Genomic DNA, 111,842 nt, shown 5'->3' with positions numbered 1-111,842 from the left:
CCGCTGGAGAACGCGGTCGACCGGGCGTACTACCAGCTGCTGCTCGCGGACGTGCCGGCAGAGCCCGACCGTGCGACGCGGCTCTACGTCGAGTTCCTGCAGGCCGAAATCGACTTCCGCAACATGCGCAACGCACTCCGGCTCTCGCGGTCGGGCGCGGACATCGACCCGGCGGAGTACTACATCCCCGGCGGGCGGCTGTTCTCCCCGACCGAGATTCAGGGGCTCGTCAACAACCCCGACCAGCTCGTCGAGCGCATCCGCACCTCGACGTACGGTGACGACCTGGACCGCGCGCTCGACGACCTCGACGCCGCGGGCAGTCTCATCGAGTTCGAACTCGCGCTCGAACGGGCGCTGCTGGAGTACTCCGGTCAGCTGTCGAACCGCTACCCGCTGTCGGTCTGTCCGGTGCTCGCGTACATCCTCGCGAAGGAGCGCGAGGTCGACAACATCCGGGCCATCGCACGCGGGAAGGAAGCCGGCCTGACGGCCGAAGAGATCGAAGAGGAGCTGGTCGTCCAATGAGCCAGGAGATCGCCGTCGTCGGCAGCCCCGACTTCACGACGGGGTTCCGACTCGCGGGTGTGCGCCGCTTTGCGAACGTTCCCGACGACGACAAGGCCGAGGAGCTCGACGATGCAGTCGAGCAGATGCTCGCCGCAGAGGACGTCGGCATCATCGTGATGCACGACGAGGACCTCGACCACCTCTCGCGGAACACGCGCAAGAGCGTGGAGACGAGCGTCGAACCGGTGCTCGTCACGCTCGGTGGGAGCGGGAGCAGCAGCGGCCTTCGAGAGCAGATCAAACGCGCCATCGGCATCGACCTGATGGATGAGGACCAACAATGAGTCAAGCACAAGACATCGACATCGATGACGCCGACGGTGTCATCGAGAGCGTGAGCGGCCCCGTCGTGGTCGCCACGGACCTCGGCGCCCGGATGAACGACGTCGTCTACGTCGGCGACGAAGGGCTGATGGGCGAGGTCATCGAAATCGAAGGGAACCTGACCACGATTCAGGTGTACGAGGAGACGTCGGCCGTCTCGCCGGGTGAACCCGTGCTCAACACGGGCGAACCGCTGAGCGTCGACCTCGGGCCGGGCATGCTGGACACCATCTACGACGGCGTCCAGCGCCCGCTGGACGTGCTCGAAGAGCAGATGGGCGCGTTCCTCGACCGTGGGGTCGACGCCCCCGGTATCGACCTCGAGAAGGAGTGGGAGTTCACCCCCGAGGTCGCGGTCGGTGACGAACTCGAAGCCGGCGACGTCGTCGGCACCGTCCCCGAGACCGAGAGCATCGACCACAAGGTCATGGTGCCACCCGACTTCGCCGGCGGCGAGGTCGAGTCCGTCGAGGAGGGGTCGTTCACGGTCACCGAGGCCGTCGTCACCCTCGATTCGGGCGAGGAGATCACGATGCGCCAGGAGTGGCCGGTTCGGAAGTCCCGTCCCACCGTCGACAAGCAGACCCCGACGACGCCGCTCGTCTCCGGTCAGCGCATCCTCGACGGCCTGTTCCCGCTCGCGAAGGGCGGGACCGCGGCCATCCCCGGCCCGTTCGGGTCGGGCAAGACCGTCACCCAGCAGAGTCTGGCGAAGTTCGCCGACGCCGACATCGTCGTCTACATCGGCTGTGGCGAGCGCGGCAACGAGATGACGGAGGTCATCGAGGACTTCCCGGAACTGCCCGACCCGCAGACCGGGAACCCGCTGATGAGTCGGACGTGCCTCATCGCCAACACCTCGAACATGCCCGTCGCAGCGCGTGAGTCCTGTGTCTACACGGGTATCACCATCGCGGAGCACTACCGCGACATGGGCTACGACGTCGCGTTGATGGCCGACTCCACCTCGCGGTGGGCCGAGGCCATGCGCGAGATCTCTTCCCGACTGGAGGAGATGCCCGGCGAGGAGGGGTACCCCGCGTACCTCGCCGCTCGCCTCAGCGGCTTCTACGAGCGTGCCGGCTACTTCGAGAACATGAACGGCACCGAGGGCTCCATCTCGGTCATCGGGGCCGTCTCGCCGCCCGGCGGCGACTTCTCGGAGCCGGTGACGCAGAACACGCTGCGTATCGTCAAGACGTTCTGGGCGCTGGACGCGGACCTCGCCGAACGGCGGCACTTCCCGGCGATCAACTGGAACGAGTCGTACTCGCTGTACCGCGAACAGCTCGACCCGTGGTTCGTCGACAACATCGACGACGACTGGGCCGACACGCGCCAGTGGGCCGTCGACACGCTCGACGAGGAGGGCGAACTCCAGGAGATCGTTCAGCTCGTCGGCAAGGACGCACTGCCCGAGGACCAGCAGCTCACCCTCGAAGTCGCACGCTACCTGCGTGAGGCGTGGCTCCAGCAGAACGCGTTCCACGACGAGGACCGCTACTGCCCGCCGGAGAAGACGTTCCTCATGCTGACGGCCATCAAGACGTTCAACGACGAGGGGTTCGAGGCGCTCGACGCGGGCGTCCCGGTCCCCGAGATCACGTCCGTCGAGGCCGCCCCCAAGCTCAACCGCATGGGCACCGCCTCGGACTACGAGGAGTACATCGCAGACCTGAAAGAGGAGCTCACCGCGCAACTGCGCGACCTCTACTAACCATGAAGGAATTCAAAACCATCACGGAGATCAGCGGCCCGCTGGTGTTCGTCGAGACCGAAGAGCCGATCGGGTACGACGAGATGGTCGAGATCGAGACCCCCAACGGCGACGTCCGTCGTGGACAGGTGCTCGAATCGACCAGCGACTTCGTCGCCGTACAGGTGTTCGAGGGGACCTCCGGTATCGACCGTCAGTCCTCCGTTCGCTTCCTCGGCGAGACCCTGAAGATGCCCGTCACCGAGGACCTCCTCGGTCGCGTCCTCGACGGGTCCGGTCGACCCATCGACGGCGGTCCCGAGATCGTCCCGGACGAACGCCGCGACATCGTCGGTGCGGCCATCAACCCGACGGCACGCGAGTACCCCGAGGAGTTCATCCAGACCGGTGTGAGCAGCATCGACGGGATGAACACGCTGGTTCGTGGGCAGAAACTGCCCATCTTCTCGGCGTCGGGGCTCCCCCACAACGACCTCGCACTGCAGGTCGCCCGACAGGCGACCGTCCCCGAGGACGTCGCGGAGGACGGCGAGGGCGAGAGCGAGTTCGCAGTGGTGTTCGGCGCGATGGGTATCACCGCCGAGGAGGCCAACGAGTTCATGGACGACTTCGAGCGCACCGGCGCGCTCGAACGCTCGGTCGTCTTCACGAACCTCGCGGACGACCCCGCCGTCGAGCGGACGGTCACGCCGCGGATGGCGCTCACGACCGCCGAGTACCTCGCGTTCGACAAGGGCTACCACGTACTGGTCATCCTCACGGACATGACCAACTACTGCGAGGCGCTGCGCGAGATCGGTGCCGCGCGTGAGGAGGTACCGGGCCGACGTGGCTACCCCGGGTACATGTACACCGACCTGGCCACCATCTACGAGCGTGCCGGTCGTATCGAGGGTCGTGAGGGCTCGGTCACTCAAATTCCTATCCTCACGATGCCCGGCGACGACGACACCCACCCGATTCCCGACCTGACGGGCTACATCACGGAGGGGCAGATCATGATGGACCGCGACCTCAACTCGCAGGGCTACCAGCCGCCGGTCAACGTGCTGCCGAGCCTCTCGCGACTGATGGACGACGGGATCGGCGAGGGGCTGACCCGTTCGGACCACGCCGGTGTCTCCGACCAGCTCTACGCCGCGTACGCGGAGGGTGAGGACCTGCGTGACCTCGTGAACATCGTCGGTCGTGAAGCGCTCGACGAGCGTGACAACCGGTATCTCGACTTCGCAGAGCGCTTCGAGAAGGAGTTCGTCGACCAGGGCTTCCACACCGACCGCTCCATCGAGGACACCCTCGACGTCGCGTGGGACCTGCTGTCGATGTTCCCCAAGTCGGAACTCAACCGCGTCGACGAAGAGGAGATCGAGAAGTACTACGAGGAAGACGAGTCCGAGACCGTCGAAGCGACCGCGGACTGACGGACTCGGTGGTTCGCTCGTTCTTTCGTTTTTCTCACGAGAGTTGTGCTGGACGGTGTCCCACGAGCAGCGGGCTCAGCCATCGGTAGATTCGGAAGCCGCCTGCCTCGTGACGTCGACGACCGAGAGGTCGTCGTCCACGGTCAGGGTGAGTGCCTCGCTGTCGACGGTGAACGTGAGGCGAACCTCGAACGGGTCGACCGAGACGACTTCCTCGTCGTAGTCCGTGAGCGACTGTAACGCCCTGTCGAGGCGTTCGGGAGCCAGGGGGATTGATGCCGTGTTCGGTGAAGAACGCGAGCAACTCGGTGGTGGCCAGCAAACATCCCGGCGCGATGAGGTGACTCGTTCGATTACAGTTCCGACAGTGTGTGTGGAACTGGACTGCGTAGCGGTGTTCACACAGCTCGCAGTAGCCAGCCGAGGCGTCGTGGTCCGTGCAGACGGTCACCGAGTGGTCCAGCGGTGCGGAACAGCGCGAACAGACTCCGGTGCTCGCGACCAGGAAATCGGCGTGTCGCCACGTCCAGGCCGCTTCCAGCACCCCATCGGCGGTTCGTCCACGGATGCCTGCCGGTGGGAACAGGAAGAATCCGAGCGTTCCGTAGTCGGTGAACCGTCTGTCCTGTGACCGCGCGTGCCGCATGAAACCGGGGCACTCGGTGCAGTTCATCTCGACACGGGCGTGCTGAAAGCCCACCTCGATGGGAGCACCACAGTAGGGACACCGTTCGTCGACTCGTGTCGGTTCGACGACGGGGGTGTCGGTCACCGCCCCCGCGAGGACGGCCTCGACCACGCGTCGCCCCGCCTCCCACAGGTCGTACCCCTCGTCTCGCTTCCGGACGAAGTGCCCCACGAGTTTGTCCAGGTGGTAGCTGAAGTTCGAGGCGTCGTCGTACTCAACCCGCTCGAACAGTTCGGAGTACGCGAGCGGTCGCTCGGCCGCACCGAGCGTCTGTAGGATATCGAGGCGGGTCTCGTCGCCCAGCACGCCGAACGCGTCGTCGGGTGACAGTGCCGATGTCGTTTCTCTCCCACTGTCGGCCGTCATACACTCGCTACGTGGTAGGGGTACGTAACTCCCGGTCGTGGTCGCCCTCCTCGCACCAGTTCGTTGACCCGTGACGACTCGGCGGCCACCCGTCCGGCCCGGTGGCCGAAGCCGACGGTACGAACTGGTCGATAGAACCACCATAATTTCATACGGATTACAGCTATTGCTGTCTCGTCTCTGTACGTAACCGTCATGACACGGAATGATGCGATTCGATGGGGTGCACTCGAACTACGGAGTCCGCGGTTGTTCCTCGTCGCCGCAGTGCTGTTCGGCGTCGCCGCGGCGTTCGCAGTGGCTGGTATGGTGACTGGCGCGGACCGCCTCGACCTGCTCGTGGGAGAAGCGTTCATCGCCGCTGGCTGGGTCGCCGGTCTCGTCGGACTGCTCGGCTTGTATCCCAGACTTTCCGACCGGAGCCGCTGGTTGGCCCGTGCTGGCGGCGTCTTCGCCGTCCTCGGCCTGGTAGCGTTCGTATTCTTGGGTGGGGCGTCTCTCGCCGCGTTCGTCACGGGGGCTGCCGTAGAGCGTGGGGGTGCAATCGGTGGATTACCGCTCGCGTTCGTCTTCCCCGGAATCATCGCCGGGAGTCTCTTGGCGTTCTCGTCGTTCAGTGTAGCTAGCCTCCGTGCCGGCGTCCATTCCCGGACTGTCAGTGTTCTCTTGGCGGTCCCATCCGCCATCTTCGTCGCGAACGTCGCTACCCCGGCCATCCCCGGACGTGAGTTCGTCACCCTCGGTATCGTCTGTGGACTGGCGCTGACGATGTTCGCTATCGGGTACACTCTCCGGACAGCAGACTCCCCGAGCGAGCGCAGAGACGTGGAACCGTCGCCGGACTCGGCGGCGAGGTGATAACTGTGACCGACCGGATGTCGACACCCGGTACGGAGTGGAAAGGCGTAAGTCCCACAAACTGGAAGAACGACGCAACATGGCCAAGGACGTCAAGCCGACGCGAAAGAACCTCATGGCGATCGAGGACCGCATCGACCTCTCCGAGCGCGGTCACGGGACGCTGGAGAAGAAGCGTGACGGCCTCATCATGGAGTTCATGGACATCCTCGACCAGGCACAGGACGTCCGTTCGGACCTCGACGACGCCTACACCGACGCCCAGCGCAACATCAACATGGCCCGCGCGATGGACGGCGACGTCGCCGTCCGCGGGGCCGCCGCCGCACTCAAAGAACACCCCGAGATCACCACGCAGTCGAAGAACATCATGGGCGTCGTCGTCCCGCAGATCGAGTCCTCGAAGGTCAAGAAGAGCCTCGACCAGCGTGGCTACGGTGTCGTCGGCACCTCCGCCCGTATCGACGAGGCCGCCGAGGCCTACGAGGAACTGCTCGAACAGATCATCCTCGCCGCCGAGGTCGAGACGGCGATGAAGAAGATGCTCGAGGAGATCGAGACCACCAAGCGCCGCGTCAACGCCCTGGAGTTCAAACTCCTCCCCGACCTCTACGACGCACAGGACTACATCGAGCAGAAACTCGAAGAGCAAGAGCGCGAGGAGATCTTCCGCATGAAGAAGATCAAGGCCAAGAAAGAAGAAGAAGAGAAGGCCGAGGCCGGCGTCACCGAGGGCGACGAGGAGATCAAACGCGAGACGATTACGGCGGACGACTAACGCCCACCTTTTATCCACGCGCCGGGTCGCTCCGGCCCCGGCAGTGTAAACGCTGGAGCAAAAGGATTCGGTCACCGCCTCGCTCCGCTCGACGGTTCAATCACCCCGCTCGCTCGTTGCACTCGCTCGCGGCACAATCGAGGGCCGCACTGCTACCACGGCGACCCACCGCTACTCACCTGCATTTCTACCACCCTTTTCACGGAGGCCCCGAATCTCGACGTATGAGCGACCTCTGTCCGCACTGTGACGCACCGCTGTTGGCCTTCTCCGTCCCCGACGAACTCGCCGACCACGCGCCCGACGACTCCGGCGTGGCCGCCATCTGCTCGCGCTGTCTCACCCTCCACGACGCCGAGAGCGCGCCGAGCGAGACGGAGTTCGAGCGTATCAGCGAGGAGTTCCCGACCGGCGAGGCCGGCGCGGCGATGGCGCTCGCCGTCGGCTACCTCGACTCGCTGGCACTGCACCGCCGGGACATCGACGCGGCGATGGACGTCGTCGAACACGAGGGATCGGACCCGCTGATGCTGCTCGACCGACTCTCCGCGCAGGGGTCGCTCCAGCCGGCGGTCGACCTCCAGCGCCGTCGCCACCAGGTCGAGCAGTTGCGCGGGTAAACACACGTTCCCTGAAGTTTTAATCCGATCGGGAGGTGAGCGTCGCTGTGTTCCTCGACAGCGTCACGCAGGTCGCCTCCGTCCCGGACCTGCTCCGACTCCTCGCCGTCCCGGTGTTCGCCTGGGCGGCGTACCACGACCTGCGGACGCGCCGGGTCGCCAACGTGACCTGGCTCCCGCTGTTCGTCCTCGGGGCGGTCCTGCTGGCGGTCGAGGGGTGGGCCGCGCTGTCGGCCCCCGCCGGGTCGTTCGAGCGCTACGCGTTCACCGTCCGAGCGGTCGTGAGTCTCGGTATCGTCGCACCGCTCGGCTTCCTCTTCTGGCGACTGGGCGGGTTCGGCGGTGCGGACGCGAAGGCGCTCATCGCCCTCGCGGTCCTCCTGCCGACGTATCCGACGTACTACCTCCCCGGAGCGGTGCTCCCGCTCGAACCGAGTTCGCTCGGCGTCTTCTCGCTGACCGTCCTCACGAACACGGTGCTCGTCGGTCTGGCCTACCCGCTCGTCCTCGGCGTGCGGAACCTGCTGGCGGGCCACCGCTCGGTGCTGATGTTCCTGGGAAAACCCGTCGACAGCGCCGTCGTCGACGCGGAGTACGGACGACTGCTGGAGACGACCGAGGGTCGTTCACGCGCTGGTCTGGACCTCGACGCCCTGCGGATGTACCTGCGCTGGCGCGGGACGGACCTCCGAGCGCTCCTCGACGCACCCGAAGCCCACCGCGACCCCACCAGCGTCGGTGTGACGTCCGCGCCGGGTGACGGTGCCATCGAGGACGAGCGTGTGGCGACCGACGGCGGTGCGGTCGTCTCCGACGTGTCGGACGCGCAGGCGGCCCGCGCCGAGACCGACGCCTCGTCCGCCGAACCGTTCGACGACCCGTGGGGGGCGGCCGCCTTCCTCGCCGACATCGATGGCGACGCCTACGGGACGACTCCCGACGGCCTCCGAGCGGGCATCGAGGTGCTCGTCGAGCGCGACCGGGTGTGGCTCAGCCCCGGTCTCCCGTTCATCGTCCCGATGTTCGTCGGTCTGCTCGTCGCGTTCGTCTACGGCGACCTGCTGTTCGCGGCGTTGCAGGCGGTCGGTCTCGTCTGAACGGCCGGTCGTCGGCCGAGTCGGTCGGGTCGGCCGCTCCCGGTGGCGACGACAAAAGGCCTATTCGGCCGGTCCGCGTTCTCTCGGGCATGACCGTCGACATCGAGTTCGGCGACGACGGGTTGGTCCCCGCCGTCGCGCAGGACGCCGACTCCGGCGAGGTGGTGATGCTCGCCTACGCCTCCCCCGAGGCCGTCGAGCGAACCCACGAGACGGGGCTGGCACACTACTACTCCCGGTCGCGCGAGGAACTGTGGCAGAAGGGAGCGACGAGCGGCAACGTCCAGCGCGTTCGGGAGGTGCGTGTCGACTGTGACGCCGACGCGCTGCTCTACCTCGTCGACCAGGAGGGCGGGGCGTGTCACACCGGCCACGAGAGCTGTTTCCACCGGTCGATCGAGTCGGTCGACGCCGACGGAGCGGGCGCGACAGCAGGGGTGAGGACCGTCGGGGAACGCGTCTTCGACCCCGACGAGGTGTATGAGTGACGCGGCCTCGGTCGGTGAGGGCGACACCGCGTCGCTGGCTACCGACCTGAACCGGGCCGCAGAGCGCCTCCACGCCGCCCGCGAGCGTGTCGCCGAGGTCGGGCGCGCTGACCTCGACCGGGCGGCTACCGCCTACCGCGACCTCGTGGCGACGCTGGACCGCCACGAGGAGGAAGCCACCGGCTACGGCGAGTTCGAGAAGTACATCGCCTTCCAGGAGGCGGTCGCCGATGTCATCGACGGACTCGACGACGACCTCCCGGAACGCGAGGCGTTCGACGACGCCGACGAGGCGCTCCAGCAACAGACCCTCTCGACCAGTGACTTCGACCGGGCCCGCGAGGCGCTCGCCCCCGTGGCCGACCTCGCCGACCTTCTCGAGGAGTACGAGTCCGCTCGCGGGGCCTACCGGGACGCTCGCCGTGCGGTCCTCGCTCGCCGGAACGACCTCCGAGAGCGCCGTGACCGCCTCGCCGACCTCGGGCGACTCGGCGCGGCCGACCTCGAGGCGCCCGTCGAACGGCTCCGCGACCCCATCGCGTCCTACGACGAGGCGGTCCGTGAGGCGTTTGCGAGCTACCGTCGGGAGACGAGCACCCGCGACCTGCTCGACCTCGTGGCGACGGCCGCCGCGGACTACCCGCTGGTCGGGTTCGACGCTCCGCCCCAGCGTCTCCGTGAGTTCGTCGCCGCCGCCCCCGCCGCCGAGAAGCCGCTCCCGGACCTGCTCGACCTCGCGGACTACTCGAACTCGAAGCTGAGCCACTACGTCGACGACCCGCGGGCGCTCAAGGGGGCGGTCGCCACGAACCGGACGTACCTCGAACGTCTCGACGCCGACCCGTTGACCGTCGCGTGGCCGCCCCGCCCTGCCGACGAACTGCGCTGGCGGACCCGCGAACTGCTCGCGGTGGTCTCGCGGTTCGCCGACGAGGAGTGCGTCGTCCGCCTGCGAGCAGTCCGCGACCTGCCGCGCCGAGACGACTACGAGCGTCTCCGCGAGAGCGCACGGGCCCGAACCCAGCTCTCGGACGAGGAGCGCGAACGGGTCGCTTCGGGGGCGGTCGAGCGTGACCTCGACCGGGTCCGCGAGGAACTGGCGACCGCCGAGGACGCGCTGGACGACCACCCGCCGCTCGACGGGTTGCCGGCGCTGAACTGACAGACCGACTACGGTGCGCTCGGGAGGTACGGCCGCGGACTCACGGGACAGAACATCGGTGTTTCGTCGAACAGGTGGCGCAGGACGCGGACGTGGCCTGCGCCCGCGACCAGCAGGATTCGGTCGTCGTCCTCCGCCATCGTCCGCCAACAGTGGTGGACCAGCCTGAGGTTGCGGTCGTACCAGAACGCCAGAGCGACCGGACTGCCGAACTGGTCGTCGGGGTCGGCCCGGACTCCCGCGTCGAACATCAGGTCGTGGTTGGCCCGGAGTTCGTCCTCGGTGTTCATCCACGCGTGGTACTCGGGAATCGTCGATTCGCTCAACCGCTCGTCGACCTCCCGTCGCATCGCCCCGACGTCCGGGAGCGGGACGTCCCGCTTCCGCGTCGCGTCGACGTCCCGGTCGTCGAACGGGTCGTCCTCGGGGTCGGGCGGGCGTTCGTCGATGGCCGCGACGAACTCGTGCCCGAGGCGGTCGGCCTGCCGATACCCGACCTGGACGACCTCGTTTCGACCCTCTTGGTCGTACTGCCGTTCGCCCGTCCGGTACTCCTCGTACTCGGTGTCGACCTCGTCTTGCCGGTCGTACGGCATCTCGACGGCGACCCGGTGTGGTTCCCACTGCTCCAGTCGGTCTGCCAGTTCGCGGAGTTCGCGCTGTCGCTCGGCGGTCAGCACGTCGTCGGCCTCCACGTTGACCGTATCCTGTTCGGGGTTGCTCATGTGGTACGTTCCGAGGAGCATCACTCGCGTCTGGTTCGGGTGCGGTTCGGGCCACGGTGTGTACGAGGACTCGTCCATCGATCCCATGCTGTCGGGTGGGTGACGTATAGCTTCCGGCGGACCGGCCAGCGACTCCCGGACGTGGGTCACCGAAACAGCGACACTGCTCCACGCCTCGCACTCTAACGACCGTGGCCGACCGACTCCCGACCGACACCGATACGAACGGCTCCTCGGAGCCGACGGCCCCCGACGTGGCGTACTACGCGCTCGACTCGGAGGTCTCCGTCGAGGAGTTCCTCGCGGTGTCGAAGGTCTACGCCCGCGACGTCGTCCGGGCGTACGACCTCTCGGTGTCCGTCTCGGCGCTCGACTGGGAGGTGAGCAAACGCGCGAAGCGGAGAGCGGGTGCGGTGAAACACCGCGACGGCGAACCGCTCGCCGTCTCGCTGACCTGGGAGCACTTCCAGGAACGGGGCTGGGGAGCGGCCGCTGAGACGGTCCGCCACGAACTGCTCCACGTCCACCTGCTGAACGAACACGACGACCCGAGCCACGGCGAGCGGTTCCGGACACTCGCCGACCGTTTGCAGACCGGGGTCCACTGCGAGCGCTTCGCCGACCCGAACTGGTGGGTCGTCTGTGCGTCCTGCGGGAGCCGACTCGCACGCTACCGCCGCTCGAAACTGGTGGCGGAGACAGAGGCCTATCGCTGTGGTGGCTGTGGTGGCCGCCTCCGTGTCGTGGACAACCGCGAACACTCCTGAGGACCGAGCGCCGCCTGCACTCCGGTCGGTGGACACCGCCGCTCCGTTCGACACGCTCCTCCGCGACTGGCGAGAAGCGTGTCCGGGCAGGTGATTTCGTATAGCACCCAGTGATTTACCGCCCGTTGCGAGAGCGACGGCTCGAGAGCGAGTCGAACACCGAAAACAGCCTGCTCAGTTTTGCTGGAGGGCGTCGTGCATCGAATCGGCCAGTTCCTGCGCCCGGTCGAGGTCGCGGGCCTCGGCGTAGATGCGGACGACGGGTTCGGTGCCGCTCGGCCGGACGAGCACCCACGCGTCACCGTAGTCGAGGCGGTAGCCGTCGATGGTCGTCAACTCGGCGTCCGCGTCGAGAGCGGCCGCCTCCGCGCGGGTGACGAGTCGTTCGCGCTCGGCGTCGTCCTCGTAGCCGACGTTCACCCGGACGTTGTGGTAGCCGGCGTGGTCGGCCGCGATGTCGCTCGCGGCGCGGTCGACGAGGAGTTCGAGGAACCGCGCGGCGGCGTACGCGCCGTCGCGGGCGAGGCGGTAGTCCGGAAAGAGGATGCCGCCGTTGCCCTCGCCGGCGACGGGAACGCGGGTCCCCTCGCGTTCGAGGCGCTGGATACTGGTGATGATGTTCGTGCTGCCGATGGGCGTCAGCTCGAGGTCGGCGTCGGCGTCACGGACCGTGTCGACGAGGCGCTGGGAGACGTTGACCGCACTGACGGTCGTGTCGCCGGCCTGAAGTTCGTCGCCGGCGAACGCCGCCAGCGCGGCGTCCCCCTCGACGTGAGTGCCCGTCTCGTCGACGAAGATGGCGCGGTCGGCGTCGCCGTCGTGAGCGATACCGACGTCGGCGTCGGTCGCCCGGACGAGTCGCCGGAGGTCACCGAGGTTCTTCTCGACGGGTTCGGGGTCCCGGCCGGGGAAGTGCCCGTCCGGTTGGGCGTTGACGGTAACGACCCGACAGCCCAGGCGGCGGAAGAACTCGGGACTGGTGAGTGCGCCGGCCCCGTGGCCGGGGTCGAGGGCGACCGTCAGGTCCGCGGCCGCGATGGGCTCGCGGTCGACGCTGGCCAGCAGACCGTCGACGTAGCGTTCACGGGCCTCCTCGACCGTCCGGACGTCGCCCGTCTCGTTCCACGGCACCCGTTCGAACCGTTCGCCGAGCAGTCGGTCCTCGACGCGTTCGAGCGCGTCACGGGCGAGTTCGACGCCGTCGGGACCGACTAATTTCACTCCGTTGTACTGCGCGGGGTTGTGGCTCGCAGTGATCATCACCGCGGGGATACCTGTCTCGTCGGCGTACGCTTGGAGACCGGGAGTCGGAAGCACGCCCAGTCGGTCGACGTCACAGCCGACGCTGGTCAGCCCCGAACTGGCGCTGTCGGCGAACATCCGGCCCGTCGTGCGGGTGTCCCGACCGAGAGCGACCGAGACGTCGCCGTCGGTGTCGGTCGCCCAGACCGAACCGACGGCCATCGCCACCCGCGCGACGAACGCCGGTGTGAGCTCCTCGTTTGCGACGCCGCGAACGCCGCTGGAGCCGAAAATCTTCATTCGTGGCCAACTCTGCGGCCCGTCCGCAAAGAAATTGCGAAGGACGTTCTCGCCTGCGATACACTGTCGAGTGCTATATCGAATCCGAAGGTACGGCCACGACCGGTCCGTCACGTATCGGCCGCTGACGGTCCGTCCGTGCCGCGAGAAGTGGTCGGCGGTCGTGGCGGCGGGGTGTCAGTCCGCGTCGTCGCCGTGGACGGCCGTCACCGGGACGGACGCACCGCCGATTACCCGTTCGGTGACGCTCCCGAGGAGGCGGCGTTCGAGTCCCGTCCGTCCGTGGGTGCCGACGACGATGTGGTCCACGTCGTGGTCGGCGGCGTAGTCGAGGATAGCCTGGTCGGGAGCGCCGTCGACGACTTCGGTCACGAGTTCGACGTCGGCGTCGGTTGCGAGTCGTTCGACCTCGTTCAGTATCGTCGTGGCGGCGTCCTCGCCCACCTCGCGGAGTGCACCGCGGACCTCGTCCTTCGAGACGGTCAGGAACCCCGTCCGGGTGTCGAGGACGTAGACGGCGTGGACCGTCGCTCCGGTCGTCCGGGCGAGGGCGAGGGCGTGGCGGACGGCGGCCGTCGCGGGGTCGCTCCCGTCGGTCGGCGCGAGGATACGGTCGTACATCACAGCACCCCGAAGCCGAACTCCGCGAACGGCCAGAAGTAGTAGAGCAGGACGCCGGTGATGAGCGCGGGAATCGTCGTGTAGATGGTGGCGATGATGGCCGCCTTCATGTCGATGGCCAGCAGCGGGAACAGCGCGTCGCCGTCCTGGCTGATGGCGTTGGCCGTGAGCGCCGAGAACGGGATGGCTCCCTCGGCGTACAGACCCGCGAAGACGATTTGTGGGGCACAGCCGGGGATGAGTCCCAGCAGCGCGCCGGCGATGGGGGCGAGTACCCCTGCGGCCGCGGTGAGTGCGCCGATGTCCAGTGCGAACACGACGACGCCGTACTCGTAGACGAGGTACGCACCGATGACCCAGACGGTCACCATGCTCGTCTCCATCGCGGCGTGCTGGAACGTCTCGTAGGCGCTCTGGAAGTCGTCACGGATGCGTCCGGCCTCCCCCTCGCCGATGTACCGTCGGCCGAAGAAGTGGAGGTAGAACGAGAGCGCCGTCCCGGCGATGCCGGCGACGGTGAACAGGCCGAAGAACGTCGGAGCGAGTTCCAGTGGCACCTCGGGTGCGCCCCGTGCCAGATAGGTGACGCCGGCGACGAGACCGGCGACGGCGACGACCCACCAGACGACGTGGGCCGCGTGGCTGAGAGGTGTCATGACTCCGTCGTCGGCGCTGGTGGTGCCGGGACGGTGGCAGTCGTCGTGTCCGTCCGGGTCGTAGCCCGCGACGCTGGGACTGTCGTCGTCGACGCTCGTGGTGGCGAACCCGCCGTCGGTCATCGGTCGGCCGATACGCTCGACGGCGCGGTCGACGCGCCCGACGCCCAACCCCCAGACGTCGATGGCGTAGCCGAACAGCACCGCCGCGACGAACGCGATACCGTAGGCGTACAGCGCGGCCTCGGGGGCCAGCGCGATGATGACGAACGCCGCGTCGCCGGCCGTCGCGGCGAGCGTCGCCACGACGGTGCCGAAGCTGATGGACCCCCGGATGTACAGCGGCATGGCGATGATGGCTCCCCCACAGCCGGGTGTCAGTCCGAGCAGCGCGCCGGCTAGCGGCTGAAGCCGTTCGTTGTCTTCCAGGAACGTCACGATGCGTCCGCCGGTCCGGTACTGCACGTAGCTGAACAGCAGCACCGTGATGGCGACGAACGCGCTGACCTGGACGAACCCGTCTCGCACGGAGTAGATGAATATCTCCCAGACCTCCGGCAGACTCAGGTTGAACTGTACCAACAGGTTCTCGACGGGCCCCTGTTGCGTCATGGGACCGACGACACCTCCGACAGACTCTCCTCGTCCGGCGAACCGACCGCCGAACGACGTGGCGTAGAACCGAGCTTCATGAGCTTCCTTGCTCGTCTGTGGGTGCGCGAACTACAAAATACTATCCCTCGAATCGGATGTTTAGACGAGTCTAATTCTCGTTCGAGCGGCCGGTTCGGCGCGGCTGTCGCTCGGACGTCCCGATACCGGTGTTAGCGCCCGGTCGCACGGTTCCCGCCCGGCACTCGTCGTCGGCGTGCGCACTCAGTCGCTTCCGACCGCGACGCCCGGCCGTGCCGTCCGCGCCGCCGTCGGCCGTTCGTCGGGGTACACTTCGGTCGCCCAGATACAGCGACTCCGGGAGAGGGCGGTCCAGTCGAACTCGCCCTGTGGGTCGAGGACACGTCCCCGGTGGAGGACGACGGCGTGCCAGTCGATGGTTCGGGCGGGGGAGGCCACCGAGAGGAGCAGGGTCCGGCGCTCGAACGGCAGGCTCCGGGCGAACGGCCGATGCTGTCGGGAGAGCGTTCGCACCGTCGGTTCGCCACGGACCGTGACGTGGTCGTTGGGGAGGGCGTGAGCGTCGAGGTACGCTTCGAGCTGTCCGTGTGGCGTCGGCACGTCGAGGTGCCGTTTGATGCCGGCGAGCGAGTCGCCCGTCACCGTCGCCAGACAGGCCGCCCCACAGTCGTTCCAGTCGGTCTGTTCGACGAGTCGCATCCGGGAGACGCTCGGCGACCCGACCGGGTGACGTCGTGGGCTACGAGTGTTTCTCGAAATCCGAGGTGTGGCTACGTGTGTTACCTCCGCCACTAGCTTCATCCGGGAGGCCGTGGTACCGCGGGGTATGTCGGACCACACCGACGGCGACGGCGACGAGGACGAACTGGTCCGCGGCCGCCAGTACCGCTACGAGGACGGCGTCGCGGAGGCCGTCATCACCACCGAGGAGGGTCGCGTCCTCGCGGTTCGGGAGTACCCCAGCGAGGAGCGGTTCCGTGAGGAGGTGTCGGCGGCAGTGACGACGGAGTTCAACGACGTCCTCGCCGACATCGACGCCGAGGCCATCATGGGCGAGGTCCGTGAGGACGCCCGCACCGACCCCGCTGGCGACCCGTCGGCGGGTACCGGTGCGGCCGCCACCGGTACCGAGAACGTCGCCCCCGCCGGGACCGAGGACCCCGACGAGGACGACGAGGAGTAGTCCGCCGACCGGTTCAGTTCTCCACCGCCGCCGCCAGCGCCGCCAGCGCCGTCTCCATCGCCTCGGGATAGCCACCGAGACTCACCCGCACGGCGTCCGGCCGCTCGAAGAACCGGCCGGGAACGATGAGCACCTCGTTCTCCGCCGCCCGCGCGGCCAGTTCGTCGCCCGTGTACTCGGGGTGACCCACCAGCGCGTACGGCGACCCGTCGGGGACCGTCCCCTCGTACGTCTCGGTGACGGCCGTCGCCAGCAGGTCGTGGTTCCGGGTACACAGTTCCCGCGAGCGCTCGGCGAGTCGGTCACGGTTCGCCAGTGCCCGTCGTGCGAGCGCCCGACTCGGCCCGGCGACGACCGGGAAGTACCACGCCGCCGTCTTCAGTCGCTCGACGAGTTCGTCCGGGCCGACGACCCACCCGATACGCAGGTCACCCAACCCGAGGAACTTCGTCAGCGACCCGACGACGAGCGTGTTCGGCAGACCCGCGGCCGACGGCCCGCCGAACGGTCCGTCGGCCGCCTCGGAACCGTAGGAGGCGTACACCTCGTCGACGACCAACAGCGCGTCGTGGGCGGCGGCGTGCTCGGCACACGCCCGCAGCGTCTCGCGGCCCGCGAGTCGCCCCGTCGGGTTGTGCCGGTTCGTGCAGACGACCATCGCGGTGTCGTCGGTCAGCGCCTCGGCGAGCGAGTCCGGGTCGAGACGGCCGTCGGGGCGGTCGAACCGGTCGACGGTCGCGCCGAACGCCCGCGAGCACGCCACGAGCGGTTCGTAGCCCGGCCGTTCGACGAGCACGCGGCCCTCGGCGAACGCCGCGGCGACCAGCGCGTTGGCGTGACTCGCACCCGCCGTGACGTGGACGTTCCCCGTCGCGCGGTCGTAGACGTCGGCGAGTTGCGCTTCGAGGGTGACGTCGTCCTCGTCGCCGAGCCACCGCAGGCGTTCCGGAACGACGCCGGTGGACGGCCCCTCCGGGCGGAGGTCCGAAGAGGCGAGGTCGTGGGTCGCCCGCGCGGGTCGCCCCGAGATCCACTCCAAGTAAGAAATTGTCGAAAAATTAACCATTTGTAGTATACATTCTCTTTGTTGGACTAAACCTGTGATGCTCAATGACTGTTTGGCTTAGTCTCACAACACCGTTCCGACTCGCTTCCAACTGCTCCAGATACCACGCTGTGATATCCTCACTAAGAAAGAAGTTATATTATGATACGATTGCATCGACTGAGTAAATGAGTGGTCCATCGTCTAACGGCGTCTTCTCCTATGATGGCCGTCTTGTATTCAATGGTCTCTACAGGACGAAGGTCCTCAACGCGAGCATTAATATTGAAGACATCGTAGAGAACGAACTGAAGGACTTCTCAAAGGGAACAAAGGACAAGCCAGGGTCAGGCTACCATATGCTGAGCTTCTCGGAGATGGTAGCTGAATCTCCGGAAATCTCTCGCCCAATAAAGGAGCAAGCCGAGGACATGCACGGAATTCGATATCGCTACGAAAACTGGGACGAAGGCGAGGTCGAGGATGACGAGGAGGGGACCGTGTACCGGCACATCCGAACGACTGATAGCGTCGACGTGTACTGGCACTTCCCAGATTACCTGTTCATAAAGGGAAACAAGACAGAGGCGAAAAAAGCGGCCAACCTCATTGACAACAAGCTTGACGAGTATCTAAAGACGGAAGAGATTGGCTTCTCACCTGACTTCCTTCTCTGGATTTTATCTAAGTACAAAAATGGCGAGGCATTGAGCGATGAATTGAGTACCAATCTCCTAAGCGACGCTCGAATCGAAGGCGACGAAGACCGCTTTGGCCGAAGCAACCGTGTAGATGATTCTACTGATATCGCCAAAGCGACAACAATTTTGATGGGGATTTTGCGAGGAAAAGAGATGGCCTTCGTCGAAGGTATCTTTGGAGTGTCCGGTCAGTTCGTCAAGGCTCAAATTGAAACAGGGGGTCGGGTTCACATCAAGGCAGAGCAAGATATTGACGGGGGAGACCCGTTGAAGCGGATGGCACTGTCTGTAACCTTCTTAACCGAACTTCTCAAGGTCTACGACCATTGGGAATCGTTAGATTCGGGCGAGAAGTACCCCCCTGATGAGTTCTTTTACGACCTCTATGACGAGTGTGAGCGCCAGGGTGCTGAAATCACATTCCCCGCCGATGAAGTGGTTGAGAAGTACCGCCAGAAAGGCAACCGCAAGGAGTACAAGAACAGGCAATCCGGGCTGGCTGAATTCTAAGAATGTATCAACGAATCCGGAACCGAAGTTGTGGTATGCCTGCAGGAACAAAGGAGAGTGAAGATTGACGCATGGGGTCAAGCAGTCTCCGCCGGACAAAAATCTCTGGCAACGGTCAGCGGTTTGAGCGACTGTCAGACACATCTTCAAGTGATTTCTCTATAGAGACTGCTGGCACACGAAGGGTAACACCCCGCTGTAGCGATTATCCATTTGGAAGTCAGATTGTATACCGCGGCTCAATAGAGTACGAAGAAGTAGCCGAATTCGGGGGTGGAAGGGAGATTCAGTTAGATTTCGAGTTTCGTGAAGAATCTCAGCTGTTCATCCTTGAATCTGATGTGGACCTCCCATCGATAGATTCGGTCATCAAGCGAATCAACTCAATAATCCCGAGCGAAGTTCGGATTTACCGGAAATTGACAGTTCATCGTGACCGGCTCTGGAACTTCCTCCGTTCAGCGGACAGTATTCTTGAGGTCACTCTCCTCGGTGACCAAGCAGAAGAAATTTCGCTCGCTCAGATACACAGCGAGTCTGACCTTAGAGAATCCGAATTTGGCTACTTGGTCGAGAAACACCCGATTGAATCTGCTACGGTCGTGTTCCAGCATGAGGGTGAGCAGACCACTGCCCGCTATACCGATGGGACTCTGTCAATCCATAGCGAAAGTCCTCAAGCGAGGGAACACATCATCCAGATTTTCGAGCGAGATGTCCTGTTTGAGGAAGACGCGTAGCGATTAAGATGGGTGGTCAGGAGCGGTTCAACGTCTCACATTACAAAGCAGAAATTCGACCGTTTCTGAGTGAGTACAAATCATCCATCATAGCATATGCCAGTGGCGTTGTCGGAACACTTCTCTGGATTCTTTCTGCTATCTTCGGCCAAACCATCATCGCAGGTCTGGCAGTAGCGGCATACGTTCTTCCACTGCTTGCGTTCTATCTCGCATACGGGCCGTTCGGCATTGAGGTTGGTCTTACGCCGATGACAACAGGTGATGGGGGGAAAGTTCCAGACAAGGTTGCGGAAAGTCGTGGTGAAGTCATTCTCCGAGATGGTGAATGCGAGATTCAAGGAGCGATAGCAATCTCTGAAAAGTTGGACTCTTTCGATATCCAATTCCATGCTCCGGACGATGTGATAGTTGAGTTACAGGACATCCCCTGTGCCGAACATACGTACGACCCAGAATCTGGGACTCTTTCAGCGAGTTCTGTTACTGTTCGCCGGTTCTCTATCGTCCTCTTTGTCTACCTCGTCGGTGAGGTTGATGGAACCACGCATGAGTTCCCGCTAAAAATCAAGGACGCGAAGAACAATTGGACAATCAAATCAGTGGATATTATTACTCGATAGAGGCTTATCTTATCTCACTGGTGGTGTGGTAGTGTCACACCTCTACAATTCTGTGTTCTTGACTCTGGGTGTCTGTGCGGCCATTTTACATCGGGCGGCATAATGAATGTCTGATGAACACTCCAGATAGTCGATGGCGCTGAACACGGCCGATGCTCGGAGTGCGTCGACTTGTGACTGTCGTCCTCCCGCCGTCGTCTCGGGGCGTCGTCGGCCGTGACGACAGCTTTTCCCGCTCGGCCCGCGCGCAGTCGCTCATGAGCACCATCGACGAGAAGCGGGTCTACGGCGAGCAGTCGGGGGGCGTGCGAGGCGTTCGTCGCCACGGGCATGGGCCTCGCGCGAGTCTCGGTCTCGGGTGACCTCGTCGGCGAGTTCGGTCTCGCCGACCGCCGCTCCGCCGGCGACGTGGCCGCCCACGACGGAACGCTCGCGGTCGCCACCGACGAGGACGTCCTCCTCGGCGCGACGCTCGCCGAGACGGGGTTCGGTCCCGCCAGTGCGGTCGGCTTCGACCGCTCCGGGGACCTGCTCGCCGCCGGCGAGGACCGGGTCGCACGCTACGACGCCGAATCCTGGACGACGCTCGGGGAGTGTGCGGCCGTCCGGGCGCTCGACGGTGACCTCGTGGCCGCCGCGAGCGGCGTGTTCCGTCTCACGCCCGACGGCCTCACCCACGCCGGCCTCGACGACGCGCGGGACGTGACCGTCCGGGGGACGCCACGCGTCGCCACCGACGCGGGCCTGTACGTCCTCGGGAACGGCTGGATGGACGACGGTCGGGGGTCCTACCGCGTCGTCACCTCTGACGGCGAACGGACCCACGCCGCCACCGACGACGCGCTCCTCTCCCTCGACGGCGAGACGTGGAACCGGGTGGAGCTACCGGTCTCGGGGACCGTCGCGGGTGTCGCGTACGGCGACCAGCTGTACGCCGTCACCGCGGACGGGACGTTTCTGGTGGAAGGCGACGACGAGTGGCACTCGCGGTCGCTCGGCCTGCCCGACGTGCGTGGCATCGCGGTTCCCTGAGTAGCCGGGCGGAGAAGACTTATTCACACTCGCTTGCAGGCCGAACTATGCGCCGCCGTGCCCTCCTCGCACTGCTCGGAACGACCGCGACCGCCGGCTGTTCGACCGTCTCGGGGCTGTTCAGCGGTGAGCGGTACGTCGGTCTCGGTGCGCTCTACGTCGGTAACTGGGACGACGAACCGCACACCGTCACCGTACAGGTCGACGCGGACGGCGAGACGGTGCTCGACCGGACGCTCGACACCGACGCCCGTGCGAACGGCATCGTCGACGGTGGGCGACTCCCGTGTGCCTGGCACGACGCGCCGGGACCGTACGTCGTCCGGGCGCGCCACGAATCGTCCGAGGGGTGGGCCGAACTGGCGCTCGACGACGGCGTCGACGAACCGGGACTCGTCAGGGCATCCGTCCGCGTCGGGTATCCCGACCAGGACGGAGATATCGAGATACTCCGGCTCTTGGGGGACGTTACTGACTGTCGTGTGGAGACACCGACCACGCCCGACACCCCGAAGGAAAACGCGTTTTAGCCCGCGCCGCAGACGCTCGGACATGATACTTCCCGGGTCGGCGTCGCAGTCGCTCGCGGCGCGACTCGCCGCCGAGACGGACCACGCCGTCGCGCCCGTCGAGTACGACTGGTTCGCCGACGGCGAACTCATCGCGCGGGCCGACATCGACGCCGACCACGCCGTCGTCGTCGCGTCGACGACGTCCAGCGACGCGTTCGTCCAACTGCTCCAGTTGCAGGACGTCGCGGAACGGCAGGCCGAGCGCGTCACCACCGTCCTGCCGTACATGGGTTACGCCCGACAGGACAGGCAGTTCAAGGCCGGCGACCCCGTCTCCGCCGAGGCGATGGCGCGGGCCGTCTCGACGAGCACCGACCGCGTGGTGACGGTCACACCTCACGAACCCGCAGTCTGTGCGTTCTTCGACGTCCCCTGCGACCACGTCGACGCGAGCGGCCTGCTCGCCGACCCGCTTCCCGAGGACCTCACGGACCCGCTGTTCCTCGCGCCCGACGCCAGCGCCCGTGGGTTCGCCGAGTCCGTCCGGGACGCCTACGGGACGGGTGCGGTCGACCACTTCGAGAAGGTCCGAGACTACGACACCGGCACGGTGAGTCACACTCCGAGCGAGACGGACGCGACCGGTCGGGACACCGTCGTCGTCGACGACATCATCGCAACGGGTTCGACGATGTCCGGAGCCATCGAACACCTCCAGGCCGACGGCGTCGGCCGGGTCTTCGCCACCTGCGTCCACCCGATGCTCGCCGCGAACGCACAGGTGAAACTCGCCCGTGCCGGCGTCGAGGCCGTCTTCGGAACCGACACTATCGAACGCTCGGTGAGTTCCGTCAGCGTCGCACCGCTCGTAGCGGACGCGCTCTGAGGACTCGACTCTCCGTCTCTCCTGGCTACTCCAACCCGCGTTCCAGCCGCTGGAGCAGTCGCCCGACGAACAGTCCGAGTCGTGGCGAGAGCGGGTCTTCGGGGTTGACCTGCCGGTCGGGACAGGCCGCCAGCGCGTCGACGAACCCCTCGTCGTGGGTCAGCGACTCGACGAAGTCCCGGACGTTCAGCGTGATGCCCTCGTCGTCGGTGTCGAGGTTCGGGTAGCGCTCGCGCACCCACGGCGAATACGAGATGGTCCACGACGGCCCGCCGACCGACTTCACGACGGCGTCGTACGGTCCGATGGGGAGGTCGCCGTCCGGTGTGGCGACGTACACCGTTCCCTCCCGAACGCTCGTCCCGTAGCGCATGGGTGTGGTAACGACTCGCTCGGGTAAGAGTCTGCGCCCCGAGCAGTGGACTCGGTCGTGTCCGTACTGGCTGTCTGAGACTCCTCGAACACTCCCTCGAACCTGCAATCGAAAGAACGGACTGCTCCCAGACGCTCAGTCGGCCTGTTCGGGTGCGGCGAGCGGTTCGATGGCGATGGTCATCGTCACGCCCTCGACCTCCCACTCCTTGCGGTGGCCGTCCTCGACGCTCCCGAACTCCTCGGCGCGGACCTCCTCGGCGATGAGGCTCTCGTGGCGTCGAACCAGGTCCGAGACCCGCTCGTCGGCCACGTCGAGGTCCAGACGCAGTTCGCGGTCCAGTTCGAGGTCGAGGTCCTTGCGCATCTCCTGGACGCGCCGGATGACCTCGCGGGCGTACCCCTCGCTCTCGATGTCCTCGGTGATGGCGGTGTCGACGTAGACGACCCCGCGGTCGTCGCCCCGCACCCGGAACGGTGTGGCGGCGACACCCTCGGGCGTCTCGGTGACGAACTCGACCATCTCCTCGGTCAACTCGACCTGCTCGCCCAGTTCGTCCGCGACGGCGATTTCGAGCGCGTCGAGCGTCGGTTCGGAGATACGGGCGGCGTTGAGCGCCTGCATCACCTCGCCGGCCTGCCCGCCGAAAGCGGGACCGAGCACCGACATGTCGGCCTGCGCGGAGTAGCGTAGTTCGCCCCACTCCTCGCCGGGAGCGACGACGTCCACCTCGCGGGCGTTCAGGCGCTCTTCGACCAGCGCGGCGTACTCGCGGACCGCGCGGGCGGCCTCGCTGTCGTTCGCGGCGACGACGACGCGCGGGACCGGCCAGCGCAGTTTGCGTTCGGCCTGCTGACGGGCGTTCGCGCCCGCCTCCTCGACGGCGCGGAGGACCGCGACGTCGGCCTCCAGTTCCGCGTCCTGATACGCCGAATCGGGGTCCGGCCAGTCACACATGTGGACCGTCGGGTGGCCGGTGTCGCCGGTGAGCGTGCCGTACACCTCGTCGGCGGCGAACGGCGCGAACGGGGCGAGCAGTTTCGTCGTCTCCTCCAGCACGCGATACAGCGTCGCGTAGGCGGCGGTCTTGCTGTCGGAGTCGGACTCCTCCCACATCCGCTCGCGGACGACCTGGATGTAGAACCGCGAGACGTCCTCGACGACGAACTCCAGCAGCGCGTCGAGCGCGCGGTCTTGGCGGAACGCCTCCCAGTGGTCGGTCATCGTCTCGACGGTGGTCGCCAGTCGGGAGAGGACCCACTCGTCGACGAGTTCGAGGTCGCAGTTCTCCAGGGATACTTCCTCGGGGTCGAACCCGTCCATCCGCATGTACGGCAGCGGGAAGCGGAACACGTTCCAGAGGATGTTGAGGTTCCGCTGCATCGTCGCCATCTCGTCCCACGAGAAGCGCATGTCCTCGCCCTGCGGGTCCACCCCCAGGAGGAACAGGCGCATCGGGTCCGCGCCGTGACGTTCGAGGGCCTCGCTCGGCGTGACGACGTTCCCGATGGACTTCGACATCTTCCTCCCGTCCTCGGCGAGCGCCCAGCCGTGCATCAGCACCTGCTCGTACGGAATCTCGCCCATCGCCGTCGTGCCCATGCCGAGCTGTGACCAGAACCAGCCCCGCGTCTGGTCGTGGGCCTCCATGATGAGGTCCGCCGGCCACAACTCCTCGAAGTCCTCGGTCTCGCCGGGGTAGTCGAGGGTGCCCCACGACGCCACGGAGGAGTCGAGCCAGACGTCGAACACGTCCGGAACGCGCGTGTAGGTCGTGCCGTCCTCGGTGATGGTCAGGTCGTCGACCGTCGGGCGGTGGAGGTCGACCGCCTCGGGGTCGACGTCCTGGTCGACGCGCTCGGCGAGTTCCTCGCGCGTGGCGACGACGAGGGTGTCCTCGATGTCGCCGGACCAGCCGTCCACGGCTTCGCCGTCTTCTCGCGAGCTTCGCTCGCTCGAACGGCTCGCGGACGAGTCCGCGCTCTCCTCGGGAGTCCAGATGGGGATGGGGACGCCCCAGTAGCGCTGTCTGGAGACGTTCCAGTCGGGCGACCCCTCGATGAACTTCCGGAAGCGGTTGTCCCGCGCCTCGGCGGGGTACCACTCGGAGTCTTCGAGGTTCTCCAGCATCTCCTCCTTGACGTCGGTGACGGTGACGAACCACTGGTCGGTGGCGAGGAAGACGATGTCCGTGTCACAGCGCCAACACTGGCCGTAGTCGTGACGAGTCGTGCTCGCGCTCAGGAGGTGGCCCGCCGAGTCGAGGTCCGCGATGATGTCGTCGTTGGCCTCACGGACGAACCCTCCTGCATATTTGCCGCCCTGCTGAGTGTAGACGCCGTCCGGCCCGACCGGACAGAAGATGTCCAGTCCTAACTCGTCACCGCGCTCGAAGTCCTCCTGCCCGTGGCCGGGCGCGGAGTGGACGAGACCGGTGCGGTCCATCTCGACGTAGTCGGCGTGGTACACTTCGCCTGCACCCGCGCCCTGCGGGTGGTCCGGGACCTCCTCGGGGAGCGGGTGTTCGTACGACCACCCGACCAGTTCGGAGCCGCCGAGCTCCTCCTCGACGGTGTAGTCGGTCGCACCGGCGCGGTCCATCACGTCGTCGACCACGTCCGCGGCGACGTAGAGCAGTTCGCCCTCGTAGTCACCGCTCTCGGTCGATTCGACGCGCACGGCGGCGTACGTCGCGTCCTCGTCGACGGCGACGAACGTGTTGGCGGGGACGGTCCACGGCGTCGTCGTCCAGACGACGAGACTCCCCTCGCGGCCGGTCAGCGAGAACGAGACGTAGATACTGGGGGACTCGATCTCGTGGTACTCGACCTCGTTCTTGGCGATAGCGGTCTCACAGCGGGGACACTGCGTGATGGAGCGCTTACCCCGGTCGACCAGTCCGCGTTCGTGGGCCTGGGCGAACCCCCACCACGCCGCCTCCATGTACTCCGGGGAGACGGTCTTGTAGGGGTTCTCCCAGTCCATCCAGACGCCGAAGGACTTGAAGTCGTCCTGGAGGCCCTCCAGTTGCTCGTCGGCGAACTCCTTGCACTCCTCGATGAAGTTCTCCATCCCGAACGCCTCGATGTCCTTCTTGTTCTCGAAGTCGAGTTTCTCCTCCACCTTCGTCTCGATGGGCAGGCCGTGCATGTCGTAGCCCGGCCGGTCGGTGACGTCGTAGCCGCACATCCGCTTGTAGCGGATGTAGGTGTCTTTCAGGGACTTGTTCCACGTCGTCCCCATGTGGGCCGCACCGCTCGTGTAGGGCGGGCCGTCGACGAAGAAGAACCGCTCTGCGCCCTCGCGGTGCTGTTTGGTTCGCTCGTAGGCCTCGGCCTCCTGCCAGTACTCCCGGACACGTTCTTCCAGTGCGTGGGGGTCGTACTGGTCGGGCACCTCGGCGAACCGCTCACGGTCCGGCCCGGATGCCTCTGGGTCCTCGGAATCGCTCATACCGCTTCAACACACCGCCGTCACTAAAGGCCAATCGGTCGGACAGGCGGGGCTGTCGTGTACTCTCCTCCCGGCTTCAGGCCCGAAGCGCCCGGACGCTCGGCAGCAATCGGTCGGTGGCGACGAGGTACGCCGCACCGAGGGCGACGGCCCCGATGAAGGCCATCCACACGCCGGTGGTCGTGTCGGTGGCGAGCACGGCGACTCCGCTCCGTTCGATGAGCACGCCACCGACGGTCAACAGCGTCGTCACCAGACTGTACGCGACGACCCAGAACAGGTCGAGAAACGGTTCGAGTGGGACTTCTCTCACGTCGTCTCCTCACCGACGGAATCACATCAACGTTCCGTGGGGGTGTGTCACAGGGGGTCTCGAAACGCTTTCGGCAGTCCACGGGAACGCGGGAGTATGGGACGCTACGGTTCGCTCGACTACCCGACGTTCGCAAAGCGCGGTTTCCTCCTCGGTGTCGCCATGTTCCTCGGTGGCGCACTCGGCGCGTCGCTGATTCACGGCCCCTCGACGCTCCACACGCTCCTCATCGATATGGAGGCGCTGGGCATCCTCGTCGGCCTGTTCGCACCGCTCGTCTTCGGCGTCGTCATGCCGCTGACGGAGTGAGGACGGGGACGAGGAGTCCGCTCTCGTCCTCGCCGTGCCGACAGATGTATCGGATAACCGACAGTACGTGACTGTCACGGGGAGCGTGAACGGTCGTTTTGTCGGTCCCTCACGGTCGTTCACCAGTCATGGATTCGACCAGACGAGAGTTTCTGACGTACAGTGCGATGGTGGCGGCCGGTGTGGGGCTGTTCTCGGACCGGGGTGTCGGTGCGGCACCGCAGGCCGACGGCGAGTTCGCCGTCACCGACTCCCTCGACGTCGAGTCGTTCGACGGGACGACCATCGAGGCGACGCTGTTCGAACCGGCCGTCGACGGCGAGGTTCCCGCTATCCTGATGACACACGGCTGGGGCGGGACACGGGCGGACCGACGCCCGCTCGCGGAGTTCTACGCCTCGAACGGCTACGTCGTCCTCACCTACGACTCGCGGGGGTTCGGGGATTCGGGCGGCGAGGTAGGTGTCGACGGCCCGAACGAGGTCGGTGACGTCGTCGCGCTCCTGACGTGGCTGGCCGGCCGCGAGAGCGTCCAGACCGACGGGCCGGAGAACCCCCGCGTCGGGATGGACGGCTACTCCTACGGGGCGGGTATCCAGCTTCAGAGCGCCATCACCGAGGACCGCCTCGACGCGCTCGTCCCGCGGTGGGCGTGGCACGACCTCCGGTTCTCGAACGACCCCAATCGCGTCCTGAAGTGGGCGTGGTTCTTCGGTCTCTACCAGTCCGGTATCGCCAACGGGGAACCGAACGACCGCTTTCTCGACCTCTCCCGGCAGGCGGTCGAGAACCGTGAGGCCTCGCCCGAACTCCGGCGGTTCTGGGAGACGCGCTCGCCCGTCGGGAAACTCGGTCGCATCGAGACGCCGACGCTCCTCGTCTCGGGGTGGGAGGACCGTCTGTTCACTCCCAACGAGGCGTTCGCCAACTACCGGGGCCTGCGCGACACCGGCACCGACACCCGCCTCGTGCTGTACGACTTCGGCCACGACTTCGTCGACAGCGGCGGCCCGACGCCCACACAGACGCAGTTCGCCGACACCGCCGCGCTGGCGTGGTTCGACCAGCATCTCAAGGACGGCGAGGACGCCGACGTCGCCCCGGTGACGCTCTACCGCTCCCAGTCGGAGACGTTCGAGGAGTACGACGCCCTCCCGGACGGGGCCGACCCCGCCTCGCTCGGGACCGCCCGCCCCGGTCGTGAGACTCGTCTCCACGGTGACGACGCCGACGGCGTCTCCTTCGACTTCCACGTCCGGGAGGGGTTCGACCTCGTCGGGACGCCCCGGTGCTGGCTCGACGTCACTCCGCACGACGAGAGCGGCAGTTCCGCACCCCACCTGTTCGGAGCGCTGTACGACGTCGCTCCCTCCGGCGAGGCGACGCTGCTCAAAGACCAGGTCGCCGCGACGCTCGTCGAGGATGCGGGGCTACTCGCGTTCGACCTCGTCGGCGTCGAACGCCACGTCGCGGCCGGTCACACGCTCCGACTGTCGCTCACGCTGAACGACGACGCGCTCGTCGAGAGCGCCGTCCCGTTCGAGGACGGCCTGCACGTCGACAGCGACCCGGAAGACGCCGTGACGGTCCACCACTCCCGGACCGACCCGTCGACGCTCGCCGTGCCGACGCTCGACGGACCGGTCGAACTCGCCGGTCGACCGGGGCAGAGCGGGACGGGCAACGGCAAGGAGAACCGGAAGGGTGGCGAAAGCGGTGAGAACGGCCACGGGAAGGGGACGGGCGGTGGCGAGAGTGGCGGGAACGGCAACGGGAACGGTGGCGGTGAGGGGAACTGAACCCACCGCGCAGACGGTAGGTTCTCGGCCCCGCCGCGCGTCGAACCGGGAGTGAGCGACCCGCCGTTCCCCGACCCCGACGACCGCCTCACGCTCGCCGAGGACTGCCGACGCTGCCCGGCGCTCGTCGCCGCCCGCAACCGCATCTGCTGGGGCGTCGGCCCCCGCGACGCCTCGCTCGTCGTCGTCGGCGAAGCGCCCGCGGCCGGGACCCCGGAGGCCGACCGCTGGCAGGGCGGTAACTGGACCGGGATGGCCTACTCCGGCGGCCGGTCGGGCAAGAAGATTCGCACGATGGTCGAGGAGGTGGGCTACGACGCCTACTACACGAACGCCGTCAAATGCTTCCCGAGCGCCGCGATTCCCCACGACGACCCCACGGCCGCGAACGAACTGGGCTGCCCACCCCAGGAGACGGACAACCGCGCGAACCCCACCCCGAAGAACGTGCGAACTGTCGCTCGTACCTGCGCGAAGAGGTCGACCGCGTCGCCCCCGACTGCGTACTGGCGACCGGGAGGCACGCCACCCAGTCGCTGCTGGCCGTCGAGGGTCGCACCGTCGACGGCTTTCTGGACCTCGTGCTCGACACACAGGACTGCCCGACGCTCGGTGTACCCGTCCTCCCGGTTCTCCACCCGTCCTATCAAGAGGTGTGGATGGCTCGACTCGGCTACGACCGCGAGTCGTACCTCGACGCCATCGGCGAGGCGCTCGTCGCCTGCGGGGTCCAGAGTTAACACACCGCTCGCCGTGCGACCCGCATGGACCTCTCGCATCTCGCCGAGGAACGAATCGCCGGAACGCGCGAGTTCACCGTCGAACGCCGGCACACGACGACGGTGTTCGGCGAACAGACCGACCCGCCCGGTCTGCCGGCGGCGGCCGACTCGACGCCCGACGAGCATCTCCACGTCCTCGGGTCGCCACACCTGCTCGCGGCGTGTGAGTTCGTCGGCCGGGAGTCGCTCCACGGTCACCTCCCCGACGGCACCGGGACGGTCGGTGAACACGCCGACCTCACCCACCGTCGACCGGCCCCCGAGGGGACACGGCTTCGCGTCGAGACCGTCGTCGTCGACACCGACGGGCCGAGGGTCCACCTCGACGCGACGGCCGCGCGACTCGACGGGAGCGACGACTCGGCCGGGAGTGACGCCGACCCCCGACCGGTCGGCGAGGTAGCGATGACGTTCCGCGTCGTCGAACGCGAACGGTTCCGCACGGCACTCGACTGACCCGTCGAAGCCAGCTTTCTTGAGCGTCCGATTCGTGGCCCGACACGATGCTGGCCCCCCTCCGTCGAACCCTCCGCGAGCGACTCGACCGGCGGTCGGTCGGGATGGCTGTCCTGGTGGTGCTCGTGCTGGCGTGGATCACCGACCAGAACCCCGGAAACGTCCTCCTCACGACACTGCTCAGCGCCGTCCTCGTCGGTGGCTCGGAGGTGGTCGCCGACGCCTACGACCTGCGCGGCGAGATCCAGAGCGTCGCGTCGGGGCTGTTCGTGACCGTCTCGGGTGTCGCGCTAGCGCTGCTCGACTCCGGTGACGCGGGTGTTGCGATGGGGGTGCTGTTCGCCGTCGGCGGCGCGTGGATGCTCTTCGACGGCGTCCAGACGCTCCGCCACGAGGGTGTCCGTCGACCCGACTCGACCCCGGCCGACGGCGACGAGGTGTACCGACAGTACCTCGCTCGGCGGGTCCGTGAGCGACTGCGTGACCGACCGCACACTCGTCGGGAACTCCGCGAGACGTTCGAGGAGACGCCCGAGGCAGTCGACGACGCCCTCGACCACCTCCGCGAGCGTGACCTGGTCGTCCGTGAGGGGAGCGCGTTCGTCCCCGTCGAACGGTCGGACCCGGGGCCGGTGCGCCGCGCACTGGGGCGACTCGCCCGACCGGTCACACTGGAACTCGACGACGGCGAGGCGACACCGGCCGACCACACCACCACGGACGGGGCCGTCGACCGTGCGGGGTCGTCGCCCTCCGGCGAGCGGTCCTCGAGGGCCGTCGAACGCAGTCGGTAACCGGTCACCACAACGGCTACCCGCTCGGCGTGTGAGTCGGGGGCATGGACACCAGCCGCCAACTGTACGCGAACGAGGCGACCGGGTGGCGACGCGGCGTCTACGACGACGTCCGCGAGACGTTCCGCGCACCGGTCGTCAACTGGATCTTCCGGACCGTGATGGCGAACGACCCCGAACTCACGCGCTACGCGTGGGGGCAGGTGAAGCCGCTCTTCGAGACCCGTGGGTTCGCCCGTCTCTCGGTCGCGTACCGCGACGCCGTGCTCTCGGCGCTCGACGTGCCCACCTACCGACGTACCGAGGCGGGTGTCTCGCCGGCCGAGTTCGCCGAACTGCGCGGGCAACTGGCGACGTTCGACGTCGTCGCGCCCCGACTCGCGGTGCTGTTCGAGACGATGGACCGTGCGCTCCACGACGAGCACGACCCCTCGCCGCCCGACGAGCGCTGGGCGACCGGAGCGTTCCCGGACTGGCTGGACCGCGACCGGGGGGCACCGCCGACGATGGTCGACACGCCGCCCGAGGAACTGGCCGACACCGTCGACTCGATTCGAGCGTTCCACGGGTTCGAGGAGAGTCTCCCCAGTATCTACCGCTGTCTCGCCCAGTGGCCCACCTTCCTCGACACGCTCTGGAGTGACCTCGACCCCGTCTTCGAGGGCGAGGGGTTCGACCGAGCGCTCGCGGAGACGACCGACCTCGTCGACGAGTTCGTCGGGACCACTCCCTACCGGCCGCGACTCGCGCCGGCGGACCTCCGTGGGGTCGGGGTGGACGATACGACCATCGAGGGCGTGCAGGGCCTGTTCCGCGAGTTCAACACCGGGCCGGTCGAGACGGTGTTGCCGGCGCTCCCGGCGTTCGCGGCCAGCGTCGACGCGAGCGGGGAGCGGTCGCTGGGGTGACTCTCCGTCTCTCCGGTCGCCAGTCGTCCCGCCACCGCGACGGGCGTCGTCGACGCGACGATTCGACGGGTCTGCCCTCGAACCGGCCGATTCCGCCGTCCCCGCTCGCTCGCCGAAAGACGAGGATTTTACGCTCTACGAGCGCCAACGGAGCGTGTGGAATCCCCGTTCGAGGTGTTGGACGTCGAGTCGGACGCCACCGACGAGGAGGTCGAACGCGCCTACCGGCGGCGCGTGCTGGAGGCCCACCCCGACCACGGTGGCTCGACCCACGAGTTCCAGCAGGTCCGGTCCGCCTACGAGACGATCCTCTCGGAGGACGCCGAGGCTCCCGAACTGAACGGCGACGACTCGGCGGACGGCGAGAGCGACGGTGACAACGACTCTGACGGCGAGGCCGGCGAGGACCCGGCGGACCGGGAACCGGAGGGCGTCCGCGTCGAGTATCTCGACTACGAGGCGCTCGCCGACCGTGGCTGGCAGATAACGGACGACGACCTCTTCGAGAAGGCGGCCGACGCCGCCCTCGACGTCGACGAGTTCGGCGCGTTCGTCGCGCCGCCGGACGACTCGCTGCTCGAGGCCGCCGAGGAACACGGCCTGCGGTGGCCGTACGCCTGCCGTGGCGGCGCGTGTTCGAACTGTGCGGTGGCGCTCGTCGACGGCGAGATGCCGATGCCCAACGACCACATCCTCCCCGAGAAGTGGCTCGACCGCGGTATCAGGCTCTCCTGTCTCAGCGCACCGACCTCCGACTCCGCGAAGGTGGTCTCCAACGTCAAGCACCTCCCCGGCCTCGACGACCTGCGCCTCCCGCTGAGCCGGTTCGACAAGGCGCGACTCAACGACTGACGACTGTTCTCGTCGGTCTCCGACCGCTCCGTGGACGGCACCGGCGTCGTTCGACGGCGACACCCGTCGGGCCGCCGCGTCGGCTCAGTCGTCGGCGGGGACGGCCCGTGCGTTCGCGCCGCTGCTGGTCCGGACGTGGAGGTAGACCGCACAGGCGACGGCGACGACGCCCGTCGCGGTGGCGAGGCCGAACGCGACGCGGTAGCCGGGGACGGTGTAGACGCGAGCGCCGTCGACGGTCCGCCCGGTCCAGTAGGCGTCGAGGACGACGCCCATCAGCGCGGGGAAGACGGCCGCGCCGAAGTAGCCCAGCGAGTTGACCGTCCCCGTCACCGTGCCGCTGGCGCTGGCGGCGTGGCGCTCCTTGGCGACGGTGTAGGCGAGCAGCGTCCCGCCGTTGGAGAACATCGCTAGGAACAGCAGCGCGGCGAAGACGACCAGCGGCGGGGTGACGACGAGAAACACCACGCCGTACGAGAGCGTGAACACGACCGCCGAGGCGAGGATGACGTCCGTCCGGCGGCCGATGCGGTCCGAGAGGGTCCCGACGACCGGCGGACCGAGCAGGAGGCCGACGTTCCCGACGAGGACGACGGTGGAGGCGGCAGCGACCGTCGTCCCGTAGACGTCGACGACGAACGGGACGCCCCACAGGCCGAGGACGGTGAAGTTCGTCCCGATGACGAAAAAGAGCATGACGCCCAGAATCCACGTCTCGCGGTCACGGAGGACGCGCACGACGTTCGACCAGACGGTTCCGAGGTCGACGCTCCGTGTGGGCGGGGTGGCACCCTCGACGGGGAGAAATCCGGCCTTCTCGGGGCTGTCGCGGACGAGCGCGAAGATACCGACCGCCAGTACCCCGCCGACGGCCGCCGTCACGAGCAGCGTCGTTCGCCAGCCAGTCGCCTCGACGGCCAGCGCGAGCGGCGTCGTGGCGAGGACGCCGCCGAGTCCGGCAGCGGCGACGGTCCACCCGGTCATCGTGGCGAACTGGTCGTCGCGGAACCAGTTGGCACAGAACCGCAGGATGGCGATGTAACAGACGCTCCCGCCGAGACCGACCAGCGCACGGCCGGCGAACCCCGAGACGAGCGAGTCGGCGAGCGCGAACCAGACGACGCCGACGCTCATCACGGCGACACCTGCGGCCGCGACCCGTCGCGTCCCGGCGCGGTCGGCCAGCACGCCCGCCGGCAGTTGGAGTCCGGCGTAGATGTAGAAAAAGGAGGCGTGGAGCAGACCCAGTTGTGCGCCGGTCGTGTCGAACGCCCGGCCGAGGCTCTCGGCGAGCACCGCCGTCGAGACGCGATGGAAGTTGACGAGCAGGAACCCGCCCGAGAGAACGGCCCACAGCACCCACCGCCAGCGGTCGCGCGGGAGGCCGACGCTCACCACGGTCTCCCCCCGTCCGTCACGACCCTCCGACCGGAACCGTCCGTCGGTCCGTCGGTCGGCACGCTCAGCGCTCCCCCAGGAACCGTTCTGCGGTGTCGTGGAACAGGTCGCGGTACGTCTCTCCGGGGAGGTCACGCCCCAGCAGGTGTTCGCGCTCGCTCTCGTAGCTGTGGGGGATGTTCGGGTAGTCCGACCCGTACATGATACGGTCGGCGTGCTCGACGAACGCCGAGTCGGGTATCTCGCTCGGGTCGAACGCCATCGACTCGCCGACGGCGCTCGACATGGCGAAGCAGGTGTCGAGGTAGACGTGTTCGTTCTCGGCCAGCACGTCGAGGAACTGCTCGTGCTGGAAGGTGCCCATGTGGGCACAGCAGGCCCGAACGTCGGGGTAGGAGTCGACGAACGCTTCGAAGCGCTCGACGCCGACGTAGGGGCTGGCCTCGAACATCGGAGCGGTGCCGCCGTGGAACAGCACCGACCGGTCGTACTCGGCGGCGAGTTCGTACGCCGGGTCGAGTCGCGGGTCGTCGGGCGCGAGGCGCTGGACGGGACACTGGAACTTCAGGCCGCGTGCGCCCGCCTCGAACGCCTCGCGGACCACCTCCTCGACGGGGTCGTCGCCGTGGACGGTGGCGAACGGGACGACCATCTCGGACTCCGCCGACCGGGCCAGCACCCACTCGTTCAACTCGCGGGCGATGGCGGGCTTGTGGGCGTACGGCAGGGCGCAGTAGCGTTCGACGCCCGCAGCGCGGAGCGTCCGCTCCATCGGTTCGCGGTCGCTCGGGTGGGGAAACTCCCACCCGGCCTCGTCGTGGAGCGCACCGCGGATGGCCGCGACGAGGCGTTCGGGCATCAGGTGGACGTGACAGTCGATGGCCGGGACGAACCGGTCGTCCGGCGTCGCCCCGTCGTCTCCGACCGCGCCTGCCCGCCGGTCGTCGCCCGTCCCGTCCGACAGGTCGTCGTGTTCGGACTCGTCGCCGTCGTCCGCCGTCTCGCTCACTCCTCCAGCACCCCCTCGTGGACGAGCAGTCGCCGTTTCGTGTCGAGGCCGCCCGAGGCGGAGTAGCCACCGAGACCGCCGTCGCTGGCGACGACGCGATGACACGGGACCACGAGCGGCACCGGGTTCCGACCGCAGGCCCCGCCGACGGCGACGGGCGCGGTGTCGAGGGCGGCCGCGAGGTCACCGTAGGTGCGCGTCTCGCCGAACGGAATCTCGCGCATCGCCCGCATCACGCGCCCGGTGAAGTCGTCGGGGTAGGTGACCGAGCAGTCGAACGTCTCGCGTTCGCCGCGTTCGTACTCGCCGACCTGTCGTCGCAGGTCGGCCGCAGACCGGTCGAGCGAGGTGGCGTCGAGGTCGAACGTCGCCCCGAACGCCTCGACGCGAACCGTCTCGAGGGTCGTGTCCGGCCGACCGGCGGCCGTGTGGTCGATTGCCATGGTTCGTCACGGGTGGTGCGGGGGTAAAGTTCCTCGCCTGGCGCGGTATACGGCCGGTAGATGGGGTCCGCGAGCGTATCGGACGGTGCCCGCTACGCTTTTGCCCGCGGCGGGCGAGCGTCGCGCCATGAGCGAGGACTGCATCTTCTGTTCCATCGTCGCCGGCGACGTCCCGAGTCGGACCGTCCACGAGGGCGAGCACACGTTCGCGTTCCTCGACGTGAACCCGCTGGCGCGGGGCCACACGCTCGTCATCCCGAGCGACCACTACGAGACGGTGGCGGAGATGCCCGACGACGTTCGGGAGGCCGTGTTCGCCACCGCCGGCGAGTTGACACCGGCCGTCGAGGCCGCGGTGGACGCCGACGCGACCACCGTCGGCATGAACAACGGCGCGGCGTCGGGCCAGGAGGTGCCACACGCCCACCTCCACGTCGTCCCGCGGTTCGAGGACGACGGCGTCGGCCCGCTCCACACCCTCGACTGGACGCGGCCCGAACTGGACGACGAGGAGTTCGACGCGGTAGCCGGTGCCATCCGCGACCACGCGGAGTGACGCACCGACCCGGCGTCGTGGCCGACCCCAGAACGAACCCGTGACACCCACCCGTCCCGACGAGGAGACGCCCCCACCGGACGCCCGCGAAGCGACGCGAGCGGCGCTCGGCGACCACCTGCGCAACCGACTGGCGCTCGCCGTCGTCACGCTCGCCGCCCTCGTCGCGTTCGTCATCGTCCCCGACGTGCGCCTCCAGTACGCCGCGGCGCTCGTCGCGTTCACCGTCTGGATGGCGTGGTTCGTCGCGGCGGCCGTCGACTGGCTGAGTCGAGCGGACTTCTGACGGCCCGCTGTCACTGGGTTTTTATCGGAGGAGCAAACGACGGAACGTATGACCACGCTCAGCCTCGTCGGAGCGGTCGGCGGTGCCGGCACGACCCGCACGACGCTCGAATCTGCCGCCGTCCTCGCACGAACCGGCCGTGACGTCTGTGTCCTCGACGCCGCCTACGCGACACAGGGGCTCGCGGACCACGTCTCCGGTCGACTCGACACCGACGTCACCGCGCTGTGTACCGACGCCGACGCCGGAACGCCGTCGCTCGCGGCCGGGTTGGTCGACGTCGAGACCGACGACGCGGGCCGACTCGCGGTCTGTCCCGCCCGTGCACCGTTCGAGCGACTCGCTCGCGCGAAGACGCCCGAGGCGGCCCAGCGGTTCGGGTCGCTCGTCGAGACGGCTGCCGACTCCTTCGACCACGTCCTCGTCGACGTACCACCCGTCGCGGCGAACCAGGCCGTCGCCGCCGTCACCACCACCGACCGCGTCGCCCTCGTCGCCCCGGACACCCCGCGCGGGCACGACGGCCTCGCCCGCCAGCGGGACCGTCTCGCGGACGTGGGCGCGCCCGACCCCGAGACGGTGCTCACGTTCACCGACGGGGGCGACCCCGAGGACGTCGCAGGGGCGATTCCGGAAGCCGACACGACCGACCCACGCGAAGTGCCGGTCTCGCTGACCGCTGACGACTCGTTCGTCGCGGGGGTCGCCCGGACGTGCGAGACGCTGTTCGGAGCGTCGTTCGACCTCGATACGGACGAACCGGGGGTCCTCGACAGAATCGGTCGCTGACCGTCGTCACCGAAGTGAAGTCACATTGCTCACTCGTGACACGGCGGCGTCGCGGTGACTGGAGTCACCGCAGGCTGCCCGCGTCACTCATCGTCTCACCCAGCAGCTCTCGCTTCTCGACGGCGGCGTCGCCACTCGGGGACAGCGCCCCCGCCAGCACCTCACGCGCCTCGTCGAGCGGGTCGTGCGTCTCGACGTAGGCCGCGAGGACGAACGCCGTCTCGCTCGCACCCGTGAGCGCGAGCGCGTCCGCCCGCGACAGTTCCGCGTTCAGCCAGTCACGAACCACCTCGCGGCCGGTCGGCCCGAGCGGCGACACCGCTCGCCGAGCAGGTGGAGCGTCTTCGCACCCGTCATCGGCGGTAGGCCCGCCGCGCGTGCGCTCGTTCCGACGCTCTCGCCGCCGGCGTACGTCTCGACGACGGCTTCCGCCTCGTCGGGCGAACACGGCAGATCGTCGGCGAACGGTGCGAGTCGCTCCGCGAGCGACGACTCGGTGGCGTCGACGGTGGCGACACCGCGCGCTCGCTGCTCGGCGGTCACCTCCAGTCCGGCCGCGATGTCGGCCAGTCCCATGGCCCGGACTCACGCCTCCCCACTGTTAAATCCTGTCCTATGACGTGACTGTTTTCGAAGGGTGAACGAACGACGTTCCGTACAGGTGTCGGTTACCGACACGTGGTAGCGGGCTTCTGAAGGTCGAAATCGACGCTTCCCGGTAGCCTTTTACATGGGTTCGGGACCGAGTTTCTGATATGAGCACGACGGCACGAAGCTGTCCCGAGTGTAGTGGTCGACTGCAGCAGGAACGAACCGAGACGGTCTGTGGCGAGTGTGGTCTCGTCGTCGGCGAGGACAGCCTCGACCGCGGTCCGGAGTGGCGCTCGTTCGCGGACGACGACACCGACCCCAAGCGGACGGGTGCGCCGCTGACCCGCTCGCGTCACGACCGCGGTCTCTCGACGGAGATCGGCTACTCCTCGCGGCTGAAGGGGCGCAAGCGTCGTCGCGTCGCCCGGATGCGCCGCCAGCACAGTCGCGCCCAGATATCGACGAAGTCAGAGCGCAACAAGGTCTACGCGTTCACCGAGATTCGCCGCCTCACCGACCGCCTCCAGTTGCCGAAGTCCATCCGCGACCGGTCGTGCGTGCTGTTCGAGTCGGGCCAGGACGCCGACCTGCTTCCCGGTCGGTCGCTGGAGGGGTTCGCGGCGGCGGCAGTGTACGCGACCTGCCGGGCCGACGGCCTCTCGCGGACCGTCGACGAAGTCGTCGCGCACGCGAAGGCGACCCGCGCGGAACTCCAGACGGCGTACGACGCGCTCAACCGTGACCTCGGCCTGCCGACCGGTCCCATCGACCCCGCCGAGTACCTCGCGCGGTTCGCCAGCGACCTCGACCTGCCACAGGCCATCGAACGCGCGGCGCGTGACCTGCTGGAGGGGCTGGACACCGCGTTCGTCACCGGCCGGAACCCCGGCGGGGTCGCGGCAGCGTGTCTCTACACCGCCGCCCGCGAGCGGAGCTACCCGCTCACGCAGGCGGAGGCGGCCGACGCCGGCGGCGTCACGCCCGTCACGCTCCGGACGACGTACGTCGAACTGACCGAGGACTGAACCGAGACGGACGCTACGACCCCGACCCGTCGGGAACGACGGGGGACCGAGCGGACTGCTTCTCAGCGAGCGACGAGTCGAACGTGACCGGCGAGGGCCGCGAACGGTTCGCCACACGACGCCGCGACCTGTCGGGCTGGGAGACCGTTGGCCGTTCCCCGAGCGATAGCCGCCCGTTCGGGGACGGGGACGACCGGCGCACCGAACGTCTCCTCGACGTGGTCGACGGGTGCGTCGGGGTCGGCGCGGTTCAGCGCGACGGCGAGGAGTCCGGCGTCGAGTTCACGGGCCAGTGCCCGCGCCCGGACGGCGTCGGCGAGCGCGATGCGGTCGGGCGTCGTCACCAGCAGCGAGGCGTCGGCGGCCAGCAGCGGGAGGCCGACGTCGCTCCCGAGTCCCGCAGGACAGTCGACGACGACGGGGCCGGACACCCGTTCGACGGCCGCGAGGGTGTCGACGAGTCGCCGCGGGTCGGCGGCGTGTGCCCCGGCCAGCGACCGGCCACAGGGGAGCAGGTCGACCGGCCCATCCTCGCGGACGGCCTCGACGGCGTCCGCTCGCCCGGCCAGGACGTCGTGGAGGTCCGGCCCGTGACCGGTCGGGAGGTCGGCCATCCCGAGGTCCGCGTCGACGACCACGGCGTCCAGTTCCGCGCCGAGGTTGTACGCGACCGTCGACTTCCCGACACCGCCTTTCCCACCGGTGACGGCGACGATCACGGTCGCTCACCGCCGATACGGGCGAGCGTCTCGACCGGGAGGTCGACCGAGTCGACGCGGTCTCCGAGGGTCTCGACGCGCTCTGCCAGTGCCCGGAGGCGGTCACGGTCCGCAGCGAGGTGTCCGTCGAGTGCGCGGACCCCGTCGATACCGCCCGCGGCGGCGACGGCGGCGCTCGCCGCCGTCAGCGTCTCGGCCGCCGCGAGTCGCTCGGCCAGTTCCAGACGGCGCTCGACCGCCGCGAGGTCGACCCCGGTAGACGGCGTGTCGTCGCTCGGTTCGTCCTTGGTGGCACCGTCGCTCGTCTCCCGTATCGGTGACGCTCCGTCCGTCGCCGCCGAGGGTCGCTCGGGCGTCGGCCGGTCCGAGGCGTCGCGCTCCGCCTCCTCGCCGGTCCCGTGTTCGCGGTCGGTCGCGGACGTGGCCTCTCCGCTCGTCGCCGTTGTCGGGAGCGCTGCTCGTGGTGGCCGTGGGTCCGAAAGCGTCCGGAGGACACCGTCCGTGGTCGCCTCGACGCGTGGTACGTCGGGGTGGCCCTCGAAGGTCGGGTCGTCGTCGGGCGGGCCGCGCCAGTCGACGGTGACGGGCGGGGAGTCGGTGGGGTCCGTGACGGCGAACCCCAGACCGAGTCGGCCGTCGACGACCCCCGAGAAGCCGGTGTCGTCCCATCCGGCGTCGGGGATCCCCCCGGTCCGTGGCGGGTGGAGCGTCGGGTCGCCGGTCGGTTCGACCCGAACCCGTCGCGGTCGGTCGCTCGTGAGCGTCACCTCGATCAGTGTTCGGTCGGCGCAGTGGCGTGTCGTCCACTCGGCGTTCATGGCCGGCGCTGGTACCGTCGTGGTTGATAAACTCCGGGCGGTGTGTCAGACCCGGAGCACGGCTGTGTCGAGCCAGTCGGCGGCCGTCCGCGCGTCGGGGAACCGGTCGCAGTCGAGGACGACCGGCGCGGCCGGGTCGCCGACGCGGTAGACGGCGAGCGCGGCGGTCACCGGCGACGCCTCGAACGGCGTCTCCCGAGCGTCCGGTCCGTCGAGCGCCCCGACCGCCGCCCTGAACTCCGGTTCGACCCGCTCGACGAGGTGGCGTCGCGCCGCCCGCTCGCGGTTGGCGAGGCGATCGTCGAGTCGCCGCCGTTCCTCTCGGCGGTCGTGTCGGTCACGTCGTCGCTCGCGGGCGTGGTCGAGCGCCTGACGAGCGGCGACCTGCTCGGTCTCGTGCTCGGTGAGCGCCGTCAGCGCCGTCGTGAGGTCGGCCTCGGCGTCGCTCGAACCGTCCTCGTGCTCGCGGAGTGCGGCGATTCGACCCTGGAGGCGCGCGACTCGCTCGCGGAGTCGGTCGACGCCCTCGCTCGTCTCGGCCAGTCGCCGTCGGTGTGTCGCCGTCTCGACGTCGTCGTCGTCGCCGTCGAGCGGTTCCAGCCGAGACCGGAGTCGGCGTATCTCCTCGTCCTGTGGTGCGGTCACTCCGCGGGACCGCGCGGCGACGGCGAGTGCGGTCCGTGGGCGAACCGCCAGTTCGGGGGTGACCGCTCCGACTCGCTCGAACAGGGGTCCCGGTTCGGGACAGTCCAGCCACGCCCGCTCGCCGCGGACGGCCGCGAGCACCTCCGACCGAGCGACTCGGCCGTCGAGGTCGGCGGCGTCCGTCTCCCGGTCTTCGTCCAGCGTGAGCCTCATAGGTCGCGGCCGGCCATCGTCTCGGGAAGCGGGTACTCCCGGTCCGCCGCGAAGGCCGTGTACGGGAGGCTCTCGCGCTCTCGTGCTTCGTAGGCGGCCGCGGCGTCCCGAACCGACTCGGGGACGGCCTCGAACTCGTTGAACGGTTCGACACGGTCGACGGCAACGTCCTCCGGATGCTTCGCCCGCAGTCGAAGCGCGAGGAAGGCCCCGAGTTCGGTGAACTCGAACAGTGCGACGCGACCGAACCGTCGGACGACGCTCTCCTCGTGACTTCTGTGGACGTTCCGCAGCGACGTGCGCGCGGCCCGCGAGTAGGCGACGACGAGCAACACGCGAGAGGTTCACGACTCGTTGCACTAAAATGATGTGTAGTCGGCCTCGAATCCTCCGACCGGGGGAGTCACTCCACGCGGTCGACGGACACCGACCCCCGGTCGACGCCCGTGAGGTCGGCGGCCCGTTCGCGGGCCTCCGAGGGTGAGGACGCGAGGACCACGACGCCGTCGACGCCCTCCGCGCCGCTCGCACGGTACGCGTCCTGCTCGGCGAACTCGGTGGCGTAGGTGCGCAACACACCCCGGACGCGACGCTCCATGGACGCGAGGTCGCTTTCGCCGGCCTCGAACTCGCTCAGCGCGTCCTCGACGTTCCGAAGCGCCGAAATCCGGTCCATCGACCGACGCTCACGGCCGGCGGCACAAAAGCGCTTCCCGTCGCTTCGGACTGTCCAGCGACGCTGCCCGTCGGGCGCGAGCGTCGACGCGAACCGTGTACCGCCGTGACGCCGCTCGACGGTTCGACGACCGGACGACCCGTGTCCCCGGCCGCTCTCCTCGCGCCGATGCCCCGTTTGCTATCGCAGCCAGTAGTTTATCGCCGGTGTGACCGCCGCACTCCCGCAGTCGCTCTCACCGGCCGTCGCAGGCGTGTTCGTGGCGGCCACTGGCCGGCAGCGACGGACCCGGTACGGCATCGCTGGCCGGACCGCCGTCTTCGGTGTCGGAGTCGTCCCGTCTTCGACGAACGCTCGCGCTGGTGGGTCTCGTCGGAACACTGGTCGTGGGGGCGGTTCCCGGACACGGCGACGCGGAGGCGTCGCGGCCGGGCCACCGGCGTTCGCCGCTGGCGTGAGGGGCCGACACACCGGGGCTCTCCGGCGGTCCGGACGGCGTCAGGTCGACGGCCCGGCCCGACTCTGCACCTCCCACCCACCCGCGAAGTCACACCCCGTCCGTTCGACGTACTCGACGGCCGTCTCGCGGGTCACCTCGCCGCTCCCCTCCACCGCCTCGACGACGAACGGGATGTGGAGCGCGTCCCCACAACAGCCCACGTCGGCGAACTCCTCGAACTGCTCGCCCTCCTCGAAGGTGTCGTGGGTACGTCCGAGCCACGCGCGGAAGTGTGTCGTCGCTATCTGCTGACGACCCCAACTGCTCAGCGCCTCGGGATGCGAGAGAACGACGCGTGTTATCATGGGGCCACGTAGGTCACGGGGACGGATACAGGTTCGGCCGCCGTGTGACACCGGCAATCGCCCCCGCCTCGCCCGGCGTTTTCCGTCCCACGCTCCTCCGTTCGGTATGGTCGACGTCTCACCGACGGACCTCACAGACCGTGTCGCAATCGTCACCGGTGCCTCCTCGGGTATCGGCGAAGCCACCGCACGCGTGCTGGCCGACGAGGGCGCGAGCGTCGTCCTCGCCGCCCGCCGCGAGGACGACCTCCGGACGCTGGCCGACGACATCGAAGACGAGGGCGGCGACGCGCTGGTCGTCCCGACGGACGTGGCCGAAGAAGAGCAGGTACGGAGCCTCGTCGACACGGCCGTCGAGGAGTTCGGCCGACTCGACGTCCTCCTCAACAACGCCGGCGTGATGCTCAACGAACCGTTCCAGGCGTCCGACACCGACCACTTCGAGCAGATGGTCGAGGTGAACCTGCTGGGTCTGATGAAGGCGACGCGGTTCGCCGTCCCGAAGATGCAGGAGACGGGCGACGGCCGGGGCCACGTCGTCCAGCTCTCGTCCGTCGCCGGCCGCCACGCCTACCCGAGCCACGCCGCGTACAACGGGACGAAGTTCGGCGTCAACGGCTTCACCGAGTCCGTCCGGAAGGACCTCTGTGGCGACGGTATCCGCACGACGCTCGTCGAACCGGGGGCCGTCGACACCGAACTCCAGCAGCACATCCCCGACGAGGACGAACGAGAGGGAGCCAAGGAGATGGTGGCGTCGATGGACGCGCTCGCACCCGACGACATCGCCGCTGGCATCGTCTACGCCGTCACACAACCCGCGAACGTCTCGGTCAACGAACTGCTGATTCGCCCGACGGAACAGGAGATGTGAGCGCGTCCCGGTGAGCGGACACGACGGCACCACTGGTTTGCCGACTCGCGTGGTCCTCCCTGCATGCCCGCCTCTGCCGACGTTCGCCGCCGACTCGCCAGCCCCGACGACGCGCCCGCGATACGCCGAATCTACGCGCCGTTCGTCGAGGAGACGGCCATCTCCTTCGAGGGCGACCCGCCGTCGGCCGACGAGTTGCGCGAGCGAATCGACGCGACACTCCCGCAGTATCCGTGGTTAGTCGCCGGGACGGACGCCGGTGTCGTGGGCTACGCGTACGCGGGACCGTTCCAGTCACGACCGGCCTACCGCTGGAGCGCCGAGTGTTCGGTCTACGTCGCCCGCGACAGCCACCGCTCCGGTGTCGGCCGGACGCTCTACACCGCGCTGTTCGACCTGCTGGCTCGACAGAACTATCGGACCGTCTACGCCGGCATGACCGTCCCAAACGCCGCGAGTGCTGGCCTGCACGACTCGATGGGGTTCGCGCCCGTCGGCACGTTCGAGCGAGCGGGCTACAAACACGGCGCGTGGCACGACGTCCAGTGGTGGCAGCGGACGCTCGACGGTGCCGAGGACGACACGTCGGGGCCGCCCGACGAACCGCGGGCGCTCACCGAGCTGACGGAGAGGGAACTGGACGCGGCACTGCACGACGACTCCGGGAACTGAGCCGAGTCCTCAGACCGTCCGCAGGTGGTCCTGACTCGGTTCGTAGACGTCGCCCTGTCGCCGGAGTTTCTCGATCTCGTGTTCGGCCTTCGAGCGTTCGATGCCGGCGGCCTCGGCCTGGTCGAGCACCTCCTCGACGGGTGCGCCGTCGTCGTACTCGGTCTCGACGTCGCGGATGATGTCCTTGATCGAGCGCACGCGGTCGCGCTGGGTCTTCGAACGCCCCGTCTCGACGATGTCGGCGTCGAACTCGCCGGTCTCGGGGTCCATCCCGATGTCCTCCAGCGACGAGCGAACGATGTCGATGACGCGTTTCGAGTCCTCGACCTCGACGCGGTCCGAGAGACGGACGCGGGCGGAGGCTTCCGCGAGACGCACGAGGCCCTCCAGTTTCCGGGCGGTGACGGGCACGGGTGAGTCGCCGTCGGTGCCCTGTGCTCGCAGGTCGACGTAGAACTGCTCGATCTCCCCTTTCGCCTCCTCGGTCATGACGGGGAAGCAGGTGCGTTTCGCGTAGGCGATGTACTTCCGGAGGAAGTCGGCGTCGATGGCCGGTTCGACCGTCTCGGTTATCTTCTCGACCTCGTCGTCGGAGTAGTTCGAGGTGGCGTTCTCGGTGCGGTGGGTGTGGAGTTCCCCGGCGTAGTTCGTCGTCAGGATGTGGTCGGCGAGGTCGCGGTCACGGTCGGCGTCGGGTTTGTCCGTCACCGTGAAGATGAGATCGAACCGCGAGACGAGCGCCGGTTCGAGGTCGATCTGCTCGGCGATGGGTTCGTACTCGTCGAACCGGCCGTACTTCGGGTTCGCCGCGCCGAGCAACGAACAGCGCGACTTGAGGGTGGCGTTGATGCCGGCCTTGGAAATCGAGATGGACTGCTGCTCTAGCGCTTCGTGCATCGCCGAGCGGTCCTCGGGGCGCATCTTGTCGAGTTCGTCCACCGCCGCGATACCCTGGTCGGCGAGGACGAGCGCACCGGCTTCGAGCGACCACTGCTGGCCCTCGCCGAAGTCGTCGCGCACGGCGGCGGCCGTGAGACCCGCACTGGACGACCCTTTACCGGAGGTGTACACAGAGCGCGGAGCGATAGACCGGACGTACTGGAGGAGTTGGGAGTTGTGCGAGACGACGTTGTTCGTGAGATAGTTGTGCGTTCCTTCGATTTCGAGGTCGTAAACCCACTCGTCGTTCGACTCGACGGGTTCGATGGATTCGATACGGTCCCACGCGATGTCGTCGTTCGCCATCGCGCCGAGTCTGTCGAGCGTCGTAGCAGCAGCGTCGACACCACCGTCTGCCACCACGTTGACCGTGTCGTCGAGTTCACTCCCGAACGTCTCGACGACCGTTTTCAGGCTCTCTCGACTCGGGTTACGGTCGCCGCGTTCGTAGTGCTGGTACGTGCTTCGTGGCAGCCCACAGTCTGCCTGTGTCGATCCGAGCGATTCCCTGACGTCTCGTAGCGTGGCTCCTACGGCAGGAATCACGTCGTGGTTCGTGTTCGACGTCGAGTCGACCATCGCCTCGGCAGCGGACTGCTTGCGTTCGGTAACGAAGCCGATACGCCCGACGTATCGCGCGAAGTCATCGCCGCTGATGCGAAGTCGATAGCTCCCACCTGCCTTCGACCGAAGCTGCGAATCGATGCCGAACGCGAGGAGCAGACTCCTGACCGCTTCGAGGAGTTCTCGACTGGTCGAAGAGACGCTCACTTCGCGTTGCTTCGGTGAGACGGTCCCCTCTGCGTCGACGAACGCCTGCAGGAACCCCCGTTTGGCCGGTCGAGTGGCCCGCAGTATCGCGGGTGGAACACGCTGTTCGTTCGACCCTGCAAGCATCGCCGGTTCGAGTTCCTCGAAGAGACTCGCGAGTTCACTCGACGAGCAGACGATTTCACGAGCGGTCTTCCCACCGTGTGGGCTGCGCTCGTTCGGATTCAACCCGAGTCGCTCCAGTGCGTTCGTGACGTCGTCGAGAATCTCGCGGTCGTCGTTCGTAACGTAGGTCGTTGCGCTGCCGCCGTCTCGACGCTGGACGTACCCTTCCGCGATGACGAATCCGAGGAGTCGAGCGAACCACGGCGTCAGTCGATCTGGAACGTCGAGTCTGACGGCGTTGTTGGCCTGCGACCGTCGAGTCGAAATGTCCAGCGAATCGTCACCCATCGTCGGTAACGACCGCGGAACGGCGATAAACTGCCCTTCGTCGAGATTCTCGGCGACGACCGGTTCGGTTCCACCGTCGCGCCCGACGAACAGCGGATGAGAAGGCGTCACGTCGACTTCGCGACCACTCTCAGTCCGGATTCGGTAGAGCTGTTTGGGGGCCTCTCGCTTCCAGACTTTCGTCGCCCGCTGCATCGTCAACGACCCGTCGTCGCCCATCGACGGGACGTCGAAATTGACCGCGTCCCAGACGCCGTCGTCGACGGGCTTCGGATCGTCGAGATTCGATTCGACGAGCTCGCGAATCGGTACCTCGGAGCCGTCGTCGAGCGTAACGCGAGTGTCTCCGGCGACGCATTTCCCCGTCCCGGGGTCCCCTATCAGGAGCATGTGGAAGTCGCCACGAATCCGGGAGCCGTCGGGGAGGTGTTTCGTGACTCCCGAGAACAACTGGAGGATGATGGCGAGTTTCTCCTGTTCGAACCCCCAGATGGAGGGCGCCATCGACCCGACCATCTGCTCGTAGATGCTGTCGTCGTCCGACAGCGCGACGATTTTCCGCTTCTCCTCGTCGGTGATGTCCATCTCCTCGAACTGCTCGTCCTCGATCTCGACGGCGATGCCGTCCATGAACACGTCGAACATGGCGGACTTCTTCTGCCCGGACTCCTGCTGGTCGAGCCTGAGGATGCCGGTGACGTTGACGTGGTCGCCGGCGGTCACCTTCCCGGTGACGTCGTCCTCGATGTGGACGTCGATGTTCTGTGGGGTCTCCCCGCCACGCAGTCCCTCGGGGGACTCCTGGACGCGAATCTTCTGGGCGTCGACGAACTCCGACTGGTCGAAGTTGATGCGAAACGGCCCCTGTCGTTCACAGCCACCGCACTCGTGGGGTTCCTGGAAGTCGCCGCCGGTCTGGGGGATGCGGGTGAGCGTACCGCAGCGCTGACACTCGAAGGCCGCCTGCTGTATCTTCGGACGGACGTTGGTCGCCTTCCGGACGATGCCCCGGACCGCGATGAGCTGCCCCCGGTGACGCGCCCGGATGTCCCGGATGTCGGTCACCTGGTCGAGTTCGTGGATACGGACGTGAGCCTGCCCGAGCGAGACGTCGACGGGCAGGTCGTACAGTCTGAGCGCCTCCTCGGCGTACTCCTGGAGCTGTCCTGGCTGGTTGCGGTACTGGTCGGCGAGGTCCTGGTCGAAGCGATAGAGGTCGTCGTAGGAGATGTAGAGCGAGCGCTGCTCGTTGGGGTACTTCCGCGCGAGTTCACCGATGTCGTTCCGGTAGTAGTTGCGGTAGAACTCCTCGAAGTCGTCGATGATGTCGGTGTTCTCCGCCTGTGCCATTACCGTCGGTATCGCCTAATCAGACAAGAAGGTTCGCAAAGAGCGACCCGGAAGTGAACGTGAACTACGGTGGTCGTGGCGGTTCGTGCCGGGGCCCTGCCGCCGTCGTACAGTTCTTGCCAGCAGGAGTCGTAGTGCTCTCGATGGCCACCAGCGACGCTCTCGACGACGGCGTGCGGTACGTCCGCAGTCGGGGGTTCGACGTCACACGCTCGACCGACCGGGGGGAACCGGACGCGGTGGCGACGCCACGGACCGGGGCACGCCTGAGCGACTCGCTCCCCGCCGACGACCGTTCGCTCGCCATCGAGCGTCTCTCGGAGGCCGACCCGACGACCGTCCTCGAACGCGTCGCGGGGGCCGCCCGCGAGGGTCGTCGCTGTCTGTTCGTCGCCACACCGACCGTCGCGGCCGACGCACACGACGTCCTCTCCTCGCCGGCCTTCGTCCGCCGTGCGACCGACGGCCACCGCGAGTTCTACCCCTCGCTCGACCGTGTCCGCCTCGAACACGGCGGACTCGCCGCGTGGCGTGCCTACCGCCCCGACTACCGCTGGGAGGAGGTCCCCGTCGGCCAGGGCAACGTCCGACTGGTGTGTTACGACGACGAACAGGTCGTCGCCCGGTTGGACTCCGTCGAGACACTCCGTGCCCCGCCTGCCGACGCGTTTCCGTACTCGTACCGCCGTGCGGCCGACAAGCGCCTTCACGTCACGGACGTGACCGGCCACCTGCTCGGCGTCTACGCTAGCTACCGCGCGATGCGACGGGCCGGCTTCGACCCCGTCCCCGCACCCCTCGTCCCCGAACACGTGCTCGGTGACCGTGCCGTGAGCGACGCGTGGGCCATCGCCGTCGACGACGGCGAGCGCATCACGCGGGTGCTGACGACCGGCGACTGAAACCGGTGGGTTCTCCGTACGAGAGAGGTGTGTCGCGCTCGTGACGATGACCACGACCAGCGAGGTCGGGACGGTCCCGTCTCTCTCGTTGACGGCGTACTCCTCCCCGCACCGACGACGAACAGGACGGACGCGGTGCCGCCGCCGTCCGCTCGTCGAACGGGTGGCGATCGGCGGCGACACGTGTCGGGGCTACGTCAGCGTACGTCGGCAAGAAGCGACCGCCTTCGGGCGTTCAGTCGGAGATGGGTGTGCTCTCCTCGGACTGGCCGTCGGGTGGTGGGGTGACGTGCTTCGCGCGACGCATCCACCGGTCGACGTTGTCCGCGACGTACTCCCGCCCGCCGAGGCCGATGGCGAGTCCGCCACCCAGGCCGATGGCGACCGCCACACCGATCGCCAGAGCCGTCGCAACGGTCGTGAGCAGCGTCACGTCGACGCCCATGGTGTCGAGACCGACCGTGATCACGACGAAGTACAGGAACAGTCGGACGCCCGTTGCGAACCACGACGTGTACGCGGTTCGGGTCGCCGCTCGCGTTCGCTCGATGGCGTCACCGACGAAGTCGGCCACTACGAAGCCGAGGACGATGATCAACAGGCCGGCGACGAACGCCGGTAGGTACGAGACGACGGTCGCGATCCACTGTGAGAGGACCGCCACGTCGAGGACGTCGGCCGCTGCGAGGAGCGCGACCGCGTAGACGAACCACGCCGCCAGCGTTCCGAATGCGTTCGACACCGCGTCCTCCGTCCCGCCCAGTATCGACCCGATGGGCGTGTTCAACACCAGTCGGTCGAGTTCGACCCGGTCGGTCACCCCCGAGACGATCCTCCGGACGACGCGCCCGACGACCCACCCGATGAGCAGGACGACGAGCGCCCCGACGAGGTTCGGGACGAAGGCGATGGTCTGGGCGACGGTCTCCTGTAGGAACTGCGGGATTTCGACCTGCAGAATCACGTGAGTAGCTCCGTTCATAGCACCGTGCCATCAGTTACCAAAGAGGTTAAGCCACGGGCTTGCTAAACGAACTATTCCTGTCCAAAATCGGGTTTTACTTGAATCTGTGTGGTAACTGTGGCTCTGCAATATACTATCTGGAGCTATCGACGAAAGAAGTGGGTGTGTTTCACGTCTCGAATCTCGGGACTCGAAGCGAACGGGTCCTTCGGGAGACGAGTCGGGTCCCCGGATTCCAACCTCGCCGAGACCTCGTTTCGCTCGGTCTCGTCTGGTTCAAACGGGCGGACGAGCGATTCGCTCGTCACGTCCGTTCCTCGGAAAGAGCAAGTCCACTCGGATTTGAATCGCTGTCTGCGGTTCTCAAGCACGCTGTACCGCGACGAGTAAAGCGAGTCGCGGCCTCTTTTTGGTCCAGGTTCTTGCGAGGAGGGGTGCGCTTCGCGCACCCGACGAAGCTAAAAGGTGGAATGGGACCGCCCGGATTTGAACCGGGGTCACGGGCACCCAAGGCCCGAAGTATACCAGGCTAACCCACGGTCCCGCAGGTGAACCAAAGCGCATCCCACGTAAACGGGTTTCGTTCTACCGGTCACTCGACAGCGAGTGCCGCACCGACCACCAGAAGCGCCGACGCGAGCGCGATTCCCGTCGTCGCCCGGTCGGCGAGGACGCCTCCGACGACCACCACCATCCCGCCGACCAGCGCGACGGTCGCGGCGATTCGGCGACTCCGCCGGGAGAGGTACGACCGCGCACGGCAGTAGTCGACGCTCGCGGCGGCGACGGCGGCGACACCGAGCCCGCCCGCCAGCGGCGTCGCGGTGAGAACGGCGACGGCGGCGACGACGAGTCCGACCGCCGTCCCACCGACACCGACCAGCGTGGGCGACAGCGGGGTCCGTGCGTACCGGCCGTGGTAGCCGAACGCCAGCGCGGCGGTGAGCGCGCCGACGACGATGCCGAACGCCGTCGGTCCGTCGAGTGCGGCGACCAGCAGGAGTCCGACGCCGAGCACGCTCCCGGCGGCGAGGACGGGGCGTGCCGGGAACCGTGTCGCAGGGTCGGGGTCGACGTGGGCGGCGTAGACGGCGAACGGGAGGAACAGACCGAGGCCGAGCGCCGTCGCGCCCACGACCGACCCGTCGACGACGAGCGAGAACAGCATCGTCGGGACGGCGAGGACGCTCCCGACCAACAGCGCGCCGAGCGAGGCACGGAACTGCATACGGACACCGAGAGCGCCGTGGGCAAAACGATACGGTCACGACGCGCTCGGCGCGGGCCGTGCCGGTGTCTGCGGTCGACGAACGCTGAACCCACAAGCGTTTAATCTGCAGCCTCTGTAGCGCCAGTATGCCCAACTGTCCGCTCGCGGACGAGTGCCCGAGTTTCTCCGAGCGTATCGAGGGGATGGGCTGTCAGCACTACACCAACCGAAGCGGGACGGAGTGGTGCCAGCACTACAGTCAACCCATCCGCGACCTGAAGTCCCAGCCGGTGAAACCCGGTGAGGAGGTCGTCGTCGAGGTGACCGACATCCACCGTAGCGGTGCTGGCGTCGGTCGGACCGAGGATGGCTTCATCATCCTCGTCGACGGCATCCTTCCGGACGCCCGTGCGCGGGTGAAGGTGACGAAGGTCCGCTCGAACCACGCACAGGCCGACGAACTCGAACGCCTCCCGATGGACGAGGAGGACGAGGAGGACGAGGAAGTGACCGACGCCGCCGCCGCCGACGAGGACGACGGCGACGACGACGGGCCTCGCCGCACGCGTCGTGAACGACTGGGCAGCCGCGACAACTTCTGGGGCTCGTAGGAGCCTCGTCGCGGTCCGCGAGCGACCGCTTTCGTGACACTCGGAAACGCCGTTCTCTCTCGTTGCCGGCAGTCGCCAGCACGCGCGCCGACGAGGGTAAATCCCGAGCGAGCGTACGCACTGCGTGAACACCGGCCCCACTGCTCGAACGGCCACGGGAGACGCGTCCGCCCCGGCGACGGCCGAGGGGGAGTCGGCCGTCGACCTGCTCGGTGGTCTCGACATCGAGACGACCGACGACGTCGCGGTCCCCGACCGACTCATCGACCAGGTCATCGGGCAGGACGACGCCCGCGACGTGGTGCTGAAGGCGGCGACACAGCGCCGCCACGTCATGATGATCGGCTCTCCGGGGACGGGGAAGTCGATGCTCGCCAAGGCGATGAGTCAGCTCCTCCCCCGCGAGGAGCTCCAGGACGTCCTCGTCTACCACAACCCCGAGGACGGCAACCAGCCGACGGTTCGGATGGTCCCGGCGGGTCGCGGTCGGGAGATAATCGAGACACACCGCGTCGAGACGCGGAAGCGTGGACAACTGCGCTCGCTGGTGATGTGGCTCGTCGTCGTCGCCGTCCTCGGGTACGCGCTGTTCGTCGCGGGGGAACCGCTCGTCGGTATCATCGCCGCCGCCATCGTCTTCTACGTCTTCCGGGTGGGTGGCCGCACCCAGCGTGCGAGCGTGCCGAACCTGCTGGTCGACAACGGCGACCAGCAGACCGCACCGTTCGCGGACGCGACGGGTGCTCACGCCGGCGCACTGCTCGGCGACGTCCGTCACGACCCCTACCAGTCCGGCGGCCTCGCCACCCCCAGTCACGACCGGGTCGAGGCCGGGGCCATCCACAAGGCCAGTCGTGGCGTGCTGTTCGTCGACGAGATCAACACGCTCGACATCCGCTCCCAGCAGAAGCTGATGACGGCCATCCAGGAGGGCGAGTTCTCCATCACCGGCCAGTCCGAGCAGTCCTCGGGCGCGATGGTGAAGACCGACCCCGTCCCGACGGACTTCGTGATGATGGCGGCGGGCAACCTCGACGCGATGGAGAACATGCACCCGGCGCTCCGCTCGCGCATCAAGGGCTACGGCTACGAGGTGTACATGGACGACACCATCGCGGACACCCCCGAGACCCGTCGTCAGTTCGCTCGGTTCGTCGCCCAGGAGGTCGCTCGGGACGGCCGCCTCCCGGCGTTCGAGGCCGCCGCGGTCGCGGAGGTCGTCCTCGAAGCCCAGCGCCGGGCGGGCCGGAAGGGCCACCTCACGCTTGCGTTCCGCAACCTCGGCGGCCTCGTGCGTGTCGCGGGTGACATCGCCCGCGCCGAGGACGCCGAGTACACGACGCGCGACCACGTGCTCCGCGCCAAGCGCCGGGCACGGTCCATCGAACAGCAACTCGCCGACCAGTACATCGCCCGGCGGCGGGAGTACGACCTCTCGCTGGTCGAGGGGAGCGTCGTCGGCCGGGTCAACGGTCTCGCGGTGATGGGCGAGGACTCCGGTATCGTCCTGCCCGTCGTCGCGGCCGTGACGCCCGCACAGGGGTCGGGGGAGGTCATCGCCACCGGAAAGCTCCAGGCGGTCGCCACGGAGGCGGTCAACAACGTCTCTGCGGTCGTCAAGAAGTACGCCCGCGTCGACCTGGACGAGATGGACGTCCACGTCCAGTTCGTCGGTGCGGGCGAGGGTGGCGTCGACGGCGACTCCGCGAGCGTCACCGTCGCGGCGGCCGTCGTCAGCGCCCTCGAAGGGATTCCCGTCGACCAGTCCGTGGCGATGACCGGGTCGCTCTCGGTTCGCGGCGACGTGCTCCCGGTCGGTGGCGTCACCTACAAGATCGAGGCGGCGGCGAAGGCGGGCGCGAAGACGGTGGTCATCCCGGCCGCGAACGCACAGGACGTGCTCGTCGAGGCGGAGTTCCGCGAGCAGGTCGACGTCGTCCCCGTCAGCAACATCAGCGAGGTGCTGAACGTGGCACTCGTCGACGCCGTCGAGAAGTCCTCGCTACTCGACCGGCTCTCGGCGTACGCCCCTGCCCCGCCAGGTCGGGACCGAAATCGCCGGTCGGGGCCGACGCCAGCACCCTGACTCCTCGTCGGACTCGGCCCTCCTCTCCGCTCCGTTCGGCGCTCGCCGTTCGACCCTGAACCACGGGCTACAAGCCCCTCCCGCTCGTATTCTCTTCCGTGACTGACCCTGCCGACGTCGACGACATCCTGGCCAGCGTCGGGTTCGACCCCGAGACGAGCGTGCTGACCCGTCGGCAGGCGGAGGTGCTCGCGCTCCGGGAGCGAAGCCTCGCACAGGCGACCATCGCCGAGTGGCTGGGCACCTCGCGGGCGAACGTCTCCTCTATCGAGGCCAGCGCCCGCGAGAACGTGGCGAAAGCCCACGAGACCGTCGCGTTCGCCGAGGCGCTGCGCGCGCCGGTCCGCATCGCCGTCGAACCGGGGACCGACCTCTACGACGTGCCCCAGCGGGTCTACTCGGCGTGTGACGAGGCGGGCGTGAAGGTGAACTACGCCGCCCCGGAGCTGATGAAACTCGTCTCGGACGCCGCGGGCGACGCGGTTCGGGGCCGCGAGGTCCGACAGGACATCCTCGTCGGCGTCACGAGCGACGGGCAGGTCCGGGTCCGGAAACCGTAGCTCACTCCTCGTCGGTTTCGGTCGGTGGAACGAGCTTCAGCACCGTCTCCGCCGGTGTCCGGACGTACAGTGCGTCGCCGAGCGCGTCGATTCGCCCCCGTCGGGTCTCCTCCCAGTCGAGGTCGATTTCGTACCGCGTCTCGAACGGCGGCGTGCCGAGTTCGGTGCCGACGACGCGGCCGGTGTGTGTGAGCGCGGCCGCCCGCCGTCCTCGAAACGCCGCGTCGATCACCGGTTCGTCGAGTCGGAACTCCGAGCGCTCGACGCCGTCGTCGGCCGAAATCCCGTAGAGCGTCCCGAACCGCCCACCACCGTTCTGCCCCTGGTTGTCGGTCGCAGTGGCGACCGAGAGGTCGGTCTCGGTGACGCCGAGCGCCGTGACGACGCCGTCGCCGAAGTGAGTGTCCCAGACGGTCTCGCCGGTCGCTCGGTCGAGCGTGACGAGTTCCCCGTCGGCGGCGGCGAACACGCTGTCGGCGTTCGCAACGAGCGCCGTCTCGGGGGTGAACGGAGTCTCGACGGTCTCGTCGCGGTGCCACCGTACCGTACCGCTCTCGGCGTCGAGCGCGGCCATCGCACCGTCGACCCCGCCTCGCCGTCCGGCGACGAACAGCGCTCCGCCCTCGACGGCCATCTGCACGCCGGGGCGTTCGAGGTCGGTCTGCCAGCGCGTCGACCCCTCGTGGGTCAGCGCGACCACCCGTCCGTCGGCGATGGCGTAGACGCCCGTCGCGTCACCGACGAGCGGAGCGCGTGTCGCCGGGAGTTCACGCCGCCAGCGCTGGTCGCCAGCGCCGTCGACCGCGAGCAGTTCGGTGTAGCCGTCGTTCGCAACGTCGGTCCGCGGGTCGTCGAGGTACCCGAGGAGGACGTAGGCGCGGTCACCGTCGACGTGGAGCGCGTCGGCTCTCGTCTCGAGCGAACGTCGCCACCGCTCCTCGCCGGTGTCGGGGTCGAGACGAACGAGCGCGTACGACCGGCCGTCGGGGCCGACCGTCGCCCCGTCTCCTCCCTCCTCGCTGACCGTCGCGTACACTCCGGTCCGGTCGAGGCCGAACTGCTCGACGCTCTGACCGGGCGACACCGACCACTGCTGGCCCTCGGGAGCACCGCCCGCTCCGAGGCCGAGACAGCCGGTGAACGTCGTCGCTCCAAGCGCTCCGAGACCCGTGAGGAACTGCCGTCTGGAGGCCATTGCTCGCACTTCGGGGCCAGGAGAATAGGTCTTCGTCTTTCGGTCCGTGTTCGGCCGCCGCAGTGAGCTATTTCACCCCTCCGTGAGAGCCCCCGACATGGACCTCGGCCTCGCCGGTGACGCCGCACTCGTCACCGCCGGCACCAGTGGACTCGGCCGCGCCAGCGCGGAAGCACTCGCCCGCGAGGGCGCACACGTCGCCGTCTGTGGACGCACGCGGGCACACATCGACGACACCCGCGACTCGCTCGAATCGCTCGGCGACGGCGACGTACTGGCCGTCGAGGCGGACATCACCGACCGGGAGCGCGTCGAGGGGTTCGTCACCGACACCGTCGACGCCTTCGGCGGCCTCGACCACGTCGTCACGAGCGCGGGCGGCCCGCCCAGCGGCGCGTTCCTCGACACGGACGACGAGGACTGGTACGACGCCTACGACCTGCTGGTGATGAGCGTCGTCTGGACCGCTCGGACCGCCCACCCGCACCTCGAAGACGGCGGCGGGACCATCACCGCCATCACCTCGCGGTCGGTCGAACACGCTATCGACGGCCTCGTCCTCTCGAACTCGGTCCGGCGGGGCGTCATCGGCCTCGTCGAGACGCTCTCGACGGAGTTCGCGCCCGACGTCCGGACGAACGCCGTCCTGCCGGGCACCCACGAGACCAGTCGTATCGAGGACCTCATCGAGCAGGGTATCGAGCGCGGCGAGTACGACGACTACGACGCCGCCCGCGAGGAGTGGGGCGCGGGTATCCCGCTCGAACGCATCGGTCGGCCCGAGGAACTGGGCGACGTCGTCGCGTTCCTCGCCAGCGACCGGGCGAGCTTTCTCAACGGCGTCTCCGTCCCCATCGACGGCGGCCAGACGTAGCTCGGTACCATGGAGCGATATCGGCTGTTGCTCGTCGTGACGTACCTGTTGCTGGCGTCCAGTCTCTACGTCGGTTTCTTCGTCGGGTCGACCGGCCCGGTGTTCCTGGTGACGTTCGTCGCCTCGCTGGTGACGCTCGCCGGGGCCTACCTGGTCTACCGGCGCGACGAGTCGGCGTGAGGACGCCCCGTTCCGCTCAGCGACGGCGGAGGCGTTCGAGTAGCGCTCGCGCCCCCGACGCGAGGAACGCGAGGACGCCGATGGCGAGCGCACCGAGCGCCAGCAGCCACGGACCGCGCTGTCCGTCGGGAGGCGTCTCGTCGGCCACCGTCTCGTCGGCCGCCTCGTCTCGCTCCGGCACGCTCATTCGAACCACCCTGCTCGCGAGGCGCGACAGCGGCTCGCTCGCCCCCCGAGATTCTCGTTCGCTCCTCGCTCGCTCACTCCGAATCTCGCAGTCGGTCGACCACCTCGCGCACGCGCTGGGCCTGGCGCGTCGGGACGACGAGCACGTTCCCGTCGTAGGCGGCGACGGTGAGGTCCGAGACGCCCACCGCGCTGACGTGCTGGTCCTCGCCCGCAGCGATTACACAGTCCTCGGTGTCTATCGTGAGCGCGTCACCGAGGACGACGTTGCCGTCGTCGTCCGCAGCGTCAGCGAACACCCGGACGAGCGCGTCCCACGCTCCCAGGTCGTCCCACTCGAACGTCGCGGGGACGACGGCCACCTCGCGGGCGTCTTCGAGGACGGCGTAGTCGACGCTGACCGACTCGGCGAGTCTGAACGCGCTCTCGGCGTTGCCCGCCTCGACGCCTTTCACGAGTTGGGCGAGGTCACCGCGACGCGCCTCCGCCAGGAACGCCTCGGGCGTCCACGCGAACATCCCGGCGTTCCAGAGAAAGCCGTTGTACCGGTAGCGCTCGGCCGCGCCCGCGTCGGGTTTCTCGAAGAACCCGGCCGCCGTGTAGTAGCCGTCGTGTTCCTCGCCGGGCTTGATGTAGCCGTAGCCCGTCGCCGCCCGGTCGGGTTCGACGCCGAGGGTGACGAGCGCGTCGGTGTCGGCGGCCACCTCGCAGGCACGCTCCGCGACGCTACCGAAGTCGCCTTCGACGGAGTGGTCGCTCGGGAGACAGAGCATGACGGTGTCCTCACCCTCCCGCTCTCGAACCTCGTGGGCGGCGTAGACGAGCGCGGGGCCGGTGTCCCGGCCCGCCGGTTCGGTCAGTACCTCGGCGTCGGGGGCGTGGTCGGGAATCGCGTCGGCGTAGTCCGGACGCGTGAGGACGTAGACGGTGTCGGCCACCTCGCTCGCACGCTCGACGGTCCGGGTCAGCAGCGACGGGCCGTCGCCGAACGAGAGGAACTGTTTCGGGCGCTGGTCGGAACTGGCGGGGTACATTCGAGTCCCGGTTCCGCCGGCGAGAACGACCGCTGTGACGTGCATGGGACGGCCTTCGACGCGGCGGGACTAATCGGTATGGCTCCACTCGGGGGACCGTCACGGGGTGCGGTCGCGCTCAGTCGTCGTCCCAGGTCTGGATGCGCCCCTCGCGGATGTCCTCGACACAGCCGACGCAGTCCTGGTGGTCGGGGTCGAAACAGTCCGGTCGAAAGCCCTTGTCGAGGTCCACGGCACGCTTCTCGGCGTAGCGCCGGCAGACGATGCGGACCTTCCCGTCGTCGTCGACGTCGAGGTCGGCCGCGGTCGCCTCGCGGGCGGTGTCGTAGGCGTGTTTCGCCGCCCCGACCTGCCGGCCCGCCTCGCGGAACTTCGACCGGAGGAGGAACTCCAGTCGACGGCGGTTGCTCATACGCTACATCACGGCACGAACCCCCAAAGTCTCGTCGGGTGTGACGGTTCGACTCCGACCGTCGGTCGTCCCGCCGCCCGTTCCGGCCCGGACCCGTCCGACTCGTCCGCTCCACCTCGGCAGTGTCGCTCCCGACGACGGCTCCGGGCAATCGGACGGTCTCGGTCACGTCTCCGTCCGGAATTTTCACTTTCACCCCGCTAGCGAGGCTTTAATTACCGGCAAGAACCAAGCGGCGTACGTCTCCCACCGAACACACGCGGAGACGGAGCAACCAATGGCTGATCTACGACAGCACGCGGAAGACATTCACGCGCAGTTTGCCGACACGCTCGACGTGTCGGTCGAGGAGATCGAGGAGCGACTGGAGACGCTCGTCGACGAGTACAAGGTCCCCGCCGAGGAGGCACGGCGCTCTATCGTGTCGAGCTACCTCGACGAAGCGGGCATGGACCGTGACGAACTCGGCGGCGGTGGTGGCGGCGGCAACGAACTCGTTCAGGCCGCGGACATCGACCGGGACGAGCAGTGGGTCGACCTCCGGGTCAAGTTGGTCGACCTCTGGGAACCCCGCAGCGACGCCATCTCGCAGGTCGGTCTACTCGGCGACGAGTCGGGCACCATCAAGTTCGTCTCCTTCCAGACGAGCGACCTGCCGAAACTCGAAGAGGGTACGTCCTACAGCCTCGGCAACGTCGTCACCGACGAGTACGAGGGTCGCTACTCGGTGAAACTCAACCGCACGACGAGCATCCAGGAACTCGACGAGGACGTCGAGGTGGGCGACGACTCGACGGAGGTCGAGGGCGCGCTCATCGACGTCCAGCGCGGGTCGGGACTCATCAAGCGCTGTCCCGAGGAGGACTGCACCCGCGTCCTCCAGAACGGGCGCTGTAGCGAACACGGCGAGGTCGACGGCGAGTTCGACCTGCGCATCAAGGCCGTCCTCGACGACGGCGAGTCGGTCCACGAGGTCATCTTCGACCAGGAGGCGACCGAGGAACTGACCGGCGTCGAACTGGAGGAGGCGAAGGGGATGGCGATGGACGCCCTCGACACGAGCGTCGTCGCCGACGAGATGAAAGCCGAGATTCTCGGTCTGTACTACCGCGTTCGCGGCCCCACCTTCGGTCGCTACGTGCTGGCCGACGAGTTCGAGCGCCTCGGGCCGGTCGATGCTGGCGACGCGCTCATCAAAGCGAGGTCGATGTAGATGTCCGGAGCACCCACCCGCGAAGTCGCCCGACGGGTCTTCGCCACCGAGTTCAATGACGCCCAGTACACGTTCAAAGAGTCCGACGAGGAGCGCGCGCCCGTCTACGCGCTGCTCCCGACCGGCGAACGCGCCAACCGCGTGTTCGTCGTCGGTACCCTGACGGAAACCGAGGACGTCGGCTCGGACTCGGAGTACTGGCAGGGTCGCGTCGTCGACCCCTCGGGGACGTTCTTCATGTACGCCGGCCAGTACCAGCCGGAAGCCGCGAGCTTCCTCCGTGAAGCCGAACCGCCGGTCTACGTCGCCGTCGCGGGCAAGCCCCGCACCTTCGAGACCGACGACGGCGAGATCAACGTCTCGCTCCGTCCGGAGTCCGTCACCGCCGTCGACGCCGACACCCGTGACCGCTGGGTCGTCGAGACGGCGACGCGGACGCTCGAACGCATCCAAGCGGTCGAGAGCGACGAGGCCACGCAGAACGAGTACGTCTCGATGGCCCGCGAACACTACGCCGACGAGGAGGGCACGCTGACCCTCGACCAGTACCGTCGTGCCGCACTCGGCGCGCTCGAAGAACTGGACGAGGAAGAGGCAGAAGCCGAAGCGCAACCGTCGGCGTAACGCTCTCGAATCGCACCGTCGAATCTTACTCCGTCTTTTCTATCGCACCGTCGAGCGCCTGCTGTCTCGCTTCAGCTCTCGCCAAACTCCTCCGGTGTGTTACGCAGCCTTTCGAAGCCGCCACAGTTGGACACCATCACCATCGTCGAGTCCATCACCGTCGAACCCCCCATCGACCGACCACTGCTCGAACGGCGAGTGCCGGGCCAGCAACTCGACTTGCTGGGGCGGGAGGTGTGCCAGCACGAACTCCTCGCGTGCGACCTCGTCGCCGTCCGTGTCCCGAATCTCGTGTTCGCAGCGGTACGTCTGGTCGACCTGACTCTCGATCGTCGTTCGCGTTCGACTGTAGAGCGTGCGCCCGTCGTGTTCGAACTCGCGTTCGGAGTGCCACTCGCCGAAGGCGTCGGCGATGACGTCGTACTGCGGGACGTAGACGTCGAAGACGAGCCGGCCGCCGGGGTTCAACGCGGCGTGGAGCGCGTCGAGTGCTGCCAACTGGTCGTCGACCGTCGTCAGGTTACAGAACGAGTTGTACGGGACGATGACGAGGTCGTACGCCGACGCCGTGCCGACCGTTCGGAGGTCGGCTTGCCAGACCGTCGGCTGTACTCCCATCGTCGCCGCGCGTTCTTGGAGCAGTTCGAGCATCGGTCGGGACACGTCGAAGCCATCCGCGTCAACGCCCTCGTCGAGCAGTTCGAGGTAGAGTCGCCCGGTCCCGCACGCGGCTTCGAGTACTCGTCCGTCGGTGTTTGTCGCGCAGTCGAGATAGAAGGACTCGTCACCAACGTCGGTCCGCTCGTGAGCAGTCCGGTACGATGCCGCCAACTCCGCCGTGTATCGGTTGAGGTCCGTCATGGAGCGACACGAGGTGTGAACGGTGTAACGAGGGTGGGTGCCATCAGCGTATCCCACGGGCGAGTCCTCGACTACCGGGTCGACGGCATCGTGCAGTCGTGACGCGGAGGTGGCCGACCGGCGGTTACTCGCCGGGAACTGTACGCGTGACCAGACCGTCGAAATCCGAATCGAAACTCAACACGGTGTCGATACCCCTCGTTTCGCACTGGCGGACGATGGTCGCGTCGGTGAAGCTGAGGTCGTGGTCGTCGTACCGGCGGAACGTCTCCAGCGCCCCGCGAACCACATCGGGGCCGACGTTGAGGACGTCGAACACGCGGGGGAACGACTCTTCGCCGAGGATACGACGGGCGACGATGTCCGCTGCGTCGTGTGACCCGGTTCGGCTGCGAGTGAGCGTGACCGTCTCGTCGAGGACGTAGTCGCTCGTGTACGGCTGTCCATACGTCCCCTCGAGCAGTCGGTCGAACGCGGCCACGGCGTCGTCGTGTCTGGCCGCGTCCGTGTCGTGGTGGGCGTAGAACACGCCCGTGTCGACGAAGACGCTCATCCGTAGAGCACGTCGTCGACGTCCGCTTCGGTCGTCGTCTTCCCCGACGAGACCGTCCCCTCGTGGAAGCGCGCTCGCTCCTCGTCGTCGAGGGGGACGCGCTCCTCGCGGAACGAGTCGACGAGGTCGGCTTTCGACTCGAAGGCACGCTCGACGAGTCGAGCCAGAATCGCCTGTTGGGTGACGCGCTCGCCGGTCTGTAGTCGAATTTCGGCCTGTAACCGTTCGAGACGGGACTTCGTGTCCTCGTCCATCTTCACGGAGGTCGCCATACTTCTAGTAGAATTCTCTACTGGGTAAACGTTGCCACTCCGTTGGTGGATGCGTGTGGTGGTTGCCAGATGCGTACCGCGAGTGTATCGCGGGAGCAGAATCAGAATACTGGTTAGGTAGTCATCTCCGTACCCAACACACCAGACTACGCAGCGTCTCTTCTTCGCGTCGTGGTCGCACGGACACCGAACCAATAGCCGATAATGGTCAGGACGACGACGACCGCAGTCAGCATCACGTAGGTGAACGGAACCGTCCACGGATTCGTGACACCGGCCTCACCTCGAATGATGCGAGTTGCGGCGAAGACCAACTGGCTGGAGTAAGCGAACGACAGTGCTGCCCCGACTCCTGTGACGAGGGCCGCTCCCAGTGCCCACGGGAGTCGGCCTTTTCCATCAAACAATGCCGAATCTCGGTATACGAATGCGCCGACTGGTAGTGCGACAAGCAGACCAAACCCGAGCAGGTATGCGAGGTTCACATCACTCAAATTAGAGTTCTCATTTGTAGTCTTTTTCCCGAGTCGGTGTGATGAGACCAACTCAGATTGTCTCAAGTCTACGTGCCACTGATAGACCCACGCTCTGCGTCTCAGAACCGAGGCAGCGGAGGCCAACCGAAGCTGTCGAACTGTGAGCTATTGACCCCCTCACTCCGTCTTTTCTATCGCACCGTCGAGCGCCTGCTGGAGCGCACCGGTCGCCACCAGCGAATCGACCGCCTCCATCTCCGGCGCGAGCGGGCGGTCCTCGTCCAGCGGTGGAACGACCTCCCGAACCGCTCGGTAGGTCGCACCGGTCCCGACGCCGTGCGCCAACCCGGAGTCGACGAAATCGGCGGCCTGCGCCCCACAGAGCAGTTCGACGGCGACGACCTGCCGCGCGTTGCGGAGCGTCCGGCGGGCGGCGTGGGCCGCCGTCGCGGACATCGAGACGTGGTCCTCCTGGTTCCCGCTGACCGGGGTGTTGTCCGTCGCGGTCCGCCCCACCGCGCGGCACTCCGAGACGAGCGAGGCGGCGGTGTACTGCGCGATCATGTAGCCCGAGCGGACGCCGCTCTCCGGGGTCAGGAACGGCGGGAGGTGTGGCTCCTGGACGTTCGGGTTGAGCATCCGGTCGGTTCGGCGCTCGGCGATGGCGGCGAGTTCGGTCAGCGCGCTCACGAGGTAGTCGAGGCGGAGTGCGAGCGGTTCGCCGTGGAAGTTCCCGCCCGAGACGACGTCGGCAGCGTCGGTTCCCGACGCCCGGCGGTCGACCTCTCCGACGGGGAAGACCAGCGGGTTGTCCGTCGCGCTGTTCAACTCGACTTCGACGGCCTCCCGGAGGTGGGCCACCGAATCGCGGACCGCGCCGTGGACCTGCGGCAGGCAGCGCAACGAGTAGGCGTCCTGCACCCGGTCGCAGTTGCGGTGGGACTCGACGACGTCGCTCCCCTCGCAGTGGGCTTTGACGCGACTCGCGCTGACGGTCTGCCCGGCGTGTGGACGGACGCGCTGGATGGCGGCGTCGCAGGCGGCGGTGGTGCCCATCGTCACCTCGACGGTGAGCGCCCCGGCGGCGTCGGCGGCCTCGCAGAGCCGCTCGGCGTCGACGACCAGCAACGCGGCCAGACCGACCGTCAACTGTGTCCCGTTGATGAGCGCGAGACCCTCTTTCGCCCGGAGGGTGAGCGGGTCGCGGCCCACCCGTTCCAGCGCCTCTGTGCCGGTGACGCGTTCGGTGAGTGCATCGTCGCCGTTCGTCGGTTCGACGGTCGCCTCGCCCTCGCCCAGCAGGACGAGCGCCATGTGCGCCAGCGGCGCGAGGTCACCGCTCGCCCCGAGACTCCCCCGTGACTTCACGACGGGGTGGACGCGCTCGTTCAGCAGCGTCACGAGGTGGTCGACGACCACCTCTCGAACGCCCGAGTAGCCCTTGACGAGCGCGTTGATGCGGGTGACCATCAGCGCTCGCACTTCCTCGCGGGTGAGTTCGCGGCCCGCACCGGCGGCGTGGCTCCGAATCAGGTTCGTCTGGAGTTCGTCGACCTGTTCGGGGGGGATGCGGGTGTCTACCAACTCGCCGAACCCCGTGTTGATGCCGTAGACCGCCTCGCCGCTCTCGGCGATGCTCTCGACGCGTTCGCGGGCCTCACGGACGCGCTGGCGGGCCTCCTCGGTGACGGTCACCGGCGCGTCGTGGCGGGCGACTCTCACCACGTCCTCGGGAGTGAGCGTCTCGCCGTCGAGTTCGACCGGGGTCGGCCCGGCGGCGTCACTCACGCTGGACCACCTCGTCCTCCGCGACCACCCTGCCGTCTTTCACGACCGTCTCGACGACGTTCTGCCCGAACCGATAGGGGACGTGGACGTGCGAGGGGGCGTCGACGACGAGCAGGTCGCCGCGCTGGCCCGGCGCGAGCGTCCCGCGGTCCTCGCGGTCCATCGCCAGTGCGCCGCCGCGGGTCGCGGCGGTGACGGCCGCTGCGGGTGGCATCCCCATCCCGACGCAGGCGAGCGTGGTGGCGAAGGCCATACTCGGCGCGTAGCAGTTCGGGTTGAAGTCGCTGGCGACGGCGACGGTCGCACCCGCCTCTACGAACGGTTCGTGGTCGGCGTACTCCGCCCCGAGACCGAACGCCGTGCCGGGGAGGAAGACGGGGACGACGCCCGCCGCCGCGACGGCCCGAGCGTCCGACTCGTCGGCGTGCAGCAGGTGGTCGGCGCTCGTCGCGCCGACGTCGGCGGCGAGTTGCGCTCCGCCCAGGTGGACGAACTCCTCGGCGTGGACCTTCGGCGTGAGGCCGTGGTCCATCCCGGCTTCCAGCACGCGTCGGGACTGCTCTACCGAGAACACACCCTCCTCGCAGAACACGTCACAGAACTCCGCGACGCCCTGCTCGGCCACTGCCGGTAGCTGTTCGTCGACGACCTGCTCGGTGTAGGACTCGGCGTCGCCGCCCTCGGGAATCGCGTGCGCGCCCATGAACGTCGGCACCACGTCGACCGGGTGGGCGTCGTCAGCGCGAGCGAGGACGTCGAGCATCCGCAGTTCGGTCTCGGTGTCGAGGCCGTAGCCCGACTTCACCTCGACGGTGGTCGTCCCGTGGGCGCACATCGCGTCGAGGCGGTCGAGCATCGCCGCCAGCAACTCCTCGTCGCTGGCCTCCCGGACGGCGCGGACGGTTCGCAGGATACCGCCGCCCTCGGCGAGGATGTCCTGATACGCCTTCCCTCGTAACTTCGCGGCGAACTCGTCCGAGCGGTCGCCAGCGAACAGCGCGTGGGTGTGCGAGTCGGCGAACCCCGGCAGGACGGCCTTTCCGGACGCGTCGACGACCCGGTCGGCGTTCGCTGCGGGGTACTCACGGGTCACCTCGTCGCTCCGGCCGACGGCGACGATTTTGCCGTCCTCGACGACCACCGCACCGTTCTCGATGACGTCGTCGTCGCTCGTGAACACCTCCGTGGCATCGTGGACGACGAGCGTCGTCGAGGAACTCATCGCTCCACCCCCGAGGCGTCGGCGAGCGTCCCGTCCCGTCGTCCCGCGAGCAGGTGGGCGATGGCCCGTGCCCCGGCGCGGGCGGTCAGTTCCTCGCGGTCTAGCGGCGGCGCACACTCGACCACCTCGAAGCCCGCGAGGCGGTCGTCCGCCCCGATACGCCGGAGGAGGGCGAACAGTTCGCGGGTCGAGAGGCCGCCCGGTGTCGGGGCGCTGACCCCCGGCGCGTGTGCGGCGTCCAGCACGTCCAGGTCGACGCTGACGTAGAGCGTGTCGACGCCGCCCATCGCCGCGAGCGCCCGGTCGAGTGCGTCGTCGAGGCTCCTGCCGACCGCCTCGCTCGTCACCACGACGCCGTCGTGCTCGTCGACGAACGCGGCGTACTCGCCGGTCGTCTCGAAGTGCCGTGCGCCGACGCAGGCGTAGGCTGCGAGTCCGTCCTCGAGCAGTTGGCGGTACGGCGTTCCGCTCGTCGGGTCGTCGTGGACCTCGCGGACGTCGAGGTGAGCGTCGACGTTCAGGACGCCGACGCTGTCCGAGTCGAGCAGCGGCGCGACGTTCGGGTAGGTCAGTGAGTTGTCACCACCGAGGAAGACGGGGAACGCGTCGCTGTCGTGGAGGTGGCGTGCGAAGTCCTCGACCGCCCGCTGGAGGTCGCTCACGGCCGGTCGGGACTCGCCGTCGAACGCCACGTCCCCGAGGTCGAGCATCTCGCCGACCGTTCCGTTCGTGAAGTGGTGGGTCTTGACCGACGCGAGTGCCTCGCGGAGCGCGTCGGGGCCGTGTCTCGCGCCCCTCCTGCCGACGACGGCCTCGTCGAACGGTTCGCCGAGGAGCGCCACGTCCGCGCTGGCGAGCGCCGGTGTCGGGTCGCCGTCGCGCGAGCGGACGACGTCGCCGAACTGCTCGTCGTTCGGGTCCGACGAGGTCGGTTCCCACGTCGGGGCGGCCGTGAGACTCGGGCCGCCCGTCCGGTCCGCGTGGTCGCTCATTCCTCACCTCGGTCCCGCATCGGGACGGCGACGTCCGAGCGCTCGGCTTCCTCGATGGCCTCCTCGTAGCCCGCGTCGGCGTGACGAATCACGCCCATGCCGGGGTCGGTGGTGAACACGCGTCGGGCCTTCTCCGCCGCCAACTCCGACCCGTCGAGGACGACGTGGTTGTTCGTGTGTAGCGAGTTGCCGATGCCGACACCGCCGCCGTCGTGGACGCTGACGATGTCCGCACCGGCCGCGCAGTTGAGCAGGGCGTTGAGGATGGGCCAGTCCGCGACCGCATCGCTCCCGTCGCGCATCGCCTCCGTCTCGCGGTGCGGCGAGGCGACACTGCCCGCGTCGAGGTGGTCGCGCGTGACGACGACGGGGGCGCTAATCTCGCCCTCGGCGACGAGTTCGTTGATGCGCAGGGCGAACGTCGCGCGCTCCGTCGTTCCGTCTTCGTCCGTGGCGTACCCCAACCAGCAGACTCGACTCGGCAGGCCCTGGAACTGCACCTGCTCGCGGGCGAGTTCGATCCAGCGCCGGAGGTGGTCTTTCTCGGGGAACAGTTCGAGGACGGCCTCGTCGGTGCGGTGGATGTCGGCCGGGTCGCCCGACAGCGCCGCCCAGCGGAAGGGGCCTTTCCCCTCGCAGAACAGCGGGCGGATGTACGCCGGGACGAACCCGGGGAACGCGAACGGGTCGGGCACCTCGTCGCTCCGGTACTCCTGGACCTGGCCGCGGATGTTGTTGCCGTACTCGAACGTCGTCGCGCCACGCTCCTGCAGGTCGAGCATCGCCTGCACGTGACGCGCCATCGTGTCGAGGCTCTCCTCGCGGTAGCGTTCGGGGTCGTTCGCCCGGAGTACGTCCGCTTCGGCGACGGTGAACCCCGAGGGGTAGTAGCCCTCCAGTTCGTCGTGGGCGCTCGTCTGGTCGGTGAGGAACTCGGGGACGAACTCCCGCTGGAGCAGTCCTTCGAGGAAGTCGGCAGCGTTGGCGTGGACGGCGATGGAGAACGCTTCGCCCGCCTCGGCGGCCTCGCGGGCCCGTTCGATGGCGTCGTCGACGTCGTCGGTCCTGGCCATGCAGTAGCCCGTCTCGATGCGCCGGTCGATGCGTCGTTCGTCCACCTCGGCGGCGATGCAGACGCCGTGGTTCATCGTCACCGCCAGTGGCTGAGCGCCGCCCATCCCGCCGAGGCCGGCGGTGACGGTGACGGTCCCTCGGAGACCGTTCCGGTCGGGGAACTGCTGGCGGCCCGCCTCCGCGAGCGTCTCGTAGGTGCCCTGGAGGATGCCCTGCGTCCCGATGTACGCCCACGACCCGGCGGTCATCTGGCCGTACATGATGAGCCCTTCCGCTTCGAGTTCGTGGAAGTGCTCCCAGTCGTCCCACTTCCCCACCAGGTTGGAGTTGGCGATGAGCACGCGAGGAGCGCGTTCGTGAGTCGTGAACCGCCCGACGGGTTTCCCCGACTGCACCAGCAGCGTCTCGTCGTCGCGCAGTTCCCGAAGTTCGGCGAGGATGGCGTCGTAGGCGTCCCAACTGCGGGCCGCCCGCCCCGTCCCGCCGTAGACGACGAGTTCCTCGGGCTTCTCGGCCACCTCGGGGTCGAGGTTGTTGTTCAACATCCGGAGGGCGGCCTCCTGTCGCCACCCCTCGCACTCGATGTCCGTGCCGGTCGGCGCTCCCCGATACTCGCGCCACTGCGCGCTCGGTTCGCCGACGTCGTGGTCGGCGTCGGTGTGACCGCGCACCTGCTCGTCGGTTCCGGTCCGTTCGTTCATGTGTCGTCCATAGCTAGCGCGTCGCAAATACTTTCGACCCCGCACACGGTGGGGGGTTCATGTACGAAGCGACGGTCCGCATCGCCGACGCCGGGGGGTTGGCGGCGCTGACCGCCGACGGCGAGGCGCGCATCGAGTTGTGGTGTAACGACCACTGTGACCTGCTGTCGGTCACCGGGGGTGACGACGCGCTGGCGGCCCGCCTCGACGAGCGGTTCGGCGTCCGCGAGTCGCTCGCTCGGGCGGGGAGTCTGGTCGTCGTCACCGAGCGCTGTCTCCGACGCGACGACCCCGCGCACGTCGACCGCTACCTCGAACGCCACGACTGTCTGCTCGTCCCGCCGCTCCGGTACGTCGGTGGGGCGAAACTGTGCCGACTGCTCGCGCTCGACGCCGCGGACCTCTCGGCGTGTTTCCGGGCGCTGCTCGACGACGGCCACCGGGTGACCGTCGAGCAGAAGCGGTCGGTCGGGACGGTGACGCCGGGGTCGCCGCTGGGCGTCGACGAACTGCTCCCCGACCTCACGGCCCGCCAGCGTGAGGCGTTCGTGACGGCCTACGAGCAGGGCTACTACGAGATTCCACGGGCGACGACCACCGACGCCATCGCCGACGTACTCGGCGTCGAACGCCGAACCGCCGAGGAACACCTCCGGCGGGCCGAGAACAAACTCGCCGCCGCACTGGTGTCGTACCTCCGGTGACACCTCCCGGTGGCGTCCCGTCGGCGTCGTACCCTCGGAAACGAACGTTCTCTACCGCGTACGGGTCTCTCCTGTCGACGAGAGGGATTGTTTCGCCGGTACGACACCCGTGTGAGCGTCTGACGAACGATTAAGTACTAGGAGTTGTAACCTTCGTCCGACTATGGGCAACAAGAACAAGACCATCTCGTTTCGCGTCAACGAAGACGTGTTCGAGACCCTGCGGGACATCGCCGAGGAGCGTGACATCTCGCTGTCTGCCGTGTTCCGCGACTACGTCGACACCCTCGTTGCCCACGACGGTCAGGTCCGCGTCGTCCCCGAACACGAGTACGACGAACCCGCCAAACAGGAGAGTTTCCCCCCGAAGGTCGAGGTGCCCAAGAGCTTCATCCGCGAACACGAGCGCCTCGAACTGGAGGCCGAACACCTCCGTGACCAGCTCGACGAGTACAAACGTTACGTGACGAAACTCAGTCAGCGTGTCGAGGAGGCCGACGACGAGGAGGTCATCCAACTGGAGGACCTCGACCCGGCCGACGACGACGACCACACCTTCCGTCTGGGCTGACCGCCGTCCACCGCGCCGACCGAAGCGACCGACCCCTCCTCGCCACACCGTCTCCCTCGACCAGCAGTCCCGTCCGTCCGTCCGTCCGAACCGGTGGGCGACCGCGCGCCGACCGTCTGTGAGTGAGCCACGCACGACCGAGCAATACCGATTCCCCGTCCTCGCACAGTACGTAGCGATGAACGAACGACGAGTCAGTCGGCGACGGGTCCTCGCCAGCCTCGGCCTCGGTACCGCGGCGCTCGCCGGGTGTCTCGGCGTCGGCGGGGGCGAGAGCGGTGACGGTGGGTCGGGTGAGGCGAGCGGGAACGGGACCGGCGGTTCCGGCGGCACGGGCGCGTCGGGTCTCGACCACCCCGTCGGCGACGGAATCGACGGCCAACCCACGCTCGGTCCCGCGGCGGGGACGGCCGAAGCGACGCTCGTCGCCTTCGAGGACCCCTCCTGTCCTCGCTGTGCGGCGTTCCACCGCGACACCGTCCCGCGGATTCGCTCGGAACTCGTCGACACCGGGCGGGCGACCTACGTCGTCCGCCCCTACCCCATCGTCTACGCGTGGGGCGAACCGGCGACGCGGGCGCTGTGGGCGACCTACGAGCGGGACGCCGAGGCGTTCTGGAGCCTGCTCGACCACTACTTCACCGAGCAGGGGTCGTTCGACGAGTCGAACGTCGTCGACCGGACGCGTTCGTGGCTCGACGCGGAGACGAGCGTCGACGTCGACGCGGTGGTGAACGCGGCCGAAGCCGACGGCTTCCCCGCGCCCGTCCAGTCGAACCTCGACATCGGTGAAGCGGAGGGCATCAACGGGACGCCCACCGTCGTCATGTTCCGCGACGGCCAGTACCAGTCTCGTGCGACCGGCAGCGTGAGCTACGACCTCATCACGAGCGCCCTGAACCTATGAGCGGCGCGAGTCGGTTCCGTGGTGCGGTTCGCGGCGTCTCACTGCCGACCCGGAGCGACGACTGGCGACTCGCCGCCCGAACCGCTCGCCTCGTCCTCTCGATTCCGGCGTACCTCGCGTTCGCCGTCGTCGCCGCACTCCTCGCGCTCACCGTCTTCGTCCTCGCGCAGAACCTCACCATCGTCTCCGAACTCGTGGTCGGCGGGTCGCTTCCCCTCAAAAATCGTCTCGGCGTCCTCGTCGAACTCTACCCGTTCGTCGGGACGTCGTTCTCCGGAACGGCCATCGACCCGTTGCCCGGTATCGCCGTCCTGACGCTCGCGGCACTGATGGGCGTCAACCTCGCCATGGTCGCGTACCACGTCCGCGAACACGGCCTGACGGTGTCGGGGAGCGGTGGCGGCGTCGCGGGGGTCGTCCTCGGGACGCTCGGCGCTGGCTGTGCGGCCTGTGGCTCTGCGGTGCTCGCGGGCGTGCTGTCGCTGGTCGGTATCGGTGGTCTCGGCTTCCTCCCGCTCGACGGTCTGGAGTTCGCGCTTCTGGGACTCGTCGCCGTGCTCCTCTCGACGTTCTGGCTGGCAGACGGGATGCGCGGCGGCGAGATAAACGGCTGTCCGGTCGACGTCGGCCGGCGGTAGCCCGCCGACTCGTTCGGTCCGGTTCCACCTCGTCAGTCGGTGACCCGCTCGAACAGGTCACAGTAGTCCGCGAGCAGGCGCGGGATGAGGAACTTCCGTCGGACCGTCTCCCGACCCTGTTCTCCGAGTCGCTCGGCCAGCGCGTCGTCTTCGAGGAGTCGACGACACCGGTCGGCGGTCGCGTCGATGTCCTCCGGCCCGACGAGGTAGCCGTTCTCGCCGTCCTCGACCTGGAGGGGGATGCCGCCGACGTCCGTCCCGACGACCGGTGTCTCCTTCCACAGCGCCTCCGAGACGGTGAGCGCGAACCCCTCACGGAGGGATTTCTGGAGCACCACGTCGGCGACTCGCTGCATCACGTTGACGCCGGCGTCGGGCAGGTTCGTCAGCAGGTGGACGTCCGGGTCGTCGATGGTCTCGGCTTCGACCGCCTCGTACACCTCCAGTCCCTCGGGGTCGTCGTCGGGCATCCCGCCGACGAACGCCAGTTGCACGCCGGGGACCGACTCGCGGACCTGCCGGTAGGCGTCGACGACGCCCAGCGGGTCCTTCCACGGGTCGAACCGCGACACCTGCAACAGCAGCGGGCGACCGGGGTCGACCGGGTACCGGTCCAGCGCGGCGGCCGCCGCGTCGTCGCCCGTCAGTTCGTCGAGCGGTCGGTTCTTCGCCGTGAGCGGGTCGATGGCGGGGTGGACGACGGTCGTCCCGACGTCGGGGAGCGACGTGGCGTACGCGTCTCGGCTGACGACGACGTGGTCGACGGCCGCGAGGTCCTCGTCGAAGAAGTCGAGGTACGCCGGCGAGGGGTCGGTGAGGTCGATGTGGCAGCGCCAGACGAACACCGTCTCGGGGAACCGCTCGTGGAGTGCGTCGGCCATCCCGAGCGTCTGGGGGTCGTGAAGGACGACGACGTCGTAGTCGCCCCGGAACGCGGCGGCGTTCTCGGCGACGGTCTCGCGGTAGGTCGCGCCCATCGTCTCCGTCAGCGGGTCGCCGTCGCCCTGCAACCCGTTGTGGATGGCCTTCGTCACCTCGTAGAAGGCGTCCGGAGCGGTCATCAGGTGCCAGTCGGTGTCGACGCCGAGGTCGTTCGAGAGCGCCACCAGCGGGCCGAGCATCTCGGCGACGCCGCCGCCGCTGGCCGTCGTGTTGACGTGCGCGACGCGCAGGTCCGACACCGCGGTCGCCCCGTCACGAATCTCGCGTCGCGTCTCGTCGTCGAGCAGTGGCGCGTAGGCGTCGAACGTCCGGTCGGTCGTCGGGGCGGACTCCATCGGTTACCACTCCGTTTCGACGCCGGCTACGTCAATGTATCTCAGGCGTCGCGGCTCGGAGTCGGGTCGTGGGGACGGGCCGTCGCGTCCGTCGGTCGGTCAGGAGAGCCGTCGTTTGCGCTCGTGGGCCTCGTCGGCGGCCTCACGATAGCCTTCGACCTCTGCGAGTTCCTCGACGGCTTCGAGGGTGCGGACCGACTGGTCGAGAAAGGAGAGGACGTCGCCGGAGTAGGCGTAGAGCATGTAGTCGTCGCCCATCACGTCGACGATGGCGTCGGGGCCGAGACCCTGTTCGCGCAGTTCGAGCAGGTAGCGCATGAACTTGCGCTCGGGGTGGCCACAGTGGGGGTTCGAGTCGCAGTCGCAGTCGAGGAAGTCGGTGGCGAAGTCCAGCACCCGCTCTTGGGTCGCGTCGTCGAGGTTAGCGAGGTTCTCGCTCTGGAACAGCAGGTCGAGCGTCGCCCCCGAGAACGCGCTCTTGGGGAGGTTCGTCTCCAGTTGCGAGGAGAGCTGGCGGTGGTTCTTGAGGTATATCTTGTCCGTGATGGCCACGGTTGTCCCCGGTACTCGGTCGGCGAGCAAAAGCGCGGCGGTCGGACGCCGGTGCCGACGCCGCTGTCCGCACGACGCCGACCGGCGCTACCCGTCGCCCTCGGTGAACGTCTCGACGATGGCCTCGCAGAACGCGTCGAGGTCGTCGGGGTTGCGACTCGTCACGAGGCCGTCGTCGGTGACCACCTCCTCGTCGACCCACTCCGCGCCGGCGTTGCGGAGGTCGGTCTCGATGCTGTGATAGGAGGTCAGCGTCCGGCCGTCGAGGACGTCGGCCTCGACGAGCAGCCACGGCGCGTGGCAGACGACGCCCATCGGCTTGCCGGCGTCGTCGAACCCCTCCACGAACGAGACCGCCTCGTCGTCCGCTCGGAGGGTGTCGGCTCCGACACAGCCGCCGGGAATCACGAGCGCGTCGTAGTCGTCGACACTGGCCTCCTCGAACGTCGTCGTTATGTCGTAGCTGTCGCCGGGGTCGAGGTCGTCGTTCACCGTCTCGCCCTCGCCGGTCTCGGTCCCGACGACGGTGACGTCCGCGCCGGCGTCGGTGAGCGCGTCGCGCGGTTCGGTGAACTCCGGTTCCTCGGTGCCACGTTGTGCGAGCAGGACGGCGACCGCCGTCCCCTCCAGTTGGTCGGGCATCGGTGTCCCGACGGACTCGCGGAGCGTGGGTACCCGCTCGGCCTGCCCGTGCAACGGCCGCCGACGGACGGCGTCGCGTCGCCCGGCCGTCCGCTCAGGCCTGCCGTCTGACCGCGAGGAGCAACAGCGTCGCCGCGAGCGTCGTCGCCGCCAGCAACCCCCACGCGAGGTCGTAGCCGCTCGTCTCGACCAGCAGGCCGAACAGCGGCGGGGCGAGGAGGCCGCCGACGTTGATGGCGGTCTGGCCGCCCGCCGTCGCACCGCCGATGTCACCGTCGTCGACGAGGTCGGAGAGACAGGAGTAGAACACGCCCGTCGAGCCGTGAATCGACAGACCGAGACCGACGAACAGGACGACGACGACGGGGAACGACCAGTCGCCGACGGCGATGGTCGTGAACAGGGCGACGGCGAGCGCCATCTGCCCGAGGGCGACGGTCGCGGCCCCCGTCGCCCCGCCGAGGCGGTCGGCGAGGCTACCCGCACCGATACGGCCGGCGCTCCCGGTCACCTGCGTCAGTGCGAGCACCGCCCCGCCGACGGCGGCGCTCTGCCCGACCGCGTCCTGGACGTAGAGGACGGTGTAGCCGAGCATCGAGAAGATGGACGCGCCGACGAACAGGCCCGCGAGAACGAGCAGGACGTACGCCCGGTTCGCCCACAACCCCGAGAGGTCCGGGAGCGCGAGCGACCCGTTGCCCGGCGACCCGTCGTAGAGGACGGCGAAGCTCAGCGCGTAGCCACCGGCGAGCGCCGCGACGACCCAGAACCCCAGTTTCCAGACGGCGACGGCGGCGATGCCCGTGACGAGCAGCGAGGCGACGGCGCTCCCGGCGGTGACGCCGACCTGCTTGAGTCCCATCGCCAGTCCCTGCCGACCGGGCGGGGCGCTGACGACGATGGCGCGATTCGAGGCCGGCATCGCCGTCGAGTACGCCGCCCCGAGCAGGCAGCCAGCGCCCAGCAACAGGGGGTACGACGGGGCGAGCGAGACACCGACCGCGGCGACGGCGAGCGCTATCAGTCCGACGACCATCGTCCGCTTCTCGCCGAACCCGTCGACGGCCGCGCCGCTCGGGAACAGCCCGACGGTGTAGCCGAGTAGCGCGGCGGTCAGGAAGACGCCCACGAGCGTCTCGCTCAGCGAGAACACGTCGCGGATGACGCCCGTCGCCGCGAAGATGGTGTAGTAACAGAGACTCGCGGCGGCCTGCCAGCCGGCGACCGTCGCCACCGACCGCCAGTTCCGCGACGCGTCCCCTGCCGACTCGAATGCCACTACTCCCCGTTCGGGCCGTCTCCGGCGTAAGCGTAGCGAGTCCGGCGGCTGGTTCCGCTACCGATGGAAACGGACGGTCGGCGGTCGTCGAACAGTGGCAACGTCGAGGCGGGACACGCCGGCGGTACGGTTTTACCGTGGAGGCGGATACTGCCACCGTATGTTCCGTTCTCGCCTCGCGTCGACCCGTTCACGACCGTCACGTCCGACACGCTCACGATGCAGATAGACCTCGTCTCGGCGGGCGGCCGCATCGCACTCGCGTTGTTCCTCGTCGTCCTCAACGGCTTTTTCGTCGCCGCGGAGTTCGCGCTGGTCCGCCTGCGCTCGACCACCGTCGACAGGATGGCCGAGGAAGGGGGACGGTCGGCGGGTCTCGTCAAGGAGGCCACCGACAACCTCGACGACTACCTCGCGGTCTGTCAGCTGGGTATCACGCTGGCCTCGCTCGGGCTGGGGTGGGCCGGCGAACCCGCCATCGCGGCGCTCATCGACCCGATTCTCGGCGAGTACCTCCCCGACTCCTCGGTCCACACCGTGAGCGTCGCCATCGGCTTCGGCATCATCACGTTCCTGCACGTCGTCTACGGCGAACTCGCACCGAAGACGCTCGCCATCCAGGAGGCCGAACGCATCTCGCTGCTCGTCGCGCCGCCGATGAAGTTCTTCTACTACCTCTTCATGCCGGGTATCATCGTTTTCAACGGCATCGCGAACCTCTCGACGCGACTCGTCGGCGTCTCCTCCGCCTCGGAGAGCGACGAGACCCACACCGAAGAGGAGATCCTCGCCATCCTCGCCGAGTCGGGCGCGGCCGGAGAGGTCGACAGCGAGGAGGTGTTGATGATCCGTGGCGTGTTCGACCTCGACGACACGCCGGTTCGTGAGATAATGCGTCCGCGCCCCGACGTGACGAGCGTCCCGGTCGACACGCCGTTGCCGAAGCTTCGGACGATGGTCGTCGCCGCCGACTTCACCCGGTTTCCCGTGGTCGAGGACGACGGCGACCAGGTCGTCGGCTTCGTCGACGTGAAGGACATCCTCCGCATCGGCGAGTCGTTCGACGGCGACGACGAGACGGTCACCGCCGGCGACCTCGCGCGTGACATCGTCGTCGTCCCCGAGACGCTGTTCGTCGACGAACTGCTCGAGGAGTTCCAGCGCGAACAGCGCCAGATGGCCGCCGTCATCGACGAGTGGGGGACGTTCGAGGGTCTCGTCACCGTCGAGGACGTCGTCGAGGAGATCGTCGGCGACATCCGCGACCAGTTCGACATCCGCACCGAGGAACCCGCCATCGAAGAGCGGAGCGACGGCACCTACGCCATCGACGGCGGCGTCTCGCTCACCGAGGTCAACGAGGCGCTCGGCACCCAGTTCGAGAGCGAAGGGTTCGAGACCATCGGCGGGTTGGTCCTCGACGAGTTGGGTCGTGCGCCCGAACCCGAGGACACGGTGACCGTCGACGGTCGCCAGTTGCAGGTCGTCGAGGTCGACGGGACGCGCATCCGGAAGGTCGTCGTCACGTAGTCGGCCGCCGACCGGCGACCGCGTCGGTGTCGTCGTCGTCCGTTCACCCCGAGCGACGACTCCGGCCGCCTGCTAGGTTAGTAACTCCACTTCAAAAGTGAAACTAAGTCTGAATACAATAATTATTAGGGGAAATCCTTAATGAACGATAGTACCGGGTTGTGGGCACGGTTGGCACGCTGTTGGGGCAACCGTGTTCGAACTCGACAACAGCGACTGCTATGGACGACAAACTCGACTCAGTCACACGGCGGAACGTGGTGAAAGGCATCGGGGGACTCGCGGCGCTCTCGATGTCCAACGCGACGTTCGGCCAGGCACAGGCGGCGATGGATGCACCGCTCGAAAGCGACCCGCACACCGCGGACACCTATCGGTCCATCGTGGACGCTATCGTCCCACGAACCCCCGAACTGGAGGCCGAACTCGGCCCCGAACACGTCCCCGGCGGGTTGGACATCGAACTGGAGAAGTTCCTCATCTGGGACTTCAACCACTTCCAGGAGATTCGTGCGGAGATGGTCTCGGAGAAACTCGACCCGGCCCACCCGCTCATGCCTCGGGCGATGTTCGAGGTGGAGTACGACCTGCCGCTGCTCGGGTCGACACTCGACGGCGTCCTCGACCTCACGGACCTCGGTCTGCTCGACCTGCTCGACCTGGGTCTCGACGCCGACGAACTGGAGGACGAACTCACGTTCGGTTCGGTCGAACGCTTCGAGGTGTCGGTCTCGGACCTCGACGCGGACACCGCCGAGTTCGACGTGGTGGTCGAGACGGCGAACGAGTCGACCCACCGCGTCCTCCAGAACTACCCCTACGCGCCGGTGTTCACGCTCGTCTTCGACATCGTCGCCGCGGAGTTCATCGTCCGGGGGAACAACGAGGACCCCCTCTCCGCGAACGAGCAGTTCCCCGGCGGCGGCACGTTCACCAAACTCTCTCGTGAGGACCGACTGCGCTGTCTCTGGACCATCGTCGACGGGAGCGTCGTCGACGACCTGGACGAACTGCTCTCGCCGTTCGTCCCCGACCTCGGCATCCTGAAGTACGTCGTGATGGCGGTCAACGGTCTCCACGGCTTCGGCTACTACACCGAGTGGGGTGGCTACGGGACGACCAAGACCGACACGCCGACCGAGCGCGAACTGCAGACCCCTGCCGGCGAGGTCCAGAGTCGCCGACAGAGCGGCTACCCCGGACCGGCCGACGGCTACGCGGCCAACTGGCGACACGCCGTTCCGGGTGGGTTCGCGGACCCGGACGCGGAGAACCTCGACCTCCCCGACGACCTGACCGGTGACGACGTCATCGACGGCCTCGGAGGTGGTCGGTGATGCGTGACCCGGACGTCGTCGTCGTCGGTGCGGGTGCGGACGGTCCCGCCACGGCCTCGCGTCTCGCCCGCGAACACGGACTGGACGTACTCATCCTCGAAGGCGGTCCGTGGCACGGCAACAGCAAGTGGCCGAAACCACACGCGGACTCGGGCGGGACGGTCAGTACGGACCCCGACGACCTCGACGGGAAACTGCTCGACGAGCAGTTCACCCACCGCGAGGCCGACGCCAACGACCCCACGTGGGGCTACCTCCGCGTCGGCCCCTCGGACCACTCGCGTGCGCCGTGGTTCCGCAACCTCCACCAGAACGCGTTCATCTGGCAGGTCGGTGCGGTCGGTGGCACCTCGCTGCACTACTTCTCGAACCACCCGCGAGCGTACCCCTACGCCATCGACGAGCAGCCACACTGGCCCATCTCCTACGAGGACCTCGTCCCGTACTTCCAGCTCAACGAGGAGGTGACGTTCACCCAGCAAGCGCCCATGACTGCCAAGGAGGAGGTGTTCATCGAGGGGGCGAAAGGTGCGGGCTACGACCGTATCGACACGAAGAACGTCACGTCGACGGGGTGGCGGCCACAGGCCAACGCCGTCGAGGTGCCGGGCCGCGAGACGTCGACCGGTCAACCGCTCGACGCCGACTACGACGGGTCGTTCAGCTACGACGACGGCTTCCGCGGCGACACGCTCGTCGGCGACCACTTCCAGGGGTCGTCGACGCCCGTCGACGCACCCGTCCGCGACAAGGCTCGCAAGTCGAGCAACGTCAGTTGGGTGCCCCGAGCGCTCGACACCAACACCGAACCGGAGTCGGGCAACGTCGCCATCCGTCCGAACGCCTTCGTCACCGACATCCACACGGAGGAGGGTGCGGGGACGATGGAGGCGACGGGTGTCACGTTCCGTGACTCGTGGTCCGGGCAGTCCCAGCGCGTCTCGGCGGACACCGTCGTCCTCGCCGGTGGCTGTATCGAGACGCCACGGCTCTGGCTCAACGCCGGACTCCCCGACGACGGCTGGGTCGGCAAGGGCCTCACCACCCACTGGTTCGACTGGGTCGTCGGCGTCTACGACGACGACGCCGTCGCCGCCATCAACCCCGAGGAAGAACACATGGACCCGTACGTCGGGCAGAACTCCGCGGTCCGGTTCGACAAACCCGGCGTCGGTGGGATGGAGGACATCGGCATGTCGCCCGGCCTCGTCTCCTACGCCGACTACCTGTTCACCGAGGCGGGCTACAGCTTCGACACGCCGACCGACCCGGACGAACCGTGGGACACCCGCGGCTACCTCGTCGGCGAGGAACTCAAGCGGAAGATGTCGAACTACCGCCAGACGAAGGCGCTGCTCATCCTCACCGACGACCTGCCCCGGCAGGACAACGGCGTCTCGCTGGACACCACGTTCAGCGACGAACACGGCGCGGTGCCGAAGGTGAAGTGGGAACCGCACCCGGACGACGACGCCAAGCGCGACGAACTCGCGCGTATCGCGGCCCGTATCCACCGTGAGGCGGGGGCGTCGCACGTCCACCGTGCGGAGTGGCCGCCGCTCCTCTTGCACATGCAGTCGTCGATGCGGATGGGGAAGGTGCTCGACGCGAACGCCGAGGCGAAGAACGTCTCGCGGCTGTTCGTCGCCGACCACTCCGCGATGGCCAACGGCATCGGCGGCCCGAACCCGACGAACACCGGGCAGGCACTCGCGCTCCGGACGGCCGACCGAATCGGCGACATCTACTTCTGAACGGCTCGGTTCCGGGCTAACCGCTCGGACTCCCCGTTCGTCTCGGGGAAACACACATTACACCACAGACATATCTCCGGAGTATGCCCTCGTGGTTCTCGTTCAAGCGGTTCGCCGTCGCCCTCCTCGTCGTCGGCGTCTGCACCGCCCTCGGGATACAGTTCGTCCCGCTGGTCGGTGCGTTCGTCGGCACGCTCCTCGGCGGGTTCGTCGCCGGCCTCGCCTTCGAGCAGCGCCCGCTGCTGGAGTCGGGACTCGCCGGCCTGTTCGCCGGGATGGGCGTCCTGTTCGTCTCGAAGCTAATCGGTGGCAGCATCGTCGACGCCATCCTCGGCCTCATCGCCCTCCAGCCACAACTGCTCGTGATGGCGGCGGCGCTCAGTCTCACCACGGGGATGCTCGGCGCGCACTTCGGCAACGACCTCAGGGACGGCCTCACCCGCCCCGTCGACGAGTCCGGCAACCGGTCGGACGTCTGACCGCGCCGGCCCCGCGACACTCGTCCCCGTTCGAACACTTATCACGGATGACTGACAAGCACAGGTATGTCGAATCCGGAGTGGTCCCGCCGGGACGTGCTGAAGACCGTCGGGGTCGGTGCGGTCGGCCTCGGGGTCGGTGCGGTCGCCCTCGACCGGATGGACCGGTACATCGTCGGGGCACGTGACGCCGACGCCACCCTCGCCGCCGCGTCCGTCTCCGACACCCGCGAGGAGCGTATCGACCTCTCGAAGTACACCGGTCTGACGCTCGTCGTCGGCGCGTACTCGAAGGCGACGCGCCAGTCGCTGTTCTCCCGCGAGGACGTCGCGTTCGTCCACCCCGACCACGAACTGTCGTACGTCGATGCGCCGGCGAGCGAGACGCCACCCGCCAGCGACCAGCAGAGCGGCGAGGACCAGCAGCCGAGCGACCAGGTGCTCCCGTGGGGTATCGACCGCGTGGACGCCGACGTGGCTCACGCCGAGGGTGCGACGGGGGAGGGCGTCCACGTCGGTATCGTCGACGGTGGTATCACCGCGAGTCACCCGGACCTCGAAGCCAACCTCGCGGACCCGAGCGTCGAGGGGAACCACAGGGCGTGGGTCGAGTGTTCGGGCGACGACTGCGAGCATCCGTGGTCGGACGACGGCGACCACGGCACGCACGTCGCGGGCACCGTCGCGGCCACCGAGGGCGACAGCGGCGTCGTCGGCGTCGCCCCCGAGGCGACCCTCCACGCGCTGAAGGTGTGTGGCGGCGCGGGTGGCTGTCGTACCTCCGACATCGCCGGTGCGATTCGCTACGCGGCCGACCAGGGCTGGGACGTGGTGAACCTGAGTCTCGGCGGCCCCTCGGAGTCGCCGGCGCTGCAGGCCGCCGGGGAGTACGCCCGCGACTCGGGAGTCGTCCTCGTCGCCGCGGCCGGGAACGCCGGTCGACCCGACTCGGTGGGCTACCCCGCGGCCTACGACGAGTTCGTCGCCGTCTCCGCGACGACCATCGACGACGGCATCGCGTCGTTCTCCTCGACCGGTCCCGAGGTGGACGTCGCCGCACCCGGCGAGAGCGTCTGTTCGGCCGTCGTCGACGGCCACGACGTCCTCGACGGTACCTCGATGGCCTCGCCGCACGTCGCCGGTGGGGTCGCCCAACTGCTCGCCGCGGGGACCTCCCCTGAAGAGGTCCGTGACCGACTGCTCGACAGCGCGGAGGACATCGGGAACGCCGAGGACGAGCAGGGTGCGGGCCTCCTCGATGTGGCCGCCGCCCTCGACTACGACTCCGACGACGACGGGACGGGCGACGGGACGGGCTGTCCGGCCTGACTCACACCGTTCCGGGTCGGTCGCTCGACCGGAAGCGAGCGGTCCCCGTCCGGGAGCCACCGGACGTGCTCGTTCGCACTCAGTGGACCTCGTAGCGGTCGAACCGCCGGACCGCCCGTCCGAGTGCTGCTCGGGCCACGAGCAGGCCACCGAGGACCAGCAGCGCACCGACGCCGACTCGGAACGCCGGTAGCGGCAGGCCCAGAATCGTCTCCCCGACGCCCGTCAGTGTCGCCGCGAGCGCGGCCACCTCGCCGCCGCGGGCGACCAGCGAGAGGAGGAGTGCGGGGACGTAGCCGACGCCCGAGAGGACCAGTCGAACCAGTTCGGGAGCGACGACGAGGCCGACGAGCGCCGCGCCGGGCACCCAGACCAGCGCGACGTGGAGTGCGCCGGCGAGCAGTCGCGGTGGGCGGACGCCGTCGCTGTTCCCGATACGGATGGCGCTGAACCGTGGGAACCACATCCCGACGAGCGGGGCGAGCGCCGCGCCGACGACGGTGAGAAAGCAGGCGACGAGCGTCAGCGCCAGTGCGACGGGCGGACCGTGACCCCCACCGACCGCGGCGACGAGCGTGAGCACGGCGACGACGGGGAGAAACAGCAGGCTCGGGGCGACGAGTCCCCGGACGAAGGCGCGCCCGGACACCGCGGTCAGCGTCGACGGGAGGACGGCCCCCTCGTCGCCGAACGGGTTGAGGCCGAACGCCGCCCCGACGGCCCACGCCGCGAGGACGGCGGTGACCGGTCCGAGTACCGCCAGCGAGACGCTTCCCTGGAGGAGGAGGTTCCCCAGGGCGGAGCCACCGCCGAACACCGGAATCATGAGGAAGTTCAGGCGCTGTGGCTCGCGGCGGGCGCGGAGCAGCGTCCACTCGGTGACGGCCCGCGTCGGCCCCGATACGACCGGGACACCGAGCGGACCGACGGCGCGTTCGAGTGCGCGGCGGTCGGTCGCCGGGCGGGTCGGTGGCCCGTCGTCGGTGTCGGTGACGTCGACCGGTTCGCCGAACCAGAGCGACGTGGCGATGCGCTCGGCCAGCCAGCCACCGCCGAGGAGGACCGTGGTGGCGGTGGCCACCCCACCCACTGCGTGGCCCGGCGACCAGCCGACGGGTGTGCCGACGGCGACGAGGTCGACGAGCCAGCCCACCGGGAGGACGCCGAGGAGGGCCGGACTCACCGAAACCGGAAGCTGTGGCACCTGCAACAGCGTGTAGCCGCCGAAGAAGGCGACGACGACGCCGATGCCGAGCGCGGTCTTGTGTCGCGCGACCCACGGTACGGTGGCGACGAGCCACGCCGCGGTGTACCCCAGCACTCGCCCGGCGGTGACGGCGCTGGCGACGAACAGGCCGCCGACCAGCGGAACGACGAACAGGCTCACCGGCGCGGAGAACGCGTAGGCTGTGGCGACGGCGACCAGCAGGCCGACCGGGAGCGCGTAGGTCAGCGCCCGCAGGCTCTCGGCGAGGACGCCACCGACGACGGCGGTTCGGGGCGACACCGTCGTCAGGACGAACGCGTCGGCGACGGGCTCCCGGTGGGCGGCCGTCGTCCGCTGGGCGAGCATGAACGTCCCGAACAGCCAGAACAGCGCGAACGACCCGCGTGCGGACCGACCGAGCGCGAAGTCGACGTCGCTGCCGCGCAGTTCCGGGACGAACAGCACCGCCAGTCCCGCCAGCAGCAGCGTCGGGAACAGCACCCCGCCGGCCAGCAGGACCAGTCGGCCCGTGTCCTCACGCATCGCGCGGGCGGACCGCCGGAAGTCGAACCAGCCCATCCGGAGGGCGTGGCCGAGCCACCCCGCCTCAGCCATCGCGCTGCTCCGTGGCGACCGCTCGGCCGTCCGCGTCGACGTCCACGCGCTCCTCGTCGGTCGTGAGTTCGAGGAAGGCGTCTTCCAGCGAGCGGGTCTCGCCGGTCTCGGCACGCTGTTCGAGTTCACCGGGTGTGCCCTCGGCGACCAGTTCGCCGTCGTAGAGGATACCGACGGTGTCGGCCACCTCCTCGACGACCGGGAGGATGTGCGTCGAGAGGAACACCGTCGTCCCGTCGTCGGCGAGTTCGGCGACAAGGCTCCGGAGCGTCCGGGCGGCCCGCGGGTCGAGCCCCGAGGTGGGTTCGTCGAGGAAGACGACGCTCGGGTCGTGGAGCACCGCCTGGACGAACGCCACCTTCTGGCGCATCCCCTTCGAGTAGTCGCTGATCCGTGTGCTGGCGTCCTCGGGTGGGAGGTCGAGGCGGTCGAGCAGGCTGTCGACGCGCTCCTTGGCGACCGTCGGGTCGAGGTCACGCAGGCCGGCGGCGTACTCCAACTGCTCGTAGGCCGTCGCGTGGTCGTACAGTGGCGGTTCCTCGGGGAGGTAGCCGATGTGCGGGCGGAGGGCGTCCCGGTCGGTGACGTCGGCACCCCCGACCGTCCCCCGGCCCCGCGTGGGGCGGGTCAGGCCCGTCAGCATCCGCATGGTCGTCGTCTTCCCGGCCCCGTTCGGCCCGAGAAAGCCGAAGACGGTCCCGGTGTCGACGGTCAGGTTCAGCGTCTCGACGGCGACGGTGTCGCCGAATCGTTTGGTCAGGTCCGTCGTCTCGATGGAGGGCATCTATCGTAGCACGCGTGCTGGTGGCTACTCTAAACTAACGGGTCCCCGGCGAGCGTCGGCTCTCGCCCGTCGGGGCCGGAGGGACGGCTACGTGGCCGAGGACGACTCGATCGACGACGACCGTCGACCGAATCGACCGCGTGACTGTCTCCGGAGTCTCTCACTCTCCTCGTCGTGTCACCACGTTTTTGTCACTCTACAACGACTATCCGTCACTGCTATGGCCCTGGCAGCGTCGGTGACGGACGTCGAACCGAACCTCTACTGGCGGACCCAGCGGTTCGTCGACCGTACGACCGGACGCTCGGCCGAAGCCATCCGTATCGTCCAGCAACTGACGACGGACTTCGGCGAGTTCGTCGTGCTGGCCGTCCGGACCACCGACGAGCGCTACTGGGCGGTCTCCGACCCGAGCGGGTTCGGTCTCTACCGACGCTCGGAGTACGACAGAGCCAACGGCGCGCTCTCGGCACATCTCGACGCGGTCCGGGGTGGATGACCTCGACGGACGCCGCGTCTCCCCCGTCGGGTCGAACGGTCAGACGATCGGTACGTTTGTCCCCGTCGGCACACGAGCGGAGGTATGGCTCCCGAGGTTCCTCTCACTCGTCGGTCCCTCCTCGCCAGCGGCGTCTGTCTCGGTGCCGGACTCGTCGGTGTCGAGCAGTTCCGCCCCGCGAAACGCCGAGCGACCCGTCGCTTCGACTCCTGACGTGCGGCCCACGACTCCCCGTTCGCGGGCGTGCTCACACAGTGGGCGGCCGACCCGATTCGGGGGGTCACGTCGGTGTCAGCGTCGGCGGTGACCCTCCCGGTTCTGTCGGACCGGACGAGTGTGGTTCTCGGCTCACCCGGCCCGGACTCTCCGGTCGTGACACCCCACTGTACTCTCCTCGGCGGAGACCACATCGTCACGCCGTCAGTACTAACGTTTATTCCGGACCAAGCAAAGAGCCACGCACACTGGCTGCCGTTACGGCGCCAGTGTTGCTTGAGACATGTCGGGGCGACGACGGGATCGCGGACGGTCTGTAACGACCGTCTCACCGTCCCGCTTTTCGGGAGGCCAGTGTGCGTGTCACGTTCGGTAGATGACGCTGTGGTAAATGCTTTCTGCAGGTACTCTCCACTCCTCGCCGAACTCTCCCGACGAACGATGTCACCGGTCGAACCGTTCGCTCACTCCGGTGACTTCGACCCGAACCGGTCGACGGTATCTCTCACGGTCGGGGTGTCCGGTGACGCCGCCCGAGGAGGGCCGTCTCGGGGTCCGGTCGGCACGGGAAGCGTCGTGGTCGCTCGCGCTAACCAAACCGTTACCCCTCACAGTCCCCGAGCAGTGGTGTGAATCTCTCCGCGGTCGACCTCTCGCCCGTTCCCGACGGCGGGAACGCCACCGACGCGTTCGCAGCCACCGTCGAGGCCGCCCGGCACGCCGAGCGACTCGGGTTCTCGCGCTTCTGGGTCGCCGAACACCACGGGATGACCGACTCCATCGCCGGCACGACCCCGGAGGTCCTGCTCGGCTACCTGGCCGCCGAGACCGACGAGATCAGACTCGGCTCCGGAGCGGTGTTGCTGAACCACTACAGTCCGTTCAAGGTCGCCGAGCAGTTCGGCACGCTCGACGCCCTCGCACCGGGTCGCATCGACGCGGGGCTAGGTCGAGCCAACAACTCGCCGGCGGCCGACCGCGCCCTCGGGACGAGTCGGCGCGTCGAGAACCCCGACGAGGACCACGCCGAGAAGCTCGAAGCCGTCGTCAACCACCTCCACGGCGGCTTCCCCGACGACCATCCGTACAGCGAACTGGGTATTCCACGTTCGAACCGGGAGCCACCGGTCCCGTGGGCGCTCGGATCGAGTCCGTCCAGCGCGGCCATCGCGGGCGAACTGGGGCTGCCGTACTGCTTCGCGGCGTTCATCCGTCCACGGCTCGCGGTTCGCTCGTTCGAGCAGTACCGCGAGCGGTTCGCGGCGTCTCGGTCGGTCGGTGGCGTCGACGAACCCCGGGGCATCGTCGCGCTGAACGCCGTCTGTGCGGAGACCGACCACGAGGCCGCACGGCTCCGTGCCGTCGCCGAAGCGACCTACCAGCGGATGCGACGTGGCGTCGTCGGCACGCGACCCTCCATCGAGGAGGCCGTCGACGAACTCGGTGGCGTCCCCGACCCGACGCCCGCGACGCTCGACGACGACGAGTGGCCGCGTGCGATTTCGGGTAGTCCGGAGACGCTCGCCGGGTTGCTCGACCAACTCTCCGAGCGAACCGGCGTCGGCGAGGTGATGATTCAGCACGTCACCGGGACGCACGAGCAGGCGCTCCGGTCGCACGAACTGCTGGCGGAGGGCGTCGGGCTCACCTGACGTCCGCCCCGTTCCGAACGGCAGATACGAGGGCGGACAGGTCCGAGTGGACCGGTTCGGGTCGGAGTGTTCGGGTAGATAGACCCTTACGAGTGGTCTCCTATCGGCTACAGTAACCGATGACTGGGCCAGAATCACTGCAGTCCATGCTCGCGGACGGCGACGAACTCACCATCGTCTGTCACAACAACCCGGACCCCGACTGTCTCGCGAGTGCGTTCGCGCTCGGTCGAATCGCCGCGAACGCCGGCATCGACGAGCGGCGCATCCTCTACAGCGGCGACATCTCCCATCAGCAGAACCGTGCGTTCATCAACCTCCTCGAGATGAACCTCAGGGCGTTCGACGCCGACGCGGTGGTCGACCGGTCGTCGGACTCGCTGGTCGCGTTCGTCGACCACTCCACCCCCGGCGCGAACAACGAGGTCCCCGAGGGGACGCCAATCGACATCGTCATCGACCACCACCCCGCCGACGACGTCGCCGCCCGATTCGTCGACCACCGCGAGTCCATCGGTGCGACCGCGACCATCCTCACCGAGTACGTCCGCGAACTGGACCTCCCGGTCCAGACGTCGCTCGCAACGGCGCTCCTGTTCGCGGTTCGCAGGGAGACGCTGGGCTTCCTCCGTGGTGCGACCGAAGCCGAGTACGCCGCGGCGGGGCACCTCCACTCGCTGGCCGACCGTGACCTCCTCCGAACGCTCGCGACACCGTCGGTCAGTGGAGCGACCGTCGACGCCATCGCGGAGGCCATCCGGACCCGTGACGTTCGAGGCTCCGTCCTCATCTCGCACGTCGGACGGACGAGTGAACGCGACGCCCTCCCGCAGGCGGCGGACTACCTCGCGACCCTCGAAGGGATTCAGACGGCCGTCGTCTTCGGCATCATCGACGACTCCATCCACATGAGTGCGCGTTCGACGGACCCTCGCATCCACGTCGGGTCACTGCTCCGAGAGGCGTTCTCGAACGTCGGCAGCGCCGGTGGCCACCGAGAGATGGCTGGCGGCGAGGTTCCACTCGGCGTGTTCGCGAGCTACGAAGACAAGGACCGACTGGTCTCGATGGTCGCGCAGGTCATCACCGACCGCCTCGTCGCTGCGCTCAACCTCTCCGAGGACCGTGGGTGACCCCCGGCGCCTGACTCGCCGGGCCACTTCCACGTCGTCTCGCTCGCCAGTCGGAACGCCGGCCACTGCCGAACGCCGACCGCTTCGTAGTGCGGTGATTTATATTGGTTGAAAAGGATTACTCTCCAATGACTAATCGGTCGCCGTCGGACTCGGGTGAGCGCCCCCGCGGTCCGCGGCGGTTCCAGGACCTCCTCGCGGAACACAAGCGGCAGGGCTGTCGGATTCTGGTCACGGGTGCCGTCGACCGGTCGGTCGTGGCGCTCCAGAACCGGTTGCTTCTCGGCCCGGAAGCGGCCGGCCGCGAACGGACCCTCGCAGTCGTCGACGTCGGCGACACGCGAGTGGCCGAACACGTCCCCGAGGCCGCCGCTGCGGACGGCGGAACGCGTCTCGTCCGATACCGGAGCGTCCGAGACGGTTCGACGGCCGCCTCGTCGGGTAGCGCGTCGACGAACGTGGCCGTATCCGGAGAGACCGACGCGGTGTTCGAACGCGAGCGGACACCACTCGTCGACCTCCGGGCCGCACTCGTCGACGTCGTCGCCGCCCACCGTGAACGCGCCGACGGCGTTCGACCGGCCGCACTGCGCGTCGGTGTCGTGACACTCCGGCCACTCCTCGACGAACACCCCCGTCCAGCGGTCCGACGGTTCGTCCGAATCGTCGGTGACGAGGTCGCTCGCTCCCGAGGATACGCACACTTCCTGCTCCCGATTCCGTCGTCGGACCCACTGGTCGATGCACTGTTACCAACCGTCGATATACATATCCGACTGCGTGACCGACCGGAGAGCGAACCGGAACAGTCGTGGCACCTCCTCGACCACGGTGAGACCTCGGGATGGCTCCCGCTCGACCGCTGAGGCCGACGCTGTTCCGACACCGACGTACGCATGACACCGTCTGGCCCCTCGATCGCTGCGGTCGAGACGCCCACTGGTATTCGCCTCGCGGACCCCGCCGAGGGCGTCGACCTCGTCGTCCGCACCGACCGACCGGTCTCGCCACGAGCGGTGTCGGTCGAGCGGTTCGCGTTTCCGGTCGAGACGGCGGTCGACGTCGTGTGTCACGAACTCGTTCTGCCGATACTGTGTGAACTGTACGTCCGCACGACGGAGGGGGAACTCCTCGAAGCGGCGACCAACCGCGAGGCGGTCACGATGCCCGACGGCGAGTATCTCGTGCAGATCGAATCCCTCGGGGTGAAGTGTTACTGTCGCGTCGACGGCCCGATCGAATCGACCGTCGACGACGGCCACCGCATCGTCCGACTGCCGGGTGGCGGCGTTCAGATCGGGCTTCGGTCCCTCCACACTCGTCCGCAGGCGACCGTCCACACGAGCGAGCGTCCCCGAGACCTGATGCGAGCCGTCTCGTGTTTCGGGTCGGCGCTCAAGACCACCTCCCCCGAACGCGCCTGGCCGTCGCTGCGCGGGTGCCCGCCGCTCGTCGACGTCGAACCGGGCCCGTTCAGCGCCCCCGAGGGGCTGGAGCGGCGTGACACACCCGTCCACATCGAGGTCCCGGTCGAGTACGGCCACGTCTTCTCGGTCGCATCCTTGGCGTACTATCTGAACGCACAGGTTCGTCCGGGACCGAAGCCGGCGCTAGTCGCGGATGGAACTGAGCACGCCCTGACGCATCCCGACGGGATGAGTACCGGCGTCCAGCGAACGCTCGAACGGCTGTTCCTGTTCGACTGCGTCACACGGACGGAAGGGCTGTTCCCGGTCGACCTCCACGAGCGGCGGGTGCTCGAACGACGTGTCGACGTCGACTTCCCGGCGCTGTACGACCGCTCGCTCCCCGAGCAGGTCGACGCCGCCCTCGCAGTGCCGTGGGAGGACGTCGCCGACCTCGTCCCGACGTGGAAGCTGACCGCCGACGTCGCGCCGGACCCACAGCACGCACCGTACCTCCCGTTCGCGGCGCACGACCTCGCACACGTCCGACCCATCACGACCACTCCGAGCGAGCCAGCTAGCATCGCCACGGAAATCGGCAACAGCGTCGCGGATTTCTACCGGGCCGACGGTGCGGGTCCGCCGACGAACGTCCAGCCGTTCCGGCCGGACGAGGACCTCGTCCCCCGACGGGTGAGCGCTCCCCCGGTCGACAGTCTGGAACACGCCTGGCTCGGCGACGGTGTCCCGGTCGGTGCGTCGATTCCGACCGCCGACGCCTCCCTCCGCCAACTCGACGCCGTCGGCAACGGGCCGACACGGGTGCAGGTCATCGCCAACGCCCCCGAGATGACCGAAGAGCGTTCCGTGGGCGAACTGTACGGCGTCCGCGAACTCGTCGAGATGGACGTCACGATTCACGAGGAGCAGACCGTCGCGGAGACGCGTGCGCTGCTCGAAGCGAACCACGACCTGCTCCACTACATCGGTCACGCGACGTCGGACGGACTGGCGTGCGCGGACGGGCATCTCGACGTTCGGACGCTCGACTCGTTCGGTGGGCGAGCGTTCGTCCTCAACGCGTGCCAGTCGTACGTTCAGGGCCGTGCGCTCGTCGATGCGGGGGCGACCGGTGGCGTCGTGACACTGGAGGAGGTGGCGAACGACCCCGCAACGATGGTCGGGTTACAGATCGCTCGATTGCTGAACAGCGGGTTCTCGCTGGCCGCGGCGTTGGCCGTCATCGGTCGAGAGACCATCACGGGGCGGCAGTACGTCATCGTCGGGTCGGGTAACGCGCGTCTCACGAGCACGAAAAGCGGGGCAGCAAACCGACTCGATATCGAACGGACCGGCCCCGACTCGTTCGAGGTGGGATACTTCGCCTATCCAACGTCACAGTGGCCGGTCGGCTCGATGGTGACACCGTATCTCGCAGACAATACCACACGGCATCTGGGGTCGGGGCACCTCACCACCTTGACCGCCTCGACGGATGAACTCGATGAACTGCTGACGATGAGTGAACGAGTGCCAGTAACGGTCAATGGGACGCTTTCTTGGAGCGAGTCCGTCTCTGCCGACCTCATCGAATGATCTCGCTCTTACGGGCCAGTGGTACCGCCGCTGTTCGCTAGCGACGCCGTCATAGAGTCGTCACGCAGTGTGAGCAGCGCGAACAGGTTGCCGATCATGCTTGGGTTCTGTGCGAACGCCTCGGACGCCGATTGGGTATCGGACATACTCCACACTTGTCTGCGTTTTTACAAAAATTTATCTGAAACAATATAACACGTGTGGGTTGCAACAATCTCCGGACGGTGGTCGTGAACGCGGAGACTGGTGCTGACCCTGCTTTAGCTGTTCACCAGCGAGGAACTGGACACTCACCGGCCGCCGAGATGGGTGTGACTCGCCGGTCCTATCGCCGAACAGAACACCGGCCCGAGCGGGCAGAAAAGACCCGCCGGGCCGACTGTTCTAAATGGTCCCCGCTGACGCTTCGGCCCTCCAGACGAAGCGTCGTCTAATCGTAGTGGCTCATTCGACATAAAGTCTCTCGCCTGCACACGAGCGGTCCGTTCGAACGGGCTTCGACGGACCCCGGTTCGACGAGGGTGGAGGACTCGATCTACCGGTCTCGCCTCCTTCACTATCGAGCAAACCACCATCGGCGGGACGCTCACGGGTCTGTCACGGTCGTCGACTCCACGGAGTTGGTCGACCTCTTCGCGTTCGCTCCTGCTGTCGTCTGGGGGTTCTCCGGACTCGGTGTGCGTGCCCGGCCGGGTAGTCGGCCGGAGTTTGCCGAACCCCCCGTGAACGCCCTCGTCGTGAACTCGCTCTACCACCGCGCGTTCGGCCCGACTTCTCGGCCGAACTCGACGATGGAGTCGCCGGTCGTGGTGTCACCTCTCGGTCGACTGCTCGCCATCGAGTGCCTCCGACCGACCCGAGTCGAGTAGCCGGTCGCCGCTCTCCCGACTGCTTCTCTCTTCGTATTTCCCGCGCAACCGAGTGGCACGCCCAACCCCGAGTCGTAACGTATTCAAAGGGACGCCGGATACTAGCGGATGCGCGTCCGGGTTGGGGTAGTGGTCATCCTTCAGCCTTGTGGAGGCTGAGACGCGGGTTCGATTCTCGCACCCGGACCTCCTGTCGTGAACACGTTCGTGAGCGACGGGTGTCCACAGAAAATCGAATCTGGGAGCGACCGCAGCGACCGCAGCGAGCGACCACGGGCGATTCTCGCACCCGGTCTCAGTATTCTCATCCGACTTTTCAGAGACGAACCCTCGGAAACCGTGGTTCGTCTACTTCCCTCGCGCGGTGTCGATCCGAAGCCTCTCACCGCGTTGGATCGACAGTTTCCCGGCCGCTGACTCCACCCGTGGTTCCGAGCTTCTACCGCTCGGGACGCTGCTACAGAGACCGCTCCGGAAGCCCCGGAGGCGGACTCCCGGATTTATCCCCGAAGTCCACGAACCATCGGTCGTTCGGAAGTGACTTCTCCCGGTTGCGAGTGCCCGTCCACTATGAGTATCCGGTTGGCGATCGACGACCTCGACGCCGAGTTTCAGACGACACCGCTCGATTTCACGGTGGAGGCCGCGCTCCAAGCCCGACTACTCACGCTCCTTCGAAGACGGATGGGTGAGTCGATTCGAGCGCGTGGAGGCTACGATCTGGGCGACGTGACCGGCTACAAACGGAAGTATCTCGATCGAATCGCTGCTCCCCACGAGATCAGCAACGTCCAGGCCGAGGTCAACTTCGGAACGTCCGGTGTGGGGAACACGAGCCTCGACGTGGCCGTCTTGGATCCCGAGGCGAGTTCGGAGTACGCCGGCCTCGACTGCGTCCCCGAGAGCGACGAACCGGTGCTCACGGTCCGACTCGTCGACGGGAGCAAGTACTTTCCGGCGGGAGCAATCGAACACGCGATAGAGCTCAAATACATCAAGAACGTCGACGTTGCCGGTGCGGCGTTCGAGAACCCGGATATCGACGAGTGGCCACACTTCTCCGCGGACCTGCGGAAACTCGGTGCGCTCGACGGGGCGGACTCTCGGCATCTCGTCGTCGTGACGAACAAGAACCCGTTCCAGCAGGGTGAAACGGACGACCGAAGCACCGAGAAGGCTCGACAGCGATTCGATCTCGTCAGGGAGGAGTGCCGGCGTAGCTCTATCGAACTCACCGAGATCCACCCTCGATGAGCGGTCGCTGAACGACGTGTGGCGGTGAGTTGATACGGATCCGTCGAGATGACGAGGAGAGTGAGACGATGGACCCCGACGACCTGACGCCGAGACTGCGTGCGCTCAGTGAGCGATGGGAAGTCATCACCGAGCGCCCTGGATCGCCTCGCTCGACGATGAACGTCGTCGAATACGGCCTCGGAAAGCGACGGCGAGCCGAGGTCTACGTGAATCGGCTGTTGCGGTATCTGCTCGACCCCGAGGAGCCACACGGTATGGATACGGAGTTCCTCGATGCGTCGTTCGACGAGTCTCTCGCCGCGTACGAGTAGAACCTCCGGTCGAGACGAGGTCTGGTGGCCGCCCCGGTGGTCGACTACATCGCGGCGTCGAACGCAGTGACGATCCGCTCTCGCCGCTTCAACTCTCTCTGGTACTTCGGACTCCGACAGTCGACATCGACCGTCTCGGTCTGCCAGTCCCGGCCGTCCTTGCCCTCCCACGCGCCATAGAGCGTGACCTTCGGGAGGACGAGGACGCCGAAGACGACGGTGAGCAGGTAGAGCGTCTCCTCGATGTCTCGCCACGACACCGTCGCTTTCCGACGCGTGTCGACCGGGAACGAGACGTGTTGGGCGAGGAGTCCACACTCGTGAGCGCGGTCGACGAAGCCGTGGTCGTTGCTGAACAGGACGACGCGGTTGCGGTCCTCCTCGTGGTAGTCGTGATAGCTATCGACGATCGCTCTGTCGCCCTTCTCGCCGGGGACGACGTCGACGTTACGCTCGGCCATGAACTGGCGGTAGGCGTACAGTCCGAGCAACCCCTGTCTGTTGTCGCTCGTCGGTTGGCCCTTCAGTCGGTCGAACTCTGGTCCGAAGGCGTCCACCAACCGACGCGACTCGCCGTGTCGAAAGTGGAAGTCGAGTTCCTCCTTCACGCCCGCCGAGAGCGCATATCCGTTCACGGGCGACCGACCACGCTCGTCGCCGTTCGAGGGATCGAGTGAGAGGAGTGACTCCGGTCGCCACATGAGGAGGTTGGTGTCGATCCCCGCGAACACTGGACGATGACCCGCTTCGAGGTCGGGATAGCCGTAGCGGCGGACGAACGTCTCGACCTCGTCGTGGTTTTCGAGCGGTGCGACACCGCCGCCGACGAGCGCCCGCATGTAGTGCTCGGGACCGGGGAGATCGGCGACGATCTGCTCGTCGTACTCGCGCTCGAGGTCGTCTCGTCGGTCCTCGTACGAGAGCGGTCCACAGGTGAATCGAACCGTACTTCCTCGGTAGTCGCCGAGTTCGAACCGGACGAGTTCACCGACGTCTTCGCAAGGATGCTCGACCGGGATGGTGGTGATACCGTCGTCGTAGAACGCGTTGAGGAGCGTCGTGAAGTGCCGACGTTGGAGCTTCACCCGACCACCTCCGTGAAGTCGACGAGCGAGATGGCCGGTCGTGGAATCGCGTCGTAGGGTTGCCCGTAGAAATCCGACGAGTCGAGAAAGAGGTAGAAGACGTGTGTGGCGTCGTACTGCAAGCCAGCGCGGAAGGCGATCGCGGACATGAACTTCCGACCGGGGGTGACGTCGACGGCGACTGTATCGTCACGCGCTGTCGTCGTCTGGATGGCACCCTGATAGTACTCGACGATGGTGGCAAAGTCCATCTCGTCGTCGAGCGTCTGGCGGGTGACGTCGAGGTCGCCGCCGTACTCCGCGACTGTCGTCTCGATCAGTGGAATCGCTCGCTCGACGTCCTCGGCCGACCCCGGCGTGACGAGGATGTGGTACTCGTCTGGAACGTACCCCTCGGTACAGGCGGCGGCGATCGGGTTGACCATCGCCTCGAACGTCGTACTGGATGCGGTCACCCATCGCCGTTTCATTACAGCTGACTGTCTTTACCGAGTGTGGTAAGCGTATGGGTGGCACGGGCTTCTGGGTCGTGCTCGTCCTTCCTTGGCGTCCTCGTCTCTATCGTGTCGGGACAAGAGCTTACTCGGGTGTCGTTATCTTCTCGGACATGAGTGACGACAAAGCGGCTGGGACACTACTGGGTCTCGCCTGTGGCGACGCTCTCGGGCGACCGATCGAGTTCATGTCCCCGGCGTCGATCGAACGCGAGCACGGCATCGTGACGGAGATGCTCGGTTACGGGACGCACGGCCAGCCAGCGGGAACGATCACCGACGACACCGAGATGGCGCTGTGTGTCGCTCGGAGTCTCGTAGAGCGGGGTCAGTTCGACCCCGAAGACATTGCTCGACGGTTCGTCGAGTGGTACGACAGTGGGCCGTTCGATATCGGAGGAATGACCGCCGAGTCGATTCGGTTGCTCAAGCAGGACACGCCGTGGGACGAAGCAGGCCAGCGTGTCTGGGAGCAGAGTCACGAAGGTGGAAACGCGGGCAACGGGAGCGTGATGCGGTGTGCGCCACACGCGATCGCCTTCGGCGACGACTTGGAGGCCCTCGAACGGATCAGCCGCCAGTCCTCTCAGATCACGCACGCCGACCCACGGTGTACGGCTGGCTGTGCGATATTGAACACGACTATCGTTGGGCTACTCGACGGAGTGAACAACCCGTTAGCGTTGGCGCTCGCAGACGTCGATCAAATCCCTGCCGAACTCGTCGGTGCATTAGAGCGAATATCGACCGACCTTGGTCCAGAAGATCTCGAGAACACGGGCTACGTGGTGACGACACTTCAGGTAGGACTGTACCACGGACTGACTGCCGAATCGGCCGAGGAAGCCATCGTGGATGCAGTGAACATGGGCGGTGACGCCGATACGATCGGAGCAGTCGCAGGAGCCGTCGCTGGGGCTCGGTTCGGTGCAGATACGCTTCCCGAGCGGTGGCTCGAAGAACTCACGTGTCGTCAAGAACTCACCAGCCTGGCGACTACGCTCGCGACAGACCGCATCCATACGTAGTCTCAACGGACGACGTCTGCTGAAAACGACTACTGCTGATCAGCAGCTTCTCGGCAGTGTGCAACGAACTCGGTGACGATTCGCTTGAACTCTTCGAGGTTGTCGTCACGGGCCAGTATCTCGAATGGCGCCTTCGCCTCGCCAGCGGGTACCCCATCCAGTGAACCGAAGGCTTCCTCGTACTCTTCGTACGCACTCGGATTCCAGGGGACTGGCGACGCTGCTGGATTATCACCGTCGAGGGGCATCTTCGCCGTCCACACCTTGAGATGGCCACTGACGTTCGCTGTGAAGACGCTCGGTCGACCGCTGTGATCCCCCTGGTGAGCGCTCACGCGAAGCCCGAAGTTCGCGTTCTTCGCTCCGCCGATGTCGACTTCGTCCCCGAGACTCTTCGAGAACTCATAGAGATGCTCGAACGAATCGGCTACTTCACGAGTGATCGCTCCGTTCGCCACCTTCTGCTCTAAGTCCTCGTACAACTCTGCCTCTGTCTGGACGTACTCACTCCCACTTCGAGTCGTCGTCGACGAAGTCGACGCCTTCGCTTCCTCGGTTTGGCCGTGCAGTCGAGGGACGAACACGGATTCTCCATCACTCGTGTACTGCACGACCTCGATGGCCAGCACTTCGACGTCCTGCATCGCTTCGTTCAGGAACTCGACGACACGCTTCAGTTCGCTCGGGACGTCGTCGGCGACGAACACGAGCCGAATCTTCTTCGAGCGGAGGTTCTTCTCGACCGTGTCCCAGAAATCGTCTACCGAGCTATCACCAACTACCTCTGTGAGTGTCTCGTCGGGGTCTATGCCGCGTTCCTCGCACGTCTCGATGAATCGTTCACTGAGCGTCTCCGCGTCCCAGTAGATACTCGCGTGGGCGACGTAGTCGAACATCTGTCCCACGACTCGGCGTCGAATCTCCGTGTTCTCGCTTCGTTTCACTTCGACGATGGTGGGGACACCGTTCTGATCGACGAAGAGGTGGTCCGCAGACCAGCGCTCGTTACCGCCTTCTTTGTCCGGGACAGATTTCTCGCGGCCGATCAGTGCCCATCGATCGATCCCTTCGTCAGACATCTGGCCCCCAGCGAGTAACCGGGGATAGTTGGCTAATCGATCCTGGAGCACTCGCTCGTACTCGTATGGCTGCTCGGTCATTTCGACGAGTCGCTCGCCCTGCCTGAGATAGATCGCGTCGTTCATCCGATCTACTGACTGGACTCTGGGGTAAATACTCACTAGGCCATGACAACCCTGCCACCCAGTACCTACATATCGTCCGATCACACAACTTGACAGAATGACCTACGGCCTCGACGATCGGCCGTCGCTTCGGGGGAACCTCCGTCTCGTTCCGTTCCTTGGCGATGGACTTGCCGCTCACGTAGTCCCGGCGTATCGGGGATTGATCGAAGAACACGGGCAGTCGAACGTTCTCGTTCTCAAGCGGTTCCCCACCGGAGTCGATGAGATCGCCAACGCAGTTGGTGAGTCGATCGGTGGTATCGAACAGCCCCGGATCCGGGGACTCTCGGCTCACGCCCGCGACACGATCGCAGAGCTTCCGTCCCCGCCGCGACTCCTCACGCCCAGCGAGCAGGGCCTGCTACTGGGCCAGTATCTGGCAGAGCACGAGTGGGAGACGCCCTATCTACAACGGGCCGCCCGACAGGAGTCGTTCGAGTCTGACGTGGGACGCTTCGTCGCTGAGGCGACCTGGCAGGGTGGCGAGATCGAGACCGACGAGCCCGCACTGGCCGAGCTCACGGCGTTCAACGATGGCTTTCACGAGTGGCTCGGTGAGAACGGCCTCCTCGACCCGTCGGCGGTCCTCTCGAACGCTGCAGTAGCGCTCGCTGACGCCGATCGTCGAGCGCGAGTTCGACGAGGGGTCGATGCCGTACTGGTCTTGGAGTTCGAGGAGTTCACTCCGATCGACCGAGCGTATCTCGCTCGACTGACCGAGGGCGTCGATCTCGTCTGCATCGCCGAACGGAACAGTGCGATTCAGCGAACGTGGAACGAACCGGGTACTATCGACGACTACGCGACCGAACTCACGAGTGTAGCGGAACACGAGACACAGCAGCCGTCCGATCGTAACGGAGACGTCCCGCTCCCCGCCGCTTGTGCATCGTTTCTCGCGAGCGATCACTCCCCGACCACGGCCGAGGGCGGTTCGCTGACCGTCATCGACGAAGAGACGTTCACTGCGCAGGTGCGAACCGTCGCCGAGGAGATCGAGCGTCTGCACCGGGTCGAGGGCGTTCCGTACAGCGAGTGTGCGGTCGTCCTTCGAGACTCCAACGCACCCGTCGGAGATGCACTACGAATCCTCAGAACGGCAGGGATTCCGACAGCCTCTGCGACGGTCGGAGGGCTAATCCACGATCCCACAGCGCGGGAACTCTACGCGGTGGTCTGTTGGTGCAGTGACGACGAGGAACGCGAGTGGAGTCCGACTCGTGCACGGAGCGTCCTCGCTGCACGAAGCCCGACGATCGGCGACGAACTCCTCGAGCGGATCCGACATGCTGGAGACGCTGATGGCCTCGAAGCCGCGCTCCAGACGTGGCTGCTCGAATCCGGCCTCAAACAGCGAATCGCCGAACTCGACTCGTCGGTCGATGCGAAAACACAGTTCCGCCACGTCAGCGACGTCCTCCAGCTGGCACGGTTCGTCGACGAATCACCGCTCGTCGACGCCTCGTGGAGCGTGTTCGCACGGGCACTCGAACGGGAGTTCCAGCATACGACCTCCGACAAGATAGCGACCGAACTGGAGGTTCCGGAAGACGGTGTCCTCGTCGACGCCGTCCGAGTAGCGAAGGACCTCTCCCGCGAGGCGGTGTTCCTCCTCGACGTCGTCGACGAAGAGTTCCCTGCAGACCCGCAGTTCAACGCGCTCTTTCCCACACCGCACCTGGAAGAACTCCCCGGCTACCCCGCCTTCACGGCACCAAGCCCGGAAGACGTTCACGAGACGTTCGAGACTGCTGGTTCGGACGGTCGACGCCCGCTCAAGGCGTACTACGCCGAACTGAGCAGGCGGATGCTCGCGGTCGGTGCACGCACTGCCTCCGACCGTCTCTACTTCGGTACGTACACCGAGACCGAGGGCGGAACAGGCAGTCGACTCCAGCCTTCGAGATTCCTCACCGCTGTCGAAGAGGAGTTCGGTGAACTGGACCGACGAGAGAGCGACGAGATTCATACCCACGGTGAGGCGGTTTCGTTCGCACTGACGAGAACCGAGGACGCACTCGAAGAGATCCGACTCGCGGGTGTGACCGACGATCCGATCGATATCGACGAGATCGAACGCGAGTTCGGTGTGATCCAATCGCTACTGGCGAACGACCCGCCTGATGGTCTCCAGCGAGCAATCGAGTCTCGCACTGACTTCGCTGAGGGGGTGGTCCGTCGTGAGTAAGAGCGATGACGACCTCTTCACGGTCTCACCGTCGCGATTGGGCGTCTACGCCGACTGCCCACGGCGCTACCAGTACGAGAAGGTCTGGAAGGTCGGTTCCCCCGACGAGACGCGACGCTACTTGGACCGGGGCTTGGCGCTCCACGGTGCGATCGAAGATACCTGCGAGACAGTTCGTGAGGGGGCTGCGATTACTGACGAGGACATCCGAACGATGGCGAGTGACGCCATCGACGCTCGGTGGGACGAGGAAACGGACAGGAGCGAGTACGCCTCCGATGCTCACTACCGATACGACTACCTGTTGTGTGTCGCGACGATCGAGGACTACTTCGATGGTGTGGGCCTCGACCACGCTCGAAACTCGATCGCTACCGAAGAGTGGCTCGAGTGCCAGCGAGAAGGTGTCGCGTTGCGTGGGCGTGCCGACAACATCGTGAAAACGGCTGAGGGGATCAGAGTCATCGACTACAAGAGCAATCTCAAAGGGATCATCTCCGATTATTCGAAGGACGCTGTCGTGGCTCACCACGCCGGTGATGATCACAGCCCTCAGCGGGTCAAGAGTACGTTTCAGGCGGCCACGTACGTCGAGGGCGTCAAAGAGCATCCCGAGTACGAGCCAGGAATGGATGTCGAGTTCACGTACTACGGTTTGCTCTCCGACACTGAGACGAAACCGGGAGTCGATGGCGTTCAGGTTTCTGTCCGTGGCAGAGGGCGGGATGTCGGACAGATTTACGATACTTGTTACGACGAGATCTGGGAGCTCATCGGGGAGTACTACGACGCCATCGAGGCAGGTGACTACGTCCCCGACTCCGTCGCACTCCAGAAAGAACACGCCTGTGACGACTGCACGTTCCAGGCGATGTGTCCCGACTACCTCGCTGGGGAGGTGAGCGTCGATGAGTGACCGAGACGTGTCCGTCGAGGCGGCCACGTCCGACGAGGAATCGGAGGAGAACACTCCCCGACCAGACCAGCAGAGGATCATTGACTCTGATGACTACCCCATGCGGGTGCTCGCCGGTGCTGGCACTGGAAAGACGTTCACGATGGTGCGGAAGATCGAACGCCTCGTTGAAGACGGCACCCCTCCCGACCGGATTTTGGCGTTGACGTTCACCAACAACGCCGCCGACTCGATGCGCGAGAAACTGGTCGAGAAGCTCGGGTCACGGGGCCACGATATCGAGGCGTACACGTACCACGCCATCTGCCACGAGCTACTCCAGGAGTTCGCCTACCACGCTGACCTCGATCCTCGCTACGATATTGCGACCGAGGCCGACCAGTTCGCGATCGTCTACGACGTCCTCGACGAGATGCCCTACCGGTTCACCAAACCGGAGGTGTTCGACCCCGACGGCTACGGGAAAGGGGCAGCCAAGCGACTGCTAAGGTTCATCCCAGCGATGAAGCGCTCCGGTATCTTCCCCGAGGAACTGGAGGCGTATCTGGGCGAACCGGCAGATCTGCTGGCGCTCGATGAACTGATCGAACGGATCGAAGCAGCGGCAGAAGAGCACGTCAAAGTCAGCTGGCGCAGGCCCACACACGACCGCCTTGACGAGATGTGCGATGGGCTCGATGCGCTCAAGCAAGCGATCGCGACGGAGCGTGAGTCACTGGAGACCGATGGAGTGGCTGCAGACGTACGGTCGTTCTGTTCTGAACTCGAGGCGACGTGTGACCGGCTCGCCACGCTGCTGACCGACCGGGCAGACGAGATCGTCGACGGCGATCTCGAACCGGCGTTCAAGCTTCCTGCATACCTGTTCGGGGCGTACTCCAGCCCACCGAAGGGCATCCCCAAGGTAGGGTTCACGCTGACTGGGAAGCTCCAGTCGTTCATCGGCAACTGCCAGGTGGCGTCTGATCTCACAGCGGGGTACGCAGCCTACGAGCGTCGGCTGAGTGAGGAGACACTGCTGGACTTCGACGATCTCGTCGTTCGAGCGAACGCGCTCCTCGAAGACGAGGCGGTCCGAGAGTGGATCACCAGCCAGTGGGACTACGTGTTCTGTGACGAGTACCAGGACACCGACACCGTCCAGTTCGAACTCGTCCAGCAGTTCGTGACCGAAGACCGGTTGTTCGTCGTCGGCGACGACGACCAGGCGATCTACGAGTGGCGTGGGGCGAACATCGAGAACATCGGCTCACGGCTCTCTGCGGCCTTCGATGATCTCACCGACGAGACGTTGGAGGAGAACTTCCGCTCTCGCCAGCCGATCCTCGACCTCGCCAACGAGGCACTCGAACACCTCGACTCACGAGGGTCGACGAAGGAACTGGAGGCGATCGGCGAGAAACGCGAGGCGACGACGGGAGTCGTGACGATCGATAGGGCAGAAGAGCCCGCGGACGAAGCACAGCAGATCACGAACGCGATCACACGACTGCTGGCCGGTGAGTCGGAGTTGGCCGACGAAGAGTACAGCGCGGGTGACGTGGCGATCCTCGTCCGGAAGAACACACACGCCCAACCCATCGTTCGCTCGCTAGAGCGGGCTGGTATCCCGTACGAACTCGCTGGCGATCTCGCAGACGAGTCGATTGGCGTCCGGACGGTGCTGGCGTACCTGAAAGCACTGGCCGACCCGACTGACGAGATCAGCCTCAATCGCGTGCTGACGATGCGATATCGGCTCCACGAGACCGACGTCGCTCGACTGAACGCGACTGACGAACCACTGCTCGAAGAGCTACAGTCGACGCCGCCCGAGCGGTTCCGTGAGCCCGAGCGCGTCGAGGCCGCTCGCGACGACTTCACGCAACTCCTCGATCTCCGTGATACGTACTCGCTGACGCGGCTGTACCGCGAGTTGAAGGACGTTACCTCGGTCGAGTGGTTCCTGTCCGAGCAAGAGCGTCGTGACCTCGCCCAGTTAGACGAGCTGATCGCGTCGTTCGACGATGGGGCGATCGAGCCCGAACTCTCTCGGGAGTTCGTCGACTTCCTTCGACTGCACGGGGAGATCACGGAGAGTGCCGCGGCTTCGTCCGAGGACCAACCCGACACCGAAGACTCGGCGGTCGACGTCATGACCATCCACAAGAGCAAAGGGCTCGACTTCCCGGTCGTCGTTCTTCCACAGTTGACCGCCGACGAGTGGTCGCCCAACGAGCGACCGTACGATACGCTCGAACACGTCCTCTCTGGTGGGTCGGTTCTCGACACCGACTTCGCCCGCCGAGACGAGCACGAGACGCGTCGCGTGTTCCACGTGGCACTCACTCGTGCCGAAGAGCTGTCGATACTCGTCGGTGGGAGTGATGAGAGGACCGAAGACGACGGCGAGAACCTTCCGGACTCGGTCGTCGAAGCGGGGTTGCCGGAATCGATCCCGTGGGAAGTCGGTGGTGTCGAGTTCCCGATCTGGGAGCTGATTCAGAGCTGTCTCCCGGCGGACTTCGACGACGGAACGGAGACGCTCGCAACACCGATGGACACGACTGGTGTCGTGACTGGAACCCACGACGGAGACGCGTTGGCACGAGGTCCTGCCCGCAAGCGCGTCCTCTCGTTGGCGCGTTCACTGCTCGACGGTGATCTCGACGCCGTCGATCCGACGACGGTCGGTATTCCGGTCGAGGCGCTCGACCCACTCGACACACCGAGGCTCCGTCGACGACACAGCTACACGTCGTTGGACACGCTCTCGAGGTGTGAGCGAAAGCACTACCTCGACCACGTGCTCTGGGCGTTCGACGATCCGGCGGGTGTCGATGCTGGAGAGCGTACTACTGGAGGAACGAGCAGCGACGCTCCGTCGGTACGTGAGATCGGTGTCCTCTTTCACGAGACTGCTGAGCGAGCTGCTATTCGTGGTGCTGCTTCTCCTACAGAGTGGATCGAAATCGCATCGCAACTCGCGGCCACACGCGGACTGAATCACGCCCTCGACGATGCGGTCGACTGCATCGAACGCTACTTCGAGTGCGAGGCGAGCGAGTGGGAGGTCGTCGCCGCGGAGCGTGCGTTCGCGCTCGAACTCGACGGCTTCGCCGTCACCGGTGTAATCGACGCCGTCTGTCGATCACCGACCGGCGAGTTGGTGATTCTCGACTACAAAGCCACCACGAAAAAGCGCTCTCTGGCCGAGGATCTCCAACTCCCACTCTACGTGCTGGCCTGTGAGGAACTGTTCGATGAGCCGATCCGACAGGCCGGCTACGCGTACGTTGGCGAGGTCGGTCCGGCAGTCGAGACTCGCTCGTTCACAGCGGAGGACGTCGAGACGTCCGAGACACGTCTCGTCGAGCAGCTTCGTGCGGCCGACACCAGTTCGTTCGAGGAGTACACCCCTGGTGAGCACTGCAGGTGGTGTCCACACAGGTCTCTGCCCTGTGCTGAGGAAGCGGAGTCGAACTGAGTGCAGCGTACCCGCTGTCACACTGTCCGGTCGTTGTCGCTCTCGTGGGTGAATCGCGTTGTTCGGCAACTGCTTCAGCGATAGACACCGTCTCGGGGCTTCCGACCGATTCGCACTGCACTCTCTCGGTAGCGGTTCGTCGGGGAAGGTGCACTCGTAACGAGACTGTCAGCAGAGTCCCACGACCGGTTTACCTAGCGGCCAGTCTGACTCCGTCACGACCACCTTCGCTCACTCGGACGTGACCGAGAGGTCGACCGCACTCGTCTCCTCGGCGACGCTCACGCCGTACGGGGGGACGGTCTCGCTGCCGACGAGCCAGGTTGCAGTCGACTCCCCCGAAGTCTCGACCGTCACGGGGTCACTCCCGAAGTTCAACACCCAGGTGTAGCCGTCGCGCTCTGCCACTCGGAGTGTCTCGGGGAAGCGCTCGCTGTGAGCGACTCCCGCCCGTTCGAGGAGGGCCACCGCCAGCGCGTCGGCCAGGTCGGTCCCCGGCCAGACGCCACAGTACGCGACCGACCCGTCTCCAGTGGAGTGCTCCAGCACTGCCGGCTTCCCGTCCCCGACGCCCTCGTCGTGTCGGCCGACGACGGTCGCCGTCTCCGCGTCGAGCCACTCTCCCCAGGTCGTGTAGTCGTAGGACTCCCCGCAATACGTCACGCGTGTGGTGAGCGTCTCCGGTGGCGACTCGTGCTGGTCGACCTGGCCACCGACGAGGTCGGTGAGCGGCCCCGGCGCGAGGGTCGGCTGGAGCTTGTTGCCCGGGAGTTTGGCCCCCGAGCGTGGTCCGAGGAAGAGGTGGCCGCCCGCTTCGACGTACTCGCCGAGACGGTCCGCCAGCGACTCGTCGGCGAGGTGGAGCGACGGCGCGACGACGGCGGCGTAGTCGTCGAGCGTGTCGCCCGGCGAGACGACGTCGACCTGTACCCCCCGCCCGCGAAGGCCGCGGTAGAACGCGCCGAGCAGGCCCCAGTAGTCGAACTCGGGGGAGTGGGGCTGTTCCGAGAGTGCCCAGCAGTCGTCGTAGCGGTGCAGGAGGGCGACGGGTGCGTCGACCGGTCCGAGGTCGAGGTCGGCGAGGTCCGTCGCCGCCTGTCGGGCGTCGTGGTAGCCACGGTCCGGTGAGCCGTCCTGTCGCCGCAGGCCGGCGTGGTACTGCTCCTGCCCTTCACGGCAGCGCCGCCAGCGGAAGTAACAGACCGCGTTCGCGCCGTGGGCGACCGCCTGGTGTGCCCAGAGGCGCATCGCGCCCTCACCTGGCTGGGGGGAGTGTGGCGGCCAGTTGATGTCGCCCGGTTGCTGTTCCATCACCCAGAAGCCGTTCTCCCCCCGGTAGAGGTCGTGGTTCAGCGACACCTGGTCGGGGTCGCCCGCTCGCAGTCGGTCGGGTGTCGTCGGGCCGAGCCGGCGGTCCTGTGCGAACCCGGTCGGGTAGGAGTCCCACGTCCCGAACTCCAGGGGCTCGCCGACGTCGTAGGAGTCGAGCGTCGAGAAGGTCCCCATGAAGTTGTGCGTCACGAACCAGTCGTCGTCGGCCGCTCGCAGGAGGTCGGTCTGGAGTCGGTTGTACGCGACGACGCTGTCGCTGGCGAACCGGCCGTAGTCGAGCAGCCGTGAGGGATGGTGTTCGGCGGCGGTGTGGCGTGGCGGGTCGAGTTCCTCGAACGAGCCGTAACGCTGGCTCCAGAACGTCGTCCCCCACGTCTCGTTCAGGTCGTCGATGCCGTCGTAGCGCTCGCGACACCACTCCCGGAACGCGCTCGCGCAGTCGTCGCAGTAACACCGGACGGTGTCGTGACAGCCGTACTCGTTGTCCGTCTGCCAGCCGACGACGTGTGGGTTCTCGGCGTAGTGGTCGGCCATCTCGCGGACCACGCGCTCGGTCTCCTCGCGGTAGACGGCGGAGTTGAAACAGTAGTGGCGACGGCTGCCGAACGCACGCGGTGTGCCGTCCGGTTCTTCCTGGAGAATCGAGGGGTGGTCGTCGACGAGCCACTTCGGTGGCGTCGCCGTCGGCGTACAGAGCACGACGTCGATGCCCGCCTCGCCGAGCAACTCGACGGCGGTGTCGAGCCACTCGAAGTCGAACGCGCCGCGCTCGGGTTCGAGTCGTGCCCAGGAGAACTCGCCCATGCGGACGACGTCGATGCCCGCCTCGACCATCTGCTCGACGTCCGTCGCCCAGCGCTCGCGTGGCCAGTGCTCGGGGAAGTAACACACCCCGATGCGGGGTGATTCGGTCTCGCTCGCGTACGGTGCGTTGGTGTCGGTGCTGTCCTCGGCGTCGGTGGGTGTGGTGTCGGTCATCGAGTCGAACGTGGGGGATGGTCGTCGGGCAGTACGTGAGTCGTGTGGTGAGTGGTCGGCCGACGGTCGGGGCCGCTCAGTCGCTCGTCGTGAAGGCGAAGCGGTTCTCGCCGGGGGTCGCCGTCACGATGGTCGTCTCGCCCGTGGTCGCCGCGTCGGTGTCGGCACGTCGCCACTCGTCGGGCGTCCAGACGACCAGGTCCATCGGGGCGGGAGCGTCGAGCGTGACCCGAAGCGAGGCGTCACGCCACTCGACGCTCCGGACCTGCGTGGCGGCGTTCGCGAGGTGGCGTGCACCGAGCACCACGGGCCGGGACGCTGCTGGCCGTGACGCGCAGTGGACGAGGACCGTCCCGTGGGGGGCGACCGTTCGCTCTACGACCCCGTCGTGGACGACAGGGGTCGTCTCGGCATCGCCCTCTCCGTCGGTGGTGGGACTCGCGAGGGTGACCCACGCGAGCGTCTCCGTCCCGTCGACGTGTGCTCGCGGGTCGACTCGGAGCGTTCGCGGCTCGTCGGTCCAGTTGAACGCGGCGACGGCCACTGCGCCGTCGGCCGGCCGCTCACAGACTACGCGGTTCGGGAACTCGCGCTCGCCCACGCCGTCCACGTGGCCGTTGGTCACCGGCGGGAGCGTTCGCTCGAACAGCGTCCGACCGGCGTCGTCGATTTCCGCCAGCGCGTCGCTCAGGACGTTCGTGCCGCCGGTCAGGGCGACGAGCGCCGCGAACGACTCGCGTTCGGCGCTCGTGAGGTCGGTCGTCGACCGGACGAGCTGGCAGTCGGGGTCGTTCAGCCACAGTCGACGGTGGGTGAACTGTCGGTTGAGGACGTTCCGAACCGCGTTCTCGTGGGCTGGCTGACTCGCGCTCTCGCCCGCTCGGTGCCAGTACGGTGCGGTGTCGGGGCCGACGCGCATCGCGTCCACCAGCCCGACGCTCGCGAACTGTGGTGCGCCACAGCCCAGCACGAACGTCTCGCCCACCGCCTCACGAATCACTTCGAGGCCGTGGCGGTACGCCGTCGCCCGCGTGACGTCCTCCGTGCGGTCGCCCGGAAGCGCGGCGGCGTAGAGGAAGTCGAGTTTGAGGTAGTCGAACCCCCACTCGTCGACGACCGTCTCGAACGTCTCGCGGAGCCACCGTTCGACACCCGGATGAGTCGTGTCGAGCGCGTACATCGGCCCGTGACGCGGCCCCGCATCGACCGGCTCGCCGTCGCGCGTCAGGAGCCACTCGGGGTGGGCCGCGGCGAGGTCCGAGTCCGCCTGCACGTAGAACGGCGCGAGCCACAGTCCCGGGGTGTAGCCCGCGGCGGCGACGTCCTCACGCAGTTCGCGCATGTCGTCGAACCCCTCGTCGAGCGTTCGCCAGTCGCCGAACGCCACCTCGTAGCCGTCGTCGAGTTGGACGACGTCGAAGTCGGCGTCCCACGCGTCGAGCGCGTCGAGGTTCGTCCGGACGTCGTCGGCCGTCACCTCGGTGAAGTAGTGGTACCACGAACACCACCCGGTCGGGGCCCGCTCGGGGACGCGGGCGTCCATCCGGTCGGCGATAGTCTCGGCGAGTGCGGCCAGCGCGTCCGGGAGCGAGCGTGTCGCATCGATACGGAGCGGTGCGCTCGCCCGTGATTCGCCCGGTTCGAGGGTGACGCCGTCGGCCGGACAGCAGGCGCGAACCTGTGTCGTCCCCTCGGCGTCAGTATCCATCTCGAAGCGACTCAGGTACGCCTCGTGGTCGAGAAAGCCGAGCGTGACCGTTCCTCGCTCGCCGGTCAACGCCGTCAGACCGTGGCTCGTCCGTACGTCGTCGGGGGCGGCGAGGTCGACCATCTGTGGCCTCGCGCGCTCGGTTTCGGGTGGGAACCGCTCGTCGAGACCGAGCGTCGCGGTCGGCGACCACGACTGGTAGCCGTGTTCGAACACCCGGTCGTCGGGGCCGAACGTCGCCGTCCCGTCGAGGAGGTCGAACGCCTGGATACGTCGTGGTTCGTCGCCCTCGTTGGTGACGGTCAGCGTGAGGTCGGCCGCACCGTCGGCGGCTTCGAGGGTGACGGCCGTGGTGAGCGACGCGTCGTCGTCACCGGGACGAACGACGGTTCCATCGGCGAGTCGAACGCCGAGGTGTCCGTCGAGGAGTGTCTGCTCCTCGTTCTCGACGTGTACGCGGCCGGTCTCCTGTTCGACGAGGACTGTCGTCGCCCCGGTGGTCACGTCAAGCCGGGTCACGGCTCCTCCTCGCGGCGAGCGCGGTAGTCGGGCAGCGTGTCGTCTTGCATGACGGCCGTCCGGCCACCGTCGACCAACAGTGACGTCCCGGTGACGTACCCCGCCTCGTCACTCGCGAGGAACGCCACGGCAGCGGCGACGTCCGCGGGCGTCCCGACCCGGCCGACCGGGTGGATGGATTCGAGGTGTTCGCGGTACTCTTCGTCCATGTCGTCGGTCGTCCGCTCGATGGCGACCCAGCCGGGGTTGACCGTGTTGACGCGAATCCGTGGTCCCAGATCGAGCGCCATCGCCCGCGTCATCCCGTTGATGCCGGCCTTGACCGCGTTGTACGGGAACAGCCCGGGCATCGTGAGGAAGGCGTGATTCGAGGACATGTTGACGATAGCCCCCTCGTCCATCCGCTCGGCGGCCGCTTTCGCACAGAGCCAGAACGACCGAAAGTCCGTCTCGACGACGAACGCCCAGTCCTCGACCGTCGCCTCGTCGACGGCGGTGTCCGTCTCGACGCCCGCGTTGTTCACGAGGACGTCGAGGCGGCCGTACTCCTCGACACACGCGTCGAACAGCGCGACGATGTCGTCGGGGTCGCGCATGTCCGCCCGGACGAACACCGCCTCGCCGCCCGCCGCTTCGATGTCGTCGACCGTCGCCTCGCCGGCGTCACGACTCCGGCCCGTGACGACGACGCTCGCCCCCTCGTCGGCGAGTCGTCGGGCGACGCCCGCGCCGATGCCGCGTGTCGACCCCGTCACGACGGCGACGCGGTCGGTGAATCGGTCCATCGTCACCACTCCGCGACGCTGCCGTCTTCGTGACGCCAGACGGGGTTGTGCCAGTCGATGTCGCCGGCCTGTTCGCGGATGTGCTCCTCGTTGAGGTCGATACCCAGCCCCGGCCCCTCGGGGAGGCTGACGTAGCCGTCCTGGAAGTCGAACGCCGAGGGGTCCGCGAGGTAGTCCAGCACGTCACTCGTCTCGTTGTAGTGGATGTCGAGACTCTGCTCCTGGATGAGGACGTTCGGCGAGCAGGCGTCGACCTGGATACACGATGCCAGCGCGATGGGGCCGAGCGGGCAGTGGGGAGCCATCGCCACGTCGTAAGCTTCGGCCATCCCGACGATCTTCTTCACCTCGGTGATGCCGCCGGCGTGTGAGAGGTCCGGCTGGATGATGTCGACGACGCCGCTCTCGAACACCTCCTTGAAGTCCCACCGAGAGTACATCCGCTCGCCCGTGGCGATGGGGATGGAGGTGTACGCCGCGATTTCGGGGAGCGCGTCGTTGTGTTCTGGGAGCACCGGTTCCTCGATGAACATCGGTTCGTGCGGTTCGAGTGCCCGAGCGAGACGCTTGGCCATCGACTTCGAGACGCGGCCGTGGAAGTCGACGCCGATGTCGACGTCCGGGCCGACCGTCTCGCGGACGGTCGCCAGTCGCTCTTCGGCCTCCGCGATGGCCGCCGGGGTGTCGACGCGGCGCATCTCGGAGGTGGCGTTCATCTTCAGCGCGCCGAACCCCTCCTCGACCTTCTCTTCGGCGGCCTGTGCGACCCCCTCCGGCCGGTCCCCGCCGACCCACTGATAGACCTGCACGCGGTTCCGTGCCTTCCCGCCGAGCAGTTCGTAGACGGGCGCGCCGAACTGCTTGCCCTTGAGGTCCCACAGCGCCTGGTCGATACCGGCGATGGCCGACATGAGCACCGGGCCACCGCGGTAGAACCCGCCGCGGTACATCGTCTGCCAGTGGTCCTCGATGGGGTCGGGGTCCGACCCGAGCAGGTAGGTGTCGAGCAGTTCCTCGACGGCCGTCTTGACCGTCCGGGCGCGCCCTTCGACGACCGGTTCGCCCCAACCGACCCGGCCGTCGCTCGTTTCGAGGCGGAGGAACAGCCATCGCGGTGGCACCTGGTAGAGTTCGTAGTCCGTGATACGCATCTACCCGACCACCTCCTCGACGTGACCGTCCTCACCTGGTCGCTCGCCTTCGGTTTTCGTCTTCAGCGCCTCGCCCGTCTCGGGGTCGAACAGGTAGAGCGCGTCTTCGTCGAAGGTGAACGAGACGACGTCGCCGGGCGAGGGCCGGGCCGTCGACGCGACGCGGGCGGTCAGTTCGTGGCCACCGAGGTCGGCGTACAGGTAGTTCTCGTTGCCCATCGGTTCGAGCACCTTCGTCTCGATGTCGATACCGTCAGCGACGAGTTCGATGTCCTCGGGACGGACACCGACGCGAACCGACTCGTACCCCTCGACTGGCGTGGTGTCGGCGAGTCGGTAGCCGAAGTCGCCGGGACCGTCGAGGCGATTCCCGTCGACCGTCGCGTCGAACAGGTTGATGCTCGGCGAACCGATGAAGTCCGCGACGAACTCGTTGACGGGCGACCTGTAGACCGCCTCGGCGGTGCCCACCTGTTGAAGGGTCCCGTCGTTCATGACGGCGATACGGTCGCCCATCGCCATCGCCTCGGTCTGGTCGTGGGTGACGTACACCGTCGTCACGTCGAGGTCGTGCTGGAGCGTCTGGAGCTCCGTTCGCATCTGCGAGCGAAGCTTCGCGTCCAGGTTGCTCAGCGGTTCGTCCATCAGGAACGCTTCGGGGTCGCGGATGATGGCTCGTCCGAGGGCGACGCGCTGCTGTTGTCCGCCCGAGAGCTCTTTGGGCTTCTGGCCGAGCAGGTCCTCGATGCCGAGCATCTCGGCGACCTCCTCGACCTGTCGGTCGATGTCGGCACTCGACTGCTGTGTCGAGAGTTTCAGGCCGAAGCCGATGTTCTTCCGGACGTTCATGTGCGGGTAGAGCGCGTAGTTCTGGAACACCATCGCGACGTCCCGCTCACGGGCACGGAGGTCGGTCACGTCGTCGTCGCCGAATCGAATCGTGCCGCTGGTGACGTCTTCGAGGCCGGCCACACAGCGGAGGGTCGTGGTCTTGCCACAGCCCGAGGGGCCGACGAGGACGAGGAACTCCCCGTCCCGTATCTCTAAGTCGATGTCGTCGACGGCGACGATGCGCTCGTCGCCCGAGTCGAACTCCTTTCGTAGTGTATCGAGTGTAATCGTTGACATGGGTCACTCCTTGACCGAACCGGCGAGAATCCCGCTGACGAACTGCTTCTGGAGCACCAGGAACAGCACGACGATGGGGATGATCGACAGCGTCGCTGCGACCATGATCTGGTCGTAGTAGACGCGCTGTGCACCGACGAGTTGGTTGATGGCGACCGGGATGGTGTACTTCCCCTGTTCGAGGATGACCAGCGGGAACAGGAACAGGTTCCACTGGAACAGGAACAGGATGATGGCGAGCGCGGCCAACGAGGACTTCATCGTCGGCAGCGCGATCTTGTAGTACAACTGGAACTCGGTCGCGCCGTCCATCCGGGCGGACTCCAACAGCGCGTCGGGTATCGAGCGCATGTTCTGGCGCATCAGGAAGATACCCAGCGGGTTGGCCGCCCACGGCAGGATGATGGCCCAGTAGCTGTTGGTCAGCCCGATCTGACTCATCAACAGGAACAGCGGGATGACAAGCAGTTGGATGGGGAGGATGAGCGTCGCCAGGATGGCGTAGAACATCGGCTTCTTGAACCGGAACTCGTACTTCGCGAACGCGAAGCCGGCCATCGAACACAACACCAGCGACAGCAGGGTGTAGACGACGGCGACGAAGATGCTGCTCTCTAGGGCCCCCAGGTCCCAGAGGTGCCAGACGTCGTAGTAGACGTAGCCGAACCCGAAGTCGACGTACTGCGTCATCTCGCCCGGGTGGCCGACGAACTGGACGTTCCCACGGGCTTGTAGCGACTCGAAGTTCTGGAGGAAGCTGTCTCCCGGAATCAGTCGCGGTTCGGTCGTCGAGAGGAACTCCTGTTCGTCGAGCGTCGAGGCGACGAAAATCCAGTACAGCGGGACGAGCGTGAGGACGGCTCCCAGCAGGATGAACGCGTACGCGAGGAACTGCCAGACGGCCTCGCGGCGGGTCTCTTCACGCATCGCCCTCACCTCCGACGTTGAGTTGGACGGCCGAGAGCAGGCTCACGACGGCGATGAGGACGTAGGTGAGCGCGCTCGCGTAGCCCAGTCGGAAGTCGATGAACGCCGTCTGATAGATGTACTGGACGATGGTGATGGTCGAGTCCAGCGGCGCGCCACCGCCGTTGATGATGACCGGTTCGCTGAACAGTTTGAACGTCCCGATGGTCGAGGTGACGACGACGAACAGCAACACCGGCCGAAGCTGTGGGATGGTGACGTACCGGAACTTCTCGAACCGGCTGGCACCGTCGATTTCGGCCGCCTCGTAGAGCTGTTGGGGGACGGTCTGCAGTCCGGCGAGCAGGATGATCATGTTGTAGCCCGTCCAGCGCCAGGTGACCGCGCCGACGATGGTCATCCGTGACCAGAACGAACTGGTGAGCCACGGAATCGCCGGGAGACCGACGCTCGTCAGCACGTAGTTGACGAGGCCGGCGTCCTGCATCATCAACAGGAACACCGTCGAGTACGCGACGAGGTTCGCGGAGACGGGCAGCGCCAGTACCGTCCGGAAGACGCCCTTGAACCGGACGAACGAGGCGTTCAACGCGACGGCGAACACCAGCGCCAGCGCGACCATCAGCGGCACCTGCACGAGCAGGATGAACGTCGTGTTGAACAGCGCCTGGTGGAACAGCGAGTCCGACAGCAGCGCCGTGTAGTTGTTCAGTCCGACGAACGTCAGATCGGCGATTCTGGTGAGTTCGTAGCTGAAGAAGCCGAGGTCGAACCAGAACACCGTCTCGTTGCTCACACCTTCGAACCGGAAAAAGGAGAGGTAGAGCGTGTAGAGGATGGGAAAGCCGAGGAAGACGGTGAACACGAGCAGCGCCGGGAGGAGAAACAGGTAGCCGACGAGCCCCTCCCCCGCGTTCGGAAGCCGGTGGCTGACGGACTGCCGGACGAACCGGAGTCGGTCCCTGGCGGTCGGGGTCGCTTGGGAGGCCGTATCTTGTGTCGCCATGGGCGGGACTCAGGC

General features: G+C 67.2%; 111 protein-coding genes, 2 tRNA genes and 2 pseudogenes (2 of these 115 running past the window's edge). 61 read left to right on the top strand and 54 right to left on the bottom strand.

What is annotated here, in order from left to right:
• The 4 genes in view from GQS65_RS09085 to GQS65_RS09070 are tightly spaced (at most 2 nt apart) and all read left to right on the top strand, a layout consistent with a single transcriptional unit that may run on beyond the window.
• Positions 1-528, top strand: partial view of a V-type ATP synthase subunit C gene (locus tag GQS65_RS09085; protein WP_158204296.1) — the end only. 528 nt of this gene lie to the left of the window's left edge; the window shows 528 of its 1,056 coding nt (coding positions 529-1,056); the start codon falls outside the window, past its left edge; the stop codon is at positions 526-528.
• Positions 525-854, top strand: a complete 330-nt coding sequence (locus GQS65_RS09080; RefSeq protein ID WP_158204295.1) for a V-type ATP synthase subunit F — start codon at positions 525-527, stop codon at positions 852-854. The genes GQS65_RS09085 and GQS65_RS09080 overlap by 4 nt, the downstream gene beginning before the upstream one ends.
• Entirely contained in the window at positions 851-2,611 is a 1,761-nt protein-coding gene (locus GQS65_RS09075) for an ATP synthase subunit A (protein ID WP_158204294.1), read from the top strand. Before GQS65_RS09080 ends, GQS65_RS09075 begins: the two co-directional genes overlap by 4 nt.
• Positions 2,612-2,613: 2 nt before the next feature.
• Positions 2,614-4,032 carry an ATP synthase subunit B gene (locus GQS65_RS09070; protein ID WP_158204293.1) on the top strand — a complete coding sequence of 473 codons (1,419 nt, stop codon included), beginning with the start codon at positions 2,614-2,616 and terminating at the stop codon, positions 4,030-4,032.
• 34 nt (positions 4,033-4,066) lie between these two features.
• Here the strand turns inward: GQS65_RS09070 and GQS65_RS09065 are convergent, their stop codons facing one another.
• The gene (locus GQS65_RS09065) at positions 4,067-5,086 is read right to left on the bottom strand and encodes a winged helix-turn-helix domain-containing protein (protein WP_158204292.1); all 1,020 of its coding nucleotides are present in this window, start codon (positions 5,084-5,086) and stop codon (positions 4,067-4,069) included.
• Positions 5,087-5,335: 249 nt separating this feature from the next.
• On the opposite strand from GQS65_RS09065, the gene GQS65_RS09060 reads away from it, so the two are divergent.
• The 6 genes from GQS65_RS09060 (at position 5,336) to GQS65_RS09035 (ending at position 10,089) form a co-directional block, all read left to right on the top strand.
• Positions 5,336-5,944: a hypothetical protein gene (locus GQS65_RS09060; RefSeq protein ID WP_158204291.1), complete on the top strand. Its 609-nt coding sequence runs from the start codon at positions 5,336-5,338 to the stop codon at positions 5,942-5,944.
• Positions 5,945-6,023: 79 nt separating this feature from the next.
• Positions 6,024-6,722 carry a V-type ATP synthase subunit D gene (locus tag GQS65_RS09055; RefSeq protein WP_158204290.1) on the top strand — a complete coding sequence of 233 codons (699 nt, stop codon included), beginning with the start codon at positions 6,024-6,026 and terminating at the stop codon, positions 6,720-6,722.
• A 224-nt stretch (positions 6,723-6,946) separates the two neighbouring features.
• A complete protein-coding gene (locus GQS65_RS09050) occupies positions 6,947-7,342 on the top strand; it encodes a DUF6276 family protein (protein ID WP_158204289.1) in 396 nt (131 codons plus the stop codon).
• Positions 7,343-7,389: 47 nt separating this feature from the next.
• Positions 7,390-8,439 (top strand): A24 family peptidase, encoded by a 1,050-nt coding sequence (locus GQS65_RS09045; RefSeq protein ID WP_368280000.1) that lies wholly within the window; start codon positions 7,390-7,392, stop codon positions 8,437-8,439.
• An 89-nt stretch (positions 8,440-8,528) separates the two neighbouring features.
• Positions 8,529-8,927, top strand: coding sequence for a phosphoribosyl-AMP cyclohydrolase (hisI, locus tag GQS65_RS09040; protein WP_158204288.1), 399 nt, complete (start codon positions 8,529-8,531; stop codon positions 8,925-8,927).
• Positions 8,920-10,089, top strand: a complete 1,170-nt coding sequence (locus tag GQS65_RS09035; protein ID WP_158204287.1) for a DUF7118 family protein — start codon at positions 8,920-8,922, stop codon at positions 10,087-10,089. The genes hisI and GQS65_RS09035 overlap by 8 nt, the downstream gene beginning before the upstream one ends.
• Before the next feature lie 8 nt (positions 10,090-10,097).
• Here the strand turns inward: GQS65_RS09035 and GQS65_RS09030 are convergent, their stop codons facing one another.
• Entirely contained in the window at positions 10,098-10,892 is a 795-nt protein-coding gene (locus GQS65_RS09030; protein WP_233265064.1) for a DUF5694 domain-containing protein, read from the bottom strand.
• Positions 10,893-11,005: 113 nt separating this feature from the next.
• Between GQS65_RS09030 and GQS65_RS09025 the strand changes: the two genes are divergently transcribed.
• The gene (locus tag GQS65_RS09025; protein ID WP_158204285.1) at positions 11,006-11,581 is read left to right on the top strand and encodes a SprT-like domain-containing protein; all 576 of its coding nucleotides are present in this window, start codon (positions 11,006-11,008) and stop codon (positions 11,579-11,581) included.
• Positions 11,582-11,755: 174 nt separating this feature from the next.
• On the opposite strand, the gene glmM is transcribed toward GQS65_RS09025, so the two are convergent.
• The 4 genes from glmM to GQS65_RS09005 form a co-directional block, all read right to left on the bottom strand.
• A complete protein-coding gene (gene glmM / locus GQS65_RS09020) occupies positions 11,756-13,123 on the bottom strand; it encodes a phosphoglucosamine mutase (protein WP_158204284.1) in 1,368 nt (455 codons plus the stop codon).
• 177 nt (positions 13,124-13,300) lie between these two features.
• The gene (locus tag GQS65_RS09015; protein WP_158204283.1) at positions 13,301-13,744 is read right to left on the bottom strand and encodes a universal stress protein; all 444 of its coding nucleotides are present in this window, start codon (positions 13,742-13,744) and stop codon (positions 13,301-13,303) included.
• Positions 13,744-15,012: a putative manganese transporter gene (locus tag GQS65_RS09010; protein ID WP_158204282.1), complete on the bottom strand. Its 1,269-nt coding sequence runs from the start codon at positions 15,010-15,012 to the stop codon at positions 13,744-13,746. The genes GQS65_RS09015 and GQS65_RS09010 overlap by 1 nt, the downstream gene beginning before the upstream one ends.
• Before the next feature lie 264 nt (positions 15,013-15,276).
• Positions 15,277-15,732 carry a hypothetical protein gene (locus GQS65_RS09005; protein ID WP_158204281.1) on the bottom strand — a complete coding sequence of 152 codons (456 nt, stop codon included), beginning with the start codon at positions 15,730-15,732 and terminating at the stop codon, positions 15,277-15,279.
• A 127-nt stretch (positions 15,733-15,859) separates the two neighbouring features.
• On the opposite strand from GQS65_RS09005, the gene GQS65_RS09000 reads away from it, so the two are divergent.
• Positions 15,860-16,216, top strand: a complete 357-nt coding sequence (locus tag GQS65_RS09000; RefSeq protein ID WP_158204280.1) for a hypothetical protein — start codon at positions 15,860-15,862, stop codon at positions 16,214-16,216.
• A 13-nt stretch (positions 16,217-16,229) separates the two neighbouring features.
• Here GQS65_RS09000 and GQS65_RS08995 read toward each other — a convergent pair whose 3' ends face one another.
• Positions 16,230-17,255 (bottom strand): pyridoxal phosphate-dependent aminotransferase, encoded by a 1,026-nt coding sequence (locus GQS65_RS08995; RefSeq protein WP_233265063.1) that lies wholly within the window; start codon positions 17,253-17,255, stop codon positions 16,230-16,232.
• A 194-nt stretch (positions 17,256-17,449) separates the two neighbouring features.
• Here GQS65_RS08995 and GQS65_RS08990 point away from each other — a divergent pair, with 194 nt between their 5' ends.
• From GQS65_RS08990 to prs, 6 genes are all read left to right on the top strand, one after another.
• The gene (locus GQS65_RS08990) at positions 17,450-18,472 is read left to right on the top strand and encodes a hypothetical protein (RefSeq protein ID WP_158204278.1); all 1,023 of its coding nucleotides are present in this window, start codon (positions 17,450-17,452) and stop codon (positions 18,470-18,472) included.
• 71 nt (positions 18,473-18,543) lie between these two features.
• On the top strand, positions 18,544-19,212 hold the full coding sequence (locus GQS65_RS08985; protein WP_158204277.1) for a hypothetical protein: 669 nt from the start codon (positions 18,544-18,546) through the stop codon (positions 19,210-19,212).
• 8 nt (positions 19,213-19,220) lie between these two features.
• A complete protein-coding gene (locus GQS65_RS08980; protein ID WP_158204276.1) occupies positions 19,221-19,835 on the top strand; it encodes a hypothetical protein in 615 nt (204 codons plus the stop codon).
• Between the two features lie 330 nt (positions 19,836-20,165).
• The gene (locus GQS65_RS08975) at positions 20,166-20,867 is read left to right on the top strand and encodes an HVO_0234 family beta-propeller protein (protein WP_233265062.1); all 702 of its coding nucleotides are present in this window, start codon (positions 20,166-20,168) and stop codon (positions 20,865-20,867) included.
• Positions 20,868-20,914: 47 nt separating this feature from the next.
• Positions 20,915-21,397, top strand: a complete 483-nt coding sequence (locus GQS65_RS08970; protein WP_158204275.1) for a hypothetical protein — start codon at positions 20,915-20,917, stop codon at positions 21,395-21,397.
• Between the two features lie 22 nt (positions 21,398-21,419).
• Entirely contained in the window at positions 21,420-22,265 is an 846-nt protein-coding gene (gene prs, locus GQS65_RS08965; protein ID WP_158204274.1) for a ribose-phosphate diphosphokinase, read from the top strand.
• A gap of 25 nt (positions 22,266-22,290) precedes the next feature.
• Here prs and GQS65_RS08960 read toward each other — a convergent pair whose 3' ends face one another.
• The 3 genes from GQS65_RS08960 to GQS65_RS08950 all read right to left on the bottom strand — a co-directional run bounded on the left by GQS65_RS08960 (position 22,291) and on the right by GQS65_RS08950 (position 26,404).
• The gene (locus GQS65_RS08960; RefSeq protein WP_158204273.1) at positions 22,291-22,638 is read right to left on the bottom strand and encodes a hypothetical protein; all 348 of its coding nucleotides are present in this window, start codon (positions 22,636-22,638) and stop codon (positions 22,291-22,293) included.
• A gap of 135 nt (positions 22,639-22,773) precedes the next feature.
• Positions 22,774-26,091 (bottom strand): isoleucine--tRNA ligase, encoded by a 3,318-nt coding sequence (gene ileS / locus GQS65_RS08955; protein ID WP_158204272.1) that lies wholly within the window; start codon positions 26,089-26,091, stop codon positions 22,774-22,776.
• 76 nt (positions 26,092-26,167) lie between these two features.
• Entirely contained in the window at positions 26,168-26,404 is a 237-nt protein-coding gene (locus GQS65_RS08950) for a hypothetical protein (protein ID WP_158204271.1), read from the bottom strand.
• Between the two features lie 96 nt (positions 26,405-26,500).
• Here GQS65_RS08950 and GQS65_RS08945 point away from each other — a divergent pair, with 96 nt between their 5' ends.
• The 7 genes and pseudogenes from GQS65_RS08945 to fer all read left to right on the top strand — a co-directional run bounded on the left by GQS65_RS08945 (position 26,501) and on the right by fer (position 32,304).
• Positions 26,501-26,713: a DUF7860 family protein gene (locus tag GQS65_RS08945; protein ID WP_158204270.1), complete on the top strand. Its 213-nt coding sequence runs from the start codon at positions 26,501-26,503 to the stop codon at positions 26,711-26,713.
• Between the two features lie 128 nt (positions 26,714-26,841).
• Positions 26,842-28,512 (top strand): alpha/beta hydrolase family protein, encoded by a 1,671-nt coding sequence (locus GQS65_RS08940; RefSeq protein WP_158204269.1) that lies wholly within the window; start codon positions 26,842-26,844, stop codon positions 28,510-28,512.
• Positions 28,513-28,563: 51 nt separating this feature from the next.
• Positions 28,564-29,252, top strand: a pseudogene (locus GQS65_RS08935) (uracil-DNA glycosylase).
• Positions 29,253-29,276: 24 nt separating this feature from the next.
• Positions 29,277-29,750 carry a thioesterase family protein gene (locus tag GQS65_RS08930; RefSeq protein WP_158204268.1) on the top strand — a complete coding sequence of 158 codons (474 nt, stop codon included), beginning with the start codon at positions 29,277-29,279 and terminating at the stop codon, positions 29,748-29,750.
• 47 nt (positions 29,751-29,797) lie between these two features.
• Positions 29,798-30,544 (top strand): hypothetical protein, encoded by a 747-nt coding sequence (locus GQS65_RS08925; protein WP_158204267.1) that lies wholly within the window; start codon positions 29,798-29,800, stop codon positions 30,542-30,544.
• A gap of 44 nt (positions 30,545-30,588) precedes the next feature.
• The gene (locus GQS65_RS08920) at positions 30,589-31,452 is read left to right on the top strand and encodes a halocarboxylic acid dehydrogenase DehI family protein (protein WP_158204266.1); all 864 of its coding nucleotides are present in this window, start codon (positions 30,589-30,591) and stop codon (positions 31,450-31,452) included.
• Positions 31,453-31,608: 156 nt separating this feature from the next.
• Positions 31,609-32,304: a ferredoxin Fer gene (gene fer / locus GQS65_RS08915; protein WP_368279996.1), complete on the top strand. Its 696-nt coding sequence runs from the start codon at positions 31,609-31,611 to the stop codon at positions 32,302-32,304.
• 84 nt (positions 32,305-32,388) lie between these two features.
• Here fer and GQS65_RS08910 read toward each other — a convergent pair whose 3' ends face one another.
• The 3 genes from GQS65_RS08910 to GQS65_RS08900 all read right to left on the bottom strand — a co-directional run bounded on the left by GQS65_RS08910 (position 32,389) and on the right by GQS65_RS08900 (position 35,154).
• Complete coding sequence (locus tag GQS65_RS08910; protein ID WP_199268430.1) at positions 32,389-33,699, bottom strand: MFS transporter; 1,311 nt, start codon at positions 33,697-33,699, stop codon at positions 32,389-32,391.
• 67 nt (positions 33,700-33,766) lie between these two features.
• A complete protein-coding gene (locus GQS65_RS08905; RefSeq protein ID WP_368280067.1) occupies positions 33,767-34,582 on the bottom strand; it encodes an amidohydrolase family protein in 816 nt (271 codons plus the stop codon).
• Between the two features lie 125 nt (positions 34,583-34,707).
• On the bottom strand, positions 34,708-35,154 hold the full coding sequence (locus tag GQS65_RS08900; RefSeq protein ID WP_158204265.1) for a methylated-DNA--[protein]-cysteine S-methyltransferase: 447 nt from the start codon (positions 35,152-35,154) through the stop codon (positions 34,708-34,710).
• 127 nt (positions 35,155-35,281) lie between these two features.
• Here GQS65_RS08900 and GQS65_RS08895 point away from each other — a divergent pair, with 127 nt between their 5' ends.
• Genes GQS65_RS08895 through GQS65_RS08885 form a run of 3 tightly spaced genes read left to right on the top strand, consistent with a single transcriptional unit; the run spans position 35,282 to position 36,785 of the window.
• Complete coding sequence (locus GQS65_RS08895) at positions 35,282-35,710, top strand: HIT family protein (RefSeq protein ID WP_158204264.1); 429 nt, start codon at positions 35,282-35,284, stop codon at positions 35,708-35,710.
• 40 nt (positions 35,711-35,750) lie between these two features.
• A complete protein-coding gene (locus GQS65_RS08890) occupies positions 35,751-35,996 on the top strand; it encodes a hypothetical protein (RefSeq protein ID WP_158204263.1) in 246 nt (81 codons plus the stop codon).
• A gap of 48 nt (positions 35,997-36,044) precedes the next feature.
• The gene (locus tag GQS65_RS08885; protein ID WP_158204262.1) at positions 36,045-36,785 is read left to right on the top strand and encodes a ParA family protein; all 741 of its coding nucleotides are present in this window, start codon (positions 36,045-36,047) and stop codon (positions 36,783-36,785) included.
• Positions 36,786-36,849: 64 nt separating this feature from the next.
• On the opposite strand, the pseudogene GQS65_RS08880 reads toward GQS65_RS08885, so the two are convergent.
• A pseudogene (locus GQS65_RS08880) lies at positions 36,850-37,361 on the bottom strand (DUF7858 family protein).
• Positions 37,362-37,540: 179 nt separating this feature from the next.
• Here GQS65_RS08880 and GQS65_RS08875 point away from each other — a divergent pair.
• The gene (locus GQS65_RS08875; RefSeq protein WP_158204261.1) at positions 37,541-38,401 is read left to right on the top strand and encodes a transcription initiation factor IIB; all 861 of its coding nucleotides are present in this window, start codon (positions 37,541-37,543) and stop codon (positions 38,399-38,401) included.
• Positions 38,402-38,463: 62 nt separating this feature from the next.
• On the opposite strand, the gene GQS65_RS08870 is transcribed toward GQS65_RS08875, so the two are convergent.
• The 6 genes from GQS65_RS08870 to GQS65_RS08845 all read right to left on the bottom strand — a co-directional run bounded on the left by GQS65_RS08870 (position 38,464) and on the right by GQS65_RS08845 (position 42,276).
• On the bottom strand, positions 38,464-39,120 hold the full coding sequence (locus GQS65_RS08870; RefSeq protein ID WP_368279995.1) for a P-loop NTPase: 657 nt from the start codon (positions 39,118-39,120) through the stop codon (positions 38,464-38,466).
• Positions 39,117-39,938, bottom strand: coding sequence for a DUF7857 domain-containing protein (locus tag GQS65_RS08865; protein WP_158204260.1), 822 nt, complete (start codon positions 39,936-39,938; stop codon positions 39,117-39,119). Before GQS65_RS08865 ends, GQS65_RS08870 begins: the two co-directional genes overlap by 4 nt.
• Before the next feature lie 45 nt (positions 39,939-39,983).
• Positions 39,984-40,796 (bottom strand): DUF7856 family protein, encoded by an 813-nt coding sequence (locus tag GQS65_RS08860; RefSeq protein ID WP_158204259.1) that lies wholly within the window; start codon positions 40,794-40,796, stop codon positions 39,984-39,986.
• Positions 40,793-41,131, bottom strand: coding sequence for a DUF7855 family protein (locus GQS65_RS08855; protein ID WP_368279994.1), 339 nt, complete (start codon positions 41,129-41,131; stop codon positions 40,793-40,795). The genes GQS65_RS08860 and GQS65_RS08855 overlap by 4 nt, the downstream gene beginning before the upstream one ends.
• 68 nt (positions 41,132-41,199) lie before the next feature.
• Positions 41,200-41,472 carry a DUF7854 family protein gene (locus tag GQS65_RS08850; protein WP_158204258.1) on the bottom strand — a complete coding sequence of 91 codons (273 nt, stop codon included), beginning with the start codon at positions 41,470-41,472 and terminating at the stop codon, positions 41,200-41,202.
• A 498-nt stretch (positions 41,473-41,970) separates the two neighbouring features.
• On the bottom strand, positions 41,971-42,276 hold the full coding sequence (locus GQS65_RS08845) for a hypothetical protein (RefSeq protein WP_158204257.1): 306 nt from the start codon (positions 42,274-42,276) through the stop codon (positions 41,971-41,973).
• A 106-nt stretch (positions 42,277-42,382) separates the two neighbouring features.
• Between GQS65_RS08845 and GQS65_RS08840 the strand changes: the two genes are divergently transcribed.
• Both GQS65_RS08840 and GQS65_RS08835 read left to right on the top strand, forming a co-directional pair.
• Positions 42,383-43,150: an SDR family oxidoreductase gene (locus GQS65_RS08840; protein ID WP_158204256.1), complete on the top strand. Its 768-nt coding sequence runs from the start codon at positions 42,383-42,385 to the stop codon at positions 43,148-43,150.
• 63 nt (positions 43,151-43,213) lie between these two features.
• Positions 43,214-43,822 (top strand): arsinothricin resistance N-acetyltransferase ArsN1 family B, encoded by a 609-nt coding sequence (locus GQS65_RS08835; protein ID WP_158204255.1) that lies wholly within the window; start codon positions 43,214-43,216, stop codon positions 43,820-43,822.
• 9 nt (positions 43,823-43,831) lie between these two features.
• On the opposite strand, the gene GQS65_RS08830 is transcribed toward GQS65_RS08835, so the two are convergent.
• On the bottom strand, positions 43,832-47,335 hold the full coding sequence (locus GQS65_RS08830) for an LAGLIDADG family homing endonuclease (protein WP_158204254.1): 3,504 nt from the start codon (positions 47,333-47,335) through the stop codon (positions 43,832-43,834).
• A 143-nt stretch (positions 47,336-47,478) separates the two neighbouring features.
• Between GQS65_RS08830 and GQS65_RS08825 the strand changes: the two genes are divergently transcribed.
• On the top strand, positions 47,479-48,237 hold the full coding sequence (locus GQS65_RS08825) for a hypothetical protein (RefSeq protein ID WP_158204253.1): 759 nt from the start codon (positions 47,479-47,481) through the stop codon (positions 48,235-48,237).
• 235 nt (positions 48,238-48,472) lie between these two features.
• On the opposite strand, the gene GQS65_RS08820 is transcribed toward GQS65_RS08825, so the two are convergent.
• The 3 genes from GQS65_RS08820 to GQS65_RS08810 all read right to left on the bottom strand — a co-directional run bounded on the left by GQS65_RS08820 (position 48,473) and on the right by GQS65_RS08810 (position 50,429).
• Entirely contained in the window at positions 48,473-49,219 is a 747-nt protein-coding gene (locus tag GQS65_RS08820) for a mechanosensitive ion channel family protein (RefSeq protein ID WP_158204252.1), read from the bottom strand.
• Positions 49,220-49,672: 453 nt separating this feature from the next.
• Positions 49,673-49,745, bottom strand: a tRNA-Pro gene (locus tag GQS65_RS08815).
• A 48-nt stretch (positions 49,746-49,793) separates the two neighbouring features.
• Positions 49,794-50,429 (bottom strand): hypothetical protein, encoded by a 636-nt coding sequence (locus GQS65_RS08810; protein ID WP_158204251.1) that lies wholly within the window; start codon positions 50,427-50,429, stop codon positions 49,794-49,796.
• A gap of 128 nt (positions 50,430-50,557) precedes the next feature.
• Between GQS65_RS08810 and GQS65_RS08805 the strand changes: the two genes are divergently transcribed.
• The 3 genes from GQS65_RS08805 (at position 50,558) to GQS65_RS08795 (ending at position 53,668) form a co-directional block, all read left to right on the top strand.
• The gene (locus GQS65_RS08805) at positions 50,558-51,022 is read left to right on the top strand and encodes a TRAM domain-containing protein (RefSeq protein WP_158204250.1); all 465 of its coding nucleotides are present in this window, start codon (positions 50,558-50,560) and stop codon (positions 51,020-51,022) included.
• Between the two features lie 124 nt (positions 51,023-51,146).
• A complete protein-coding gene (gene lonB / locus GQS65_RS08800) occupies positions 51,147-53,108 on the top strand; it encodes an ATP-dependent protease LonB (protein ID WP_368279991.1) in 1,962 nt (653 codons plus the stop codon).
• Between the two features lie 98 nt (positions 53,109-53,206).
• Positions 53,207-53,668, top strand: coding sequence for a Tfx family DNA-binding protein (locus GQS65_RS08795; RefSeq protein WP_368279990.1), 462 nt, complete (start codon positions 53,207-53,209; stop codon positions 53,666-53,668).
• Between the two features lies 1 nt (position 53,669).
• Here GQS65_RS08795 and GQS65_RS08790 read toward each other — a convergent pair whose 3' ends face one another.
• Positions 53,670-54,863 carry an outer membrane protein assembly factor BamB family protein gene (locus GQS65_RS08790; protein WP_158204249.1) on the bottom strand — a complete coding sequence of 398 codons (1,194 nt, stop codon included), beginning with the start codon at positions 54,861-54,863 and terminating at the stop codon, positions 53,670-53,672.
• Positions 54,864-54,960: 97 nt separating this feature from the next.
• Between GQS65_RS08790 and GQS65_RS08785 the strand changes: the two genes are divergently transcribed.
• Both GQS65_RS08785 and GQS65_RS08780 read left to right on the top strand, forming a co-directional pair.
• Entirely contained in the window at positions 54,961-55,737 is a 777-nt protein-coding gene (locus GQS65_RS08785) for an SDR family oxidoreductase (protein WP_158204248.1), read from the top strand.
• 9 nt (positions 55,738-55,746) lie between these two features.
• Positions 55,747-55,917, top strand: coding sequence for a hypothetical protein (locus tag GQS65_RS08780; protein ID WP_158204247.1), 171 nt, complete (start codon positions 55,747-55,749; stop codon positions 55,915-55,917).
• A 16-nt stretch (positions 55,918-55,933) separates the two neighbouring features.
• Here GQS65_RS08780 and GQS65_RS08775 read toward each other — a convergent pair whose 3' ends face one another.
• From GQS65_RS08775 to GQS65_RS08765, 3 genes are all read right to left on the bottom strand, one after another.
• Positions 55,934-56,104 (bottom strand): hypothetical protein, encoded by a 171-nt coding sequence (locus GQS65_RS08775; RefSeq protein ID WP_158204246.1) that lies wholly within the window; start codon positions 56,102-56,104, stop codon positions 55,934-55,936.
• Positions 56,105-56,177: 73 nt separating this feature from the next.
• A complete protein-coding gene (locus tag GQS65_RS08770) occupies positions 56,178-57,182 on the bottom strand; it encodes a mannose-1-phosphate guanylyltransferase (RefSeq protein ID WP_158204245.1) in 1,005 nt (334 codons plus the stop codon).
• Between the two features lie 73 nt (positions 57,183-57,255).
• On the bottom strand, positions 57,256-57,549 hold the full coding sequence (locus tag GQS65_RS08765; protein ID WP_158204244.1) for a DUF7091 family protein: 294 nt from the start codon (positions 57,547-57,549) through the stop codon (positions 57,256-57,258).
• 277 nt (positions 57,550-57,826) lie between these two features.
• Here GQS65_RS08765 and GQS65_RS08760 point away from each other — a divergent pair, with 277 nt between their 5' ends.
• Entirely contained in the window at positions 57,827-58,762 is a 936-nt protein-coding gene (locus GQS65_RS08760) for a replication factor A (protein WP_158204243.1), read from the top strand.
• Positions 58,763-59,386, top strand: coding sequence for an RPA family protein (locus GQS65_RS08755; RefSeq protein WP_158204242.1), 624 nt, complete (start codon positions 58,763-58,765; stop codon positions 59,384-59,386). It abuts the gene before it with no gap.
• Positions 59,387-59,485: 99 nt separating this feature from the next.
• Here GQS65_RS08755 and GQS65_RS08750 read toward each other — a convergent pair whose 3' ends face one another.
• From GQS65_RS08750 to hutU, 8 genes are all read right to left on the bottom strand, one after another.
• Positions 59,486-60,247: a class I SAM-dependent methyltransferase gene (locus GQS65_RS08750; RefSeq protein ID WP_158204241.1), complete on the bottom strand. Its 762-nt coding sequence runs from the start codon at positions 60,245-60,247 to the stop codon at positions 59,486-59,488.
• Between the two features lie 124 nt (positions 60,248-60,371).
• Positions 60,372-60,800, bottom strand: a complete 429-nt coding sequence (locus GQS65_RS08745) for a type II toxin-antitoxin system VapC family toxin (protein ID WP_158204240.1) — start codon at positions 60,798-60,800, stop codon at positions 60,372-60,374.
• Positions 60,797-61,072, bottom strand: coding sequence for a hypothetical protein (locus GQS65_RS08740; RefSeq protein WP_199268429.1), 276 nt, complete (start codon positions 61,070-61,072; stop codon positions 60,797-60,799). Before GQS65_RS08740 ends, GQS65_RS08745 begins: the two co-directional genes overlap by 4 nt.
• Positions 61,073-61,218: 146 nt before the next feature.
• A complete protein-coding gene (locus GQS65_RS08735) occupies positions 61,219-61,557 on the bottom strand; it encodes a hypothetical protein (protein WP_158204239.1) in 339 nt (112 codons plus the stop codon).
• Positions 61,558-61,725: 168 nt separating this feature from the next.
• Positions 61,726-63,336: a histidine ammonia-lyase gene (gene hutH / locus GQS65_RS08730; RefSeq protein ID WP_368279988.1), complete on the bottom strand. Its 1,611-nt coding sequence runs from the start codon at positions 63,334-63,336 to the stop codon at positions 61,726-61,728.
• On the bottom strand, positions 63,329-64,558 hold the full coding sequence (hutI, locus tag GQS65_RS08725; protein ID WP_158204238.1) for an imidazolonepropionase: 1,230 nt from the start codon (positions 64,556-64,558) through the stop codon (positions 63,329-63,331). The genes hutH and hutI overlap by 8 nt, the downstream gene beginning before the upstream one ends.
• Positions 64,555-65,550, bottom strand: coding sequence for a formimidoylglutamase (hutG, locus tag GQS65_RS08720; RefSeq protein WP_158204237.1), 996 nt, complete (start codon positions 65,548-65,550; stop codon positions 64,555-64,557). The genes hutI and hutG overlap by 4 nt, the downstream gene beginning before the upstream one ends.
• Positions 65,547-67,325 (bottom strand): urocanate hydratase, encoded by a 1,779-nt coding sequence (gene hutU / locus GQS65_RS08715; protein ID WP_158204236.1) that lies wholly within the window; start codon positions 67,323-67,325, stop codon positions 65,547-65,549. The genes hutG and hutU overlap by 4 nt, the downstream gene beginning before the upstream one ends.
• 59 nt (positions 67,326-67,384) lie before the next feature.
• Between hutU and GQS65_RS08710 the strand changes: the two genes are divergently transcribed.
• From GQS65_RS08710 to GQS65_RS08695, 4 genes are all read left to right on the top strand, one after another.
• Entirely contained in the window at positions 67,385-68,029 is a 645-nt protein-coding gene (locus GQS65_RS08710) for a helix-turn-helix domain-containing protein (protein ID WP_158204235.1), read from the top strand.
• Positions 68,030-68,192: 163 nt separating this feature from the next.
• On the top strand, positions 68,193-68,600 hold the full coding sequence (locus GQS65_RS08705) for a CopG family transcriptional regulator (RefSeq protein WP_158204234.1): 408 nt from the start codon (positions 68,193-68,195) through the stop codon (positions 68,598-68,600).
• 178 nt (positions 68,601-68,778) lie between these two features.
• On the top strand, positions 68,779-69,507 hold the full coding sequence (locus GQS65_RS08700) for a DsbA family protein (RefSeq protein WP_158204233.1): 729 nt from the start codon (positions 68,779-68,781) through the stop codon (positions 69,505-69,507).
• Positions 69,504-70,145, top strand: coding sequence for a hypothetical protein (locus GQS65_RS08695; RefSeq protein WP_158204232.1), 642 nt, complete (start codon positions 69,504-69,506; stop codon positions 70,143-70,145). The genes GQS65_RS08700 and GQS65_RS08695 overlap by 4 nt, the downstream gene beginning before the upstream one ends.
• 32 nt (positions 70,146-70,177) lie before the next feature.
• Here the strand turns inward: GQS65_RS08695 and GQS65_RS08690 are convergent, their stop codons facing one another.
• From GQS65_RS08690 to GQS65_RS08675, 4 genes are all read right to left on the bottom strand, one after another.
• Positions 70,178-71,422 (bottom strand): glycosyltransferase, encoded by a 1,245-nt coding sequence (locus GQS65_RS08690; protein WP_158204231.1) that lies wholly within the window; start codon positions 71,420-71,422, stop codon positions 70,178-70,180.
• Between the two features lie 99 nt (positions 71,423-71,521).
• Positions 71,522-71,974 (bottom strand): DUF5814 domain-containing protein, encoded by a 453-nt coding sequence (locus GQS65_RS08685; RefSeq protein WP_368279984.1) that lies wholly within the window; start codon positions 71,972-71,974, stop codon positions 71,522-71,524.
• 87 nt (positions 71,975-72,061) lie between these two features.
• Complete coding sequence (locus GQS65_RS08680; protein WP_158204644.1) at positions 72,062-72,616, bottom strand: type 1 glutamine amidotransferase domain-containing protein; 555 nt, start codon at positions 72,614-72,616, stop codon at positions 72,062-72,064.
• A 94-nt stretch (positions 72,617-72,710) separates the two neighbouring features.
• Positions 72,711-73,895, bottom strand: coding sequence for an MFS transporter (locus tag GQS65_RS08675; protein WP_368279982.1), 1,185 nt, complete (start codon positions 73,893-73,895; stop codon positions 72,711-72,713).
• A gap of 219 nt (positions 73,896-74,114) precedes the next feature.
• Between GQS65_RS08675 and GQS65_RS08670 the strand changes: the two genes are divergently transcribed.
• From GQS65_RS08670 to GQS65_RS08650, 5 genes are all read left to right on the top strand, one after another.
• Positions 74,115-75,425 carry a hemolysin family protein gene (locus GQS65_RS08670; RefSeq protein WP_158204229.1) on the top strand — a complete coding sequence of 437 codons (1,311 nt, stop codon included), beginning with the start codon at positions 74,115-74,117 and terminating at the stop codon, positions 75,423-75,425.
• A 221-nt stretch (positions 75,426-75,646) separates the two neighbouring features.
• Positions 75,647-76,762 (top strand): hypothetical protein, encoded by a 1,116-nt coding sequence (locus tag GQS65_RS08665; protein WP_158204228.1) that lies wholly within the window; start codon positions 75,647-75,649, stop codon positions 76,760-76,762.
• Positions 76,762-78,516, top strand: coding sequence for a GMC family oxidoreductase N-terminal domain-containing protein (locus tag GQS65_RS08660; protein WP_158204227.1), 1,755 nt, complete (start codon positions 76,762-76,764; stop codon positions 78,514-78,516). Before GQS65_RS08665 ends, GQS65_RS08660 begins: the two co-directional genes overlap by 1 nt.
• An 83-nt stretch (positions 78,517-78,599) precedes the next feature.
• Positions 78,600-78,995 carry a hypothetical protein gene (locus GQS65_RS08655; protein WP_158204226.1) on the top strand — a complete coding sequence of 132 codons (396 nt, stop codon included), beginning with the start codon at positions 78,600-78,602 and terminating at the stop codon, positions 78,993-78,995.
• A 66-nt stretch (positions 78,996-79,061) separates the two neighbouring features.
• A complete protein-coding gene (locus GQS65_RS08650; RefSeq protein ID WP_158204225.1) occupies positions 79,062-80,324 on the top strand; it encodes a S8 family peptidase in 1,263 nt (420 codons plus the stop codon).
• Positions 80,325-80,403: 79 nt separating this feature from the next.
• Here the strand turns inward: GQS65_RS08650 and GQS65_RS08645 are convergent, their stop codons facing one another.
• Complete coding sequence (locus GQS65_RS08645) at positions 80,404-82,146, bottom strand: hypothetical protein (protein ID WP_199268428.1); 1,743 nt, start codon at positions 82,144-82,146, stop codon at positions 80,404-80,406.
• Complete coding sequence (locus GQS65_RS08640) at positions 82,139-82,930, bottom strand: ABC transporter ATP-binding protein (RefSeq protein ID WP_158204224.1); 792 nt, start codon at positions 82,928-82,930, stop codon at positions 82,139-82,141. The genes GQS65_RS08645 and GQS65_RS08640 overlap by 8 nt, the downstream gene beginning before the upstream one ends.
• Before the next feature lie 220 nt (positions 82,931-83,150).
• On the opposite strand from GQS65_RS08640, the gene GQS65_RS08635 reads away from it, so the two are divergent.
• From GQS65_RS08635 to GQS65_RS08615, 6 genes are all read left to right on the top strand, one after another.
• Positions 83,151-83,429: a hypothetical protein gene (locus GQS65_RS08635; RefSeq protein ID WP_158204223.1), complete on the top strand. Its 279-nt coding sequence runs from the start codon at positions 83,151-83,153 to the stop codon at positions 83,427-83,429.
• Positions 83,430-83,513: 84 nt separating this feature from the next.
• On the top strand, positions 83,514-83,642 hold the full coding sequence (locus tag GQS65_RS21890; RefSeq protein ID WP_267902898.1) for a hypothetical protein: 129 nt from the start codon (positions 83,514-83,516) through the stop codon (positions 83,640-83,642).
• Positions 83,643-84,274: 632 nt separating this feature from the next.
• A complete protein-coding gene (locus GQS65_RS08630; RefSeq protein WP_368279980.1) occupies positions 84,275-85,297 on the top strand; it encodes an MsnO8 family LLM class oxidoreductase in 1,023 nt (340 codons plus the stop codon).
• A 119-nt stretch (positions 85,298-85,416) separates the two neighbouring features.
• The gene (locus GQS65_RS08625) at positions 85,417-86,430 is read left to right on the top strand and encodes a DHH family phosphoesterase (RefSeq protein ID WP_158204222.1); all 1,014 of its coding nucleotides are present in this window, start codon (positions 85,417-85,419) and stop codon (positions 86,428-86,430) included.
• Between the two features lie 128 nt (positions 86,431-86,558).
• Positions 86,559-87,296: a DUF7504 family protein gene (locus GQS65_RS08620; protein ID WP_158204221.1), complete on the top strand. Its 738-nt coding sequence runs from the start codon at positions 86,559-86,561 to the stop codon at positions 87,294-87,296.
• 30 nt (positions 87,297-87,326) lie between these two features.
• Positions 87,327-89,432, top strand: coding sequence for a hypothetical protein (locus GQS65_RS08615; RefSeq protein WP_158204220.1), 2,106 nt, complete (start codon positions 87,327-87,329; stop codon positions 89,430-89,432).
• Between the two features lie 8 nt (positions 89,433-89,440).
• Here the strand turns inward: GQS65_RS08615 and GQS65_RS08610 are convergent, their stop codons facing one another.
• Positions 89,441-89,578, bottom strand: coding sequence for a hypothetical protein (locus tag GQS65_RS08610; protein WP_158204219.1), 138 nt, complete (start codon positions 89,576-89,578; stop codon positions 89,441-89,443).
• Between the two features lie 838 nt (positions 89,579-90,416).
• Here GQS65_RS08610 and GQS65_RS08605 point away from each other — a divergent pair.
• The 3 genes from GQS65_RS08605 (at position 90,417) to GQS65_RS08595 (ending at position 91,869) form a co-directional block, all read left to right on the top strand.
• Positions 90,417-90,488, top strand: a tRNA-His gene (locus GQS65_RS08605).
• A 383-nt stretch (positions 90,489-90,871) separates the two neighbouring features.
• Positions 90,872-91,555, top strand: coding sequence for a hypothetical protein (locus tag GQS65_RS08600; protein ID WP_158204218.1), 684 nt, complete (start codon positions 90,872-90,874; stop codon positions 91,553-91,555).
• Positions 91,556-91,623: 68 nt separating this feature from the next.
• Entirely contained in the window at positions 91,624-91,869 is a 246-nt protein-coding gene (locus tag GQS65_RS08595; RefSeq protein ID WP_158204217.1) for a hypothetical protein, read from the top strand.
• 44 nt (positions 91,870-91,913) lie between these two features.
• Here GQS65_RS08595 and GQS65_RS21630 read toward each other — a convergent pair whose 3' ends face one another.
• Both GQS65_RS21630 and GQS65_RS08585 read right to left on the bottom strand, forming a co-directional pair.
• Positions 91,914-92,954, bottom strand: a complete 1,041-nt coding sequence (locus tag GQS65_RS21630) for a PIN domain-containing protein (protein ID WP_368279979.1) — start codon at positions 92,952-92,954, stop codon at positions 91,914-91,916.
• A complete protein-coding gene (locus GQS65_RS08585) occupies positions 92,951-93,424 on the bottom strand; it encodes a hypothetical protein (protein ID WP_199268427.1) in 474 nt (157 codons plus the stop codon). Before GQS65_RS08585 ends, GQS65_RS21630 begins: the two co-directional genes overlap by 4 nt.
• A 137-nt stretch (positions 93,425-93,561) precedes the next feature.
• Between GQS65_RS08585 and GQS65_RS08580 the strand changes: the two genes are divergently transcribed.
• On the top strand, positions 93,562-94,476 hold the full coding sequence (locus GQS65_RS08580) for an ADP-ribosylglycohydrolase family protein (RefSeq protein ID WP_158204641.1): 915 nt from the start codon (positions 93,562-93,564) through the stop codon (positions 94,474-94,476).
• A 29-nt stretch (positions 94,477-94,505) separates the two neighbouring features.
• Here the strand turns inward: GQS65_RS08580 and GQS65_RS08575 are convergent, their stop codons facing one another.
• Positions 94,506-95,765, bottom strand: coding sequence for a hypothetical protein (locus GQS65_RS08575; RefSeq protein ID WP_158204216.1), 1,260 nt, complete (start codon positions 95,763-95,765; stop codon positions 94,506-94,508).
• A gap of 13 nt (positions 95,766-95,778) precedes the next feature.
• Between GQS65_RS08575 and GQS65_RS08570 the strand changes: the two genes are divergently transcribed.
• From GQS65_RS08570 to GQS65_RS08560, 3 genes are read left to right on the top strand one after another with little or no spacing between them, the layout of a single operon-like run.
• Entirely contained in the window at positions 95,779-97,911 is a 2,133-nt protein-coding gene (locus tag GQS65_RS08570) for a hypothetical protein (RefSeq protein WP_158204215.1), read from the top strand.
• Positions 97,904-98,827, top strand: a complete 924-nt coding sequence (locus GQS65_RS08565) for a PD-(D/E)XK nuclease family protein (RefSeq protein WP_158204214.1) — start codon at positions 97,904-97,906, stop codon at positions 98,825-98,827. The genes GQS65_RS08570 and GQS65_RS08565 overlap by 8 nt, the downstream gene beginning before the upstream one ends.
• Entirely contained in the window at positions 98,820-102,293 is a 3,474-nt protein-coding gene (locus tag GQS65_RS08560) for an ATP-dependent helicase (protein WP_158204213.1), read from the top strand. The genes GQS65_RS08565 and GQS65_RS08560 overlap by 8 nt, the downstream gene beginning before the upstream one ends.
• A gap of 231 nt (positions 102,294-102,524) precedes the next feature.
• On the opposite strand, the gene GQS65_RS08555 is transcribed toward GQS65_RS08560, so the two are convergent.
• From GQS65_RS08555 to GQS65_RS08520, 8 genes are all read right to left on the bottom strand, one after another.
• The gene (locus GQS65_RS08555) at positions 102,525-104,603 is read right to left on the bottom strand and encodes a beta-galactosidase (RefSeq protein WP_158204212.1); all 2,079 of its coding nucleotides are present in this window, start codon (positions 104,601-104,603) and stop codon (positions 102,525-102,527) included.
• 76 nt (positions 104,604-104,679) lie between these two features.
• On the bottom strand, positions 104,680-106,830 hold the full coding sequence (locus GQS65_RS21620) for a glycoside hydrolase family 36 protein (RefSeq protein WP_199268426.1): 2,151 nt from the start codon (positions 106,828-106,830) through the stop codon (positions 104,680-104,682).
• Positions 106,827-107,615, bottom strand: coding sequence for an SDR family NAD(P)-dependent oxidoreductase (locus GQS65_RS08545; RefSeq protein WP_158204211.1), 789 nt, complete (start codon positions 107,613-107,615; stop codon positions 106,827-106,829). The genes GQS65_RS21620 and GQS65_RS08545 overlap by 4 nt, the downstream gene beginning before the upstream one ends.
• A 2-nt stretch (positions 107,616-107,617) precedes the next feature.
• The gene (gene dgoD / locus GQS65_RS08540) at positions 107,618-108,766 is read right to left on the bottom strand and encodes a galactonate dehydratase (RefSeq protein WP_158204210.1); all 1,149 of its coding nucleotides are present in this window, start codon (positions 108,764-108,766) and stop codon (positions 107,618-107,620) included.
• Complete coding sequence (locus tag GQS65_RS08535; RefSeq protein ID WP_158204209.1) at positions 108,767-109,894, bottom strand: ABC transporter ATP-binding protein; 1,128 nt, start codon at positions 109,892-109,894, stop codon at positions 108,767-108,769.
• Between the two features lie 3 nt (positions 109,895-109,897).
• Positions 109,898-110,821 (bottom strand): carbohydrate ABC transporter permease, encoded by a 924-nt coding sequence (locus tag GQS65_RS08530; protein WP_158204208.1) that lies wholly within the window; start codon positions 110,819-110,821, stop codon positions 109,898-109,900.
• Positions 110,814-111,827, bottom strand: coding sequence for a carbohydrate ABC transporter permease (locus GQS65_RS08525; RefSeq protein ID WP_158204207.1), 1,014 nt, complete (start codon positions 111,825-111,827; stop codon positions 110,814-110,816). Before GQS65_RS08525 ends, GQS65_RS08530 begins: the two co-directional genes overlap by 8 nt.
• Positions 111,828-111,836: 9 nt before the next feature.
• Positions 111,837-111,842, bottom strand: the 3' portion of a protein-coding gene (locus GQS65_RS08520) for an ABC transporter substrate-binding protein (RefSeq protein WP_158204206.1). 1,374 nt of this gene lie beyond the right edge of the window; only the last 6 of its 1,380 coding nucleotides appear in the window; its start codon lies off the right edge, out of view; it ends in the stop codon at positions 111,837-111,839.

Origin of the sequence: Halomarina oriensis, from assembly GCF_009791395.1 — an archaeon.
GTDB lineage: Archaea > Halobacteriota > Halobacteria > Halobacteriales > Haloarculaceae > Halomarina > Halomarina oriensis.
This window is presented reverse-complemented; position numbering and strand designations above follow the sequence as displayed.

Excerpts from the sequence above, each read along its gene's own strand:
- GQS65_RS08980 (WP_158204276.1), top strand. The coding sequence starts at position 19,221 with ATGGGTGGTCAGGAGCGGTTCAACGTCTCACATTACAAAGCAGAAATT.
- GQS65_RS08740 (WP_199268429.1), bottom strand. The coding sequence starts at position 61,072 with ATGGCGACCTCCGTGAAGATGGACGAGGACACGAAGTCCCGTCTCGAA.
- GQS65_RS08895 (WP_158204264.1), top strand. The coding sequence starts at position 35,282 with ATGAGCGAGGACTGCATCTTCTGTTCCATCGTCGCCGGCGACGTCCCG.
- GQS65_RS08790 (WP_158204249.1), bottom strand. The coding sequence starts at position 54,863 with ATGGCCTCCAGACGGCAGTTCCTCACGGGTCTCGGAGCGCTTGGAGCG.
- glmM (WP_158204284.1), bottom strand. The coding sequence starts at position 13,123 with ATGAAGATTTTCGGCTCCAGCGGCGTTCGCGGCGTCGCAAACGAGGAG.
- GQS65_RS09055 (WP_158204290.1), top strand. The coding sequence starts at position 6,024 with ATGGCCAAGGACGTCAAGCCGACGCGAAAGAACCTCATGGCGATCGAG.
- GQS65_RS09010 (WP_158204282.1), bottom strand. The coding sequence starts at position 15,012 with ATGACGCAACAGGGGCCCGTCGAGAACCTGTTGGTACAGTTCAACCTG.
- GQS65_RS08625 (WP_158204222.1), top strand. The coding sequence starts at position 85,417 with ATGACTGGGCCAGAATCACTGCAGTCCATGCTCGCGGACGGCGACGAA.
- GQS65_RS08710 (WP_158204235.1), top strand. The coding sequence starts at position 67,385 with ATGTACGAAGCGACGGTCCGCATCGCCGACGCCGGGGGGTTGGCGGCG.
- hisI (WP_158204288.1), top strand. The coding sequence starts at position 8,529 with ATGACCGTCGACATCGAGTTCGGCGACGACGGGTTGGTCCCCGCCGTC.
- GQS65_RS08850 (WP_158204258.1), bottom strand. The coding sequence starts at position 41,472 with ATGGACCGGATTTCGGCGCTTCGGAACGTCGAGGACGCGCTGAGCGAG.
- GQS65_RS08970 (WP_158204275.1), top strand. The coding sequence starts at position 20,915 with ATGCGCCGCCGTGCCCTCCTCGCACTGCTCGGAACGACCGCGACCGCC.
- GQS65_RS08535 (WP_158204209.1), bottom strand. The coding sequence starts at position 109,894 with ATGTCAACGATTACACTCGATACACTACGAAAGGAGTTCGACTCGGGC.
- GQS65_RS08845 (WP_158204257.1), bottom strand. The coding sequence starts at position 42,276 with ATGATAACACGCGTCGTTCTCTCGCATCCCGAGGCGCTGAGCAGTTGG.
- GQS65_RS08990 (WP_158204278.1), top strand. The coding sequence starts at position 17,450 with ATGAGTGGTCCATCGTCTAACGGCGTCTTCTCCTATGATGGCCGTCTT.
- GQS65_RS08750 (WP_158204241.1), bottom strand. The coding sequence starts at position 60,247 with ATGACGGACCTCAACCGATACACGGCGGAGTTGGCGGCATCGTACCGG.
- GQS65_RS09015 (WP_158204283.1), bottom strand. The coding sequence starts at position 13,744 with ATGTACGACCGTATCCTCGCGCCGACCGACGGGAGCGACCCCGCGACG.
- hutU (WP_158204236.1), bottom strand. The coding sequence starts at position 67,325 with ATGAACGAACGGACCGGAACCGACGAGCAGGTGCGCGGTCACACCGAC.
- GQS65_RS08930 (WP_158204268.1), top strand. The coding sequence starts at position 29,277 with ATGGACCTCTCGCATCTCGCCGAGGAACGAATCGCCGGAACGCGCGAG.
- GQS65_RS08985 (WP_158204277.1), top strand. The coding sequence starts at position 18,544 with ATGGGGTCAAGCAGTCTCCGCCGGACAAAAATCTCTGGCAACGGTCAG.
- prs (WP_158204274.1), top strand. The coding sequence starts at position 21,420 with ATGATACTTCCCGGGTCGGCGTCGCAGTCGCTCGCGGCGCGACTCGCC.
- GQS65_RS08755 (WP_158204242.1), top strand. The coding sequence starts at position 58,763 with ATGTCCGGAGCACCCACCCGCGAAGTCGCCCGACGGGTCTTCGCCACC.
- GQS65_RS08525 (WP_158204207.1), bottom strand. The coding sequence starts at position 111,827 with ATGGCGACACAAGATACGGCCTCCCAAGCGACCCCGACCGCCAGGGAC.
- GQS65_RS08670 (WP_158204229.1), top strand. The coding sequence starts at position 74,115 with ATGCAGATAGACCTCGTCTCGGCGGGCGGCCGCATCGCACTCGCGTTG.
- GQS65_RS08650 (WP_158204225.1), top strand. The coding sequence starts at position 79,062 with ATGTCGAATCCGGAGTGGTCCCGCCGGGACGTGCTGAAGACCGTCGGG.
- GQS65_RS08660 (WP_158204227.1), top strand. The coding sequence starts at position 76,762 with ATGCGTGACCCGGACGTCGTCGTCGTCGGTGCGGGTGCGGACGGTCCC.
- GQS65_RS08825 (WP_158204253.1), top strand. The coding sequence starts at position 47,479 with ATGGCCACCAGCGACGCTCTCGACGACGGCGTGCGGTACGTCCGCAGT.
- GQS65_RS08960 (WP_158204273.1), bottom strand. The coding sequence starts at position 22,638 with ATGCGCTACGGGACGAGCGTTCGGGAGGGAACGGTGTACGTCGCCACA.
- GQS65_RS08530 (WP_158204208.1), bottom strand. The coding sequence starts at position 110,821 with ATGCGTGAAGAGACCCGCCGCGAGGCCGTCTGGCAGTTCCTCGCGTAC.
- GQS65_RS08620 (WP_158204221.1), top strand. The coding sequence starts at position 86,559 with ATGACTAATCGGTCGCCGTCGGACTCGGGTGAGCGCCCCCGCGGTCCG.
- GQS65_RS08665 (WP_158204228.1), top strand. The coding sequence starts at position 75,647 with ATGGACGACAAACTCGACTCAGTCACACGGCGGAACGTGGTGAAAGGC.
- GQS65_RS08560 (WP_158204213.1), top strand. The coding sequence starts at position 98,820 with ATGAGTGACCGAGACGTGTCCGTCGAGGCGGCCACGTCCGACGAGGAA.
- GQS65_RS08585 (WP_199268427.1), bottom strand. The coding sequence starts at position 93,424 with ATGAAACGGCGATGGGTGACCGCATCCAGTACGACGTTCGAGGCGATG.
- GQS65_RS09065 (WP_158204292.1), bottom strand. The coding sequence starts at position 5,086 with ATGACGGCCGACAGTGGGAGAGAAACGACATCGGCACTGTCACCCGAC.
- GQS65_RS08680 (WP_158204644.1), bottom strand. The coding sequence starts at position 72,616 with ATGCCCGACCAACTGGAGGGGACGGCGGTCGCCGTCCTGCTCGCACAA.
- GQS65_RS09070 (WP_158204293.1), top strand. The coding sequence starts at position 2,614 with ATGAAGGAATTCAAAACCATCACGGAGATCAGCGGCCCGCTGGTGTTC.
- GQS65_RS09075 (WP_158204294.1), top strand. The coding sequence starts at position 851 with ATGAGTCAAGCACAAGACATCGACATCGATGACGCCGACGGTGTCATC.
- GQS65_RS08875 (WP_158204261.1), top strand. The coding sequence starts at position 37,541 with ATGAGCACGACGGCACGAAGCTGTCCCGAGTGTAGTGGTCGACTGCAG.
- GQS65_RS08570 (WP_158204215.1), top strand. The coding sequence starts at position 95,779 with ATGACCTACGGCCTCGACGATCGGCCGTCGCTTCGGGGGAACCTCCGT.
- GQS65_RS08595 (WP_158204217.1), top strand. The coding sequence starts at position 91,624 with ATGGACCCCGACGACCTGACGCCGAGACTGCGTGCGCTCAGTGAGCGA.
- GQS65_RS08640 (WP_158204224.1), bottom strand. The coding sequence starts at position 82,930 with ATGCCCTCCATCGAGACGACGGACCTGACCAAACGATTCGGCGACACC.
- GQS65_RS08775 (WP_158204246.1), bottom strand. The coding sequence starts at position 56,104 with ATGAGCGTGCCGGAGCGAGACGAGGCGGCCGACGAGACGGTGGCCGAC.
- hutG (WP_158204237.1), bottom strand. The coding sequence starts at position 65,550 with ATGAGCGACCACGCGGACCGGACGGGCGGCCCGAGTCTCACGGCCGCC.
- GQS65_RS08760 (WP_158204243.1), top strand. The coding sequence starts at position 57,827 with ATGGCTGATCTACGACAGCACGCGGAAGACATTCACGCGCAGTTTGCC.
- GQS65_RS08645 (WP_199268428.1), bottom strand. The coding sequence starts at position 82,146 with ATGGCTGAGGCGGGGTGGCTCGGCCACGCCCTCCGGATGGGCTGGTTC.
- GQS65_RS08700 (WP_158204233.1), top strand. The coding sequence starts at position 68,779 with ATGAACGAACGACGAGTCAGTCGGCGACGGGTCCTCGCCAGCCTCGGC.
- GQS65_RS09000 (WP_158204280.1), top strand. The coding sequence starts at position 15,860 with ATGTCGGACCACACCGACGGCGACGGCGACGAGGACGAACTGGTCCGC.
- GQS65_RS08705 (WP_158204234.1), top strand. The coding sequence starts at position 68,193 with ATGGGCAACAAGAACAAGACCATCTCGTTTCGCGTCAACGAAGACGTG.
- GQS65_RS08655 (WP_158204226.1), top strand. The coding sequence starts at position 78,600 with ATGCCCTCGTGGTTCTCGTTCAAGCGGTTCGCCGTCGCCCTCCTCGTC.
- GQS65_RS08580 (WP_158204641.1), top strand. The coding sequence starts at position 93,562 with ATGAGTGACGACAAAGCGGCTGGGACACTACTGGGTCTCGCCTGTGGC.
- GQS65_RS08545 (WP_158204211.1), bottom strand. The coding sequence starts at position 107,615 with ATGGACCGATTCACCGACCGCGTCGCCGTCGTGACGGGGTCGACACGC.
- GQS65_RS08780 (WP_158204247.1), top strand. The coding sequence starts at position 55,747 with ATGGAGCGATATCGGCTGTTGCTCGTCGTGACGTACCTGTTGCTGGCG.
- GQS65_RS08810 (WP_158204251.1), bottom strand. The coding sequence starts at position 50,429 with ATGCAGTTCCGTGCCTCGCTCGGCGCGCTGTTGGTCGGGAGCGTCCTC.
- GQS65_RS09035 (WP_158204287.1), top strand. The coding sequence starts at position 8,920 with ATGAGTGACGCGGCCTCGGTCGGTGAGGGCGACACCGCGTCGCTGGCT.
- GQS65_RS08920 (WP_158204266.1), top strand. The coding sequence starts at position 30,589 with ATGGACACCAGCCGCCAACTGTACGCGAACGAGGCGACCGGGTGGCGA.
- GQS65_RS09005 (WP_158204281.1), bottom strand. The coding sequence starts at position 15,732 with ATGCGACTCGTCGAACAGACCGACTGGAACGACTGTGGGGCGGCCTGT.
- GQS65_RS08835 (WP_158204255.1), top strand. The coding sequence starts at position 43,214 with ATGCCCGCCTCTGCCGACGTTCGCCGCCGACTCGCCAGCCCCGACGAC.
- GQS65_RS08840 (WP_158204256.1), top strand. The coding sequence starts at position 42,383 with ATGGTCGACGTCTCACCGACGGACCTCACAGACCGTGTCGCAATCGTC.
- GQS65_RS08900 (WP_158204265.1), bottom strand. The coding sequence starts at position 35,154 with ATGGCAATCGACCACACGGCCGCCGGTCGGCCGGACACGACCCTCGAG.
- ileS (WP_158204272.1), bottom strand. The coding sequence starts at position 26,091 with ATGAGCGATTCCGAGGACCCAGAGGCATCCGGGCCGGACCGTGAGCGG.
- GQS65_RS08765 (WP_158204244.1), bottom strand. The coding sequence starts at position 57,549 with ATGAGCAACCGCCGTCGACTGGAGTTCCTCCTCCGGTCGAAGTTCCGC.
- GQS65_RS08600 (WP_158204218.1), top strand. The coding sequence starts at position 90,872 with ATGAGTATCCGGTTGGCGATCGACGACCTCGACGCCGAGTTTCAGACG.
- GQS65_RS09080 (WP_158204295.1), top strand. The coding sequence starts at position 525 with ATGAGCCAGGAGATCGCCGTCGTCGGCAGCCCCGACTTCACGACGGGG.
- GQS65_RS08820 (WP_158204252.1), bottom strand. The coding sequence starts at position 49,219 with ATGAACGGAGCTACTCACGTGATTCTGCAGGTCGAAATCCCGCAGTTC.
- dgoD (WP_158204210.1), bottom strand. The coding sequence starts at position 108,766 with ATGCGTATCACGGACTACGAACTCTACCAGGTGCCACCGCGATGGCTG.
- GQS65_RS08770 (WP_158204245.1), bottom strand. The coding sequence starts at position 57,182 with ATGCACGTCACAGCGGTCGTTCTCGCCGGCGGAACCGGGACTCGAATG.
- GQS65_RS08885 (WP_158204262.1), top strand. The coding sequence starts at position 36,045 with ATGACCACGCTCAGCCTCGTCGGAGCGGTCGGCGGTGCCGGCACGACC.
- GQS65_RS08610 (WP_158204219.1), bottom strand. The coding sequence starts at position 89,578 with ATGTCCGATACCCAATCGGCGTCCGAGGCGTTCGCACAGAACCCAAGC.
- GQS65_RS08555 (WP_158204212.1), bottom strand. The coding sequence starts at position 104,603 with ATGACCGACACCACACCCACCGACGCCGAGGACAGCACCGACACCAAC.
- GQS65_RS08695 (WP_158204232.1), top strand. The coding sequence starts at position 69,504 with ATGAGCGGCGCGAGTCGGTTCCGTGGTGCGGTTCGCGGCGTCTCACTG.
- GQS65_RS08615 (WP_158204220.1), top strand. The coding sequence starts at position 87,327 with ATGACACCGTCTGGCCCCTCGATCGCTGCGGTCGAGACGCCCACTGGT.
- GQS65_RS08690 (WP_158204231.1), bottom strand. The coding sequence starts at position 71,422 with ATGGAGTCCGCCCCGACGACCGACCGGACGTTCGACGCCTACGCGCCA.
- GQS65_RS08830 (WP_158204254.1), bottom strand. The coding sequence starts at position 47,335 with ATGGCACAGGCGGAGAACACCGACATCATCGACGACTTCGAGGAGTTC.
- GQS65_RS08865 (WP_158204260.1), bottom strand. The coding sequence starts at position 39,938 with ATGAACGCCGAGTGGACGACACGCCACTGCGCCGACCGAACACTGATC.
- GQS65_RS08945 (WP_158204270.1), top strand. The coding sequence starts at position 26,501 with ATGGGACGCTACGGTTCGCTCGACTACCCGACGTTCGCAAAGCGCGGT.
- GQS65_RS08805 (WP_158204250.1), top strand. The coding sequence starts at position 50,558 with ATGCCCAACTGTCCGCTCGCGGACGAGTGCCCGAGTTTCTCCGAGCGT.
- GQS65_RS21890 (WP_267902898.1), top strand. The coding sequence starts at position 83,514 with ATGGCTCCCGAGGTTCCTCTCACTCGTCGGTCCCTCCTCGCCAGCGGC.
- GQS65_RS09050 (WP_158204289.1), top strand. The coding sequence starts at position 6,947 with ATGAGCGACCTCTGTCCGCACTGTGACGCACCGCTGTTGGCCTTCTCC.
- GQS65_RS08940 (WP_158204269.1), top strand. The coding sequence starts at position 26,842 with ATGGATTCGACCAGACGAGAGTTTCTGACGTACAGTGCGATGGTGGCG.
- GQS65_RS08635 (WP_158204223.1), top strand. The coding sequence starts at position 83,151 with ATGGCCCTGGCAGCGTCGGTGACGGACGTCGAACCGAACCTCTACTGG.
- GQS65_RS08785 (WP_158204248.1), top strand. The coding sequence starts at position 54,961 with ATGGACCTCGGCCTCGCCGGTGACGCCGCACTCGTCACCGCCGGCACC.
- GQS65_RS08860 (WP_158204259.1), bottom strand. The coding sequence starts at position 40,796 with ATGAGGCTCACGCTGGACGAAGACCGGGAGACGGACGCCGCCGACCTC.
- GQS65_RS08925 (WP_158204267.1), top strand. The coding sequence starts at position 29,798 with ATGCTGGCCCCCCTCCGTCGAACCCTCCGCGAGCGACTCGACCGGCGG.
- GQS65_RS09030 (WP_233265064.1), bottom strand. The coding sequence starts at position 10,892 with ATGGACGAGTCCTCGTACACACCGTGGCCCGAACCGCACCCGAACCAG.
- GQS65_RS08975 (WP_233265062.1), top strand. The coding sequence starts at position 20,166 with ATGGGCCTCGCGCGAGTCTCGGTCTCGGGTGACCTCGTCGGCGAGTTC.
- GQS65_RS08745 (WP_158204240.1), bottom strand. The coding sequence starts at position 60,800 with ATGAGCGTCTTCGTCGACACGGGCGTGTTCTACGCCCACCACGACACG.
- hutI (WP_158204238.1), bottom strand. The coding sequence starts at position 64,558 with ATGAGTTCCTCGACGACGCTCGTCGTCCACGATGCCACGGAGGTGTTC.